Source organism: Streptomyces sp. NPDC059832, assembly GCF_042731715.1.
Taxonomy (GTDB): Bacteria; Actinomycetota; Actinomycetes; order Streptomycetales; family Streptomycetaceae; genus Streptomyces.
Genome location: NZ_JBHWIY010000010.1, coordinates 228,190 through 343,532, shown reverse-complemented (window position 1 = coordinate 343,532; position 115,343 = coordinate 228,190). Strand labels below are relative to the sequence as shown.

The following is a 115,343-nucleotide window of genomic DNA, read 5'->3' as shown; positions in this document are numbered from 1 at the left end:
GCCGAGGATCGCGGTGAGGACCTCGCGCAGGGCGGCCTCTTCGGGGTGGGCGCCGAGCAGGTCGACGTACGGCTTGAGGGAGTCGACGCCGAGTGCCGCCATCGCCTCGGCCGCCTCGGTGGGCCGGCGGAAGCCGCACAGGCCGGCGAAGGGGGTGAGCGCGCAGATCAGCTCGGGCTTGTGGTTGGCGTCCTTGTACGTGCGGTGGGGCGCGTCGATCGGTACGGACCGGCGCTCCTCGTCCTCGTAGCCCCGCTTGGCCTGGGCGAGGTCGGGGTGGACCTGGAGGGAGAGCGGGGCGCCCGCGGCGAGCAGTTTGAGGAGGAAGGGGAGGCGGGGGCCGAACTTCTCGGCGGTGGCCCGGCCCAGTTCGCGCTCGGGGTCGGCGGCGATGACATCGGTGAGGGGCTGTTCGGAGCCGGCCTCTCCGGTGCCGGTTATGCGGGTGAGGAGCGAGGGGGCGCCGGGGTGGGCGCCCATCCACATCTCGGCCTGGGGTTCGCCGGTGGGGGCGATGCCGAGCAGTTCGGGGATGGCGGTGGTGGAGCCCCAGGCGTAAGGGCGCACGGTGTTGGAGAGCCGGTCCATGGTGTTCGTCCTTGTGAAGTGCGTGGATCGGGGGTGTGCAGTGCTGTGTGCTGGGTGCTACGCGTGCTGGGTGCTACGCGTGCTGCGTGCTGTGTCCTGGTGGCGGCTGCGCTTCCGGTGAGGTGCGGTCGGCCGGGCGGCTCGTCGGGGTCAGGCGCCGGCTGCCGACGCGAGTGCCAGGTAGACGGCGGCGAAGTCGGTGACCGCGAGCAGTTCGGCGAGGGCTTCGAGCTCGGTGCCCTCGTCGGGTTCGAGTTCGCTGATCGCCGTGTCGTGGCCGAGGGCCAGTTCGCGGGCGGCGGGAGCCGCGCTCAGGCCGCCGGTGGGACGGTCGCGGAGCAGTACGACGCGGGCGTGCAGCGGCTCCGGCTCATCGACCCGGTCGCGGAAGAAGTCGTCGGGGTCGGCCCCGGCGGCGAAGGTGCCCGCCAGCAGTGTGCCGTGGGCGGGAAGTGCCTCGGGCAGTTCGGCGGCGAGGGCCGGGCGGCCGGCCAGCTCGGCCAGGACGGCGGCGAACCGGCGGCCGACCGGTCCGGCGGCGTCGCCCTCCGTCCAGATGAGGGGCAGGCTGTCGGCGAGTTCGGCCGCGAGGGTCTTGGCCGGGTTGCTGTACGTGGCGATGGCCGGACCGCAGCGTTCCGCGGTGCGGTCCAGGCGGTCGGCGACGCTCTGCAGCGCCTCGGCGGACGCGGTGAGCAGGCCGACCCGGTCCAGCAGCGCGAGCAGCGGGGTGAACAGGGCCCAGAGCGTGCCCGGACCCGCGGCCGATGTCTCGGCGTCGTACTCGCCGTGCGGGGCGGAGGCCATCGGTACGACGAGTCCGTGCGCCCCGTCGATCGCCTCGCGCAGGGGCGACTGGCGAGGGGTGACGGCGACCACGCTGCAGCCTCGGCGGTACGCCTGCTCGGCGAGGAGGGCGAGGCCCGGCTCGGAGCCGTCTGCCGTGACGATCAGCAGCAGGTCCACGGAGCCGGCCCAGCCGGGCAACGTCCAGCGCATCGCGCCCCCGGCGGGGGCGACGCCGGTGGGGTGGATGCGGGTGACGGGCGCGGAGGCGCCTGCCAGGGCGGTGATCAGGTCGGCGACGCCGGATGCGGCGGTGCCGGAGCCCGCGACGAGTACGGCGCGGGGGCGGCCCTCCGGGTTCAGTTGGGTGATCCCCGCCTCGGTGGCGTGCCGGGCGGCGGTACGGACCCGGGCCCCGGCCTCGGCGGCGCCGCGGAGCAGGCCGCGGCGGTCGGCTCGGGCCAGGGCTTCCGGGGCGTCGAGCAGCGACTCGTCGAGCATGGGGACGGTCCTCCGATCACGTGCTGATCACCGTGCGGGGTGCGGGCGGGGCCCGCTGCGGGCCCGGACGCCGTTACGCGGGGCGGCGGGCCTCGTCGACGAGGAGGACGGGGATGCCGTCCCGTACCGGGTAGGCCAGGCCGCAGTCCTTGCCGGTGCAGACCAGCTCGGGGCTGTCGGCTGCCGACCGGTCATCGAGCGGGGAGTGGCAGGCCGGGCAGGCGAGGATCTCCAGGAGGCCGGCTTCGAGCGGCATGGGCGGGTCCCTTCAAGCAACGGATCAGGCGACGTCAGCCTACCGCCGGGGGCGGTGGGGTGCGGGGCGGGCCGGGGGCCCGCGGGTGGGGGGTGCGGTGCGGGTGCGCGGTGCGGGTGGGTGCGCGGTGCGGGTGGGTGCGCGGTGCGGGTGGGTGCGCGGTGCGGGTGGGTGCGCGGTGCGGGTGGGTGCGCCTGCGGCGGGCCTGTTCCCCTACCCGCCCCTTCCCGTAACCGGGGCTCTGCCCCGGACCCCGCTCCTCAAGCGCCGGAGGGGCTGAAAACAAGTGGCGGAGGCGCTGGGAATGACGCCGGGGCCCAGAGGCTGGGAGTGGAGCCGGGGATGGGGGCAGAGCCAGAGCTGAAGGCGGAGCCTGAGAGGGCTGGAGGTGGAGCCGTGGCAGGGCAAAGCCGGGGGCTGAAGGCAGAGCCCAGGCGGACGGAGGGGCTGGAGGCCTCGCCCCGAGTGACCGGAGGGGGCTGAAGGCGGAGCCCCCAGCAGACAGACCGGGCTGAAGCCGGAGCCCACAGCGACCGGGACGCCGAAGGCGAAGCCCCAGCAGACAGACCTGGTCGGAGGCCGGAACCCACAGCGACCGGGACGCCGAAGGCGAAGCCCCCAGCAGACAGACCTGGTCGGAGGCCGTGTCTCAAGCGTGGGGTGGGAGGGAGGGGGCCGGGGTTCGGACCAGGGCCAGGACCTCGTCGCGTACGGCTGTCATTGTCTGTTCGTCGCGGGCCTCCACGTTCAGGCGCAGCAAGGGTTCCGTGTTGGAGGCGCGGAGGTTGAACCACCAGTCGGGGGCCGTGACCGTCAGGCCGTCCAGGTCGTCGGTCGTGACGCCGTCGCGGGGTGCGAAGGACGCGCGTACCGCGGCCGTGCGGCCCGGCTGGTCGGCGACCGTGGAGTTGATCTCGCCGGAGCCGGCGTAGCGGTCGTACCTGGCGACCAGTTCGGACAGGGGGCCCGGCTGACCGCCCAGCGCGGCCAGGACGTGGAGCGCGGCGAGCATGCCCGTATCGGCGTTCCAGAAATCGCGGAAGTAGTAGTGCGCGGAGTGTTCGCCGCCGAAGATCGCGCCGTGCTCTGCCATCTCCGCCTTGATGAAGGAGTGGCCCACGCGGGTACGGACCGGGGTGCCGCCGTTCTCGCGGACGACCTCGGGGACCGAGAGGGACGTGATCAGGTTGTGGATGACGGTGCCCTTGCCGCCGTTGCGGGCGAGTTCCCTGGCTGCGACCAGGGCGGTGATCGCGGACGGCGAGATGCCCGCGCCCCGCTCGTCGACGACGAAGCAGCGGTCCGCGTCGCCGTCGAAGGCGAGGCCGAGGTCGGCGCCCTCGGCCACGACCCGGGCCTGGAGGTCGACGAGGTTCTTCGGGTCGAGGGGGTTGGCCTCGTGGTTGGGGAACGTGCCGTCGAGTTCGAAGTACATCGGTACGAGGTCGACGGGCAGGTCCGCGAAGACGGTGGGGACGGTGTGGCCACCCATGCCGTTGCCCGCGTCGACGACCACCTTCAGCGGCCGGACGGACGTCAGGTCGACCAGGGACAGCAGGTGGGCCGCGTAGTCGGTGAGGGTGTCGCGCTCGGTGACGGTGCCGGGGGCGGCGACCGGCTGCGGGGCGCCGGTCCCGGACCACTTCTCGACCAGGGCGCGGATCTCCAGGAGCCCGGTGTCCTGGCCCACGGGTGCGGCGCCCGCCCGGCAGAGCTTGATGCCGTTGTAGCGCGCCGGGTTGTGCGAGGCGGTGAACATCGCGCCCGGGAGGCCCAGGCTGCCCGAGGCGAAGTACAGCTGGTCGGTCGAGCAGAGGCCGATGAGTGTGACGTCCGCGCCGCGCGACGCGGCTCCGCGTGCGAAAGCCCCCGAGAGGCCGGGCGACGAGGGCCGCATGTCGTGGCCGATCACGATCGCGTCCGCGTCCGTCACCTCGACGAACGCCGCCCCGAACTGCTCGGCCAGCGATTCGTCCCACTGGTCGGGCACCACTCCGCGCACGTCGTACGCCTTCACGATCTGCGACAGATCAGCAGCCACGGGCCGGTCCTCCTGAGATTTCTTCGGACCGCCCAAACTACCCGGCGGGCTGGTACGCCGTGCTCGGGGCAGCATCCAGCCCAGGACCGCCGTGCTCTGCGCCACCACGATCAGGCACATCACGAGCAGCAGCCCCAGGCTCCACGGCACCACCTTGCGCAGGAGGGCACCCTCGCGTCCGGCCAGGCCGGCCGCCGCACCGGCGATCGTCAGGTTCTGCGGGGAGATCATCTTGCCGAGCACCCCGTCGGAGCTGTCGGCCGCGGCGAGCAGCTCCGGCGAGAGGCCCGGTTCGCGTGCCGCCGATACCTGGAGTGCGCCGAAGAGCGCGTTCGCGAAGGTGTCGGAGCCGGAGCCGGAGACGGCGACGCCGAACCAGCCGAGCACCGGGGAGAGGAAGGCGAGTCCGGCTCCCGCGGCGGCCACGGACTGGCCGATGATGGCGGACTGTCCGGAGAAGTTCATGACGTACGCGAGCGCCAGTACGGAGGTCGCCGTGAGGATCGCGTACCGCAGTTCGGGCACCGTGCCCGCCCGTTCGCGCGCCGCGTCCCGGGCCCGTACGCCGAGCACGGCGGCGATGACCAGGCCGGCCCGCGTGCCCGGGGACGGTCATCAGCGCTGCCGCGCCCGCCAGTGCGGCGGCGATGTCGGCGAGTTGGGCGGAGAAGTGGTTGGACGCGGCGAACTGGGCGGCGGCGAAGGCGACTCCGCAGCCGAGTGCGGGCAGCCAGGTCTCGCAGTCCGCGCCTCCCGTCCACCAGGAAGACCAGGAAGACCAGGAAGACCAGGATCAGGAAGACCGGGATCAGGGGGACGAGGAGGGCGAGCAGCGGGGTCTGGCGGCCCACGACGGAGGCCACGGCGTCCAGCGGAAGGCCGGTGATCTGGGCGAGTGTCACCACGGGCGTGCCCATGGCGCCGAACGCGACGGGCGCACCGAAGCCCGCGAGGGCTTCCAGGAGCGCGTCGGAGCAGAAGGCGATGACGAGCGCCTGGATGCGCGGGCCACCGGAGAACCGGCCGAAGAACCGGCGGAGGATGTCGAAGTGCCGGGTGCGCACGGTCGTCCGGTACACCCACAGGGCGTTGACGACGATCCACATGATCGGGAAGAGCACGAAGAGCACGCCCTGGGCGCCCGCGGCGAGGTTCTAACCGAGCGGCATCCCGTGCGCGAGCGAGCCGACGGCCACGGCGACGGCCAGTCCGATGAGCCCGGCCCGGTGCGCACGCGTCCGTACCGCGCCGAGCGGTACCAGCACGGTGACCAGGGGAAGCGAGGCGAGGAGAGCGGACAGGACGGGCGAATCGGCTACGGGGTCGAGTTGCCGGACGAACACACGGACCTTCTCGGATTCCGTGACGCGGAAAGCGCGTTCCCACGAATGAGGAGATGGTCGTGTTCACGACAACTATGGGGCAATGGAGCAATGAGTCGTGCTGACCGACAGGACAGGGACCGGCTCAGGAGTCCGGTGAACGCAGCACCCTCAGATGGCCGCGGCGCGCGACCTCCATCGGATCGGCGGCGTGCGGGCCGCCGCCCCTCCCGTCGGTGCCACGATCCTGAGGCCTCGCCGCTTCCCGTACGGCATTGGCGAGCGCTTCGAGATCGTCGCCGCTGGGGCGGGTGGGAGCGGAGGGGTCGGAGAGCCGGACGACCTCCCAGCCGCGTGGCGCCGTCAGCCGTTCACTGTGTTCGGCGCAGAGGTCGTAGCAGTGGGGCTCGGCATAGGTGGCGAGCGGGCCGAGGACCGCAGTCGAGTCGGCATAGACGTACGTCAGTGTCGCGACGGCAGGGCGGCCGCACGCGGTGCGCGAACAGCGACGTACAGGGCTCACGATGTTGGACGGTACCGCACTCTTGAGCGGGCTGCGACGACTCTCCCTCAGGTCACCCCACCGTGTCGCCCGGTGAACTCCGGCACGAGCGCCCTCCGGACAGTCCATCCGACCTGCGAGGGAACGGAAAAAGGCCGGACCTGGCGGCACCGATTCCGGTCACCACTCGACACAAAAGCTGTCATTCAGCTGGAGATCAACGGTCAGGAGCAGGGTCTGAAACGGGCCCCCGATTGGCCGGATTGTTCAGGATTGGACATGCCGTTGCCCTGTCCCGGAAAACGCCGATGCCCTGTCGGGGAGCGGCGGTCCGCCCGGCCCGTGGAGAGTTACCCTGCGTCAGTGATGGACAGTCCCGTACCTCCCCACCCGCCCGAGCCGCGCCCACGTCGTCGTGACCGCCATGGCCGCGGCATGCGGGGGCCCGTCGCCCCGCCCCAGGTGCCGCTCTCGGCCAGCAGGGCGGAGAACTTCCGCGATCTCGTGCAGGACTCGGTGGAGCGGCTGGAACGGCGCTGGCCTCAGCTGGCCGACGTCGACTTCATGGTGCTCGACGTGCCGGGAACGCAGGAGGAGACCGTGCCGCTGGGGCGGGCGGTCTCCGCGGAGAAGGGCCGGCCCGCGCAGATCGTGGTCTACCGGCGGCCCGTCGAGATCCGCACCAAGAACCGCGACGAGCGCGCCCTGCTGGTCCACGAGGTCGTGGTGGAGCAGGTCGCGGAGCTGCTCGGGCTCGCACCGGACTCCGTGGATCCGCGGTACGGGCAGGAGTAGCGCCGGCCGTACGGACGGGAGCCCGGTGTCCCGGCCCCCGCCCGTACCGCCCGCTCAGTCGTCGAGGACCGAGAGGTCCTGCTCGGCCACGGGGACCTCGACCGTTCCGAGGTCGTCCGGCAGGGTCTGCACGGTGAACATCTGGACACCGTCCTGCGTGAGGGTGAGCGTGCGTGCGGCGTGGACCGGACCGCCCGACTCCGTCTCCACCGTCAGGGCGTAGCCGCCCTTGAGGCCGGACGGTACGGGCGGGGTGACCGCCAGCGTCGTACCGCCCTTGACCGTGTACTTCTTGACGGACTGTTCGCCGCCCCCGCTGCCCGCCGACGCGGTGACCTTGACGGTGGCGGTGGCCCCCGGCGCGGTGAGCGAGAGGACCGAGTCCTTGTCCCGGTTGTCGGCCACGCTCGCCCGCGCGCCCACCGGTCCGGTCGCCGGGATGTAGCCGACCTCCTGCTTGTCGCCGGTGCCGCGGACCACGCGCAGTGCGGCGACCACCGGGGTGCCCTTCCCGCCCTCGGCGGGGGTCAGCAGCAGGGAGCCGGCCTCGCCCTTGGTGATGTCCTTCAGGTCGACACCCGCGGTCATCCGCGACTTGACGTGGATGGCCTCGTGCCCGACCGGGGAGATCGCGCCGGTCCTGCCGAGCAGTTTCACCTTCAGATCGGCGTCGCCGTCGCCCGGTGCGAAGACCACGAGACGGACCGAGGTGGCGTCCGCGGGGATGCCGGGGAGCACCAGGGTGCCCGTCGGGTCGGTGGAGGCGGCCAGCCAGTCGCTGCCGGTCCCCTCGTCCGCGGTCCTGACGACCGCGCCGACGCGTCCGGTACGGGTGGTGACGTGCACGGTCACGTCCTCGGCGGCCTTGCTCGTCAGCGTGGAGATCAGGACCGGCACGCTGGAGCGGGCGGGCACCGTGATGCCCTCGCCGACATCGGACTTCAGGGAGCCGTCCGGACCGTACAGCTCGATGTCGGCGACGGCCGCGGTGTCGTCCGGGTTGGTCAGGTGGACGTAGTCCTCGCGGGTCTTCGCGGTGCTCGCGGCCGGGAACCAGAAGTTCGTGCCAGGCCCGGTGCAGCTGACGCCGAGCAGGCCGCGGGCGCCGCCCGCCTCCACCATGGTGGTCTGCTGGGTGGTCCAGCCGGGGGCAAGGCGGCCGGTGGCGGTGCCGAACAGCGCGGGGGCGTCGGCGCCGGAGACCTCGGCAGTGGCCGGTTTGCCGGGCTCCTTGAGCGAGATGACCGGCTTTCCGGAATCCGCCTTGTTCTTGCCCTTCTCGTCCTTCCCGCCCTTCTTCCCGCCGTCGGCCGCGGTGGCGTTGTGCAGTTCGGCCGCGCCGGCCTCGCCGCCACTGCCGCCCGCCGGGGTGACGGAGGTGTAGGTCGTCTCCGCGAGGTCCGAGAGGCCGGGGGCCGGGCAGAGCAGGCTGGACCGTTCGACCGGCAGCCGTGCGGCGGCCTTCGCCGGTGCCGCGTCCCCATCGCCGGGCGCGGTGAGCGCGGCGAAACCGGTGACGGCGGCGAGGGCGACGGTGCCCGCGATGAGGGACAGGCTGGTGGACTTCACTCGGACTCGCCTCGCGATGCGTTGCCGGTCGGCCACGGGTTCTGGCCCGGGGCGGGGTTCTCGTCGGGGTTCTGCGGGTCGTACTGGCCCTGCGGTGCGCCCTGCTGCCCGCCCTGCTGCCCGTAGTGGGCCTGGGGGTCGTACGAGGCCTGGGGGTCGTACGGGGTCTGGGCCTGGGCCTGGGCCTGCGGGTCGTACTGCTGCTGCGCGGCGTAGCCGTACGGGTCGTAGGTGTTCTGCTGGTACGGATCGGCGGCGAGGTGGTCCTGCTGCGTGCCGTACTGGCCGTTCTGCTGCGGGTCGTACTGACCGTCCTGGTACTGACCGGTCTGGTACTGGCCGGTCTGATACTGCTCGCCCTGGTACTGCTGGTAGCCGGCGTCCTGGTACTGCTGCGCGTCCCATTCGCCGTACTGCTGCTGCGGCACCGCCGCGTACTGGCCGGTGTCGGCCTGCGGGGCGAAGGCGTCCTGGTCGTCGGCCTGCTGGACGAAGGCGTCCCGGTCGTCGCTCCCGCGCGGTTGTGGCTCGGCGGTCTGCTCGGCGGGGGTGTGCTCCCCCGCCTGCTGGGCCGGGATGTACCGGCCCGCCGCGTCCGGTGCCTCCTCGGCCGGACCGTTCCCGGCCGACTCGGCCTCGGCCTCGGCCTCCGCCTGGGCGGCCGCGCGCAGCCTGCGGGCCCGGCGCCCCTCCCCGGCGACCGGCTCCGCGGGGACCGGCACGTTCTCCTCGGGGAGGTCGTCGTCGATCTCCCGGCGGCGGCCGGGCAGGGCGAGGACCAGCAGGACGACGGCCAGCGCGGACTGGGCCCAGATCCAGGCGGTGTGGGTGAGCGGGGTGTCGTACGTGAGGTCCAGCGTGCCGCCCTCGGCGGGGAGCTCGAAGCCCTGGGCCCAGCCGTCGACGGTCTTCGCGGTCAGCGTCCGGCCGTCGAGCGTGGCCTGCCAGCCGGGGTCGGCGACGTCCGCGATCCGCAGCACGCGGCCGGAGCCGCCCGCCGGGATCCTGGTGTGCGCCTCGACGGGGAGGGAGCCGACGGGCAGCGGTTCCCCGTCGGTGCCGGACGGGACGATCATGACGCGGGCGACCTGGCGGTCGACCCGCCACAGCGCGCTGCCGTCCAGCTGGCTCAGCCGGCTGAGCCCCGGGGTCGAGTCGAGTACCCGGCTCATCTCCTTCGGAGCGCCGTCACGGACCAGTACGTAACGGATCGCGAAGCCGCTGAGCTGGCTGCCCTGGTCGGCTCCGGAGCCCGCGACCAGGTTGGCGACGACCTTGTCGAGGTGGCTGTTGCTGCCGCCCGCCTCGACCAGTTCGGCGTCACCGAGCCGCGCGCCGGAGCCGCGTACCAGGGTGTACGAGACGGCTGCGGGCGAGGTGCCGCCGAGGACCAGGGTGCGCGGCTGGTCCCGGGTGGTGCTCTCCTCCGCCACGAACGCGGGCACCTGCACCGGGTCGCGGCGCTCCAGCGGGCCCGCCGCGCCACTGATCATCCAGCCCGCGGCGGCCAGCGCCGGGGCGAGCGCGGCGGCGAGGGCGATCAGCACGGCGACCGGCTGCCGCCAGCCGAAGCTGAGCTCGGCGACGCGTACCCGGGCACCGTCCGCGCCGACCAGCGCGGCAGCGATCAGCGCGATGCCGTAGACCAGGGTGGCGGGACCGGCCCAGCCCGAACCGTTGGCCAGCGCGGCGAAGACCAGCGCCACGAGCGCGACCGCCCACGCGGTGCGTACCGCGAACTGCCGCTCCCCGCGCAGCAGCGCGGCCAGTGCGGCGAGCACGATGCCGAGCAGCAGCAGACTGCCCGCCGCCTTGGGGCCGCCGGGGCTGATGCCGAGCAGGTCGAGCGCGGAGGCCGTGCCCGTACCGATGTCCAGGCCCGCCTCCTTCAGGAAGCCGGACGGGCTGGTGAGGAGCGAGAGCGACCAGGGCGCGAGAACGAGCAGCGGGGTACCGATCGCGGCGAGGAAGCGGAGCCCGTACGCGGCGATGTCGTCGCGGCGCAGGGCGAGCACACCGATGCCGAGGACCGCGGCGAGCGGCCAGACGATCGGCGTGAACGCCATCACGAAGGTGAGGAGCAGTGCGTACGCCCAGGTGGCGCGCCAGCTGCCGCGGGCGTCACCGGTGGCTCGCATGCCGTACGCGGAGACGGCGGTACGGGCGATCAGCGGGAGCAGCACGGCCAGCACGGCGGTGCCGAGACGGCCGGTCGCCAGGGCGCCGGTCGCGGCGGGCAGGAAGGCGTACGCGATGCTCGCCCAGGCCCGCAGCAGCCTCGATTCGAGCAGCGGCCGGGAGGCGAAGTACGCGGTGAGTCCGGCGAGCGGTACGGAGCAGACCAGCAGCAGGGTGAGCGCGAAGCCGGTCGAGCCGAGGAAGAGCGCGGACAGGGCCGAGAGCACGGCGAGGTAGGGCGGCGCGGTCTGCGTGCCGCCGGTGCCGATCGTGTGCCAGCCGTCCGCGTACTTGCTCCACAGGTCGGAGACGTCGGCGGGGGCGGGCAGCAGTGCGCCGCCGGTCAGCGCTCCGCCGCCGAGCAGGCCGCGGCAGGCGACGAGCGAGACGAGGAGCAGGACGGCGAAGAGCACCGGGCCCGGCTTGCGCCCGATCCGCTTGAGCCGCGCGAACTGCTCGATCTCCAGGAAGTCCGCGTCGTCGCCACCGGGACCGGACTCCACGGCGCCGTGCCGGGAGCCGCCCGCGTCGGCGTCGGAGCCGCTGCCGAAGTTCCCGGCGACCTGATCGACGGTGGCGCGGACGGTGGCACCGGGCGGCGGGAAGAGGCCGCGCAACTCGGCCTGGTCGACAGCTCCCTTGCCGCGGCTGCGCCGGGCCGAGAGGATCCGCCCGGGGCGCAGCAGGGTGCCGAAGAGCCCGGCGACCTCGTCGACGGCCTGGCCGGGCACCTTGCCGACGAGATACGCGAGGGTGCGCAGCAGGGTCCCCAGGACGAGCCGGAGCATCACCCAGGGCAGTACCTTGGCGCGGGCGTTGACCAGCATCGTGTAGACGGCGCCGGCCTTGTCGACGCGGTGCGGGGAGGAGACGGAGCGCCCCGCGCAGTCGATCGGGCGGCGCTCGCGGGCGGAGGCCTCGGCGTGCCTGAGAACGGCGTCGGGGGCGACGAGCACCCGGTGTCCCGCGACGTGCGCGCGCCAGCACAGGTCGACGTCGTCACGCATCAGGGGGAGCCTGCGGTCGAACCCGCCGAGCTCCTCCCAGATGTCACGGCGGATCAGCATGCCGGCGGTGGAGACGGAGAGCACGGTACGGACCTGGTCGTGCTGGCCCTGGTCCTGCTCGCGGCGGTCGAGTCCGGTCCAGCGGCGTCCGCTGTTGGCGATGGAGACACCGACCTCCAGCAGCTGCTTGCGGTCGTACCAGCCGCGCAGCTTGGGGCCGACGATCGAGGCGTGCGGGTCGGCGTCGACGACGCGCAGCAGTTCGGCGAGCGCGTCGGGCTCGGGTGCGCAGTCGTCGTGGAGCAGCCAGAGCCACTGCACCGGTTCGCCGTGCGGCAGTTCGGGCAGGTCGTAGGCGTCGTCGCGCCAGCTCCGGCTGACGGGGTCCCAGCTGCTGGGGCGCTTCAGGTACGGCAGGTCCTCGGGGGTGAGGACGCCGGCCGTGCGGGTGGCCTCGTCGACGGCGGTGCCGAAGCTCGTACGGCGCGCGAGGTGCAGGACCCGTTCGGCGCCGAGCGCCTCGGTGACCAGCCGCGCGGAGTCGTCGGCGCTTCCGGTGTCGGCGGCGACGACGTTCTGTACGGGGCGTTCCTGCCCGAGCAGCCCGGCAAGCGCGTCGGGCAGCCAGCGTGCGCCGTCGTGGGAGACGAGCACGGCGGTGACGACATGCCGGGGGAACTCTGGGGCGGTGGCGGCCGCGTACGGCGCCGCCGATTGGCTGTGCACGGACATCGAGGTACGGGCCCTCCGGCCGGGTCCGGGGGGCGTCACCCCGGGGGCTGCATCGGTGTACACGCGCGCCCTGTCGGGGCGTTGGCGCGTCTCGGACGGGGCCCCACACTAACGGTACGGATAACCGCGGCGGCGCCGAGCGCTCGAACGGGACTGCGGCCGGGCGGTGGTGGAGCCGCGGCGGACACGGCGATGGCCCGTCGTCTGCGGGCAGGGCGCAGGCGGCGGGCCATGGTCGGTCGCGGTCCGGGATGTCCGGTGTCGGGGTGTGCGGTTGCCAGGGTGTTCCGGCGATGAGGCGTTTTCGTCGCCGCGGGGTTCCGCGGTCAGACGGCGGCCTTCTTCAGGCGGCGCCGTTCACGTTCCGAGAGACCGCCCCAGATTCCGAAGCGTTCGTCATTGGAAAGGGCATATTCAAGGCATTCGGACCGGACCTCACAGGCGAGACAGACCTTCTTGGCCTCGCGGGTGGATCCGCCCTTCTCGGGAAAGAAGGACTCGGGATCGGTCTGCGCGCACAGCGCGCGCTCCTGCCAGCCGAGTTCCTCGTCCGCGTCCTCGACCAGCAGTTGCTGGAACAGCTCGGTCATGTGCGCCCCTCGTCTGTCTCTTGCGTCCCCGTGATGCAGCCGTTACTGATTGCGGCCGAACGACACGAGTGAAATTACAAGTGTGTAGCTCCGGGCCAGTCAAGCGAAGATCTGCTATTGGCCCAGGTATTCACTCTGCGGAACCAAGCGTATGCGAAAAGTGTGCAAATCACCAAAAACCTGACATATGCCATGGGCCTCACCGCACCCCCGCTTCTCACCGAGTGAGACGACCGGAGCCACCCCGATGTTTCGATTCGATCACCGAAGCGACCAGGATCACAGTCGGGTCACGGGAGCCCAATGAGGTTTGGGGGCACGGCTGATGCGCCACATCTCCGTCGCGGCGGTTGCACAAACCTTTCACCTCATCCAGTAACCGGATGAGGTGAAACATTACCCCCAAATCGGGCATCAAGTTGACAGCGGCGGATCCAGCCGGTCTCCTTTAATGCATGCCAGCGACCGCCGCGATGTACGCCACCCACGTCCGTGGGTTCCGCACCGCTGTCCAGGCCCGCTGTTGCTGTTCCAGCTGTCACAGCTGTTGATGCCCCCAGGGCACCGGCTCTGATCCAGCTCCTCTCGCAGAGCTTCTCCGCAGCACTTCCGCTTCCGCAGGACTTCTTCGTCCGCGATCCTCCGCGCGGCCGAGGTTCTCCGGGCTCCGCGACGCCCCGCACACGCACCCCCCATGCCGAGGAACCACCTCACCCATGAACAGCGACAGCGACCTTCAGATCGCCGGCGACATCCTTGAGGTCCAGCACCTCCTCCAGCCGGCCCGCGAGCACCCCTCCACCGTGGCCGAGTTCGTCGGACTCGCCCGCGCCATCGCCGCCGACCGTGCCCAGTGGGCACCGCTCGTCCGGTACGACACCACCACCCGCTGGTACCACCGGCTGCGCACCGGACTCGGCTACGAGGTCTGGCTGCTCAGCTGGGTGCCCGGCCAAGGCAGCGGGCTCCACGACCACGGACGGTCCTCCGGTGTACTGACCGTCCTGGACGGCCGGTTGACCGAGCGCACCGAGCGCACCACCCGCGCGCTGGACGCGGGTGCGCAGCGGGTCTTCGCGCCCGGCTATGCGCACGAGGTGGTCAACGACTCCCTCGAACCGGCCGTCAGCCTGCACATCTACTACCCGGGTCTGACCGAGATGCCGATGCACGCGGCGCAGTGCGCCCCGGCAGCCGTGGACGTCGTACCCGCCTGACAGCCCACCACCGCCCCCACAAGGATCAGGCTGCGCCTGACAGACTGTCTGCATGCGCATTGTGGTTCTGGCCGGCGGTATCGGTGGTGCTCGTTTTCTGCGTGGCCTCAAGCAGGCCGCGCCCGACGCGGACATCACGGTGATCGGCAACACCGGTGACGACATCCATCTGTTCGGGCTGAAGGTCTGCCCCGACCTCGACACCGTGATGTACACCCTCGGCGGTGGCATCAACGAGGAGCAGGGCTGGGGGCGTACGGACGAGAGCTTCCACGTCAAGGAGGAGCTCGCGGCGTACGGCGTGGGGCCGGAGTGGTTCGGGCTCGGCGACCGTGATTTCGCGACGCACATCGTCCGCACGCAGATGCTGGGCGCGGGCTATCCGCTGAGCGCCGTCACCGAGGCGCTCTGCGCACGCTGGAAGCCGGGGGTCCGGCTGCTGCCGATGTCCGACGACCGGGTCGAGACGCATGTCGCGGTCGACATGGACGGCGAGCGCAGAGCGATCCACTTCCAGGAGTACTGGGTGAAGCTGCGTGCCTCCGTCGAGGCGCAGGCGATCGTGCCGGTCGGCGCCGAGCAGGCGAAGCCGGCTCCGGGAGTGCTGGAGGCCATCGCCGAGGCCGACGTGATTCTCTTCCCGCCGTCCAACCCCGTCGTGTCGGTGGGGACGATTCTTGCCGTGCCCGGGATCCGGGAGGCCATCGCCGAGGCCGGGGTGTCGGTCGTCGGCCTCTCCCCCATCGTCGGGGACGCGCCCGTGCGCGGCATGGCGGACAAGGTGCTCGCCGCGGTGGGCGTCGAGTCGACGGCGTCGGCCGTGGCCACGCACTACGGTTCCGGGCTGCTCGACGGCTGGCTCGTCGACACGGTGGACGCCGGGGCGGTCGGCGAGGTGGAGGCCGCGGGCATCCGCTGCCGTTCCGTGCCGCTGATGATGACCGATGTCGACGCGACGGCCGAGATGGCCCGGCAGGCGCTGGTGCTGGCCGAGGAGGTACGGGCGTGAGCGCCGACGCGGCCTCCGGCGCGGCGCCCTCGTACCGGGTCCGGGCGCTGCCCGGGATGCCCGAGGTGCGGGCCGGGGACGACCTGGCGAAGCTGATCGCCGCGACCGGACCGGGTCTGGTCGACGGTGATGTCCTGCTGGTCACCTCGAAGATCGTCTCCAAGGCGGAGGGCCGGATCGTCGAGGCGACCGACCGGGAGGCGGCGATCGACGCCGAGACGGTCCGGGTGGTGGCACGGCGCGGCGCGCTGCGCATCGTCGAGAACCGGCAGGGTCTGGTCATGGCCGCGGCCGGGGTCGACGCCTCGAACACCCCCGCCGGGACGGTGCTGCTGCTGCCCGAGGACCCCGACGCCTCGGCGCGGGCGATCCGCGACGGGCTGCGGGACACGCTCGGCGTCGAGGTCGGGGTCGTCGTCACGGACACCTTCGGGCGCCCGTGGCGCAACGGACTGACCGATGTGGCGATCGGGGCGGCCGGGGTCCGGGTGCTGGACGATCTGCGCGGCGGCACGGACGCGTACGGCAATGCGCTCAGCGCCACCGTGGTCGCCACCGCCGACGAGCTGGCCTCGGCCGGTGATCTGGTCAAGGGCAAGGCGGACGGGCTGCCCGTCGCGGTCGTGCGGGGGCTCGGTCATGTGGTGGACCCGGCGGACACCGCGGGCGGCGCTCGGGCGATGGTGCGGGTCGCGGCCGACGACATGTTCCGGCTCGGCACGTCGGAGGCGGTACGGGAAGCGGTGACCCTGCGGCGTACGGTGCGCGAGTTCACCGACGATCCGGTGGACCCGGGTGCGGTGCGGCGGGCCGTGGCCGCGGCGGTGACGGCGCCCGCGCCGCATCACACGACGCCGTGGCGGTTCGTCCTGCTGGAGTCCGAGGGGTCGCGGACCCGGCTGCTCGACGCGATGCGGGACGCGTGGATCGAGGATCTGCGACGTGACGGCAGGAGCGAGGAGTCGATCGCCAAGCGGGTGCGGCGGGGCGATGTGCTGCGCCGGGCACCGTATCTGGTGGTGCCGTGTCTGGTGATGGACGGCTCCCACACGTACGGGGACGAGCGGCGGGACACGGCGGAGCGCGAGATGTTCGTGGTCGCCGCGGGGGCCGGCATCCAGAACTTCCTGGTGGCGCTGGCGGGCGAGCGGCTGGGCTCGGCGTGGGTGTCGTCGACGATGTTCTGCCGCTCCGTGGTGCGCGAGGTGCTGGACCTGCCGGAGACATGGGATCCGCTGGGGGCGGTGGCGGTGGGGCGCGCGGCGGCCGAGCCCGCGGCGCGGCCGGGGCGGGACGCGGAGGCGTTCGTCGAGGTGCGCTGAGGCGGGGCGCCGGGAGCCGGGCCGGGGTGGGCGGCTCTACAGGCGGGCGATGTCGCCCCGGGTCATGCGCGGGGCGCGGCGGGCCGGGGTGTGGCCCGACAGCAGGATGAGGCGGGTCGCCCGGTGGCGCTGGCCCTCGTACGGGGCCAGGAGGGTCAGCATCTCCTCGTCGTCGGCGTCCCGGTTGCCCGCCAGGGCGTGGCCGACGATGCCGGGGAGGTGGAGGTCGCCGACGGTGACCGCGTCCGCGGCGCCGTTCGAGCGCTGGAGCGTCTCGGCGGAGGTCCAGGGGCCGATGCCGGGGATCAGTTCCAGGCGGGCCATGGCCTCGGGGAGCTCCATGCCCGCCGCCTCCTCCATGCGGCGGGCCACGCGTACCGCGCGCAGGATCGTGCCCGCGCGTTTGGCGTCGACGCCCGCGCGGTGCCATTCCCAGGACGGGATCAGGGACCAGGTGCGGGCGTCCGGCATGACGTGGAGACCCAGCGCGGTGAACGCGGCGTGGTCCGTGGGGCCGGGCGCCGGGGTGCCGTGCTTCCGGACCAGGAGGCGCCAGGCGCGGTAGGCCTCGTCCGTGGTGACCTTCTGTTCCAGGATCGAAGGGATCAAGGACTCCATGACCAGGCCGGTGCGCAGCAGACGCAGGCCGGGGCGATGGTGCCGGGTCAGGGCGAGCAGGCGGTGGCGCGGACGGAAGGCGTCCGGGTCGTCCGTCGCGCCGAGCAGCGTCGGGAGCCGGTCCAGCAGCCACGGTGCGCCGGGGCCCCAGGCCGCCGCGTCGATCCGGCCGCCCCGGGCGGTGAGGCGGAGGGTGCCGGGGCCCGCGGGTGTGCGGCTGGCCCGCCAGGCCGTGCCGTCCCCGGTCATCCGGAACGTGGGGTCGGCGGGGCCGCGGCGCAGTGGCCCGACGACCAGGCGCAGGTCGAGCGGGCCGGGCGGGGTCCACTCACGGGTCAGCGCGTCCGCCGCCGGAGCCGCCGCCTGGTGCGGGACGGCCGCGCGAGGTGCGCTGCGGGGTGCGAATCGTCCTGCCACGGTGAGGTCCTCGGTCGTCGGGGTGCCTGTCGAGGGTAAGCGCTGCGGCCGGTGCCCGGCTGTTCGTCGGTCCGCGCCGTTCGCGGGACGGCCCTCAGGCGTCGGAGGAGAAGCGCACCGCCGCGTCCGGGAGGACCGCCCCGCACCAGACGCGGATGCCGTCGCGCAGTTCGTTGTCGGCGCCGACCCGGGCCCCGTCCCCGACGACCGCGCCGGTGAGCACCGTACGGCTGCCGATCCGGGCACCGGCTCCGACCAGCGAGTCCTTGATCACGGCTCTCGGTCCGACGACCGCGCCGGCCAGTATCGCGGAGCCGTCGATCCGGGCTCCCTCGCCGATCAGGGCGCCCTCTCCGACCACCGTACCGCCGCTGATCTTGGCATCGGCGGCGACCGAGGCCGTCGGCAGCACGAGCCCGTCGCCGCATCGGCCGGGCACGGCCGGGGACGGGGCGCGGCCCAGGACCAGATCGGCGGAGCCGCGTACGAAGGCCTGCGGGGTGCCGAGGTCCAGCCAGTACGTGGAGTCGACCATGCCCTGGAGGTGCGCTCCGGAGGCGAGCAGTCCGGGGAAGGTCTCGCGCTCGACGGAGACGGGGCGGCCGGCCGGGATGGTGTCGATGACCGAGCGGCGGAAGATGTACGCCCCGGCGTTGATCTGGTCGGTGACGATCTCCTCGGGCGTCTCGGGCTTCTCCAGGAACGCGGTGACCCGGCCGCTGCCGTCCGTCGGTACGAGGCCGAAGGCGCGCGGGTCCTCGACCCGGGTGAGGTGGAGGGAGACATCCGCTCCGGAGCTCGTGTGCGAGGCGACCAGCGACCGGATGTCCAGGCCGGTGAGGATGTCGCCGTTGAAGACGAGCACCGGGTCGTCCGGGCCCGCGGTCAGCCGGGACGCGACATTGCGTATCGCTCCGCCGGTGCCGAGCGGTTCGCGTTCGGTGACGTACTCGATGTGGAGGCCGAGCGACGAGCCGTCGCCGAAGTACGGTTCGAAGACCTCCGCCAGGTACGACGTCGCGAGCACGATGTGCTCGACCCCGGCTGCCCTGGCGCGCGCCAGCTGGTGGGTGAGGAACGGAACGCCCGCTGCCGGAACCATGGGCTTGGGCGTGTGCACCGTGAGCGGGCGCAGCCGGGTTCCCTTTCCACCGACCAGGAGGATCGCTTCTTTTGCCTCTGTCACAGCACTGACTCTGCTTCCTGCTGGGGCCTGGCCTGGTTTCGGCTGGCCAGTGTATGCAGACCGGTTCGGTCGTCCCCGGTCAGCGGCCCGCAGCAGCCTTTGGTTCCGTTTAGCGGCCCTGGAGCTTGGCTGAGCTGGTCCGGGCCGAGCCGAGCTTCTTGTAGAGACGCGCTCCGGGGCATTCGGTTGCGAAGCCGTCCCGGTGGCCGGAGATGACGTTGAGTCTGACCTTCTTGCCCTTCTTGTACTTGTTCCCGCCGCCCGAGACGAGCGTGGTCTTGCCGCGCGGGTTGGCGCCGAACAGGCCGAGTTTCCAGGCGGTGAGCTTCGCGACGGCGTTCACCGCGGCGGCGGGCGGGTTCGACCTGGTGAAGGTCCCGAGCACCGCGATGCCCATGCTGTTGGTGTTGAAGCCGAGCGTGTGCGCTCCCAGGACGGCCCGCGTCACGCCTCCCGCACGTCCTTCGTAGATGTTTCCGCACTTGTCGACGGCGAAGTTGTAGCCGATGTCGCGCCAGCCGCTGCTCTTGACGTGGTAGCGGTAGATGCCGCGCAGGACCGAGGACGCCTGGGCGCACGTGTAGTTGTTGCCCGTGGCGCTGTGGTGGATGAAGGCGGCCTTGACCGTGCTGGTGTAGACGAATGTGCGTTCCCTGAGCTTCTCGTCGGCGCCCCAGCCCTTGCGGGTGATGATGCGCGGACGGGGACCGATGTACGGCTGGGCGCCGGGCGCGAGGCCCGCCGCCGCCTCGCCCTGTGCCTCGGACGCCGCCTTGCCCAGGGCGGGGAGCACGCTCGGGGAGAGGGTGGTGGTGCGCCCGTCCGCGGCGGCCGGGGCGCCCGCCGTGGTTCCGTTTCCGGTCGCGGCCTCGGTTTCGGCCTCGGTTTCGGCCTCGGTTTCGGCCTCGGTTTCGGCCTCGGTTTCGGCCTCGGTTTCGGCCTCGGCGTCCGTCGCGGGGAGCTGCTGCGGGTCCTTGCCCGGGTCGACGAGTTCGAGGCGCAGTCCGATCGGCAGCGGTACGGGGGAGGTGGTGTGGTCCTGCGGGTCCAGGGCCTCGGGGCGTACGCGCACCGCGACGCCGTCCGAGTCGCCGACCCAGAGCGGGGCGGTGGAGCCCCGGACGGAGCCGGATTCGCGCTCGGCGGTGCCGGGGTCGGCGGCGTGTTCGGCGTTGTGGGTCTCCAGGTCCTGCCAGTCCGACCAGTCACCGGTGCCGGTGGCGCGGGTGCGGACCTGGACGGTGCCGTGGAGTTCGGCGTTCGCGTCGTCCCAGACGACGCCGACCAGGGAGAAGGGGCGGACCTCGCGTTCGGGCAGCCCCTGTTCGGGGGCCGCCGTGGCCCGGGTGGCTTCGCCGGTGGCCCGGTCGGACGGTGCCGGCAGGGTCCGCATCGGCAGGGACTGCGTCGAGCCCGGCACATCGACGGGCTCGGCGGGCCCGGCCGACTCGGCGGGGACGGTGCGGGTGTCGGGGGCGGCGCCCGCGGGCACGGCCAGCGGCAGTACGAGAACAGCCGCGCAGGTGACACCTATCGAGGATGCAAGGAAGGCACGCATACGAATAATCCTGGGCATACTCAGGCAACTCCGGCTACCGGGGTGTGCCCGCGCAATTGACGGCCCGTCTGCCCAACCGGTGTATCCGGCCCCCTTCCTCCCCGCCGGGCCGGTGGCCGCCGCGTACCCTTGCGCGGATGAACGCCACCGACCGCACCCCTGCCGACCTGCTGCGTTCCGCACTCGCCGCGGACCCGGCCCGCCCCTTGGTCACTTTCTACGACGACGCCACCGGAGAACGCGTCGAACTGTCGGTGGCCACCTTCGCCAATTGGGTGGCCAAGACCGCCAACCTCCTGCAGGGCGACCTCGCCGCCGGACCGGGCGACCGGCTCGCGCTTCTGCTGCCCGCGCACTGGCAGTCCGCGGTCTGGCTGCTCGCCTGCTCCTCGGTCGGCGTGATCGCCGATGTGCAGGGCGACCCGGCCGGGGCCGACCTCGTCGTCAGCGGCCCGGACACCCTGGAGGCCGCGCGCGCCTGCCGCGGCGAGCGGGTCGCCCTGGCGCTGCGCCCGCTGGGCGGCAGGTTCCCGCAGGCGCCCGAGGGTTTCGCGGACTACGCGGTCGAGGTGCCGAGCCAGGGCGACCGGTTCGCGCCGTTCGCCCCCGTGGACCCGGACGCCCCCGCGCTGGCGGTGGACGGCGTCGAGCTGACATCGGCGCAGCTGGTGGCGCGGGCCCGCGAGGATGCCGACGGGCTCGGCCTGACCGCCGGATCGCGGCTGCTCACGGGACGTACGTACGACACCTGGGAGGGGCTGAGCGCGGGGCTGTTCGCGCCGCTGGCCGCCGGGGGGTCCGTGGTCCTGTGCCGGCACCTGGGCCGGCTGGGCGAGGAAGGGCTGGCGAAGCGTGTGGAAAGCGAGCGGGTCACCAACAGCACGGTATGACAAGCACGCTGAGGACCACTCTTCCGGCCCACATCGCGTCGAGTCCTCGGGGGCTGCGCCTCAACTCCGGTACATGATCGGCGTTACGGACCACCAAGGACACAACCAAGCGTGAGGTTCAGCCGTCTACTTCTGCGACCGGCGGCCCGACGCGCCGCCGAACGTGAAGGATGGACGCAGACGTGAGCGAAAGCGCCGGCCCGCCGGACGACCCGGCGGGCGGGGACAAGTCGCGGTCCGGGAACGGATCGGGCGCCACCCCGGTAACCGGAGCCGGGCACCGGCACCACTGGCTGCGCTGGACCGCGCTCGGCGCCTCGTTCGTCGTCCTGGTCGCGGCGGGCGTCGGCTGGTGGCTGTACCGGAAGCTCGACGGCAACATCAGGACCGACACGTCCGCAGCCGCCGAACTCAAGGTGTACGAGCGGGAGCGGCCCGCCTCCGTGGTGCACGACGCGGAGAACATCCTGCTCATCGGCTCGGACAGCCGGGCCGGCGACAACCGCAAGTACGGCCGTGACGACGGCGGGAGCCAGCGCTCGGACACCACGATCCTGCTCCACCTCGCCGCGGACCGGAAGAGCGCCACCGCGATGTCCCTGCCGCGCGACCTGATGGTGCAGATCCCGGTCTGCCACAGCGCGGACGGCACGGCCACGAAGAAGCAATTCGCCCAGTTCAACTGGGCCTTCGAGTTCGGTGGCACCGCCTGCACGATCCGTACGGTCGAGAAGATGACCGGCATCCGGATCGACCACCACATGGTCGTCGACTTCAACGGCTTCAAGGACATGGTCGACGCCGTGGACGGGGTCGAGGTCTGCCTCAAGAAGCCGGTCGACGACGCCGACGCCCATCTGAAGCTCCCCGCCGGGCGCCAGACGCTCGACGGCGAACAGGCGCTGGGGTACGTACGGGCCCGCAAGTCGATCGGCAACGGCAGCGACACCGAACGGATGGACCGCCAGCAGCAGTTCCTGGGCGCGCTGGTGAACAAGGTCCAGAGCGACGGCGTACTGCTCAATCCGACCCGCCTCTACCCGGTGCTGGACGCGGCCACCAAGGCGCTGACCACCGACCCGGGGCTGGACAGCCTCAAGGACCTGTACGAGCTGGTGCGCGGCATGCGCAACGTACCGACCGACAAGGTGCAGTTCCTGACCGTGCCCCGGCAGCCGTACGCCGCCAACCGGAACCGGGACGAACTCGTACAGCCCGATGCACGCCGGCTCTTCAAGCGGCTGCGCGACGACGATCCGGTCGCCGTGGTCCCGGCGGACCGGCTCAAGCGTGACAACGAGAAGAACAACGGGAAAAACAATGCCGCGACCGATACCCCGGATGCTTCGGGTCCCAGCCCCACACCCACATATTCGGGCAACAACGCGGCGGCGGACCTGTGCAAGCAGTAAAGCAATTCCCAAGCAGAAGCCGGTGATCGGCGTGTAATGGGCAGTATGACCAGTTGTAAGGACCGTGGAATTTGTCACGCACGTCGCTCGACGTGGAACAGGGCCGATAGTGTGACGCGATCCGGTGCTGCCGGCCACCAGGCCGCGCACTTCTGGAGCGAAAGATCGAGCGCCTGATCGGGGGAGGCGCCTCGCGTGGCACCGACGGAGGACTCAAGCAACCGTGGATGCGCAAAGCCGTGGGCGGGCGGACGGAATCGACCCCGCAGACCAGTGGGTACTCAACCCGCACACCGGCGATTACGAACTGCGACTGAATAATTCCGGAGGGGAATCGGACGGCCCTTCCCGTACTTCCGGCGCGCGTGTCCCCAAAAGCAGAGGGCCGGCCCGGGAGGACGGCGGTGGGCGCAGAGGCGCCTCCCGTGACGGCAGGGGCGAGCGCCGGAGTCCGGCCCGCGACGGCCAGGGGTCCGGTTCGAACCGCGAGGTGCCTGGGCAGCGCAGCCGCCGTTCGGGCAACGGCCCGCGCGGCCAGGAGAGTTCCGGTCCGGGCGGCCCGGCGGGCCGCCGTAGCCGCAAGGCCCCCAAGGCCCGCCGCAAGAAGGCGCTGCTGTGGACGGGTGGCGTGATGGCCTTCGTCCTGGTCGGCCTGTCGGTGGGTGGGTACGCGCTGTACCAGCACTTCAACGGCAACCTGAACGCGATCGACGTGGGCGGGGCCGGCAACAAGAACGTCTTCGACAACGACGCCCCGATCAACATCCTGATCATCGGTACCGACAAGCGCACCGGCAAGGGCAACGAGGGCTACGGCGACAAGGGCAGCGTGGGCCACGCCGACACCAACATCCTCTTCCACGTCTCCGAGGACCGCACCAACGCGACGGCGCTCAGCATCCCCCGCGACCTGATCACCGACATTCCGAAGTGCAGGACCAAGCAGCCGGACGGCTCGGAGAAGGTCGTCCCGGGGACGCAGAACGTCCGCTTCAACCAGAGCCTCGGCCAGGAGGGCCGTAACCCCGGCTGCACCATGGAGACGGTCAAGGAGATCACCGGCCTGAAGGTCGACCACTTCATGATGGTCGACTTCAACGCGGTGAAGGAGCTGTCCACGGCGGTCGGCGGGGTCGAGATCTGCCTGGCCAAGCCGGTCAAGGACCCGGACTCGCACCTGGACCTGCCGGCCGGTGAGCACCGCATCCAGGGCGAGGACGCCCTGGCGTTCGTACGGACCCGGCACAGCTTCGGCAACCATGGCGACCTGGACCGGATCAAGGTCCAGCAGCAGTTCATCGCGTCGATGATCCGGCAGATGCAGTCCGACGACACCCTGACCAGCCTGCCCAAGCTGTACAAGCTGGCGGACGCCGCGACCAAGGCGCTCACCGTGGACTCCGGCATCGGCTCGGTGAAGAAGCTGACCTCGCTGGCCCAGGAGCTCGGCAAGGTCAACACGAAGAACATCACCTTCACCACGGTGCCGGTGCTCGACAACCCGGCCGAGAAGACACCGGTCACCGTCGTACTGAACCCGCCCAAGTCCGACCCGCTGTTCGCCATGATGCGCGACGACACCTCGCTGACCGAGGTGAAGTCGAAGAAGAAGGCCGCGAAGAGCAAGCAGGACGCGCTCCTCAAGGGCTCCAAGGCCGCCGCGGGCGACGTACGCGTCGATGTGTACAACGGCGGCAAGGTGCCCGGCGCCGCGCAGGCTACGGTCGCCTGGCTGCAGAACGACCAGGGCGTACTCAAGTCCACCAACAAGGCCAACGCCCCGGCGAAGGCCGCGAAGACGACGCTGGAGTACGCGCCGAACCAGGCGGACCAGGCCCGCGCGCTGGCGGCCATGATGGGCCTGCCCGGCTCGGCCATGAAGCAGGGCACCTCGGACGCCGAAGGGCTCCAGGCGATGGTGCTGACCCTGGGGGACGACTTCAAGGGCGCGGGCACGCCCATCGTCGGACCGGCAAAGGTGCCGGCCGACATTCAGCAAGCAAACGCCGACAAGGCAGAGTGCGCCAAGTGACACCGGGTCACTGCGCGGAACCACGAGTCTGAGCAGCAGGGGGTCTGGTGGCACGGAGCGGTACGCCTGGGGAGGGGACGCGGCCACGCGTCCGGCACGCCGGCCAACTCGGCTGGGACGACGGGCTGTACGAGGAGGGGTCGGAGAGCAGCACGGACTCCGGCACCGGGGAGCGGGGGGCCGCTTCCGAGGAGAGCGGTCACCGGCGCGGTGGCTCGAAGCGGCGCGGCAAGAAGGGCAAACACCGGGTGCTGCGCTGGAGTGCGTCGGTTCTCGCGCTGCTCATAATCGGCGGCGCGGGGGCCGGATACCTCTACATCGAGCACCTGAACGGCAATCTCAAGAAGGCCGATCTGACCCTCGGCGACAAGAAGATGGCCGATCACAAGGCCAACGCCGCCGGTCAGACCCCGATGAACATCCTGCTCATAGGCTCGGACGCGCGGGACTCCGCGGAGAACCAGAAGCTCGGCGGGGCCAAGGAAACCTTCGGCGCGCCGCCCCTGGCCGACGTGCAGATGCTGGTCCACCTCTCCGCGGACCGCAGCAACATGTCGGTGATCAGCATGCCGCGCGACACGATGCTGAAGATCCCGAAGTGCACCAACCCGGAGACGAAGCACGTCTACCCCGCGCCCACGGGTCTGAAGATGACCAACGAGACGCTCGAACGCGGCGGTCCCGGTTGCACGGTGGCCACCTGGTACGAGCTCACCGGCATCACCATCGACCACTTCATGATGATCGACTTCTCCGGTGTGATCTCGATGGCGGACGCGATCGGCGGCGTCCCGGTCTGCGTCAAGGGCAACGTCTACTCGCACACCAGCGCTGGCAAGGGCTCCGGGCTGAAGCTGGAGAAGGGCACCACGAAGATCAAGGGCAAGCAGGCCCTCCAGTGGCTGCGCACCCGCTACGGCTTCGAGGACGGCACCGACCTCGGCCGTACCCACGCCCAGCACATGTACATGAACTCAATGGTCCGTGAGCTGCGCAAGGGCACCAAGCTCACCGACCCGGGCAAGCTGATGGACCTCGCCGAGGCGGCGACGGACGCGCTGACGGTCGACAAGGGCGAGAACGGACTCGGCTCGGTCAACAAGCTCTACGACCTCGCGGAAGAGCTCAAGAAGGTACCCACCAAGCGCATCACCATGACGACGATGCCGAACGTCTACGGGACGGGCGCCCTGAAGGAGCGGGTGCTCCCCAAGCCAGGCGACGCCGACCAGCTCTTCCAGATGGTCCGCGACGACATCCCGCTCGACGGCAAGGCGTCCAAGCGCAAGAAGAAGGCCCCGGTCGCCGAGAAGCCCACCTCGACCCCGGCCGAGACCCCGGTGACCGTCCGCAACGGAACGCGCACCGAGACCGAGTACCCGGCCAAGGGCCGTGCGACGGCGGTCAAGGACCTGCTGGCCGAGAAGGGCTTCACCCAGGGCTCGATCGACGCGCAGAACACCGAGTCGGCGTCCCGGACCACGGTGTCCTACCCCAGCGTGGACATGAAGGGCAACGCCCAGGCGCTCGCCAAGGCGCTGGGCATTCCGCTGAGCGCGGTGAAGAAGTCGACCGCTGTCTCGGGCATCACGCTGACCGTGGGGGCCGACTGGCGCGAGGACGGGCCCTACCACGCGCCCTCCGCCGAGGAGAAGACCCCGGACAGCGCACGGGCGCTCAACGGCGACGACGAGAAGGCCTGCATGGACATCCAGCCGGGCTTCGGCTTCTAGATACCGGGACACGACGCACCGCGGGGCCCTCCGGCACATCGGAGGGCCCCGCGGTGTCCGCTGTGACGCTCAGACGGTCATGGCCGGGCGGCGGCTGGCGATGACCTTCCTCGCGAGCGAGCGCGGGCTGGTCAGGAAGCCGTATCCCCACGACATGTGCATGGTCGCGAGGGCCACCGGGATCTGTGCCCGCGCCTTCGGCGACAGGCCCTTGCCCGCCGGCACGGAACCGGCGACGATCGCCGCCGCGTACCCGGCTGGGACGAGGAAGGCCCACGGGGTGACGGCCGCGCCCACGACGATGCCCGCCGCGATCGCGCAGACGGCGGTGGGCGGCGCCAGGTAGCGCAGGTTGATCGAGCCGGAGTGGTAGCGGGCGACGACGTGCCGCCAGCGGCCGTAGTCCTTGTACTGCTTGGCCAGCGCCCGCACGGAGGGGCGCGGCCGGTACTGCACCTTCAGCTCGGGCGAGAACCAGATCAGGCCGCCGGCCTCGCGGATGCGGTAGTTCAGCTCCCAGTCCTGGGCCCGGATGAACTCCACGTTGTAGCCGTCGGCCTTCTCCAGCGCCTCGCGGCGGAAGACGCCGAGGTAGACGGTCTCCGCCGGGCCCGCCTGGCCGCCGGTGTGGAAGGCCGCGTTGCCGACGCCGATCTTCGACGTCATGGCCGCGGCGACGGCGTCCTCCCAGGCGTTCTCGCCCTCGGCGTGCATGATGCCGCCCACGTTCTGCGCGCCAGTCTCCTCCAGGAGGCGGACGGCGGTCGCGATGTAGTTCGGCGAGAGCATGCCGTGGCCGTCGACCCGTACGACTATCGGGTGGCGGGAGGCCTTGATCGCGGCGTTGAGGGCGGCCGGGGTGCGGCCGGTCGGGTTCGGGACGGTGTGGACCCGGGGGTCCTCGCGCACCAGTTCCGCGGCGATCTCGTCCGTACGGTCCGTGGAGGGGCCCAGCGCGATGACCACCTCCATCTCACCTGCGTACTCCTGCTCCAGGATGTGCCGGACGGAGTTCCTGAGGTGACGTTCCTCATTGAGCACCGGCATGATCACGGAGACGGCGGGGTGCTGCGCGGCAGACATGGTGATCCTCGGATGGTCCTCGGGAGCGCCGGGGGTTCGCACCCCACCAGGCGGCATGATTCGGCCGCCACGTTACCGCGAATGGGGGACACCGGCGCGCCCCGCCGGGTTGCACACCGGGCCGTAGATCATATGGACCTACTGTGCGAACGGTTCCCCTCGCACCGCGGAGGTCCCCCGTGCCCACACCGCAGCACTCCCCCAGTCCGTCGCGCTCCCGCGCGGTTCCGCCGCAGCGCAGGTCCAGAAAGCAGGACGAGCGGCCCCGCTGGGGCATGCGAATGGTGACCGGTCTTTCCGTGCTCGTGCTGGGGGCCGGCGGGATCGGTCATGCGGTGGTGACCAATCTGGAGACCGGGATCGACCGGATCGATCCGTTCAAGGACATGAAGAACCGGCCACGCGCGGGCAACGGCATGAATCTGCTGCTCGTGGGCACCGACGGCCGCGACCGGATCACCGCGGAGGAGAAGGAGAAGTACCGGCTGGGCGGTGCGCCCTGCCACTGCACCGACACGGTCATGCTGGTGCATCTGTCGGCGGACAAGAAGCGCGCGAGCATCGTCTCGCTGCCCCGCGACAGCTACGCCGAGATCCCCGAGCACGCCGACCGGAACACCGGTGAGCAGCACTCCGCGCACCCCGTGAAGCTGAACGCGGCCTATGCCGAGGGCGGGCCGAGTCTGACCGTGCGGACCGTCGAGCACATGACGGGCGTCAAGATCGATCACTATCTGGAGGTCGACTTCACCAGCTTCATGAAGACGGTGGACACCCTGGGCGGGGTGAAGATCTGCACGACCCGGCCGATGAAGGACTCGTACACGGGTCTCGATCTCGCCGCGGGCACCCATGAGCTGAACGGCGGGCAGGCCCTCCAGTACGTACGCTCCCGGCATATCGACGGGGCCGCCGACCTGGGCCGGATGCAGCGCCAGCAGAAGTTCCTCGCCTCGCTGATCGGGCAGACGACCAGTAGCGGTGTGCTGCTGAACCCGGTGAAGTTCCAGGACGTCGCCTCGACGATGCTCAGCTCGGTCCGGGCCGACAAGGGGTTCGGTACGGAGCAGATGCTGGAGCTCGGCCAGGCGATGCGCGGCTTCTCCCCGGCCTCGTCCGAGTTCGCCTCCGTGCCGGTGGGGAATGTCTCCTACCCGGTCAAGGGCATCGGCTCGACGGTGAAATGGGACGAGGAGAAGTCGAAGAAGCTCTTCCGGGCGCTGCGCGAGGACAGACCGCTCGCCCCCGCGCGGCCCGAGCAGCCGAAGACGGCGAAGGTCGAGGTCGCCCCCCGGGAGATCCGGGTCCAGGTCTACAACGGGACTGCTGAGGACGGGCTCGGCAAGAAGGTAGACGACGCGCTGCACGCCACCGGCTTCGACACCACCCGCGCCCCGCTCAACGGGGAGCCGCGCGGCCTCAAGCACACCCTGGTCACCTACGACCCGCGCTGGGACCGGTCCGCGAAGTCGCTGGCCCTCGCGCTGCCCGGGGCCGAGCTGCGGGCGGTGCAGGGGCAGGGCGCCACGCTGCGGGTGACGGCGGGCGCGGACTTCGAGAAGGTGCGGCAGGTGCAGGCCGACGTAACGAACCACGGCGAGTTCGAAACGGTCACGGGTGACCAGGTGGCCTGCCCCTGACCGCGCCCCCCGGGGACACCGGCCCCGGGCGCTCTCAGTCCTCGATGCCTTCCGCCGCGCGCTTCTCGCGCAGTTCCCTGATCGCGCGGCGGCGGGCGAGGCGGTGGGTGCGCCGGATCTGCGCCTCCTGGTAGCGCCGCTTGTCGCGCTCCGTCTCCGGAATCACCTGCGGTACGGGGCGCGGCTTGCCGTCCGCGTCGACCGCGGCGAACACCAGATAGGCGCTGCCGACCTGCTGGGCGGGGGTGGATTCGTTCCAGCGCTCGGCCATGACCCGGACGCCGACCTCCATCGAGGAGCGGCCGGTCCAGTTCACCTGGGCGCGGACATGCACGAGGTCACCGACCCGGACCGGCTCCAGGAAGACCATCTCGTCCATCGAGGCCGTCACGGCGGGACCGCCGGAGTGCCGGCCGGCCACGGCGCCCGCCGCGTCGTCGACCAGTTTCATGATCACGCCACCGTGCACCGTACCCAGCAGATTGGTGTCGCTGCCGGTCATGATGTGGCTGAGGGTGGTCCGGGAAGCGGCGGTCGGCTTGCCCGGAATGTCGCCCTCCGGGCGCGGGGCCTGATCTGTCATACCGTCCACCTTATGCGGGGGCTTCCTCCCGGCCGCAATGCATCAGCTTCGCAACAGCCCTGATGCGATTTCCCGCACCCCCTGTAATAGCGGTACTCCTGGCCTGCACACTGGTTCGCATGAACGATTGGCCCGAGGGATGGTCCGACGACAACCGCCGCGGCAACCGCTACGGGCAGGGCAGCGCCGGTGAGCAACCGGAGAGCGCCCGCTCGATGCCGCACGTCCAGCGGCGCCCCGCGCCGCCGAGGCAGCGGCCGATCCCCCAGCAGCCGGGCGGCTACGACAACGGTGGCCCGCAGTACGACAGCGGGTACAACACGGGCCAGGTCTACGGCGGCGGCAATGCCGGCGGCCAGGGCAACGGCCACGGCGGCGGCCAGGGCGGCGGCGGTTACACGCAGGGACGCCCGGCGCCAGACTGGCGCCGCCGGATCAAGATAGGCGCGCTGTCCCTGGTGGTCGTGGTCCTCGGGGTCTCCATAGGCACGTACTTCTGGGCCGATTCCAAGCTCAAGCGCGAGGTGGACCTCTCCAAGGTCATCGAGCGGCCGGAGGGCGGCGACGGCACCAACTACCTGATCGTCGGTTCCGACAGCCGCGAGGGCATGACGGCCGAGGACAAGAAGAAGCTCCACACGGGCTCCGCGGAAGGCAAGCGGACCGACTCGATGATGATCCTGCACGACGGCTCCAACGGGCCGACGCTGATCTCCCTGCCGCGCGACTCGAACGTCGAGATCCCCTCGTTCAAGGGCTCCGACTCCGGCAAGCTCTACCCGGGCCGCGGCCGCTTCACCAAGCTGAACGCCGCGTACGCCACGGACGGTCCCGAACTCCTCGTCCGTACCGTCGAGTTCAACACCGGACTGCGGATCGACCACTACTGCGAGATCGGCTTCGGCGGCTTCGCCAAGATCGTGGACGCGATCGGCGGCGTGGAGCTGGACATCCCCAAGGCCTTCAAGGACAAGAAGTCCGGCGCCGACTTCCAGGCGGGCAAGCAGACGCTGAACGGCGAGCAGTCACTGGCCTTCGTCCGCACCAGATACGCCTTCGCCGAGGCGGACCTGGCCCGTACGAAGAACCAGCAGAAGTTCCTCGCGGCGCTGGCGAGCCAGACGGCGACGCCCGCCACGATCCTCAACCCGTTCAAGCTGTACCCGACAATGGGCGCGGGCCTGGACACGCTGATCGTGGACAAGGACATGTCGCTCTGGTCGCTGAGCCAGATGTTCTTCGCCATGAAGGACGTCACGGGCGGCGACGGCAAGTCGATGAACATGCCGATCTCGGGCTTCTCCGGCGGCAACGTGGTCTGGGACAAGGCCAAGGTCAAGCAGTTGGTGGAGCAGCTCAAGAACGACGAGAAGGTCACCGTCACCGAGAACTGACGACGACCGGCAGCAGGGCCCGGACGGTTCGCCGTCCGGGCCTTTGTGGTTCCGCCCGTGCCGGGTTCCGGCCCACCGCTATTCGCTGTAGTCGATGTTGCCCCACTCGTCCATCGAGGGATGGATCTTCGTGGGTTCCTGGTCGTCGACGTCCGAGCGCCGTGGCCCCTCCGGGCCGGCGGGACCGATGCGCATCATCCGTTCGATCCGGGCGATCTCGAAGCGACGTCCCCGTACCTTCAGCTCGTTGGGCCGCACGCGCCGGGTGAACGCGTCCACCGCCCGCGCGTACACGGCGGCCTCCTGCTCGTCGACCTCCCCGGTCAGCGGCAGCATCGTCTTCAGATACTGGACCAGCGAGCGCCGCGCGTCCTGCGGAGTGGGGTGCTGACTGGACGCCATCGACCAGGACTTCTCCTTGCGCTCCATCACCCGGAAGACGACCGGCAGCAGCACCAGGCCGGGATGGGTCCGCAACGCCCGTTGCGAATCCGCCAGTACATCGGGCGGGAAGCGCTCCGAGGTGTACGAGAGCGGCACCAGGCCCATCCGGTCCAGGCCCTCCGTCAGCCCGACCGCCGCCGCGTGGTCGACGACGAAGCCCTTGGTGGTCGAGGGCGTGCGCGGCTGGGTGTCCCAGCCCTCCGAGTCGACGTCCGTGGGCCTGGGCGGCTCCAGGCGCCCCTCGCCGGTCCGGGCGAACTCATCGGCGCGCACGACGCGGTAGCGCGTATCGCCGACGGTCAGTTCATTCAGCGGCTCGGTCTCCAGCCGGGCCACCGCGTCCAGCAGGACGCGCCGCTCGCGGGGGTCGTTCGTCTCGTCCTTGGCCTTGAACCAGAGATGGGAGTTCAGCTCGTCGCGGGCATCCTGCGGATAGCCGGTCTCCATGTCGGTCAGCAGCCGCCACCGCGGCCGCTCGCCGCGGCGCTGCTCGGCGATACCGAAGAGCGGCCCCCGGACCACGATCTTCCCGTACGTCCGGGACGAGGCGAACGCGTCCGCCTCGGTGACCAGGGACACCGGGTCGTCCCGGCGCTGCACATTGATGACGAGGTGATCCGGCGGTGCCTGATGGTGATCGCTCATGCACCCAGTGTGCCGAGACCGCGGACACAAGGTACGGGGAATACGGGAAGGAGGGCGCGGAACCTTGTCAGTGGCGGCGCCTACAGTCGCACGCATGACCCAGGAGCCACAGCCCCCGAACCTCATGCTCGACCTCGACGCACTCGCCGCGGCCGTCGGCGAGCAGCCCGACGGACAGGCGGCATGGCGTTTCATCCGCGCCTTCGCCCGCGACTGGAGCCAAAGCCCCCTCACCGGGACCGACGGCTACGCCCCCGCCGAACTCGACGCGGCACAGGCCCGGCTCGGCCTGCCCCTGCCCGTGGCGCTGCGCGAGGCCTACCAACTGCTCGGGCGGCGAAAGGACCTGACCGATAATCAAGACGCGCTGCTCGCCCCACAGGACCTCTACCTGGACGAGGACCGCGGCGTGCTGGTCTTCCGCGTCGAGAACCAGTCCTGTGCCTACTGGGGCATACGCGTCACGGACCTCGGCCAGGACGACCCGCCGGTCGTGGCCCGCGTCGACCTCGTCCGGCCCACCGCCGACGACTGGGCCGCGTGGCTGGGCCGGGTCAGCGTCGCGTTCGTCGAGATCGTCCTTTCCGAGGCTCTGTTCGCCGATGACGACCTGATGGGATGGGTGACCCCCGACGACGACACCGGCCTGCCCGAGGACATCGCCGCCACCTTCCAGCGCCTGCCGTTCCCGGAATACCCGATCAGCCAGCAGCCGGGCTCACGCTGGTACGCGCACGACGAGATCATCCTCCGCGACGATCGCGGGACCGCGTTGTTCCGCGCCCGCACGGAGGCGGCCTTCGACCGCTTCGACGGGGAGGACGAGGAGGGTGAGGAGGACTGACGGGAGTCGCCCCGTCAGGGCCGACGGCCGAGCGGGATCAGTGCTCGGCCGCGTAGGAGACGAAGCCGGTCCAGGCGTTGGGGCCGAAGGCGAGGCGTGGGCCCTGGGCGTTCTTGGAGTCCCGGACGTGAACCGTGCCGGGGGCGGCGGCGACCTCGACGCAGTCAGCCTCGCTGCCGTTGCTGCTGTAGCTGCTCTTGTGCCACTCCAGCTCGCGGCCGTCCCTGGCAGACAGCTTGCGGATCATGTCTCTCCCAACACTCTCTCGATGAAAGCCATCGACTCCCTGGGGGTGAGAGCCTGGGCCCGGATCATGCCATACCGCAGCTCAAGGATTCGGAGCTGCTTAGGATCAGAGACGGGGCGGCCGCCGAACGCCCCCTCGGAACGCCCCACTGCCGTACCGTCCTTGAACTTCAGCACCTGAATCCCGCCATCGATTCCCGCATGCTCCTCGCGGTCAGTCGGCATCACCTGAACCGTGACGTTCCGCGACTCGCTGATCTCCAGGAGGTGTTCGAGTTGACGACGCAACACCATCTTGCCTCCAATCGGGCGCCGGAGCACCACTTCTTCCTGGACAAACCAGAGCGTCGGAACGGGCGACCGCTCGAAGATGGACTGCCGAGCCACGCGCGCCGCCACACCCCGTTCGATCTCATCCTGCGGATACGCGGGCTGCCGCATCGCAAACAGCGCACGCGCGTACTCCGTCGTCTGCAACAGACCGTGGAAGCTGCTGTTGCCGTAGGCCAACAGCTCCACCGCCCGAGCCTCCAGCTTCGTGAGCTCCCGGATCTTCTTCGGGTACCGGACCTCCGCCACGTCCTGCTTCATCGCCGCGATCTTCCCGCGCGCCCCGAGCACTTCGTCCGCTCTGTCCAAGAACTCCGGGCGGGGGATGCGACGACCGCCCTCCACCTTGTAGATCTGGTCCTCCCCGTACCCGATCGTGGCCCCGAACTCGCCGGCCCGCAGCCCCGCCGCCTCCCGCCACGCCTTGATCTGGCGGCCCACCGCCGCGACCACGGCCGCCCCCGACTCGTCATCGGGATCGACGTCCCAGCCCGGCTCGTCCGCCCCCGCGTCGCCGCGTTCCGTACCGGTCTCATCCACGCTCATCCGTGCCTCACTTCCGATGCGTTTTGCCGTTCTTGGCTCAACCCCTGGTCTCCCCGACACGTCACCCCGGACAGCCGGGACAGCACTGGACAAGCACGGGACAATCGCCGTACGTAAGGGGCTCGTTGCTGTTCACGGTACGCACGCGCGGCCACGCTGAGTGACGTGACCCAAGAAATCACCCGAACCGAACATTCCGCTCCCGTCCGGCAGTTCACCGTGCTGCTCTCCCCCACCCGCCGAGGCGCCAGGCTCGCCCGTCTCCTGGCCACGGCACAACTGGGCGAATGGGGAATCGCCTGCGAACCCGCCGCGCACATCGTCGCCGAGCTGGCCGCCAACGCCGCCGTCCACGGCCGCGTATCGGGACGGAGCTTCCAACTCGGCCTCACCGCCCACCGCGACGAGGTCCTGCGGATCGAGGTGACCGACACCCGGGACGAGCAACTGCCCGTCGCGTCCACCCCCGACCAGCTCGCGGAGGGCGGGCGCGGCCTGCTGATCGTCGAGGCACTCGCCGACCGCTGGGGCACCGTCGTCGGTCCCGTCCCGCGCAAGACCGTCTGGGCCGAACTCGACCTCGTACCGCGACCTCTCCACCGGGTCGCGGAAACCCACGACCCGGTGCGCCACGTTCCCGCGTTCCACGACACATAAAGCTTTGAAGAACTTGGGGAAATTACTCTCCCCACCCCAACCCGACCCCACCCCGCTCCCGTCACTCACTCGGGCGACATGGGCCAACTGGGCTGGATTTCATACGGGTTGGCTGGCATATGCTCGCCGCGACAACTACAGACATGCGACGGCCCCCGACCGAGATTCACAGTCTCAACCGGGGGCCTGACCACCGAGGAAGTCAGGACCTTCCCGATGGATACCCCGCAGATTACCGCGCCCCCGTGCGCCCCGTCCCCCGTACCCGGAGACGCCACACCGTCATCCGGCGTCATCCACATCAACTTCCGGCATGCCGCAGGCTTCACCGTCATCGGCAACCACCTCACCCAGCACCGCGGACTCTCCCTCGCCGCGATCGGGCTCGCCGCCCACATCCAGTCGCTCCCCGCCGGAGCCAGGATCGGCATCAAGCACCTCGCCCAACGCTTCCCGCAGTTGTTGAGGTTCACCACGGAGGAGCTGGATACGGCTGGTGTCGATCGGACCCCGGTTCCGCAAGAACGCACGGGCGTGGCCTGATACGAAACACCGGCCGAAGGTCGACTTTTGCCCGTACCTGTGGGCAATCCGGGCAGCAGAGAACAAACTGGGTGATGAAAACAGAAAGGACGCCATATGCTCGCGATCGACCTGCGAGCATATGACGTCCCTGCATTATTTAATGTCGCCCGATGCTGCGGCCTAGTCGTAGAAGAGGACTCCGTAACCGCCCTCAGGATTGTCCGTCGAGAGCTTGAACTCCGCCTTCTTGTTGTCGCCGTCGACATAGTCGCCGATGTTATTGAAGGTGAGACAACCACCCGAACTGGACTTCGTCGCGACCCTCTTGGAACCACTGGGGTCGTGCTCCCACAGGGTGTACGAGTGGGATCTCGACGTGGAGTCGACGCAGGCCATGAAATTGCCACCGGACGAGTAGACGTAGCCGGTGAACCACTGGCCCAGGTTTACGTCACGGTACTTGAAAGTGCTCGATCCGACAGGATCCCAACCGGATGAAGCGTTCGCGGTACCCATTCCGGCAACAATCGCCGCCGAGGCAAAAAATGCCACGCCGACAACCTTGAGCTTCCCCATATTCACCCCTCCAAAGCCCCGATGATCTTGTAATTTATGACTTTAGCACGCACCACAACGGAGACAATGGAATACATTTCCGGAATATGGAATTCCGGATTCCCGCACAAGAGAGCGCGTTCAAGGAGACCCCCAAAAAAGGGGGCAAAGTTGAGCAACGCGCCGGAACGAACCGCGGCTGCCAAGCGGGCAGAGCACGTCATGGCCCCCGGCACGGCGCCGGGGGCCATGGCGTTGACGAAGTCGGGACGAAGTCGCTACGGCAGGTTCCTCGCCATGACGATGCGCTGGACCTGATTCGTGCCCTCATAAATCTGGGTGATCTTCGCGTCGCGCATCATCCGCTCCACCGGGTAGTCCCGCGTGTAGCCGTAGCCGCCGAGCAGCTGGACCGCGTCCGTGGTGATCTCCATCGCGACGTCGGAGGCGAAACACTTGGCCGCGGCGCCGAAGAAGGTGAGGTCGCCGTCGAGGCGCTCGGACTTGGCGGCGGCCGAGTAGGTGAGCTGGCGGGCCGCCTCCAGCTTCATGGCCATGTCGGCGAGCATGAACTGGATGCCCTGGAAGTCGGCGATCGGCTTGCCGAACTGCTTGCGCTCCTGGACGTAGCCCTTGGCGTAGTCGAGGGCGCCCTGGGCGATACCGAGGGCCTGGGCCGCGATGGTGATCCGGGTGTGGTCCAGGGTCTTCATCGCGGTGGCGAAGCCGGTGCCCTCCTCGCCGATCATGCGGTCGGCGGGGATGCGGACGTTGTCGAAGTAGACCTCGCGGGTCGGGGAGCCCTTGATGCCGAGCTTCTTCTCCGGGGCGCCGAAGGAGACGCCCTCGTCCGACTTCTCGACGACGAAGGCCGAGATGCCCTTGGAGCGCTTGGTCGGGTCGGTGACGGCCATGACCGTGTAGTACTCGGAGACGCCCGCGTTGGTGATCCAGCGCTTCACACCGTTGAGCACCCAGAAGTCGCCGTCGCGGACGGCCTTGGTCTTCATGCCGGCCGCGTCCGAGCCCGCGTCGGGCTCGGAGAGGCAGTACGAGAACATGCCGTCGCCCTTGGCGAGCGGGCCCAGGTACTTCTTCTTCAGGTCCTCGGAGCCGGAGAGGATCACCGGGAGGGAGCCGAGCTTGTTCACGGCCGGGATGAGGGAGGAGGAGGCGCAGACACGGGCCACCTCCTCGATCACGATGACCGTGGCGAGGGCGTCGGCGCCCGCGCCGCCGTACTCCTCGGGTACGTGCACCGCGTGCAGGTCCGCCGCGGTCAGGGCGTCCAGCGCCTCCTGCGGGAAGCGCGCCTCCTCGTCGACCGCCGCCGCGTGCGGGGCGATCTTCGCCTCGGCGAGCGCACGCACCGTCTCCCGGAGCATCTCGTGCTCCTCGGCCGGACGGTACAGGTCGAAATCGGTCGAACCCGCCAAGACGCTCACTCCCCAAGACGCTAACTACCGTTAAGTAACCCAATTTTAGAGCGCGGCTCCCGAGATGGCCTACGCAATGTCCGCGTGAGCTTCGCGACAGGGGTGGGCGAAAGGGAGGAAAGGGATCGGGAAGGAGTCGGGGAAGGGGCGGGCAAGCTGTGCGGACGGGCGGAAAACCTGGTCTTCGGGGGCACGACTATGCTCGTTCACCGCACGTCTGTCCGCATCTCACAGGAGCACTTCATGGCCCTCAGGATCACTGTGATCGGCACCGGCTACCTCGGCGCCACCCACGCCGCGGCCATGGCGGAACTGGGCTTCGAGGTGCTCGGCCTCGACATCGTGCCCGAGAAGATCGAGATGCTCGGTGCCGGCAAGGTCCCGATGTACGAGCCGGGGCTGGAGGAGCTGCTCGGCAAGCACGTCGAGGGCATCGCGGGGTCCACCGGACGGCTGCGGTTCACCACCTCCTGGGAGGAGGTGGCCGCCTTCGGCGATGTGCACTTCGTCTGTGTGAACACTCCGCAGAAGCACGGCGAGTACGCCTGCGACATGAGCTACGTGGACAGCGCGTTCGAGTCGCTGGCACCGCATCTGACCCGGCCTGCCCTGGTCGTCGGGAAGTCGACCGTCCCGGTGGGCTCGGCGGCCCGGCTCGCGGCGCGGCTGGCGGAGCTGGCGCCGGTGGGCGCCGACGCGGAACTGGCCTGGAACCCGGAGTTCCTGCGCGAGGGCTTCGCCGTGAACGACACCCTGCACCCGGACCGGATCGTCGTCGGCGTGACGAGCGAGCGGGCCGAGAAGATGCTGCGCGAGGTGTACGCGGTGCCGGTCGCCGAGGGGTCGCCGTTCGTGGTGACGGACTTCCCGACCGCCGAGCTGGTGAAGACCGCGGCCAATTCGTTCCTGGCCACGAAGATCTCGTTCATCAACGCCATGGCGGAGGTCTGCGAGGCCGCCGACGGCGATGTGAAGAAGCTGGCCGAGGCGATCGGGCACGACGAGCGGATCGGCTCGAAGTTCCTGCGGGCCGGGATCGGCTTCGGCGGCGGCTGTCTGCCGAAGGACATCCGGGCCTTCATGGCACGCGCCGGTGAGCTGGGCGCGGACCAGGCGCTGACCTTCCTCCGCGAGGTCGACTCGATCAACATGCGGCGCCGCGGCCACATGGTGGAGCTGGCCCGGGATGCCGTGGGCGGCGGTTCCTTCCTCGGCAAGCGGGTGGCGGTGCTGGGCGCGACGTTCAAGCCGGACTCGGACGACGTACGGGACTCGCCGGCGCTGAACGTGGCCGGGCAGATCCATCTGCAGGGCGGTCAGGTCACGGTCTTCGACCCGAAGGGCATGGACAACGCCCGGCAGCTCTTCCCGACCCTCGGCTACGCGGACACGGCACTGGACGCGGTGCGCGGCGCCGATGTGGTGCTGCATCTGACGGAGTGGCGCGAATTCCGCGAGCTGGACCCGGCGGCGCTCGGCGAGGTCGCATCCCGCCGGATCATCCTGGACGGCCGCAACGCGCTCGACAGCGAGCTGTGGCGCGGGGCCGGCTGGACGTACCGGGCGATGGGCCGTCCGACGGCCTGAGCCGGAGACAGAGCGTTCAGCCGCGCTTCGCGCGGTAGGTACGCATCTTGGCGCGGGCGCCGCACACCGACATGGAGCACCAGCGGCGGCGCCCCGCCGGACTGCGGTCGTAGTAGGCCCAGCGGCAGTCCTCCGCCTCGCAGGCCTTGAGCCGGGCCCAGGTGCCCTCGGCCGCCGCGGTGGCGATGGCCGACGCGACGCGTGCGGTCAGCCCGGCCGGTTCGGTGACGGGGCGCAGTGCGGCGGCGCCCGCCGCGTCCACGGTGACGCGCAGGGGCGCCTCGGCGAGGAGCCGGTCGAGCGTGGCCGCGGCGTCGTCCGGCGAGCGGTGGCCGGCGTGGGCGAGGCAGGCGGCACGGAGCGCCTCGCGCAGTTCGCGCGCGTCCGGGACCTCGGGTTCGGTGAGGCCGAGGGCGGCACGCCCCTCCGCCGTGTCGAGAGTGTCCGCGCCCGTCTCGACGTCGAGCGTGTTGACCAGCGCCTCGATCAGGGCGAGTGCGCCGGGCGCGGGTTCCTTCTCACTCATGACTGCGACCTCATGGTTGCGACGTTACTTCCTTTGCGGCAGCATGCAGTAACGGTTACCTGTTGAAGGCCCTTAGGGGTAACCGACTGCATCCGTCTGCCCGAGGAGGAATTGTCATGGCTGTCGCCACCCTGGGATCGGTCGTTCTGGACTGCCCCGACCCGGCCGCGCTCGCCGCTTTCTACGCGGGGCTGCTCGGCGGAGAGATCGTGCACGACGGCGAGGGCTGGGTGGACCTGAACGGGGCCGGGGGCACGCTCCTCGCGTTCCAGGCCGCGCCCGGTTACGTACCGCCGCGGTGGCCGAGCCCGGACGCACCGCAGCAGGTCCACCTGGATCTGACCGTGGCGGATCTGGACGCGGCGGAGAAGGAGGCGCTCGCGCTGGGCGCCACCGTGCTGGACGCCGAGAACCGGGAGCGGAGTTTCCGGGTGTACGCGGATCCCGCGGGGCACCCGTTCTGCCTCTGCGCGGGATAGCGGACGACGCGTGGGGCGCCCCGGAGGGCGCCCCACGCGTCGTGCCTCAGACGGTCGCGCCGTCCAGTTGCTCGATCGTGGCGTGCGACGGGCCGCGGCGGGTGCGCAGCTCGCGCGCGACGTCCTCGGCGTCACGCAGCACCCGTACGGCGTTCTGCCAGGTGAGCTTGGCGAGGTCGGCGGTGGACCAGCCGCGGCCGAGCAGCTCCGCGATCAGGTTCGGGTAGCCGGCGACGTCCTGGAGGCCCTGGGGGAGGAAGGCCGTGCCGTCGTAGTCGCCGCCGATGCCGATGTGGTCGATGCCGGCGACCTCGCGCATGTGGTCGAGGTGGTCGGCGATGGTCGCCACGGTGGCCATCGGGCGCGGGTTGGCCGCTTCGAAGGCGGCGTGGATCTCCATGGCCTGCGCGGTGGTGTCGAGGTGGTGCAGGCCGTGCGCGCGCATGTTCTCGTCCGCGGCCAGGGTCCAGGCGACGGCCTCCGGCAGGACGAACTTCGGCACGAAGGTCGCCATGGCGATGCCGCCGTTGGCCGGGAGCCGGCCGAGGACGTCGTCGGGGATGTTGCGCGGGTGGTCGCAGATCGCGCGCGACGAGGAGTGCGAGAAGACCACCGGCGCCGTGGAGGTGTCGAGCGCGTCGCGCATCGTGGTGGCCGCCACGTGGGAGAGGTCGACCAGCATGCCGGTGCGGTTCATCTCCCGTACGACCTCGTGGCCGAACGGCGAGAGGCCGCCGACGCCGGGTTCGTCGGTCGCCGAGTCCGCCCAGGCGATGTTGTCGTTGTGCGTGAGCGTCATGTAGCGGACGCCCAGGGTGTGCAGGGCGCGCAGGGTGCCCAGCGAGTTGTTGATGGAGTGGCCGCCCTCGGCGCCCATCAGGGAGGCGATGCGGCCCTCGGCGCGGGCCGCCTCCATGTCGTCGGCGGTCAGTGCGCGCCGCAGGTCGGCGGGGTAGCGGCCGATCAGCTCGGCGACCACGTCGATCTGTTCCAGGGTGGCGCTGACGGCTTCGTCGCCCGCCATGTCGGTCCGTACGTAGACGGACCAGAACTGGGCGCCGACGCCGCCCGCGCGCAGCCGCGGGATGTCGGTGTGCAGATGGCCGGACTGGTCGGTGGCGATGTCGCGGGCGTCGAGGTCGTAGCCGACCTGTTCGCGCAGCGCCCACGGCAGGTCGTTGTGTCCGTCGACGACGGGGTACTCGGCGAGGAGTTCCCTCGCCCGCTCCAGCTGCCGCACGGCCGCCTACTTCCCGAAGCCGAAGGAGTCGGCGCCCTGGACCTTGCTGCGGAGCCGCTTGCCCTTCTCCGTCGCCTGGTCGTTCAGCTCCTGCTGGAACTCCCGCATCCGGGCCAGCAGCTCGCCGTCGTGGGCGGCGAGGATGCGGGCGGCGAGCAGGCCCGCGTTGCGCGCGCCGCCGACCGAGACGGTCGCGACCGGCACACCGGCGGGCATCTGCACGATGGAGAGCAGGCTGTCCATGCCGTCCAGGTACTTCAGCGGGACCGGCACGCCGATGACGGGCAGCGGGGTGACGGAGGCGAGCATGCCGGGCAGATGGGCGGCACCGCCCGCGCCCGCGATGATCGCCTTGAGGCCGCGGTCCGCCGCCTGCTCGCCGTACGCGATCATCTCGCGCGGCATGCGGTGGGCGGAGACGACGTCGATCTCGTACGGGATCTCGAACTCGTCGAGGGCCTTGGCCGCCGCTTCCATGACGGGCCAGTCGGAGTCCGAGCCCATGACGATGCCGACGAGCGGTGCGGCGGTGGCGGGGGAGGTCATTCGGTGATCGTTCCTCGCAGGTAGTCGGCCGCGTGCCGGGCGCGCTCCCGCACGTCCGCCAGGTCGTCGCCGTAGGTGTTGACGTGTCCGACCTTGCGGCCGGGCTTCACGTCCTTGCCGTACATGTGGATCTTGAGCTGCGGGTCACGCGCCATGCAGTGCAGATACGCCTGGTACATGTCCGGGAAGTCGCCGCCGAGCACGTTGGACATGACCGTCCAGGTGGCGCGCGGGCGCGGGTCGCCGAGCGGCAGGTCGAGCACGGCGCGGACGTGGTTGGCGAACTGCGAGGTGATCGCGCCGTCCTGCGTCCAGTGGCCGGAGTTGTGCGGGCGCATGGCCAGCTCGTTGACCAGGATGCGCCCGTCACGGGTCTCGAAGAGTTCGACCGCGAGGTGGCCGACGACACCGAGCTCGGAGGCGATCTTGAGCGCGAGCTGCTGGGCCTCGCCGGCGAGCCGCTCGTCCAGCTCCGGGGCCGGGGCGATCACCGTGTCGCAGACCCCGTCGACCTGGATCGACTCGACGACCGGGTACGCGACGGCCTGGCCGTGCGGCGAGCGGACGATGTTGGCCGCCAGCTCCCGTACGAAGTCGACCTTCTCCTCGGCCAGGACCGCGACGCCGGCCCGGAAGGGCTCGGCCGCGTCCGCCTCGGAGCGGACCACCCAGACGCCCTTGCCGTCGTAGCCGCCGCGGACCGTCTTGAGGATGACGGGGAAGCCCCCGGCCTCCTCGGCGAAGGCGACGGCGTCGGCCGGGTCCTTCACGATGCGGTGGCGGGGGCAGGGCACGCCGATCTCGGTGAGCTTCGCGCGCATCACCCCCTTGTCCTGGGCGTGCACCAGCGCGTCGGGTCCCGGGCGCACGGGGATGCCGTCCGCCTCCAGGGCCCGCAGGTGCTCGGTCGGTACGTGCTCGTGATCGAAGGTGATCACGTCACAGCCGCGCGCGAAGGCACGCAGCGTGTCCAGGTCGCGATAGTCGCCGACGACGACTTCGCTCACCACCTGGGCCGCCGAGTCCTGGGGGGTGTCGCTGAGGAGCTTGAACTTGATGCCGAGGGGGATGCCCGCCTCGTGGGTCATACGGGCGAGCTGACCGCCGCCGACCATGCCGACTACCGGGAACGTCACTCCTCCAGGGTATCCGCCGCCCCGGGGAGCTCCCGACGACGCCCTCCGACCGCCCGGCCGGGCGGTCGTGTCACAGCATCGCCACACGGCTCCCGGCATCCACGGGCGACGCGGGGACGGGCTGGTTAGCATGACCGGGTTGACGTAACCGACAGACGGGCTGAGCGATCACCATGAGCGAACGGGGCGCATTGCGGGCGCGGCTGGAGCAGCTGGCCCGGGAAGTCGCCAAGTTCGGCGTGGTCGGCGCGGTCGGCCTGGTGGTCAACATCGCGGTGTCCAACCTGCTCTGGCGCTACACGGACATCCCGACGGTACGGGCCGGCCTGCTGGCCACCGTCGTCGCCATCCTCGGCAACTACATCGGCTTCCGCTACTGGACGTACCGGGACCGCGACAAGAGCGGACGGACCCGCGAGCTGACGTTGTTCCTGCTGTTCAGCGCGGTGGGCGCGGTCATCGAGACCGGTGTGCTGTACACCGCGACGTACGGCTTCGGATGGAACAGCCCGGTCCAGAGCAATGTCTTCAAGATCCTCGGGATCGGCATCGCGACGCTGTTCCGCTTCTGGTCCTACCGGACATGGGTGTTCAAGGCGCTGCCCGTCGAGAAGGCCGCGATACCCGCCGTGAAGGCCGTGCCCGGTGGCACCGAGGGCTTCCTGAAGCAGGGCCGGACGGAGCAGGTGCCGCTGGTCGAGGCGGATTCGGTACGGCGATGACGGTCGGTGACGGACCGCGCCCACCGCTCACCGCACCGGGCGTTCCGGTTCCTGCCGCTTCAGGGCCACCCGGCTGAGGAACAGGGCGAAGACCGCGGGCTGCTGCTGGAGCAGTTCGAGGCGGCCGCCGTCCGCCTCCGCGAGGTCCCTGGCCACCGCGAGGCCGATGCCGGTGGAGTTGCGGCCGCTGATCGTCCGCTCGAAGATCCGGGCGCCCAGGTCGGGGGGAACCCCCGGGCCCTCGTCCGTGACCTCGATGACCGCCTGGTTTCCGGTGACCCGGGTGCGCAGCGCGACCGTACCGCCGCCGTGCATCAGTGAGTTCTCGATCAGCGCGGCCAGCACCTGGGCGACCGCGCCCGGCGTGCCGACGGCCCGCAGTCCCTGCTTTCCGGAGCGGACGATGGCGCGGCCCGCGCTCCGGTAGGCGGGACGCCACTCCTCGATCTGCTGCTTGACGACCTCGTCGAGATCGAAGACGACGGCGGAGCCGGTACGCGGATCGCGGGCGTTGGTCAGCAGCCGCTCCACCACGTCGGTGAGCCGCTCGACCTGGGTGAGGGCGATGTTCGCCTCCTCCTTCACCGTGTCCGGGTCGTCGGTGACCGAGATCTCCTCGATCCGCATGGAGAGCGCGGTGAGCGGCGTACGGAGCTGGTGCGAGGCGTCGGCGGCCAGCCGGCGTTCCGCGGTCAGCATCCGGGCGATCCGTTCCGCGGAGGCGTCCAGGACGTCGGCGACCCGGTCCAGCTCCGGCACCCCGTACCGCTTGTGGCGCGGTCGCGGATCGCCGGAGCCCAGGCGCTCGGCGGTCTCGGCCAGGTCGGTCAGCGGTGAGGTCAGCTTGTTGGCCTGGCGTACGGCCAGGAGCACGGCGGAGACGATGGCCAGCAGCGCCACCGCGCCGATGATCATCAGGGTGCGGCCGACCTCGCGGGTGACCGCGGAGCTGGATTCCTCGACGGTGACCCGCTCGCCCCGCTCCCCCTCGGCCGTGCTCCTGATCACGCTGCCGGTGGGGCGCTTGCCGATTTCGAGGGGCGCCCGGCCGGGGATCTTGATCAGCGCGTAGCGCTTGCTGGCGATCTGCTGGGAGAGCAGCACGGAGGTGATCCGCTCGTCCTCCATCAGCCGGCTCTCGACGACGTTGATCAGCCGCAGCGCCTCGGAGTCGACGCTCTCCTGGGCGCTGTTGCTGATGGTGCGGGTCTCGACGATGACGAGGGAGACGCCGAAGACGGCGATCACCACGAGCACCACGGCGAGCGTGGAGTTGATCAGTCTGCGGCGCATGAGTGCTTCCGCACGTCAGCTCTTCTCGAAGCGGAAGCCGACGCCCCGTACGGTCGCGATGTAGCGGGGGTTGGCGGCGTCGTCGCCGAGCTTCTTGCGGAGCCAGGAGATGTGCATGTCGAGGGTCTTCGTCGACGACCACCAGGTGGTGTCCCAGACCTCGCGCATCAGCTGGTCCCGGGTGACGACCCGGCCGGCGTCGCGGACCAGGACCCGCAGCAGGTCGAACTCCTTGGCCGTGAGCTGGAGTTCCTCCTCGCCCATCCAGGCGCGGTGCGACTCCACGTCGATCCGGACGCCGTGCGTCGCGGGCTGCGGCGCGGGCTCGGTGGCGCCGCGGCGCAGCAGGGCCCGGACGCGGGCGAGCAGTTCGGCGAGACGGAAGGGCTTGGTGACGTAGTCGTCGGCGCCCGCGTCGAGGCCGACGACGGTGTCCACCTCGTCCGCGCGGGCGGTCAGCACCAGGATCGGCACGGTGTGACCCTCGGCACGGAGCCTGCGGGCCACTTCGAGGCCGTCCATCCCGGGCAGTCCCAGGTCGAGCACGACCAGGTCGATTCCGCCCTGGAGGCCGGCGTCGAGTGCGGTCGGACCGTCTTCACGGACCTCGACCTCGTAACCCTCCCGACGCAGGGCGCGGGCCAGTGGCTCCGAGATGGATGCGTCGTCCTCGGCGAGCAGTACACGGGTCATGCAGTGATGGTAGTCCGCGCGGAGGGGATGCCGTGAGGTGATCCAAAAGCCCTGCGGGTCTGCGGAATAACCGGAGAGTTGCCTTTGAATATGGGAGCGCGGTTCCATTGAAACCTGTGATCCATCTCTCAAGTCCGTTCATATCCGGCACTATCGTGTCGTATGGTTGCTCGACGCCTGTTGCACTACTCAAGGACCCTTGGGCAGCTTTTAGCGCCAAGGGTCTCTTTTGTTGGCCGACTGGTACCCGCCAGTCGCGGACTCAGTGAATGACCTGTGGCCGGGCCCGGAGCGCGAGGATGCGCACCGGGCGTGGATCCCGATGCGGTCGGTCCCCGTCCCCTTCAGCCGACTCCTTCGCGAGTCCGGCGGCCGGGACGAATCCCCTCTCAGGCGTGAGGGGTGGGGCGTGCCCGCGCCGGTGCCGGCCTCCCCCCACCGGGCGCACCACGCTCACAAGGCGTAGCGTCCCGAGCACACAAGGATCGACCATGGCGTCCAGCCTGATGAAGGACCCGGCCAGTACATCTGGATCCGCGAAGACCTTCTTCGGCCACCCCCGCGGCCTGGCCACTCTCTTCATGACCGAGATGTGGGAGCGCTTCAGCTTCTACGGCATGCGGGCCCTGCTTCCGCTCTACCTGGTCTCCAATTCCGGCCTGCACATGAACGCGGCCACGGCCACCGCGATCTACTCCATCTACATGGCGATGGTGTATCTGCTGGCCATGCCCGGCGGCTGGTTCGGCGACCGGGTCTGGGGGCCGCGCAAGACGGTCACCATCTCGGCCGCAGTCATCATGCTGGGCCACCTGACGCTCGCGCTGCCGGGCTCCGGCACCTTCTTCGCCGGTCTGGCGCTGGTCGCGCTCGGATCCGGTCTGCTGAAGGCCAACATCTCGACGATGGTCGGCCACCTCTACAACGGTCCGGACGACGCGCGTCGCGACGGTGGCTTCACCGTCTTCTACATGGGCATCAACCTCGGTGCCTTCGCCGCGCCGCTGATCATCGGCACGATCGGCGAGAAGGTGAACTGGCACCTCGGCTTCGCCATCGCCGCGGTCGGCATGGCGCTGGGCCTGACCCAGTTCCTGATCGGTACGCGCCACCTCAGCGAGCGCAGCAGCGTCGTCCCGAAGCCGCTGTCGGCCGAGGAGCGCCGTACGACCCTGCGCAAGGGCCTGTTGTGGCTGATAGTGGCCGTCGTCTTCTACGGCGTGCTCATCGCCACCGACGTCTACACACTGAACTGGGCGCTCGTCCCGATCACCGTCGCCGGTCTGCTCATTCCGGTCGCGGTGCTGGTGCGGATCAAGCGGGACCGGGACCTGTCGAAGACCGAGCAGTCGAAGATGTCCGGCTACATCTGGTTCTTCGTCGCCGCCGCCGTGTTCTGGATGATCTACGACCAGGGCGGCTCCACGCTGTCGCTCTTCGGTGAGTCCTCCACCACCAACAGCCTGTTCGGTGTGGACTTCCCGACCTCCTGGTACCAGTCGGTCAACCCGGTCTTCATCATGGCGCTGGCCCCGGTCGTCGCCTGGATATGGCTGGCGCTGAACCGGCGCGGCAAGGAGCCGAGCACGGTCGTCAAGTTCGGCTCGGGCCTCTTCCTGGTCGGTGTCTCCTTCCTCGTCTTCATGCTGCCGCTGACCATGACGACGGACGGCGACAAGGTCAGCCCGATGTGGCTGGTGTCGATCTACTTCCTGCAGACCGTGGGTGAGCTCTGCCTCTCCCCGGTCGGCCTGTCGGTCACCACGAAGATGGCGCCCGCGAAGTACGGCAGCCAGATGATGGGTGTCTGGTTCCTCGCGGTCACCGCGGGCGACTGCACCACCAGCCTGCTGTCGCTGGCGGGGGTCGATCTGAACAAGACCGGCATGGTGGGTCTGGAGGCGGCCCTCGCGATCGTCGCGGCGTTCGCGATCTGGATGTACCGCAAGAAGGTCACCCAGCTCATGGGCGACGTGCGCTGACGCGCTGAACGCGTACCGCCCGCACAGCTGAACACGTACCGCCCGTGCACAAGGGCCTCCGCACCGGTCGACGGTGCGGAGGCCCTTGTGCCGTTGTTACGGGAGCCGGCTCACCTGGTGCCGCGCAGCCTGCGCCACGGGGTGAAGGTGAACACGGCGCCGCCGAGCAGGATCGCCGTGCCCGCGACCAGGCCCAGGGCGCGCAGGGTGCCGTTGTCCTCGGCCCCGGTGGCGGCCAGTCCGCCGCCGGAGGCGGTGCCGCCGGCCGTCGAGCCGGAGGCGCCCGTGGAGCCCGTGGTGGCGGAGCCGGAGGCGCCGCCCTGCTGGGCGGTGGTGTCGAGCGCCAGCGACGGGGTCACCGAGCCCTTGACCTTGCACGGGATGTTGATCTTCGAGGCGCCCAGGGTGACGTCGATCGTCAGGGTGCCGGGGCTGAGCGTGGACTTGCCGGACGCGCCGGGCTTGTAGGTCCCGGTCATGTCGGAGAGATCGACCGGCTTGCCCTGCTCCAGCGGTTCGGCGTTGGCGGGTCCGGTGACCTTCACCGAACCCTTGTCGGCGCCGCCTATGGTGATGTCCATCGACGGCTTGAGCGCACCGGCCGGCAGTGCGGCCGGGCTGTCCATCACGCCCTTGGCCGTCTTGACCGTGAGGGCGTAGCTCCCGCCGCTCTTCTTGGCGTTGATCGTCACCTTGGAGGCGATGTCGGGCGGTCCCGGGGACGTACAGGTGAAGTGGACCGCGACCTCCTTGCCGGGGAAGTCGGTCTGTCCGCTGCCGCCGCCGGAGCCCGAGGTGGTACCACCCGCCGTCGTACCACCCGCCGTCGTACCGCCCGCGGTGGTGGAGCCCGAAGTGGTGCCGCCCGCGGTCGTGGAACCGGAGGTCGTACCGCCCGCGGTCGTGGAACCGGTCGTCGAGCCGCTCGTGGTCCCGCTCGTCGTACCGCCCGCGGCAGTGGATCCGCCGCCGTCCGTGACCTTGATGGTCGCGCCCGGCTGCACGGTCTCCTTCGGACTGCACTTGGTGTCCGTGGAGATCGGCTTGGAGACGTTGATGTTGTACGCGTCCGGCGTCAGCGTGATCTCACCGGCCTTCTCCAGCTTCAGCGTGCCCTTCATGTCGGGCAGCACCATGGCGCTGTTCTTGGGGATCGGCGGGTTCTGCCGCGGCCCTTCCATCTGCACGGTGCCCGTGGCGGCGCCGCCCACCTTGAGGGTGCCGGTCGGCTTGACCGTGTCCTTGTCCAGGTCGAGCACGTCGGGGTTCTTGGAAGCGGCCTCGACCGTCTTCCAGACCACCTCGACGGTGTCCCCGACCTTGGCCTCGGCGGGCGCGGTCAGCCGCACCACGGTGGTGCCCTGCACGGCCGGCAGCCCGGAGATGGGCGGCGGAATGCACTCCGTCCTGTACGAGACGTCGGCGGCCTGGGCCGGACTCGCGGCCAGCAGCATGCCCGCGCCGCCGAGCATCATCGCGACTCCCGCCGCGACGGTCCTGCGTTGCGTACTCACGAATGTCCCTTCGTCGTCGGTCTGTTCTCTGACGGTGCGGAATCGGGTGTGAACCACGGCAGTGCGGCCGTGGTGGTGGACGGGTCGTCGGTGGGCGCGGTCGCGGGGTCCGCGGCGCGCCCCGGTGCGCGGCGGCGCCTCGGGATCTTCGCGGCCTTCGCAGTTTTCGCGGCCTTCGCAGTCTTCGAGGTCTTCGCGGTGGCATCGGCCGGTCCCGGCGGGCGGTGGCGTCCGGCGCGGTCCGGGGCGCGCGAGGAGCGGGGCCGTACCTTGTCGACGATCGCCATGCCGATCCGGAACACGGCGGCCGGTACGACGAGGCACAGCAGGATCCAGAAGAGCGTGACGCCCCAGGGGCGTCCGACCCCCCACGGCTGTTCGGCCAGCACCTTGCCGCCATACCTGAGCGAGACCTGGTAGTCGCCGTGGGCGCCCGCCGTCAGTTCGACCGGCAGCTCGATCTGCGCCTTGCGGCCGGACCCTATGGTGCCGCGCCACTGCCGCTCCTCCCACTGCGGGGCGAAGACGCCGTGCGCGGTACCGACCTCGAAGACCGGGTCCTTGACGGGCGCGGAGCCCAGGTTGCCCACGGTGAAGACCAGGTGCCGGGCGGGCGAGGCACCGAACCAGGTGAGGATCCCGCTGTCGCCCTCCAGCCTCGTGGTGGCGAGCACCGCGAGCCTGCCGCCCCCGGACTCCTTCGGCAGCGGGGCGATCGGGTGGCCCGCGACGACGAACCCGGCGTCGGCGGCGGCCTGTTCCCCGGTGACGGTGGCGACATGCACCACGCAGGGGCAGGGCACGGGCGGTTCGGCGACCGGCATCTTCTTGCGGAAGGCGCCCTTGGCATCGGTCGTGACGGCCCGGCCCTCGGCGTTGGCGCAGGAGTTGGTGCCGCCGATCACGCCGCGGTCCGGCGCGGACCGTCCGCAGATCAGCATCATCAGCAGTGCCTTCGGGCGCCAGCCGCTGCCCTTCACGGTGATCTCACCGCCCTTGCCCGCCTGCTGTTTGGAGAGGGTGACCACGGGCTTCGCCTCCGCGGCCCGCGTGACCGCCGCTTCGGCTCCGGTCGCGGGGAGCATCGGCAGGGCGGGCAGCAGGGCCACGAGCAGCGCGACGAACAGCGCGACGGCCCACCGCCGGTGGCCGCTGCGGAGTGCTGCCGGTCCGGCCTGTCCAGTCACGATTCCGCTCCCGCCTTCGCCAAGTTCCTGCTCCCGGAGTGCTGCTGGTCGCCCGATGACCGTCCGGGCCGCTCCTCGTCGCCCGATGACCGTCCCGGCCGTTGTTCGTCGTCCGGCTGCCGGTCGCGCGACCGCCTGCGCCGGTACGCGTACGTCCCCGCCCCGGCGGCGGCCAGGACCAGCAGCGCGCCGGCGCTCAGCGGCGCCCACGGGACGAAGACCGCACGGGCCGTCGCCTCGCCGTGCGCGCCGCCCGCCGCCGTGACGCGCAGCCGTACGGTCGCCGAGTCGAGCGCGGGGACGTCCCGCCACGGCTCGGTGAGCCTGAGGCGCTGTCCGGGGCGCACCCGCACCGGCAGCGTGCGGGCCTCGCGCCGCAGCAGCGTCCCGAACACCCCGTCGGCGCGGACGGCGATCCGCGGGGCGAGGACCGCGTTGCCGCGGTTGACCAGCGTGTAGTGGATGGCCCGCCCGGACACGCTGACGTCCTCGACGGTGAGCGCGGCCAGCGTCGGCCCGCCGACCCGCAGCCGGACCGGTACGCCCACCGAGCGGTCGCCGCCGCGGACGACGATCGCGCCGGGGTGGTCGCCGGGCGTCGCGCCGGCCGGCACCGTGACGGTGAACGGCACGTCGGCCCGGGTGCGGGCCGGGACGGTCACCTCGGTGACGGCGGTCCGCAGCCAGCGCCCGGTCCCGGTCGCGCCGTCGCCCCCGGCGCGTGCGCCGGAGCCGCCGCTCCTCGCGTCGTCCGCGTCGGCGCCGCTCAGCCGCACGGTGACCGGGGACCGGCCGGGGTTGGTGACGGAGAGCCGGTCCTGCAGAACGGTGCCGGGCGGGCCCTCCAGATAGAAGTACGGTCTGCCGCCCGTGCCGGAACCGCTCACCGCGGGCCGCGCCGTCCACGAAGCGGCGCCCGGATGCGACGGAGGCGGCGTCGCGGCGCCGGCCACCGGTGTCATGACGAGGACGCACAGCAGTACGGCAAGGGCGAGTCGGGCGGCGAGACCGGTCGGCGACGGCATGGGCGGCTCCCTGGTGCGTGACGGCGGCGGCTGGGTCCGGCAGAACCGCCCTATCGGGCCGCGGCCCCCTGCCCGCGCCTGGTCAGCCAGAGCACCCCGGCCGCACCGGTCAGCAGCACCGTGCCGCCCAGCGTGCCGAGTGCCACGGCCGAGTCGAGCGGGCCGGTCTTCGGCAGCTGCCCGCCGCCGCCGTCCGGGGTGCTCTGCGGGTTGCCCGCGGCCGTCACATCGAGCTGGAGCGACGGTCCCGGGTTGTTGGAGGGGGTGCAGGTCGTGGTCGTACCGAGTGCCTTGATGGTGAGCACCCCTGCGGTGAAGTCGACCTTGCCGCTCTTCTTCGGGGTGTACGTACCCGACAGGTCACTGATCTTGATGGGGGTGTTGGCGGGTATCGCGGCGGAGTTCGGTGGGCCGGAGACCTGGACCTGGCCCGGGTCGGCACCACCCACCTTGATGACCGCGCTGGGGTTCATCGCCCCCTTGCCCAGTTCGACGGGGCTGGAGGAGACGCCCTTCTGGAAGGACATCGTGAGCCGGTAGCCACCGCCGCTCTTGACGCTCTTGATGTCGATGGGAGACACGGCGCTCTTGTCGCCGATCGGGGTCTTGCACTTGTAGTCGACGTCCACGACCGTGGCGTGGGCGGCGGGCGCGGCCATCAGCACCACCGTGCCCGCCAGCGCGGACGCCAGCGCGAGAGCTGTTCGCTTCTGGTAGGACACCTGAGTTCCCCTCATGCCGGAAGTCGCCGCACGCCGGTGCTGACCGACGCAAGTTACTGACGACACATCAGATCGGGCGCTCAAGGTACGCCCGGCGCCTTGTGGAGGGAAGACAAAGAGCGCGCCGATCCGGCGCGCTCTTCGGTGGTGCGAACGGCGGGGCGGTGCGCCCCTGAAGTACGGCCTGCGGCCTACGCCGGCGCGGCCAGCTCCGCCCAGACGGTTTTGCCGGACCGGCCGGGCACCCGCAGGACACCCCAGTCCAGGCAGAGCCGCTGCACGATGAACATGCCGTGCCCGCCGGGCCGTCCGGCCCGGTGCGGGGTACGCGGCGCGGGCTGCCCCGCGCCCGAGTCGACGACCTCCACCCGCAGCACCTTCGCCGTGCAGGCGATGCGCATCTCCTCGGGGCCGTCGGCATGCAGACAGGCGTTGGTGACCAGCTCGGAGACGACCAGCAGGACGTCCTCGGCGGCGGCCCGGCCGTCGGCGCTCGACGCGGGAAGCCAGCCCCATTCATGAAGCGCCTGGCGGGCGAAGTCGCGGGCGGTCGGCACGATGCCGCTGACCCCCCGCAGCGACAGGGTGCGCCACTGTCGCTCGGCCGGCTCGGGGGAGGCCGCGCCGGCGTCCGCGTCCACGCCTGCGCCCTGCGGCTCACGGCCGAGGTCGCCCGGCGGATGCTGCCGGGTGGTGCTCATCAGCGCTTCACCTCACCGATTCACCATGTCGCCATCGAACAGTTACAGATACAGAGTGTGCGGGTCGCCCACGGCTCCGCCGGATGTCTTCTGCCCGGCCGAATCATGACAACACCCACTTCGTCTACGCGGATCGCGTGACACCGGCAACACATGAGGCGCCCGGGGCCGCGATACGCGCCGCGGTCAGGTGTCCAGGGCCGCTTCGAGGGAGTCGTGGACGGTGAAGACCGCCTCGGCCCCGGTGATCTCGAAGACCCTCGCCACCACCGGCAGCATTCCGGCCAAATGGACCCCTCCCCCGGCCGCTTCCGCCTTCAGGCGGGCACCGAGCAGCACATTGAGCCCGGTGGAATCACAGAATTCGAGTCCCGAGCAGTCGACCACCAGGCGTACTCGCCCTTGCTCGACCGCGTGCTCCAGGGGCTCCCGCAACAGATCCGCCGTGTGGTGATCCAGCTCACCCACCGGCGTCACGACCTCGCTGCGCCCTTCGGTCCGGACCTCGACCTGAAGTCGACCCCGGTTCGCACTGCCGACCGTCCCGCGGTCCATGCCCGTCCCTCTTCGCCGTTCGTCACTGCCTGCGTCTCTGCGTGCGCAGATGCGTATGTGCTGCCTCTGACGTTCTTGAAACAGTACGCGGTCTGTGCGCCACGCGATACCCGAAGACCTCAACAAACCGGACATATAGCATCAATTGGCGCTTGTAACTGCCCGTCCGGACCGGGTAAGGGTAAGGGGACACCCAAAACACGACCGGCTTCGGAGGCGCCGCTTCACCGCAGGAACACGTATGGGCATCGGCAGCCATATGCCGAGAACGATGGAGGAGACCATGTCACCCCGGCTCGACGGACCGCGTCCCCACAACGCGACGTCAGCATGTCCTCAGGGACTGACCCACTCAGACTCCCCTGCCGCGAGCGCCGAGAACGGCACCCGCAGCAGCACCAGCACCACCAGCACCATCAGTGACACCAGCACCAGCACCAGCAGCGACACCGGCGACGCGAGCGGCACCGGCCGCATCGGTGGCTTCGACCGCGTCGGCGCCGACGACCACGGCGTGAGCGACGGTCTCGAAGGACTTCCCGAGATCCCGCCTTTCGACGAGGTGGGCCCGCTGGACGCCAGGGCGTTGTCGAAGACGCTCTTCGAACGGCTCGGATCCCTCGAAGAGGGCACCCACGAGTACTCGTACGTCCGCAATACGCTCGTCGAGCTGAACCTGGCCCTGGTCAGGTTCGCCGCCTCCCGGTTCCGCTCCCGCAGCGAACCGATGGAGGACATCGTCCAGGTCGGCACCATCGGCCTGATCAAGGCGATCGACCGTTTCGAGCTCAGTCGTGGCGTGGAGTTCCCCACGTTCGCGATGCCGACCATCGTCGGCGAGATAAAGCGCTTCTTCCGCGACACCAGCTGGTCCGTGCGCGTCCCGCGCCGGCTGCAGGAGCTGCGGCTCGACCTGGCCAAGGCGGGCGACGAGCTCGCCCAGCAACTGGACCGATCGCCCACTGTGGGCGAGCTCGCCGACCGCCTCGGCATCACCCACGACGAGGTTGTCGAGGGCATGGCCGCGAGCAACGCGTACACCGCGAGCTCGCTGGACGCCAAGCCCGAGGAGGACGAGCACGAAAGCGCGCTGGCGGACCGTATCGGCTACGAGGACCACGGGCTCGAAGGCATCGAGTACGTCGAGTCCCTGAAGCCGCTGATCGCCGCGTTGCCGCGCCGCGACCGCACGATCCTCTCGCTCCGGTTCGTCGCCAACATGACGCAGTCGGAGATCGGCGAGGAGCTGGGCATCTCCCAGATGCATGTGTCGCGGCTGCTCTCCCGCACGCTGGTCAAGCTGCGCAAGGGCCTGACCCTGGAGGAGTGAACGGGCGTGCGTCGCCCGCTCGTTCAGCATCCGAGCGGCGCACCGCGAAAACGTGCGGAAGGACCCGCCCCGGCAAAGGGGCGGGTCCTTCCGCACGTTTGACACCGCGTCACGAGTGCCGGGTGAGCCTCAGACGGCGCGTTCGCCGCGCCGCCAGACCGCGTGGACCAGCGGAACGCCCGGCCGGTAGGCGAGGTGGACATGGCTGGGCGCGTCGAGGAGCACCAGGTCGGCGCGGGCGCCGGGGGCGATGCGGCCGATGTCGGTACGGCGCAGGGCCGCGGCGCCGCCCGCGGTGGCGGACCAGAGGGCCTCGTCCGGCGTCATGCCCATGTCGCGTACGGCGAGGGCGATGCAGAAGGGCATGGAGGACGTGAACGACGAGCCCGGGTTGCAGTCGGTCGAGAGCGCGACAGTGGCGCCCGCGTCGAGGATGCGGCGGGCGTCGGGCCAGGTCGCGCGGGTGGAGAACTCGGCGCCGGGGAGCAGGGTGGCGACGGTGCTGCCCTGGGCCAGGGCGTCGACGTCGGCGTCGGTGAGGTGGGTGCAGTGGTCGGCGGACGCGGCGTCGAGTTCGACGGCGAGCTGGACGCCGGGGCCGTGTCCCAGCTGGTTGGCGTGGACGCGGGGGTGCAGGCCCTTCGCCATGCCCGCGGTCAGGATCGTGCGGGCCTGGTCGCCGTCGAAGGCGCCCTTCTCGCAGAAGACGTCGATCCAACGGGCGTACGGGGCGCAGGCGTCGAGCATCGCTCCGGTGACCAGGTCGACGTAGCCGGCCGGGTCGTCGGCGTAGTCCGGGGAGACGATGTGGGCGCCGAGGTAGGTGACCTCCTCGGTGTGCTGGGCGGCGATGCGCAGGGCGCGGGCCTCGTCCTCGACGGTGAGGCCGTAGCCGGACTTGGTCTCGAAGGTGGTGGTGCCCTGGCGCAGCGCCTCGGCGAGGTAGCGGGCGACGTTGGCGGCGAGCTCTTCGTCGGTGGCGGCGCGGGTGGCGGCGACCGTGGTCCTGATGCCGCCCGCGCTGTAGGCGCGGCCGGACATCCGGGCGTTGAACTCCTCGGTGCGGTCGCCCGCGAACACCAGGTGGGAGTGGGAGTCGACGAAGCCGGGGATCATCGCCCGGCCGCCCGCGTCGACGGCGTTGTCGGTGGCGGGTGCTTTGCTTGATTCACCGGTCCAGACGACCCGGTCGCCCTCGATGACGACGGCCGCGTCCTGGATGGAGCCCAGGGGGGAATCCGCGCGCAGGGAGGGGTCGTTGGTGACCAGGCTGGCGATGTTGGTGATGGCGGTCGTCGTCATCGGGGGGCTGCTCTCCTTGCGGGGGTCCGGTCTCAGCCGTGCAGGGCGGCGACGGCCGAGGCGAGTGCTGCGGGTACGTCCTCGACGAGTGCGTGCCGCCCGTCGCGGACGATGTGCCGGCCTGCCACGACCGTGTGCCGCACATCGGCCGCGGAGGCGGCGAATACGACCGCTTCGGCGGCAAGTCTGGGCACCGGTCCCGCTGTTCTGACGGAATCCAGGGCGACGGTCGCCAGATCGGCGGGCGCACCGGGTTCGATGATGCCCGCCTCGGGCCGGCCGAGCGCCGCGTGTCCGTCGACGGTCGCGGCGCGCAGCAGGGCGGCCGCCGTCCAGTGACCGCGCGCCCGGGTGCGCAGGCGCTCGTCGAGCTCCATCGCGCGGGCCTCTTCGAAGAGGTCGATCACGGCGTGGCTGTCGCTGCCGAGGGAGAGCGGCGAGCCGGCGCGCTGGAGGGCGACGGCGGGGCCGATTCCGTCGGCGAGGTCGCGTTCCGTGGTGGGGCACATGCAGGTGCCGGTCGCCGAGGAGCCGAGGAGCGCGATGTCCTCGGCGGTGAGGTGGGTGTTGTGGATACCGGTGGTGCGCGGGCCGAGGACACCGTGGTCGGCGAGGAGCCGGGTGGGTGTGCAGCCGTGGGCGGCGAGGCAGGCGTCGTTCTCCGCGGTCTGCTCGGAGAGGTGGACATGGAGCGGGGCCTGCCGCTCCTCGGCCCAGGCGGCCACGGTGGCGAGCTGAGCGGCGGGCACGGCGCGCACGGAGTGGACGGCCGCGCCGATCAGGGCGTGGTCGCCGCCCTTGAGGAGGGAGGCGCGTTCGGCCCAGGCGTCCGCGGTGGTGTCGGAGAAGCGCAGCTGGTGCCGGTCGGGCTGCTGGTACTGGGTGGGGCGCTTGCCGAATCCGGCGGAGAGGTAGGCGGTGTCCAGCAGCGTGATCCGGATGCCGGCCTCGCCCGCCGCCGCGATCAGGGCCTCGCCCATCGCGTTCGGGTTGTCGTACGGGGTGCCGCCCGGCGCATGGTGCAGATAGTGGAATTCGCCGACCGCGGTGATGCCCGCCAGCGCCATCTCGGCGTACACGGCACGGGCCAGGTCGTAGTACGAGTCGGGGGTGAGCCGGGAGGCGACCTGGTACATGGTCTCGCGCCAGGTCCAGAAGGTGCCGGAGCCGACCTGGACGGTGGAGCGCAGGGCGCGGTGGAAGGCGTGCGAATGGGTGTTGGCGAGCCCGGGAACGGTGAGCCCGCGCAGCACGGTGGCGCCCGGCGGCGGGGTGGCGACGCCGGTGCGGACGCCCGCGATCAGCCCTTCGGAGACGTCCAGGGCGACGCCCGGCTCGACATGGGTGCCGAGCCAGGCGTGGGACAACCAGTACGTCACGGTGGCGGACCTGCCCGTCGGTTGCGTTGTCAGCTGCACGCGAGACCTTCCAGTACGTCGGCGAGTGCGATCACCCCGGCCACGCAGTCGTCCTCGCCCGCGTGCTCGGCCGGAGAGTGCGAGATCCCGGTGGGGTTCCGTACGAACAGCATGGCGGTAGGGACCGAAGCGGACAAAATACCCGCGTCGTGTCCGGCGCCGGTGCCCAGGACGGGTACCGCCCGGTCGGCGCCACCGCCGTCCCGGCCGTCCCGGCCCGCGAGGATCTTGCCGAGCTCGTCGCGCAGGGCGTGCTCGAACTCGACGACGGGCGTGAAGGACTCCCGTACGACATCGAGGTCGATCCCGGCCCGCTCGGCGTGCTCCCTGGCGGCCCGTTCGACGCCGCCGACCACGGCGTCGAGGGACGCCTGGTCGGCGGCGCGGGAGTCGAGCCAGCCGCGGACGAGGGAGGGGATGGCGTTGACCCCGTTCGGCTCGACGGCGATCTTGCCGAAGGTGGCGAGGGCGCCGGCGAGTTCCGCCTCGCGGCGGGCGGCCAGCACGGTCTCGGCGTACGTGAGCATCGGGTCGCGCCGGTCGGCGAGACGGGTGGTGCCCGCGTGGTTGGCCTCGCCCCGGAAGTCGAACCTCCAGCGTCCGTGCGGCCAGATCGCGGAGGCGATGCCGACCGGGTCGCCGGTGAGGTCGAGGGCGCGCCCCTGCTCGACATGGAGCTCGACGAACGCGCCGATGCGGGCGAGCCGTTCGGGGTCCGGGCCGATGGCGTCGGGGTCGTACCCGGCCGCCTCCATGGCCTGCGGCAGCGTGGTGCCGTCGCCGTCGCGGAGCCGGTGCGCCGCCTCGGCGGTCAGCTGTCCGGCGGCGAGCCGGGAGCCCACACAGGCGAGCCCGAAGCGGGCCCCCTCCTCGTCACCGAAGTTGCTGATGGCCAGCGGCCGGGTGAACGTCGCCCCCCTGCCGCGGAGTTCGTCGAGCGCGGCGAAGGAGGAGACCACGCCGAGCGGCCCGTCGAAGGCACCGCCGTCCGGAACGGAGTCGAGATGCGATCCGGCGACGACGGCGTCCCCGGCCAGGGGGTCGCCGAGCCAGGCCCACTGGTTGCCGTTGCGGTCGACCTCGTAGGTGAGCCCGCGCGCCTCGGCCTGCGCCCGGAACCAGGCACGGCAGTCGGCGTCGGCCCCGGTCCAGGCGTAGCGGCGGTAGCCCCCGCTGTCCTGATGCCGGCCGACCGGCAGGAGCTCCCGCCACATGGCCTGGAACGACGACGAGCCGCCTCCGGAGACGGCGCCGGCCCCGGTGCCGCCGCCGACCGTGCCCTCGGCCCCGTTCGCGGTCCCGCTCCCGGACGGAAGGCTCACTGTTCGCCCTCTGCCATCGGCACGCGCACGCCCTTGTCCGCGGCGACCGACTCCGCGATGTCGTACCCGGCGTCGACGTGCCGGATGACGCCCATGCCCGGGTCGTTGGTGAGCACCCGGCGGATCTTCTCGCCCGCCAGCTTCGTGCCGTCGGCGACGGTCACCTGCCCGGCGTGGATGGAGCGCCCCATGCCGACGCCGCCGCCGTGGTGGATGGAGACCCAGGAGGCCCCGGAGGCCACGTTGACCATGGCGTTCAGCAGCGGCCAGTCGGCAATCGCGTCGGACCCGTCGAGCATGGCCTCGGTCTCCCGGTACGGGGAGGCCACGGAGCCGCAGTCGAGGTGGTCGCGCCCGATGGCCAGCGGCGCGGCCAGCTCACCGCTCGCCACCATGTCGTTGAACCGCTCACCGGCCCGGTCGCGCTCGCCGTAACCGAGCCAGCAGATCCGGGCGGGCAGCCCCTGGAAGTGGACGCGTTCGCCGGCCATCTTGATCCAGCGGTGCAGCGACTCGTTCTCGGGGAAGAGTTCGAGCATCGCCTTGTCGGTCTTGTGGATGTCCGACGCCTCGCCGGAGAGCGCGGCCCAGCGGAACGGGCCCTTGCCCTCGCAGAAGAGCGGCCGGATGTAGGCGGGCACGAAGCCCGGGAAGTCGAAGGCCCGGTCGTAGCCCGCGAGCTGGGCCTCGCCGCGGATGGAGTTGCCGTAGTCGAACACCTCGGCCCCGGCGTCCATGAAGCCGACCATCGCCTCGACGTGCTTGGCCATCGACTCCCGTGCGCGCTGCGTGAAGTCGGCGGGCTTCTCGGTGGCGTACGAGGCCATGTCGTCGAAGTCGACCCCGAGCGGGAGGTACGCCAGCGGGTCGTGCGCACTGGTCTGGTCGGTGACGATGTCGATCGGGGCGCCCTCGGCGAGCATCCGCGGCAGCAGCTCCGCCGCGTTGCCCAGCAGACCGATGGAGAGCGGCCTGCGGGCGTCCCGCGCCTCGGTGGCCAGCTGGAGCGCGTGTTCCAGGGAGTCGGCGCGCACGTCCAGGTAGCGGTGCTCGATCCGGCGCTCGATGGCGCGCGGGTCGCAGTCGATGCAGATCGCGACGCCGTCGTTCATCGTCACGGCGAGCGGCTGGGCGCCGCCCATGCCGCCGAGCCCGGCGGTCAGGGTGATCGTGCCGGCCAGCGTCCCGTTGAACTTCTTCGCCGCGACGGCGGCGAACGTCTCGTAGGTGCCCTGCAGGATGCCCTGCGTGCCGATGTAGATCCACGATCCGGCGGTCATCTGGCCGTACATCGTGAGCCCCAGCGCCTCCAGGCGGCGGAACTCCTCCCAGTTCGCCCAGTCGCCGACCAGGTTGGAGTTGGCGATCAGGACGCGCGGCGCCCACTCGTGCGTCTGCATGACGCCGACCGGACGGCCGGACTGGACGAGCATCGTCTCGTCCTGCTTGAGCGTCCGCAGCGTGCGCACCATCGCGTCGAAGGAGCGCCAGTCACGGGCCGCCTTGCCGGTGCCGCCGTAGACGACGAGCTTGTCGGGGTGCTCGGCGACCTCGGGGTCGAGGTTGTTCTGCAGCATGCGCAGGGCGGCCTCCTGCTGCCACCCCAGGGCGCTCAGTTCCGTACCGCGCGGTGCCCGTACGGGGCGGGGTCCTGACATGGCGGTGCCTCCTCGCGACTGTAAGTCTTCTATTCACATCCTGATGGTCTGAATACTCGTAGTCAACAGTCCCGCACCGTCGCACGGGAGCAACATCCGCGCCCGCCCCGCGCACAGGCCGCCCCGACGCCCCCGTCGCGCGCCCTCCGCGCACTCCCGTACGCCTCCGGCATGTGCCCGTGGAAAGTACCGAACCCTCTCCGGGAACAGGCACGTTGCGTAGCCTCGTGGTCACACCGCACACCGAGCCGGGAGGGACGACCGCGTGCCCGCGGCCGCTCCGCCGCGCCGGCTCAGAGACCTATGGGAGGCCCCTGTGATCCGAGCACTCAGACTGCGCGCCGGGACGAAGCAGCCGATGGAGCCCGCGGCCGAAACGCAGGAAGTCCTGGCCGAACTCCAACGATTACGGACCGCGATCCCGCTCCTGTCCGGCTCCCTGGTCGCCGGTACCGACGGATACGTCCTGGCCCATGACACCCCGGGGGTCGAGCCCGAGAGTCTCGCCGCGCTGACCGCGACCGCGCTCGGCGTCGCGGTCCGGATGGCGGAGGCGACCGGGCGGGGCGACTTCGGTGAACTTCTCGTACGGGGCGAGTCCGGCTGCATCGCCTCGTACCCCGCAGGCTCCTCGGCCGTTCTCACCCTGCTCGCCGAGGACCCCATCGACGTCGACGCGCTCCATTTCGAGGGCCGCCGGGCGAGTGCCCTCATCGGCGAGCTGATCGACGCCGCAGCGCACCGCGCCACCTGTCCGGCTCCCTCGGTCCCCTCTCCCCGGCAGCTGCCCCCGCAGTCCGGCCCGCTGCCGCCCCGCACCTGACCGCCGGAGCCCCCACGGGCGGATTCAGCGCCTGCGCCGCGCCCCTCCAGGCGCGGCGTCCCCCGCCATCGGTCCGGTCGTCCGATACCCCTTGACCTGCTTGCCCGCGGGCCGCCCGCGCTCCACCCAGTCGGTCCGCACCCAGTACAGGGCGTCGTCCCGGTGCTCGCGCCGCCCGATCCGGACGGCCTTGATCCAGAGCCCGGCGCCCACCCCGGCGAGCACCATCCCGCCGGCCCCGGGCAGCAGGAACGCGCTCGCCACCGCCACGAGAAACGCCCCGAACAGCCACCACCGGCGCCCCCGACGCCAGTTGCGTACGGTCACGGCGCGGTCCTGGAGGAAGTCGGACCGCCCGGCACGCGTGGCGCCCCCGGCCAGCTCCGCGTACCTGCGGCTCCGGACGAGTGCCACGACGGCCGCGGTGATCAGGAACAGCGCGGCCCCGGACAGCAGGCCGATCCGGCGCCCGGTGAGCCCCGGCACCAGCGCGCCGATCCCCGTGGCCAGCAGCCCCGGCCACCACATCGGTGCGGCTCCGGCCCGTACGATCACGGCCACTCTCGCCAACGACTGCGCTCCGCGCCCCACGTCCGTACCCCTCTCCGCAGCTCCTCGTGAGCCTTTCCGGCCCGGAGATTAGTGGCCGTAGATGAGCGGTGCCTGAGAATCGGCGAAGTCCGGGAGCCGACGGGCCCGCCGAAACCCCGCCGCCCCCGGCGCACGGTCCCCGTCCGTCACTCCACGAACAGTCCCCGCGCCGCCGCCCTCGCGTCGAACTCCTCCAGCCGCGCCTGTGCGTCGGGCAGGTCGTCGCACATCGCCTCCAGCAGCACCCGCCCCAGCAGCATGGGCGCACACGCCGTGTCGAAGGCCAGCCCGGTGCCGACGGCGGCCGGGATCAGCAGATCGCTGTACTTGGCGACGGGCGCGAACGCGGAGTCCGCCACCGACACCACGGCCATCCCCTGCTCCTGCGCGTACGCGAGGGCGTCCACCACCTCCTTCGGGTGCCGGGGCAGCGCGAAGCAGATCAACGCGGAAGCGCCCGCCCGCCGGGCGGCGTCGATCCGGTCGCGCAGCATGCTGCCGCCCTCGTCGAGCACCCGGACATCGGGGTGGACCTTGGCCGCGAAGTACCCGAAGCCCCGCGCCTGCGAGGAGGCGGCCCGCAGCCCGAGCACCGGCAGCGGCCGCGAGGCCGCCAGCAGCCTGCCCGCCCGCTCGACCGGCCCGGGGTCGGCGAGCAGCTCCGCCAGGTGCCGCAGATTCTCGATCTCGCCGAGCACCGCCTGCTGGTACTCGTTGTACGCGTCGTCCCCGCCCGCCGGCTCGGGCTCGGCGGGGGCGACCTCCCGCAGGTGCTTGCGGAGCGCCGGATAGCCGTCGAAGCCGAGCGCCACGGCGAAGCGGGTGACGGACGGCTGACTGACCCCGGCGAGCTCGGCCAGCTCCACGCTCGACAGGAACGGGACGTCCCCGGCCCTGCGCACCATCGAGTGCGCGATGCGCCGCTGGGTGGGTGTGAGCCGGCGCCCCTCGAAGAGCTGCTGCAACCGCGTGGCCGGGCTGCTCCCGCTCATGCTGTCCCCTCGGTAGATCCGGCGCACCGCGATCCGGCGCCGACAAATCCATTCAGCCAGCAAGCCGTCTGCATGTCCATATGCAGCCGGGGCGATGTCCCTGTGCGCCCGGGGCGATGTCCCCGTGCAACCGGGGCGATGTCCCCGTCCGGCCTGGGCGATGATCCCGTGCGGCCGGGGCGCGGGGGAAAGAGGGGGGGTAGCCCCACTGCCCGCGGCGGTCGCGATTCGTACCGTGAAGGATATGAAAACCCGTGACCCCGAGCTCCAGAACGAGCTCGATGCCGCCCTGCATGCCCGTAGTGAGCTGGGTTCGGAGTACGAGCCCGCGCTCGTCGAGTCTTTTCTGGAGAAGGTCGAGCAGCGGCTCGACAGCACGCTCGACCGTCGCGTCCGGCGCCATCTCGCCGAACAGCGGGTGAGCGTCGCCAGGGGTGCACACCAGCCGCAGCCCCTGGGGAACTTCGGCGAGCGCTACGGCTTCGGGATCATCTCGCTGATCCTGGCCGTCCCGCTGTCGGCGATCGGCGCCTCGACCGCCCACACCGGGGGCCTGGTCGTCGCCTGGCTCGGGATCGTCGCGGTCAACGCCGTGCACGCCGCCCGCAACTGGACGTGGTTCTCCCGCCGTCCCGAACGTGCGGACTCCGACTGGGAGGACTGACGGCCGGGGGCCGCGGTGCGGCCACCAGGAACGACGCGGCCCCGGGAGCGCACGGCACTACGCCTGGCGGGTGGGCTGCACGATCAGCTGGCGCAGGTTGATGTGGCGTGCCCGGCTGGTGGCGTAGGCGATCAGATCGGCGATCTCGTCGCTGGAGAGCCCGCCGAGCGCACCGAACATGTCGTCGAGCTGCCCGCTCAGCTCGGCGTTGTCGACGTGGCCGGCCAGCTCCGTGTCGGTGAGGCCCGGCTCGATGTTCGTGACCCGGACGTCGCGCGGCCCGAACTCGGTGCGCAGCGACGCCGACAGGTACGTCAGCGCGGCCTTCGTCGCCCCGTACACCGCGTAGTTGGGGAACGTGATGTGCGCGCCGATGGACGAGATGTTCACCAGGTCCGCGGTGCGGCCCTCGGCGGCCACCGCCACCAGGTCGGCCGTGAAGGCCCGGATGATCCGCAGGGCGCCCGTCACATTGGTGTCGATCATCCGCTGCCACTCGTCGGTCCGGCCCGCGTCCACCGGGTTCGGCAGCATCACACCGGCCGCGTTGACCACCAGGTCCACCTGACCGAAGGTGCGGTGCACCAGCTCGGCCGCGGCATCCACCGACGCCTGGTCGGTGACGTCGGTGACCACGACGAGTGCCTCGCCGCCCGCCGCCCCGATCGCGGCGGCCAGCTCCTCCAGCCGCTCCGCGCGCCGGGCCAGCAGGGCGACCCTGACCCCCTGGGCGGCGAGCAGCCGGGCGGTCGCGCTGCCCATGCCGCTGGCGGCTCCGGTGATGACGGCGGTGCGGCCTGCGAGGGTCTTGTACGACATGTCCGTGCTCCTTGAGCCGTTGCGCGACCGGAGTGTTTCCCCGGCCCGACTCCACTCTGCGTGGCCGCCCGGGGCCCAGCCAGGGCGACGCTGTTCCTGGGTCTGCCAGTACCAGGCTCGGTGTCCGCCCTTTCTTCTACGATCGACGCCATGGACGCTGACCTCGGTGATTTCCTCCGCTCCCGGCGGGCCCGCATCCAGCCCGAGGACGTGGGGCTGCAGGCGTACGGGCGCCGTCGCGTACCCGGACTCCGGCGCGAGGAGGTCGCCCAGCTCGCGGGGGTGAGCGTCGACTACTACATCCGGCTGGAGCAGGGGCGCGGCCCGAGCGTCTCGGACGCGGTGCTCGACGCGATAGCCCGGGTGCTGCGGCTGGACGAGACGGAGCACACGTACCTGCGCACCGTGGCACGCCCGAAGTCGCGTGCCTCCGCTCCGGCCTCCTCCCAGCGGGTCCGCCCCGGTCTGCGCCTGGTGCTGGACTCGCTCACCGCGGCCCCGGCGTTCGTCCTGGGCCGCCGGATGGACGTGCTGGCCTGGAACGCGCTGGGGGACGCCGTCGTCGGCTTCTCCCGGATGCCCGTCGCCGAGCGCAACATGCCGCGCCAGGTGTTCCTGGAACCGGCGGCGCGGAAGCTGTACCCGGACTGGGCCGCGGTGGCGGCGGAGACGGTGGCGTATCTGCGCCTGGACGCGGGCCTGCATTCCGATGACAAGCGACTGGCCACACTGGTCGGCGAGCTGTCGCTGAAGAGCGACGACTTCCGCCGGCTGTGGGCGGACCATCAGGTGAAGTCGAAGACCTACGGGGTCAAGCGCATCGACCACCCGGTCGCGGGCGAGCTCGTGCTCCCGTACGAGACGCTGGGCGCGGCCGGCGATCCCGACCAGTGCCTGGTGGTCTACACGCCGGAGCCCGGCAGCGAGACCGCCGAACGCGTCGCGCTGCTGGCGAGCTGGGCGGCCGCACCGGCACCGACCGGCTGAGGCGTCCGCACGCCCACGGACCCGCGGGTCCACAGGGTCCCCGACATGAGTGTGCCGCGGGGACCGCCGCACCCCCGGTTGCCCAGGGGGCGGGACGACGGCGGTCCCCGCGAGGGACACGGTCCGGGTCAGGGCCGGTCACCGCGTCCTGGCGACGATGGAGGTCCGGGAGCCGCTCCGTAGTCCGTGTCGCCGTATCGGGTGCCGGCGGGTCTCCCCGCCGGCACCCATCAATCTGCCGGACTCGTGTTAAGCCGGTGCTGCGCGGACGTGTCGCGCTCGTACCGTTTTCGCGAAGCCCGGACCCACGGGGCGCTACGCCTTGCCGGCCGTCGCGTCCTTGGCGAGGAACGCCAGCAGGTCCTGCCGGCTGACCACGCCCTTCGGCTTGCCCTCCACCAGCACGATCGCCGCGTCCGCCGTGTTCGTACCGCCGAGCACCGCCATCAGGTCCTCGACCGGTTCGCCGGAGCCGACCTGCGGCAGCGGCGGCGACATGTGCTTCTCCAGCGGGTCGGAGAGCGAGGCGTGCTGGGCGAACAGCGCGTTCAGCAGTTCCCGCTCCACCACCGAACCGATGACCTCGGCGGCCATCACGTCCGGGTGGCCCGCGCCCGGCTTCACGATCGGCATCTGCGAGACGCCGTACTCGCGCAGGACGTCGATCGCCTCGCCGACGGTCTCCTCGGGGTGCATGTGGACGAGCGTGGGGATCGGGCCGTCCTTGTAGTCGAGCACGTCGGCGACGCGCGCGGACGGGCCGGTGTCCTCCAGGAAGCCGTAGTCGGCCATCCACTCGTCGTTGAAGATCTTGCTCAGGTAGCCGCGACCGCTGTCGGGCAGCAGGACGACGACCACGTCGTCCGGGCCCAGGCGCTTGGCGACCTCCAGGGCGCCGACCACCGCCATGCCGCAGGAGCCGCCGACCAGCAGGCCCTCCTCCTTGGCGAGACGGCGGGTCATCTGGAAGGAGTCCTTGTCGGACACGGCGACGATCTCGTCCGTGACCGTACGGTCGTAGGCGCTCGGCCAGAAGTCCTCGCCGACGCCCTCGACGAGGTAGGGACGCCCGGAGCCGCCGGAGTAGACCGAGCCCTCCGGGTCGGCCCCGATCACCTTCACCGAGCCGCCGCTGGCCTCCTTCAGATAGCGGCCGGTGCCGCTGATCGTGCCGCCGGTGCCGACGCCCGCGACGAAGTGGGTGATCTTCCCGTCCGTCTGCTCCCACAGCTCGGGACCGGTGGTCTCGTAGTGGGAACGCGGGTTGTTGGGGTTGGAGTACTGGTCGGGCTTCCAGGCTCCCGGTGTCTCGCGGACCAGCCGGTCGGAGACGTTGTAGTACGAGTCGGGGTGCTCGGGGTCAACGGCCGTCGGGCAGACGACGACCTCGGCACCGTAGGCGCGCAGCACATTGATCTTGTCCGTGGACACCTTGTCCGGGCAGACGAAGATGCACTTGTACCCCTTCTGCTGGGCGACGATCGCCAGGCCGACGCCCGTGTTGCCACTGGTCGGCTCGACGATCGTGCCGCCGGGCTGCAGTTCGCCGCTCTGTTCGGCGGCCTCGATCATGCGCAGGGCGATGCGGTCCTTGACCGAACCGCCGGGGTTGAAGTACTCGACCTTGGCCAGGACCGTCGCCTGGATGCCGGCCGTCACACTGCGCAGCCTCACCAGCGGGGTATTGCCTACGAGACTGATCATCGAATCGTGGAATTGCACCGTGTACTCCGGGGTCTCCGAGATGGTGCGGCAAGGGTATGCGTACGGGCACGAGATTGGGCGAAGCGATTGAACGACGGCCACTGCGGGGCAGTTAGCTGTATGTACGGCGGTACGGCAACGAGGAGGTGGACCGGACTGTGTCAAGGGCAAGGGTGGCACGGCGGATCGCAGCGGGCGCGGCCTACGGCGGGGGCAGCATCGGGCTGCTCGGTGCTGCGGCGGCAGGCGTACTGCTGGCGGAGGTCCATCTGGCGAAACGGCAGGTGGGCGGCGGAATCGCACCGGTTCCGCCGAGCGCGGACGGGCGGTACGGGGTGGCGTTCGCCGGCCCCTCGGACCCGTTGCGGCTGGGGTTGCTGGGCGACTCGACGGCGGCCGGGCAGGGGGTGCGCCGGGCCGGGCAGACCCCGGGGGCGCTGCTCGCCTCGGGGCTCGCCGCGGTGTCCGAACGGCCGGTGGATCTGCGCAATGTGGCGCAGCCGGGTGCCCGGTCGGACGATCTGGAGCGGCAGGTCTCGCTGCTGCTCGCCGACACCTCCCGTACGCCCGACGTCTGCGTGATCATGATCGGCGCGAACGATGTGACGCACCGGATGCCGGCCACCCAGTCGGTGCGCTGCCTGACCACCGCCGTGCGCAGGCTGCGCACGGCGGGCGCGGAGGTCGTGGTCGGCACCTGCCCGGACCTGGGCACGATCGAGCCGGTCTATCAGCCGCTGCGCTGGATGGCCCGGCGGGTGAGCCGGCAGCTGGCGGCGGCCCAGACGATCGGCTCGGTGGAGCAGGGCGGGCGCACGGTGTCGCTGGGCGATCTGCTCGGGCCGGAGTTCGAGGCGAATCCGCGGGAGCTGTTCGGGCCGGACAACTACCACCCGTCGGCGGAGGGGTACGCCACGGCGGCGATGGCGGTGCTGCCCACGCTCTGCGCGGTGCTGGGGCTGTGGCCGGAGTCCGACCGGCTGGACGGGGCCCGGCGCGAGGACATGCTGCCGGTGGCCAAGGCGGCCTCCCAGGCGGCCAGGGAGGCCGGTACGGAGGTCACGGGGGCGCGGGCGCCCTGGGCACTCCTCAAGCACCGCAGGCGGCGGCGTCTGCCCGCGGCCACGGAGCCCCACCCGCACCCGGAGCCGCACGGGGAGACGCGAAGGACCGAGGAAACCAAGGAGAGAACCGCAGAGACCAGGAAGAGTGGGGAGACAGGAGCGACGGAGGAGACTGGAGAGACGGGGGAGTCGCACGGGGAGCCGCGCAATCTCCCGGCCAATTGATCGACCCGCGCAGTCGGCGAGCAGTCTCCGCGTACCCTGCGAGCAGTCGGACTGAGCGGTCGCTTAGAAAAGAGGTCGGCGTCACATGCGCTGCCCGGTGACCCGGCGCCTACGTACAGGTAACTTCCAAGTCAGCACCTGCCAGAACCCGCCTTCCAGCCCTCATGGAGCCGCGTGATGCCCGAAGCCGTGATCGTCTCTGCAGCCCGTTCCCCCATCGGCCGGGCCTTCAAGGGCTCGCTGAAGGACCTGCGCGCGGACGACCTGACCGCCACGATCATCCAGACCGCGCTGGCGAAGGTGCCCGAGCTGGACCCGAAGGACATCGACGACCTGATGCTCGGCTGCGGCCTCCCGGGCGGCGAGCAGGGCAACAACCTGGGCCGCATCATCGCCGTACAGATGGGCATGGACCACCTTCCCGGCTGTACGGTCACCCGCTACTGCTCCTCCTCGCTCCAGACCAGCCGGATGGCACTGCACGCCATCAAGGCCGGTGAGGGCGATGTCTTCATCTCGGCCGGTGTCGAAATGGTGTCCCGCTTCTCGAAGGGCAACTCCGACAGCTGGCCGGACACCCACAACCCGCTGTTCGCCGACGCCGAGGCCCGCACCGCGGCCCGCGCCGAGCAGGGCGGCGACGACTGGCACGACCCGCGCGAGGACGGCCTGGTCCCGGACGCGTACATCGCGATGGGGCAGACCGCGGAGAACCTGGCCCGGCTCAAGGGCGTCACCCGCCAGGACATGGACGAGTTCGGCGTCCGCTCGCAGAACCTCGCCGAGGAAGCCCTCAAGAACGGCTTCTGGGAGCGCGAGATCACCCCGGTCACCACCCCGGACGGCACGGTCGTCTCGAAGGACGACGGTCCGCGCGCGGGCGTCACCCTGGAGGGCGTGCAGGGCCTGAAGCCGGTCTTCCGCCCCGACGGCCTGGTCACCGCGGGCAACTGCTGCCCGCTCAACGACGGCGCCGCCGCCCTCGTGATCATGTCCGACACCAAGGCGCGCGAGCTGGGCCTGACCCCGCTGGCCCGGATCGTCTCGACCGGCGTCTCGGGCCTCTCCCCCGAGATCATGGGATACGGGCCGGTGGAGGCCAGCAAGCAGGCGCTGAAGCGGGCCGGGCTGACCGTCGACGACATCGACCTGGCCGAGATCAACGAGGCGTTCGCCGCCCAGGTGATCCCCTCCTACCGCGACCTCGGCCTGCCGCTGGAGAAGGTCAACGTCAACGGCGGCGCAATCGCCGTCGGCCACCCCTTCGGCATGACCGGCGCCCGGATCACCGGCACGCTGATCAACAGCCTGCAGTTCCACGACAAGCAGTTCGGCCTGGAGACCATGTGCGTGGGCGGCGGCCAGGGCATGGCGATGGTCATCGAGCGGCTGAGCTGAGCCGAACCGGGCCTGACATAGCCGTCAGCGGGCCCACGCCCCCCACGGTGGCCGGTTCCGAGCCCCGACCGTGACCGAATCTCCCCCAGGATGTGACCTATCTCCTGGGGGAGAGACATTTCCGCAGGTCACACCCGCATCAGGGTTAAACCCCGGGCCCAAAGACCTGTCCAATTCGTGACGTAATGCACTGACACAGGGCGCAGGTAGGGGACAAGCTGATGTAGGAAGTCGGGGGATCGATTGAAACCGGGAGTATGTCAGTGAGCGCCATGTCTCTTGCCCTGTTGCTGACCACCGCCGCCGCCACGGCCGTGGGCGCTGCTGCTCTGCACGCTGCTCACGGGCTGCGCAAGCAGGTCACGGCCCTTCGTACGGAGCTGGCCGAGGCCCGTGTGCACGGCGTCACCGTGCCCGCGCAGAGCCGCAGCACCGTCACCCCCGTCGCCGAGATACGCGCGGCCGTCGCCGAAGCGCTGGCCGAGGAACGCGAGCGCGAGCTCGCGGAGGCCCGCGCCTTCTGGGCCACCCAGGAAGCGCGCGATGCCGCCGATGCCCCGTCCCTGCTGGGCGGCCTGACCGGGGTGGGCGAGGACGCCCCGTTCTTCATGCCCCGTCAGGCCGACTTCGCGGGCCTCGACGCGATGGACCTCGACGCCGGCGAAGCCCTCGACGAGCTGGTGGAACTGACGGAGCTGGCGGACATGACCGAGCTGCCCGGGACGGCGGAGTTCGCCGAGGACTCCCCCGAACTGGCCGCCGCCCGCCGCCGGCACCCCTCGCACCCCGACTTCGTACCGGTGCAGACCCCGGTCGTCACCGACCACGAGCGCACCGTGAACCGTCTCGAAGAGCTCGCCGACAGCCGTACGGAACTGGCCGATGTGCGCCCCGGTCCGCTCGGCACGCTCGACGTCTATGTCTTCGCCGACGGCACCACGCTCTGCATGACCCCCGGCCACCGCGAGACGGCCGAGCGGCTGGCCGACTCGCTGCTCGCCGGCGAGCACCCGGTGCTGCTGGGCGGCTCCGGCGTCTCCGGCGCGTACGCCCTGACCTTCTCCTGCGGCAAGGAGAACGTCTACATCCTCGCCGACCGCGTCATCGCCTCGTTCTGACACCGCGGCATCCGGGCACAGCGGCTCTCGCCGGCCGCCGCCCCCGGGGGCGGTCCCCCGGACTGCCGCCCGCCGCTACGCGAACGCGCGCGCAGCGGCCTCGTCCACGAATTGCACGGCCTCGTCCAGCTCAGCCGACGGGGCCGTTTCCAGTGCCACCGCCAGATCGCGCCCCGCCACGGCGAGTTGGTCGCCGATCGAGAAGATCCCGGCGTCGGGCAGGGCGTGCGGCTCCCGGTCCGGCGCCTCGATCCGCTGGGCGCGCAGCGCCAGTTCCCGCGCCGCGGCAAGTCCTTCGGCGGCGGCGCCGCGCTGGAGGCGGCTCTGCGGGGCGGCACGCAGCCGGTCGGCGAATCGGTCCACGGCGGTGATCAGCGGGGTCGTATCGAGCACTCCGCGACCCTACGCGCCCTGACGGGACGGTTGCCAACGGGCCGATGCTCGGGCACGGTGTCGGCAAGGACCAGCAACGCGCAATGCGTCGGAGGCGCCGATGTCCCAAGTCTTCTCCGAAGAAACCCATCGCAATCTGCTCGCCCGGATCCCCCGCTGCACCGGTCGTGAAATCACCGACTGGCTCCGCACCGTGGAGGAAGGACCCGCTCTCCGCTTCGAGGAGAAGGTCAGCTGGCTGCGGAGCGAACACGACCTCGCCTATGGACACGCGAAGGCACTCATCCACGAGTACGACCTCAGAAGGGCCGCCCGCAAGCTGCTCTAGCGACGGGCGTGGAAAACGGGAACGGCCCGCAGGCAGTGCCTGCGGGCCGTTCCCGTCGTGCGGGTGCGGGCCGATCAGTCGTCGCCGCTGAGGATGGAGAGCAGACGCAGCATCTCCAGGTAGATCCACACCAGGGTCATGGTGAGGCCGAAGGCCGCCAGCCAGGACTCCTCGCGGGGGGCGCCGTAGGCGATGCCGTCCTCGACCTGCTTGAAGTCCAGGGCCAGGAAGCACGCACCGAGGACGATCCCGATGACGCCGAAGAGGATGCCGAGGCCGCCGCTGCGGAAGCCCAGGCCGTCACCGCCGCCGAAGACGGCGAACAGCAGGTTGACCACCATCAGGAGCATGAAGCCCATGGCGGCGGCCATCACGAAGCCGTAGAAGCGGCGGGTGACGCGGATCCAGCGCATCTTGTACGCGAGCAGCACACCGGCGAAGACACACATGGTGCCCATCACCGCCTGCATCACGACGCCCGGTCCGATGTACGTGCTGACCGCGCTGGAGATCACTCCGAGGAAGACACCCTCGAAGGCCGCGTACGAGACGATCAGCGCCGGCACCGGCCTGCGCTTGAAGGACTGGACGAGCGACAGGACGAACGCCACCAGGGCGGCGCCGATCGCGATGCCGTACGACTTGCCGAGGTTCGCCTCGTCGACCGGCAGCAGCGCCCAGGCGAGCGCGGCGCCGAGCACCACGGTGCCCAGCGTGATCGCCGTCCGCGTGACGACGTCGTCGATCGTCATCGCGCCGGTGCGCGCCGGTGCCTGCGGGGCGCCGTACTGGGCGTCCGGCTGGGCGTAGGGGTTGGTGGCGTACGGGTTGGCGGCGGTGCCCTGCGCGTACGGGTTGGCACCCGCTGCGGGGGCCCCGGCCTGCGGCGCCGCGTTGAAGCCCGCGTATCCGTTGTCGCGGCTGAAGCCCCGTCGCGAGAAGACCGGGTTGCTGCTCCTCATCTCACTCCTCCATGGCCACCCTGCGTGGCCTTCCCACAAGAGTAATGGGTAGGCAAAAGAATCAGACTACTGCTTGGGGAGGATCTTTGCGGATACCTGTCCGGAGCGACACCCGCCCGTCGGCCGCCGGGCCGCGCGGCACCGCGCAGAAAACCGGCTGCGCCCCATACCGTCCGGGCCCGCGGTCCAGTAACGTGCCGACCGACCGGTTTTACGGCGTCATCGCGTTACGGCGTCATCGCGCCCGGACGACAGGAGCGGCGGCTGAAGTCATGGAGCATGCGCTGCGCGTGGCCCGCCAGCCCGGAATCGGTCGTGGTCCGAGGCGTTCCGCCGGCTCGGCCTCCGAGTGAGTAGTGGTGCCTGGAACCGGACTCGAACCGGTACGCCCCCGAGGGGCAGCGAGGTTTAAGCTCGCCGTGTCTGCATTCCACCATCCAGGCCTGGCGCGCGGCTCCGCGTTGGCACATGACCCTATCCGGGGACTTCCCCCGAACAGCGGATCAGTGGCGCGATGTTGTCTTATTTTATTGACCGTTTGAGGGGTCGTCAGCACTCGCGAAAGGGCATCGCCACATGCCTGGGCGGGGTAGCGGGCGCGGCGGCCGGTAATCCGGATTGACGTAAAGTCGCCGCACCCGGACGGAGCATTCACCGGGCACGCGCCGACGGCCGCCGCGGGCGCGCCACCGGGCCCGGCCCAGGGGCCGCGACGGACCGGTCCCGGCGGTGGTCCCCCGGACCGACGCCTCAGGGTCGGTGTCATACCGCAGGAGGACGCAGGGCCTTCCCGGTGCGACTCAAGACTGTCCCCGGAACGGGCACGCGGACTGACGTCCGGCGGCGGAACAGCGGTGACGATTGAAGGGTTCCGAACAAAATCCCGGACGAGCCCTCGGCCGGAGCCCCGAAACAGGAGATTCCCGTGACCACTTCCACCGCACCCCGCGTCACCACGGTGGCCGCCCGCGCCACGGACCTGTCGAAGGTCTACGGAGAGGGCGAGACCAGGGTCACGGCCCTGGACCGGGTCTCCGTGGACTTCCCGCGGGGCGAGTTCACCGCGATCATGGGCCCGTCCGGCTCCGGCAAGTCCACGCTGATGCACTGCGTGGCCGGCCTCGACAGCTTCAGCAGCGGTTCGGTACGGATCGGCGACACCGAACTGGGCTCCCTCAAGGACAAGCAGCTCACCCAGCTCCGCCGGGACAAGATCGGCTTCATCTTCCAGGCGTTCAACCTGCTGCCCACGCTGACGGCCCAGGAGAACATCACGCTCCCCATGGACATCGCGGGCCGCAAGCCCGACGCCGCGTGGGTGCGCCAGGTCATCGACATGGTGGGCCTCTCCGACCGGCTGAGCCACCGGCCGACCGAGCTCTCCGGCGGCCAGCAGCAGCGCGTCGCGGTGGCCCGCGCCCTGGCCTCGCAGCCGGAGATCATCTTCGGTGACGAGCCGACCGGAAACCTGGACTCCCGCTCCAGCGCCGAGGTCCTCGGCTTCCTGCGCAACTCGGTGCGCGAGCTCGGGCAGACCGTGGTGATGGTGACCCACGACCCGGCAGCCGCCTCCTACGCGGACCGGGTCATCTTCCTCGCGGACGGCCGGATCGTCGACCAGATGCTGCACCCCACCGCGGACGGGGTCCTCGACCGGATGAAGGCGTTCGACGCCAAGGGCCGCACCAGCTGAAGCCCGCCCTTCCCCGCGCCCCTTTCCGGAACCCCTCCCCATCCCAGGACTGACAGACATGTTCCGTACCGCCCTGCGCAATGTGCTCGCGCACAAGGCCAGGCTGCTGATGACCGTCCTCGCCGTGATGCTCGGCGTGGCCTTCGTCTCCGGCACGCTGGTCTTCACCGACACCCTCGGCAACGCCCTCCGTAACCAGTCGGCGAAGAGCTACGACGACGTCGCCGTGGCCGTCACCACCTACGCCGACCAGCGCGACGAGAAGACGGCCGGCATCACCGCCGCCACCCTGAAGAAGATCCAGGGCCTGGACGGCGTCGACACCGCCACCGGCCGGGTCTCCGGCTTCGCCGGGGTCGCCGACCCCGACGGCAAGCTGATCGGCAACGGCTGGTCGAACACCGGCGGGAACTACTCCCCCGGCAAGAACGGCAAGGACTCCGCGTACACCTTCGTCGACGGTACGGGCCCGGTCGCGGCCGACCGGATCGCGCTCGACAAGGAGACCGCGAAGCGGGGCGAGTACCACGTCGGTGACCGGGTCCGGGTCGCCACGAACGGGCCGGTGAAGGAGTACACCCTCTCCGGTGTCTTCACCACCGAGGACGGCGCGGTCAACGCGGGCGGCAGCCTGGTCCTCTTCGACACCGAGGTCGCCCAGAAGCTCTACCTCAAGCCCGGCGTGTTCAGGGACGCCAACGTGTCCGCCGCGCCCGGCGTCTCCGCCGAGAAGCTGCTGGCCGGAGTGAAGCCGCTGCTGCCCAAGGACGCAGAGGCCCAGACCGGCCAGGCGCTCGCGGACGATCAGGCCAAGCAGATCGAGGACGGTCTGAGCGGTCTCAACGGGATGCTGCTCGCCTTCGCCGGCATCGCCCTGTTCGTCGGTGTCTTCCTGATCGCCAACACCTTCACCATGCTGGTGGCCCAGCGCACCAAGGAGCTGGCACTGATGCGCGCCGTCGGCGCCTCCCGCCGCCAGGTCAAGCGCTCGGTGCTCCTCGAAGCGGCCGTCGTCGGCGTGATCGCCTCGGTCGTCGGCTTCGCCCTCGGTCTCGGCCTCGCCATCGGACTGCGCTCCGCGATGGGCCTGTTCGGCGGGAAGATCCCGGCCGGACCACTGATCGTCTCGCCCACCGCGGTCATCGCCGCGTTCGCCGTCGGTGTCCTGATCACCGTGCTGGCCGCCTGGCTGCCCGCCCGCCGGGCCGCCAAGATCCCGCCGGTCGCGGCGATGAGCAGCGTGCACGCGACGGCCACCGTCAAGTCCCTGGTGCTGCGCAACTCGATCGGCGCGGTGCTCACCCTGCTGGGCGGGGCGGCGATCGTGGCGGGCGCGGCCAAGTCCGGTTCGACCGGCCGGACCGTCATCGCCGTGGGTGCCTTCCTCACGCTGATCGGTGTCATCGTGCTGATCCCGCTGCTGTCGCGGCCGGTGATCGCACTGGTCCGCCCGCTGCTGAAGCGGCTGTTCGGGGTCTCCGGCAAGCTGGCCGCGCAGAACGCGGTCCGCAACCCGCGCCGTACCGGTGCCACCGCCTCCGCGCTGGCGATCGGCCTCACCCTGGTCACCGGCATCTCGGTCCTCGGCGTCACCCTCGGCCAGGCGGTCGACCGGATGACCACGGACAACATCAAGGCCGACTACATGGTGACGATGGCGAGCGGCGGTCCGCTCGACGAGTCGGCGCTCACCGCCCTGCAGAAGGCCGACGGGGTCTCGGCGGTCTCGCCGCAGCAGGCCACCGCGCTGGAGGTCAAGGGCGAGTACCACGCCGCGTCCGCCGTCATCCCCGGCGAGGTGCAGCAGCTCTTCGCGCTGCCGACCGTCTCCGGCTCGCTCGACGCGCTGGACAGGGGCGAAATAGCCGTCGACGAGAAGACGGCCAAGTCCAACGGCTGGAAGACCGGCGACACCCTCCGGGTGAAGTTCGACGACGACAAGAAGGGCGAGCTGAAGGTCGGGGCGGTCTTCGAGGGGAACGAGATGCTTTCCCCGGTCCTGCTCCCGAAGAACGTCGCCGATGCGCACGGCAGCATGTCGGACATCCGCGAGATCTGGCTGAAGATGGACGGCGGCGCGAGCGAGGCCAACGAGCAGGCCCTGGTGAAGGCTCTGGGTGACAACCCGGGGATGAGCATCATGGACCGTCAGGACATCCGTGACATGTTCGGCGGCTCGGTCAACCTCGCGATGAACATCATGTACGGGCTGCTGGCGATGGCCCTGATCATCGCGGTGCTCGGGGTCATCAACACCCTGGCGATGTCGGTCTTCGAGCGCCAGCAGGAGATCGGCATGCTGCGGGCGATCGGCCTGGACCGGCGCAGGGTGAAGCGCATGATCCGGCTGGAGGCCGTGGTCATCTCGCTCTTCGGCGCGGTGGTCGGTGTCGTGCTCGGCATGTTCCTCGGCTGGGCGATCGGGCAGACCCTGTCGTCGGACATCCCGGAGTACGCGCTGGTCATCCCGTGGGACCGGATCGCGGTCTTCCTGGTGCTGGCAGGGGTCGTGGGTGTGCTGGCCGCGCTCTGGCCGGCCCGCAGCGCCGCGAAGCTGAACATGCTGACGGCGATCAAGACCGAGTAGCGAATTGGGCGGCATCGCGCCGGACGCGCCCGAGGGCCGGTACCTGCAGCACGGAGCTGCGGGTACCGGCCCTCGGTCCGTCCCGGTGTCAGCCGGTCGCGGACGCCGTCCAGTCGCGGGCCCGCAGCGGCATGCGGGAGGACCCGCCCGTCGCCGGACGCACCACGAGGATCTGGTTGACGCCGATCTTGTTGTGCTCGAAGGAGAGGGCGGAGGCGGCCATGTAGAGGCGCCAGACCCTGGCCCGTCCGGGCGAGGTCATCCGGACCGCGCGGTCCCAGTGCTCCTCCAGGTTGGCCACCCAGCGGCGCAGGGTCAGCGCGTAGTGCTCGCGGAGCGACTCGACGTCGCGGGCCTCGAAGCCGGCCTCTTCGAGGGTGGCCACGGTCCGGCCCACCGGGGCCAGTTCACCGTCCGGGAAGACATAGGCGTCGATGAAGTCGTCCACGTGGTACGCGGACTCGTCCTTCTCGGGGCGGCGGGCGATCTGGTGGTTGAGCAGCCGGCCGCCGGGCTTGAGGAGTGCGTAGAGGTCGTCGGCGTACTCGCGGAAGCGGGCCGAGCCGACGTGTTCCGCCATGCCGATGGACGAGATGGCGTCGTACGGGCCGTCCCTGACGTCCCGGTAGTCCTGGACCCGGATCTCGATCCGGTCGGTCAGTCCCGCTTCCGCGATGCGCTTCCTGGCGAAGGCGGCCTGTTCGACGGAGAGGGTCACTCCGGTGACGCGGGCGCCGTACTCGCGGGCGGCGTGCATGGCCATGGAGCCCCAGCCGCAGCCGACGTCGAGGAGGCGGTCGCCCTCCTTCAGCGCGAGCTTGCGGCAGACCAGGTCGAGCTTGTCGCGCTGGGCGTCCTCAAGGTTTCCGCCGTCCTCCCAATAGGCGCAGGAGTAGACCATGGACGGGCCGAGGACCAGTTCGTAGAAGTCGTTGCCCACGTCGTAGTGGTGGCTGATGGCCTCCTTGTCGCGACGCCTGGTGTGGAGGGTGCCGGTGCGGCGGCGCACCTCCTCGGGCGGCGGGGGCGGCGGGGGCCAGGGGCCGGCCAGTTGCAGCAGCCCCTTGGCGAAGGCCCGTACCCCGGGGTCGCGGACCGGGTGGACGCTGTCCTTGGCGTCGGCCCCGCGTTCCCAGATCAGTGAGGCCATCAGGTCCAGGGCCTCGTAGAGATCGCCTTCGATGTCGAGCTCGCCCGCCACCCAGGCGCGGGCCAGGCCCAGTTCGCCCGGCTTCCAGAGCAGCCGGCGCAGCGCGCGGCGGTTCCGGATCACAAGTACGGGGGCCCCGGGCGGTCCGGATTCGCTGCCGTCCCAGGCCCGGATACGGACCGGCAGCTTTTCTCCCAGCAACTCCTCGGCGAGAGCGGTCAGCCGCAACGCGGCGTCTGCCATGGCGCACACCTCCGTGATGGTGTTCCCAATGTGCCCAAACATGGTCGAACATGCCTGCAACCACGCCGGGCACCCGTGCGCCGCGACGAGGTACGTACCCGTCAACAGTCTGCGCAGCGCACGCCATCCCGCTACAGCGCAATGGAAGGGCAAAATAGCTGTACACCACATGCATCCGTTCGCCGGGCCGACCCGCGGCGCCCCGCACCACGCCCCGCCGCGCGGGACCGGGTACGCCGAAGGGGCCGCCCGCACCACGGATGGCGGACGGCCCCTTCGGGCGTTGTGCACGTACTGCGCGGGCGAGTGGGCCCGCGGTCGGACTAGGAGGCCTTGGCCTTCTCGCCCTCGGCCTTGGCGGCGGCCGGCGCCGGGGCCGGCTTGGCGGCCTCGTAGAACTCCTCGCGCGGCGTCTCCATGGCGCCGAGCGAGACGACCTCGCGCTTGAGGAACATCGCAAGGGTCCAGTCGGCGAAGATCCGGATCTTACGGTTCCAGGTCGGCATCGCCATGCCGTGGTAGCCACGGTGCATGTACCAGGCGAGGCGTCCCTTGAGCTTGATCTTCATCTTGCCCATGACGATCATCGCGACGCCCTTGTGCAGCCCCAGACCGGCGACCGCACCCTTGTTGGCGTGGCTGTAGTCCTTCTGCGGGAAGCCGCGCATCCCGGAGATGACGTTGTCGCCGAGGACCTTGGCCTGCCGCAGCGCGTGCTGCGCGTTGGGCGGGCACCAGGCGTTCGGGTTGCCGGCCTTGCGGCCGACCATGTCCGGAACCTGGGCGTTGTCGCCCGCGGCCCAGATGTAGTCGGTGCCCTGCACCTGGAGCTTCTCGGAGGTGTCCACGTGACCGCGCGGACCGAGCGGCAGGCCGAAGCGGGCCAGCGCCGGGTTCGGCTTCACGCCGGCCGTCCACACGATGGTGTTGGAGTCGACCTCGAGGCCGTTCTTCAGGACCACGTGACCGTCGACGCAGGAGTCCATGGAGGTCGAGAGGAAGACCTCGACACCACGGGACTCCAGGTGCTCCCGGCCCCAGGTGCCCAGCTTCGGGCCGACCTCGGGAAGGATCTTGTCGGCGGCGTCGACGAGGATGAAGCGCATGTCCTCGCGCTTCACGTTCGTGTAGTACTTCGCCGCGTCGCGGGCCATGTCCTCGACCTCGCCGATGGTCTCCGCACCGGCGAAGCCGCCGCCCACGAAGACGAATGTCAGCGCCCTGCGGCGGACGTCCTCGTCGGTCGTCGAGTCGGCCTTGTCCAGCTGCTCGAGGACGTGGTTGCGCAGGCCGATGGCCTCCTCGATGCCCTTCATGCCGATGCCCTGCTCGGCGAGGCCGGGGATCGGGAAGGTGCGGGAGACCGCACCCATCGCGATGACCAGGTAGTCGAAGGGCAGCTCGTAGGCCTCGCCGACGAGCGGCGCGACCGTGGCGACCTTGCGGTCCTGATCGATAGTCGTGACGCGGCCGGTGAGTACCTCGGCCTTCGGCAGTACGCGTCGCAGCGGGACGACGACATGCCGAGGCGAGATGCTGCCGGCAGCAGCTTCGGGGAGGAAGGGCTGGTACGTCATGTACGAGCGCGGGTCGACGACCGTGACGGTCGCCTCGCCGTAGCGCATCTTCTTGAGAATGCGTCGAGCTGCGTACAGGCCTACGTACCCACCGCCTACTACGAGGATCCTGGGACGCTCCGTGGTGCTCATGCCATCGAGTATCCACCCCCCTCCGAGGGCATGCTCGTGAGCCCCTTCACAAGCTATGAGCAACCTTCTGCTACACTTCGCCGCCCACGTGACCGAGGTCATGGCACCGCGGGGGAACCACGGTGCGACGGCGAACGTTGTTCACCGCTTGTGAGCTGGCCCTTGGCCCTCCGGACGGGGTGAACCACCGCTCCGATTCATCTACCGGCAACACGTCCGGAACACTTCCGTACGGAGACCCGACGGCCCCGCGAGCGGCTCCGGATACCCGAACGGACCAGAACTGCCCTCCGCGGGGCCGAATTCCTTGTGAAGAAGTTCACGAACTTCGTCGCACCGTGTCTCGCGAACCACCGCCCACGCGGCCCACACCGGCTCAAAGGTGCAGGCCAAAGCCCGCATGAGCATCGGGGTTCTAGGCGATCGACCAGCCGATTCCGTCGAGGATGTCGTGCTCGCTGACCACGACTTCCCGGGCCCCGGTCCGCTCCATCACAGCGAGCAGGATCAGCGCCCCGGACGTGATCACGTCGACCCGTCCCGGATGCATCGCGCCGATCGCGGCCCGCTCGGCGTGGGTGGAGCCGAGGAGCCGTCCGGTGATCTCCCGGACCTGCTCGAAGGAGATCCGGGAGTGGTGGATCGCCTCGGAGTCGTACGCGTCGAGCCCCAGGGCGATAGCGGCGATCGTGGTGACCGTCCCCGCGAGGCCGACGAGGGTGGCGGCCCCGGTGAGCGGGACGCTCTCCTCGGCGAGGTCGAGGGCGGCCTCGATGTCGGCCCGGATCGCGCCGATCCGGTCGGCGGTCGGCGGGTCGGTCACGACGCCGTCGCGCACGAGGTGCCGCTCGGTCATCCGTACGCAGCCGATGTCCACGGAGCGCGCGGCCCGCACATGGTCGTCGCCGACGACGAACTCGGTGGAGCCGCCGCCGATGTCCACGACGAGATACGGCTTCGCCAGGTGATCGCGGCCCGCGAGCTCCTTGGTGGCTCCGGTGAAGGAGAACTCCGCCTCCTGGTCACCGCTGATCACCTCGGGCTCGACGCCCAGGATCTCCAGCACCCCGCGGACGAACTCGTCCCGGTTCTCCGCGTCACGGGAGGCGGAGGTGGCGACGAAGCGGATCCGCTGCGCACCGTGCTCCTTGATCACCGCCGCGTACTGACGGCAGGCCGCGAACGTCCGCTCCAGGGCCTCGGGGGCGAGCCGCCCGGTCCGGTCGACGCCCTGGCCGAGGCGGACGATCTCCATCCGCCGGTCGAGCTCGACGAGCTCACCGGTGGACGGGTCCGCGTCGGCGACGAGCAGGCGGATGGAGTTGGTACCGCAGTCGATGGCGGCCACGCGGGTCATGAAGCACTCCCAGATCAAGCTCCTCCGGCGTTCGAGGAGCAAACCGAGCCCCTCCGGCGATCGAGGAGCGGGGGTCCGGGGGCGGAGCCCCCGGGAGACGAACGGTCAGCCCTCGTCCGGCGCGCCGCACGGCGAGACGCACGGCCCCTTGCGCCACCACTCCGGCAGCATCGCGATGGCCTCGTCGCCCAGCGGGTTCACCCCGGGCCCCGCGGCCAGCGAGTGCCCGACCAGGACGTGCAGGCACTTCACCCGGTCCGGCATGCCACCGGCGCTCGGGAAGCCCTCCAGCACCTCGATGGCGTCGCGCCGTGCGATGTAGTCCTCGTGAGCGGCCCGGTACGCGGCGGCCAGCTCGGGGTCCGTACCGAGGCGCTCGGTCATCTCCTTCATGACCCCGTTCGCCTCCAGCGTGCCGATCGCGGACGCGGCACGCGGGCACGTCAGGTAGTACGTCGTCGGGAACGGCGTACCGTCCTCCAGCCGGGGCTGCGTCTCGACCACGTCCGGGTTGCCGCACGGGCAGCGGTGCGCAATCGCGCGCAGACCGCGCGGCGGGCGGCCCAGCTGCTGCTGGAACGCGGCGATGTCCGCCTCGGTGGGCGCGGTGGACTCGGTCTGGGGAGGGGGCGTTTCCATGCCTGCCTAGGTTCTGATCGGGCTGCTCGAACTGCGGTTCTGCAGATGGATGAAGAGAGTCAGTCGCGGTCGGCGCTGTCGACGCCGTCCCAGAGGTTGGAGTGCCACGGCCGGCCGGACTCGTCCGTCCTGCCCTCGCGCTCCTTGACCGCGTCGGGGTCGATCACCGTGTAACCGGTCTCCCCGGGAAGAAGGTAGTGCAGGTGCGTGCGGGCCAGCTGCCTGATGTACGCGTCGTCCTGGAGGCGCGCCTTCTCGTCGCGCAGCTCCTCGGTACGGGCCTTGGCCTCCCGCGCCAGGCGCTCCTGGTCGGCGATCTCGTCCTGCTGCGAGACGTACTGCCGCATCGGGTACGCGAGCGCGACCACCAGGGAGCAGACGATGAGCACGAGGAAGGCCGCCCGGCCGGTGAGCCGTGAGCGGCGGGCCTGACGGCGGTTCTGGGAACGGTAGACGCGGGCGGCGGTCTGCTCGCCGAGCAGCCGCAGCCGGGTCGCGGTGGAGAACCGGTCCCGGTCCTTCGCGGCCATGTCTCCGCCTCCCCACTACGCACGTCCGTCCCCGCACACGGTACGGGACCGAGTGCGGGGACGGACGGACGCCATGGCCTTCGGCCCCTGACGGGCCGAAAGGGATGCTCAGCCCTTGAACCGCGGGAACGCCGAGCGGCCCGCGTACACCGCGGCGTCGTCGAGGATCTCCTCGATGCGCAGCAGCTGGTTGTACTTGGCGACGCGGTCCGAGCGGGCCGGGGCGCCGGTCTTGATCTGGCCGCAGTTCACGGCGACCGCGAGGTCGGCGATGGTGACGTCCTCGGTCTCGCCGGAGCGGTGCGACATCATGCACTTGAAGCCGTTGCGCTGGGCCAGCTCGACGGCGTCCAGGGTCTCGGTCAGCGAGCCGATCTGGTTGACCTTGACGAGCAGGGCGTTGGCGGAGCCCTCCTCGATGCCGCGGGCCAGGCGCTCCGGGTTGGTGACGAAGAGGTCGTCGCCGACGATCTGCACCTTGGCGCCGAGCTTGTCGGTGATGACCTTCCAGCCGGCCCAGTCGTCCTCGTACAGCGGGTCCTCGATGGAGACCAGCGGGTACGCGGAGACGAGCTCCTCGTAGTACTCGGTCATCTCGGCGGCCGAGCGGGACTTGCCCTCGAACTCGTACTTGCCGTCCTTGTAGAACTCGGACGCGGCGACGTCGAGCGCGAGCGCGATGTCCTTGCCCGGGGCGTAGCCGGCTTCCTTGATGGCCTCGATGATGAGGTCGAGGGCGGCGCGGTTGGACTCCAGGTTCGGCGCGAAGCCGCCCTCGTCGCCGAGACCGGTCGAAAGACCCTTGGTCTTCAGGACCTTCTTCAGCGTGTGGTAGACCTCGGCACCCCAGCGCAGCGCCTCGGAGAAGGACTCCGCGCCGATCGGCGCGATCATGAACTCCTGGATGTCCACGTTGGAGTCGGCGTGCGAGCCGCCGTTGAGGATGTTCATCATCGGAACGGGCAGCAGGTGCGCGTTCGGGCCGCCGAGGTAGCGGAACAGCGGCAGGTCCGAGGCCTCGGAGGCGGCGTGGGCGACGGCCAGCGAGACGCCGAGGATGGCGTTGGCGCCGAGCGAGCCCTTGTTCTCGGTGGCGTCCAGGTCGAACATCGCCTGGTCGATCAGCCGCTGCTCGGTGGCGTCGTAGCCGACGAGCTCCGGGCCGATCTGCTCGATCACGGCGAGGACGGCCTTCTCGACGCCCTTGCCCTGGTAGCGGTTGGGGTCACCGTCGCGAAGCTCGATGGCCTCGAACGCACCGGTGGAGGCGCCGGACGGAACGGCAGCACGGCCCGTGCTGCCGTCGTCGAGGCCGACCTCTACCTCGACCGTGGGGTTTCCACGGGAGTCGAGGATTTCCCGGGCTACGACGACGTCGATGGACGGCACGAGGCATCTCCTTCTGGGATATGACGCTGGTTGTGCAGGGTCACTTTGGCCTTGCGACAAGAGCCTAACCGGCCCGGCCCGCTGAGCCCGACGACCGCCCGACCCCTGGGACGAAAAAGGACCCGAGGGCGCACATTGCCGGTCAAACAGGCAGAAATTTACTGGCCAGTAACTACAACACTTGAACGGTCCGGCGCTCCCCCGAGCGCAGACGGCCGAACCCCGGCCCGGCGCATACGGGGGAATGCGCGCCGGGCCGGGGTGCTCGGGGAGGAGAGAGCCTCGACTACTTCGTCAGGTGCAGCTGCTGACCCGGGTAGATCAGGTCGGCGTCCTTGACGATGTCCTTGTTCAGCTCGAACAGCTGCTGCCAGCCGCCCTCGACCTTGTGGTCGGCCGCGATCTCGCTGAGGGAGTCGCCGGAGACGACCTTGTACTCGCCGTCGCCCTTCTCGACCTTCTCGCCGGTCGGGGTGGTGACGGTCTTCTTGGACTCGGCCTGCGGGGCGGCGGAGCGCTCCGAGCGGGAGGCGGCGGGGGCCTCGGTGCGCTCGCTCTGCTTCGGCTGGGCCTGCTGGGCCGGCTGCGACTGCTGCTTCGGGGCGGCCGGGGCGCTCTGCTGCTCGGAGGCGCCGGAGCTCGCGGTGGAGTTCGAGGAGGAGCCGGTGTTGACGCCCGGGTCGACACCGTCGTTGGTCAGGTTGCCGGCACCGGCGCAGGACCAGGCACCCGGGCCCTGCATGTCGAGGAGCCGCTCGGCGGTGGCGATCTGCTGGGCCTTGGTGGCCAGGTCGGCACGGGCGGCGTACTGCGTACCGCCGGCGGCGGCCCAGCTGGACTGCGAGAACTGCAGACCGCCGTAGTAGCCGTTGCCGGTGTTGATGGACCAGTTGCCACCGGACTCGCACTGGGCGACGGCGTCCCAGGTGGCGACGGAGGCGGCGGAGGCGCTGGTCGCACCCATCAGGGGCACGGCGACGGCGGCACCGGCGACACCGGCGAGCGTGGCGATACGGACGGCCTTGGACGGGCGGCGGTGCTTGCCCTTGCTGGAAAGCAGCATGGAACTTCTCCTCACCGACGCCTACGAGGTGAGCTGTCGGGTTCGGGCCAAGTGAGTTGCCCGGTCGCACGTCCTAGCACGCGACTTCACCCCAAGCCGGTCCTGATGCGTCTTTCGACGATCGGGCCCGGCGCTTACCTGGGTCCCCCGCTCCTGCCTACGGCGCTTTACGCGTCTGTTCCCTTCGACCGACGGCAGGATTCGGCGTGACGGTCGACGGGGCCCGCGGTGCGAGCGGTTCCGACCGTAAACATACGCAACCCCCACATTCAAAGACGGACACATCGGACAATCGACCCGTACTTGCATCTGAAGAACCGTCGTTTCCGCAGGTGGGACGTGATGCGGAAGGGCCTCCCGGGCGCGACACGCCAGTTGACGCAAAGAGACCCATGTCTCACTTACGCATAAGCGGACATAGGTCCCTGAACTACCCCGATTTTTGAGGTGCTTTTAGTCGATTATCAGACTGCTCTCACTGGGCCTTCACATCGAGATCGAGGCTCTGGCCAGGGAGGATGAGGTCCGGGTCGGAGCCGACGGCACCCTTGTTGGCCTCGTAGAGCGCGGGCCAGCCTCCAGGGACCTTCTGTGCATCAGCAATCGACCAGAGGTTGTCGCCGGGCCGGACGGTGTACGTGCCGTCAGCCGTCGGCTCGGCCGTGTCGCGCGCGCCGTTGCCGCCGCGGGAGGCGTGACGGCCCGACTCGCGACCGCCGCCGCCGTCCGTGCCCCGGCTCCCCTCGGTGGCCGGCACGCCGCGGTGCCTGCCACCCGCATCGCTGGACGAGTCGGGCGAATCGGACGCGTCACGGGGGGTACCGGAGGACGCCCCGGGAGACGGAGTGCTCGAAGTCGAGGGCTTCGGGGACCGCGAGGCCTTCCCTGACGGCTTGTCGGTCCTGTCCGAGCCGTCCGCACCGTCCACGTCGTCCGAGCCGTCCGAGGCGCTCCCGGACGGCGTGGCGTCGTCGGACGGGTCCGCCGACGCGTCGTCAGCCGGCTTCGCGCTCCCGGTCGGGTCGTCGGCGGGAACGGAGCCCGGGTCGACCCCCGGCAGCGTCCCGTCCACCGCGAGGCCCGAGATGACCGCACAGCTGGGCCAGGCCTGCGGGCCCCGGCCGTCCAGGACCTTCTCGGCCACCTCTATCTGCTGCGCCCGGCTGGCGAGGTCGGCGCGCTCCGCGTACGCCTCACCGCCGTACGCCTTCCAGGTCTCCGGCGAGAACTGCAGGCCGCCGTAGTAGCCGTTCCTGAAGTCGGCACTCCACGCGCCGCCGCTCTCGCACTCGGCCACCCGGTCCCAGGTCGTGGCGTCGGCCGCGTGCGCACCGGACGCGCCGAGCAGCGGGATGGCGATGGCCGATCCGGTCACGCCCGCGGCGACGACGATGGCGGGTGCCTGACGGGGGCGACGGTGTCTGCCGTTCGCGGAGCCCATGGGGTTGCCTTCCGTGTGACTGACATGTGACTGGTGAGTCGAACGGTGAACCTAGCGGGACTCGAACGCGCGTCACAAGTCGATGCAGCACAGATCACGTGAAAGTCACAGAATTGACGGACCGTCACTTCCGGTGGTCAGGGGCCCCGGCGTGAACTCCACGGGGAGCGTGCGAAGTCCACGCATGATGAGCCCGCCACGCCACCGCAAATCGGTAGGTTCCACCGCAAGCCGCAGGTCCGGAAGGCGGTTCAGAAGCGTGGCGAGCGCGGTCTGTCCCTCCAGCCGGGCGAGCGGAGCTCCCAGGCAGTAGTGGATTCCGTGCCCGTATCCGAGGTGCTGATTGTCACGCCGCGCGAGGTCGAGCGTGTCGGGGTCCTCGAAGCGCTCCGGGTCGCGGTCGGCCGCGGCGAGCACCACGAGCACGGGGTCCCCGGCCGCGATGTCCTGCCCGCCGAGCGTCAGCGCTTCGGTGGCGAACCGCCAGGTGGCCAGCTCCACCGGGCCGTCGTACCGCAGCAGTTCCTCGATCCCGGTCTCCAGCAGCCCGCTCTCCCCCGAGTCGAGCGCGCGCTGGAGCCGTTCCCGCTGCCCGGGGTTGCGCAGCAGCGCGTAGACCCCGTTGCCGATGAGGTTGACCGTCGTCTCGAATCCGGCGAAGAGCAGGATGAAGGCCATGGCCGCGGCCTCGTTCTCGGTGAGGTGCTCGCCGTGGTCGCTGGCCCGGATCAGCCCGGAGATCAGGTCGTCCCCCGGGTTCTCCCGCTTGCGGTGGATCAGTTCGGCGAGATAGCCGCGCATCTTCTTCACCGATCTGGCCACCCCGCCGCGCGGACCGCCGCCGTGGCGGATCATCATGCCCGCCCAGTCCCGGAAGTCGTCCTGGTCCTCGGGCGGGACGCCGAGCAGATCGCAGATCGCGTAGATGGGGAGCGGGAAGGCGAAGTCGTGGATGAGGTCCGCCTTCCCCTCCTCGATGAAGCGGTCGATGAGGCGGTCCGTCAGTTCCTGCACGCGCGGTGCGAACTCGGCGACCCGGCGCGGGGTGAACGCCTTGGAGACGAGGCGGCGCAGCCGGGTGTGGTCGGGCGGGTCGATGTTCAGCAGATGCGTCATCAGCTCGGCCTTGCGCTCGCCCGGGATGCCGGTCTTCCCCTTGGCGTGCGCCGGCTCGGCGTGGTGCGCCGGGTTCTTGGAGAGCCGGGAGTCGGCGAGCGCCTGCCGCGCGTCCGCGTACCGGGTCACGAGCCAGGCCTCGACACCGCTGGGCAGTGCGGTCCGGTGCACGGGGCTGTGCTCGCGCAGCCAGGCGTACGCCGGGTACGGGTCGGTGGCGAACTCCCAGGTGAAGAGTTCGGGTGCGCCGACGGGGCAGGCGGCGGGCTGATCGGTGGGGCGGTCGGCGGGGCTGTGGTTCACCCCCCGACGTTATCCGTTGCCCCCGGACGTCATCCGTCGCCCTCCGGCACGGTCCGTCGTCGCCCTCCGGCACGGCCCGTTCCGTCGCCCCTAGGCGTTGCCCTCCGCCGTCCTGATGGCGTCGCGGTAGGCGCGGCCCGCGGCCCTCAGGGCGGCCTCGGGGTCGATACCGTCCTGCTCGGCGCGTACGGCGAGGGCGAGGAGCTCGTAGCCGATGCCGTCGCCGGTGGGGAGCGGCACGTCGAGCCCCGCGGTACGGACCCGGCCGGCCAGCTTCGCCGCCAGGGCCAGACCGGGCTGGCCGAGCGGGACTCCGTCGGTGACCGAGTCGCGCTGCTTCTCGATGGCCTTGGTCCGCAGCCAGTGCGCGTGCACGTCCTCCGGGGTCTCGGCGCTCTCGTCGCCGAAGACGTGCGGGTGGCGGTGGATCAGCTTCTCGACGAGGGTCGCGGCCACGTCGTCGACGGAGAACGGCTCCGCCCCGTCCTCCTCGGCGATCCTGGCATGGAAGACGACCTGGAGGAGCACGTCGCCGAGTTCCTCGCGCAGCTCGTCGCGGTCGCCGTCCTCGATCGCCTCGACGAGTTCGTACGCCTCCTCGATGGCGTACTTGGCGAGGCCCTTGTGGGTCTTCTGCGAGGTCCACGGGCATTCGAGCCTGATCCGGTCCATGACCTGGACCAGATCGAGGAGCCGGGCGCCCGGCAGGTCGTACGAACCGGGCAGCAGCTCCAGGTCCGGCATCCGCACCCGGCCCGAACCGGCGAGCCGGGCCAGACCGTCGGTCAGCGGCCGGTCGCCCTCGCCGCCCGCGAGGACGACGACGGTCCGGCCGCCCGCACAGGCGTCGACGAGTTCCTGCGCGGTGGACACGGAGTGCTCGACCGTGACGCCCGCCTCGCGCAGATACGGCAGCTGCGGGTGGTCCGGCTCGGCGCAGAGCACCCGGTCTGCGGCGTGCAGCGCCTGCCAGGCGGGCCAGGACAGGAGTCCGGGCGCGACGCGGTGGCTGGCGGTGAGCAGAACGATACGGCCGGGGTCTTCAGCGTTCACCGTTCGAATCTACCTCGGTCGTTCGCGTCGCCCGTTCCGCGGCCGGTCAGGCGCCGGCCTCGGTGTCCGCGCCGGCCTGCTTGGTGACCTGGGTGATCCAGGGGGCCTTGTAGTCGGCGAGCTGGGTCTGCTTGCTGTCCCAGGTGCCGTAGCGCGGATTGACGTCGACGCGCAGTGCCTTCGACGCCTTGCCGAGCGCCTCGCCGACGGCCTGCTGACCGGCGGGCTGCTGCAGGTCGGCGCCGAGCGCCTGGGCCAGCTTCGTCAACTGGACCTGCTCGCGCAGGACGGCGTCGATCTGGCCGGGGGCGACCCAGCCCCGCTGGAGCATCGCCGTCCGCAGCTGCGCCTCCCCGCCGGACTGGGCCGCCGCGGTCCTGCGCATCTGCTGGATCTCGTCGCGGTTGACGCTCACGCCCGCGTCCTGCGCGGCCCGGTCCAGCACCCGGTCGAAGATCATGGTTTGCAGTTTGACCCGGCTGAGCTGCCCGGACTTGTCGATGAGCTGGGAGGCGTCCTTCGAATCGCGCTGGGCCTCGCGTACGGCCGCCACCTGGCTCTGCAGCGTGGAGACCTCGATCCGGTCCCCGCCGACGACGGCCGCGGCGCCCGGGTGGGCCTCGCTGCCGCAGGCGGTCAGGAGTGGGGCGCCGGCGAGCAGGGCGGCGGAGACGGTGAGCGCGGTGCGACGGCGGCGGTGCAAAGGAACCTCCCGGGGAGACTTTGTGCATCAGTGCACAAGACCTTGCGGTGATCGATGTTAGGCAGTGGACGTGGTTGGGGCCACCGATTCGACCAACGATTCGGAAGGAGTTGGGGATATGGGCCCGCCCGGGACCGCCCGGGGCCGCCCGGCGGGGCTCAGGGCACGCGCTCGACCGACGGGGCCGGGGTGTCCGGTCGCAGCATGATCGTGCGCGAGACGACGAAGGTGATCGGGATGGCCGCCGCGGCCGCGACCAGCGGCGCGTACCGGCTGCTGAACCCGGCGAGGTCGACCAGCAGATAGACACCGCCGGTCGTGATGACGAAGTTGGCGGCGTTGGTGAGCGGGAAGAGCAGGAACTTCCGCCAGGTGGGCCGGGTCCGGTAGGTAAACCAGGAGTTCAGGAAGAAGGAGCCGGTCATGCTCAGCGCGAACGCGATCACATGGGCGGCGATATAGGGCAGCCACGTCAGCAGGACGAGGTAACAGCCGTAGTGCGTGCCGGTGTTCACCACTCCCACGAGGGCGAATCGGGCCATCTGTGCGGTGACCGTCATCGGCGTACGAACTCCTGGGGCTCCCGTATCCTCTGCGGCGCCCCGGTGTTCGTGGCCTTGACCAGGAAGTGCGGGCGTCGCTTCACCTCGTAGTAGATACGGCCGACGTACTCGCCGACCACCCCGACCATCACCATCTGGACCCCGGCGAGTGCGGTGACCACGACGAGAAGGGTGACATAGCCGGGGGTGTCCACCCCCTGCACCAGGGCGACCCCGACGATCCACGCCGCGTAGGCGAAGGCCACCGACAGCAGCAGCATGCCCAGGTAGAGAGCGGCGCGCAGCGGTTTGTTGTTGAAGGACAGCAGCCCGTCGAGACCGTAATTGAGCAGCTTTCCGAAGGTCCAGGCGGAACTGCCCTGTTCGCGGACGGCATTCTCGTAGTTGAAGGTCGTCGTACGGAATCCCACCCAGGCGAAAAGGCCCTTGGAGAACCGGTTGTATTCGGTGAGTTCCAGTACCGCGTCGACGGTGCGGCGGGACAGCAGCCGGAAGTCCCCGACGCCGTCGACCAGTTCCACGTCCACCAGGCGGTTGATCAGCCAGTAGTAGGCGCGGGCGCTGAGGGTGCGGGTGACGCGGTCGCCCTTGCGGGTGCGGCGGGCGATCACCTGGTCGTGGCCCTGCGCGTGTTCCTCCAGCATCCGGCCCACGAGCTCGGGCGGGTGCTGGAGGTCGGCGTCCATGATGACCACGGCGTCGCCCTCGGCGTGCTGGAGGCCGGCCAGCATGGCGGCCTCCTTGCCGAAGTTCCGGCTGAAGGAGACATAGCGGACCCGTGGGTCGGCGGCGGCCAGCTCCTGGAGGATCACCAGGGTCCGGTCCGCGCTGCCGTCGTCGACGAACACCAGCTGGAATTCATGTCCCAGCCCGGCCATTTCGTCCGTGACGCGTTCATGGAAGCGTTCGAGGATCTCTTCCTCGTTGAAACAAGGCACCACCAGAGAGATCAGCACGGATGTACATCAGCGCGGCCAGATGTCGGAACCCGATGCAGCACGTGACCGATGGGCGTCCATCAAGTGAACTGACCCAATTCGGCCCGGGTTTGAGCGTTCGAGGCTGGCATATTCCTGCGTATGCCGACTTCCCGTCCCCGCCTGCGCGCGGGCTCGCTCGCCGCGCTGCTCACCGTCGCCGCAGTCTGCGCGGGTGACGCCGTGGCACGCGTCTTCCCGTTCGGGCCGCACACCCGCAGCGTCAACGACCTGGGCAATCAGTTCGTACCGTTCCACGCCCGGCTGTGGGACCTGCTGCACGGGAATGCCGACGGCGGGCTGCTGCTCAACTGGTCCTCCGGGTACGGGACGAGCTTCCTGCCGGATCTCGGCACCTATCTGACCAGCCCGTTCGCCCTGCTCGTCGGGGTCTTCCCGCGAGAGCGGATCGATCTCGCGGTCTATGTGGTCACGGTCCTGAAGATGGCGTCGGCGGCGGCGCTGATGGCCGTGTTCCTGCTGACGCTGCGCGGCGGGCGCCGGTGGGCGGCCGGGGCGCTCGGCGCCTCGTACGCGCTGTGCGGCTGGTCGGTCGCCGAGGCCTCGTACAACCCGATGTGGCTGGACGGGCTGGTCGCCCTGCCGCTGCTCTGCCTGGTCGCCGAGTGGGCCCGTACGGGACGGCACCGGATCGCCGGGCCGCTGCTCGTCGCGGTGGTGTGGGCGGCCAACTTCTACACGGCGTACATGGCGACGCTCGGTGCCGCCCTGGTGCTGGCCGTCCGGCTCTTCACCGAGCGGGACGACCGGCGGACGGTGGTCCGGGGGCTGGCGCGGGCCGTCTGCACGGTCGGGGTGGGCGTCGGGCTCTCGGCGCCCGTCCTGCTCCCCGTCTACCTGGGCACCAAGCACGCCTACCCGGGCTGGGACCGTCCGTTCGCGCCCGCCGCCTGGCCCGATGTGCTCGCCCGGCTGCTGCCCGCCACGTACAGCTTCTTCACCCCGGCCCTCTTCCTCGGCACCGGCACCCTGCTGCTGGCCTGTGCGCTGGCCTTCCAGCGGTCCGTGCCGGGGCGCGAGCGGTGGGCGTGGACCGGGCTGGTGGCCGGGGTCGCGCTGTCGTTGCAGTGGGGCCCCACGCATCTGCTCTGGCATGCCTTCACCACGCCCAACGGCAGTCCGTACCGGCAGACGTTCGTGCTGGCCGGGCTGGTGGTGATCGCCGCCTGGGTCTCGGTCTCCTACGACTGGCCGGGGCGACGGGCGCTGCTCGGCGGGGGCGTGGTCCTGGTGCTGCTCGCGGCCGGGGCCGGCTTCAGCGACCTGGTCACCGGGTGGACGTATCCGCTGTTCGCGGTGGGTCTGGTGGCCGCGGTCTGCGCTCTGGTGCTGGTCGGGCGGGGCCGGAGGCTCGCGGCGCTGGCCGCCGTGCTGCTGATCGGCGCGCAGGCCGGGCAGGCCGCCGCGACCACCGCGTACTTCGACCGGCAGCGGCTGAACCGGCTCGACGACTACGCGCCCTGGGGCGAACGGCAGCGGACCCAGGCAGCCGTGGTCGCGGGCGCCGACGGCTGGCCGGGCTATCGCACGGACCCCGGCCGGGAGCAGACCACCGCGAACGATCCGCTGCTGGTGGGTGGGCAGGGCGGCGCGTACTACAGCAGTCACACGCCCGCCGTGCTGACCCGCACGATGCGGGCGCTGGGCGGCGGGTGGACATCGAACGGCCGGGCCGTGCAGAGCCTCGACAACCCGGTCACGGACGCGGTCTTCTCGGTCGGCGCGCGGGTGCGCGGGCCGCGCGATCCGCACCAGGGGGCGAACGTCCCGGACGACCGGCCGGTGACGGTGAGCCGTGCCGAGACGCCGCCGCTGGTGACGGTGCGCAGGCCCGGCGGTCCGGTGCCGTACGGCCGTTCGCCGTTCCGGAACCAGGAGCAGCTGCTCGGCTCGCGGGTCTACACGGTCCCGACGACGGTGCTGCGCACGGTGGACGGCGACGCGGTGGCCGACAAGGGGGCGTACGACTACCGGGTGGGGCGCGGCACGTACACGCTGACCGCTGCCTGCCCGGCGGGCACCGAGGCGTATCTGTGGTCGCCCGACATGTTCGGCCGGGCACGGCTCGGCGACGGCCCGGAGGTCGAGTTCAAGGGGCAGCTTCCGGCCAGGCGGGCCGCGATGCACCGCCTGGGCACGGTCGGCGGGGCCGGGAGCGTGCGGGTCACACTGACCCCGGTGCGCGCCGGGACCGTGCCGCATCGGGCGATCGGCTGTCTGGACCGGTCCCGGCTGTCCTCGGCGGTCGCCGGACTGAAGCGCACCGGCGCGGCCACGGTCCACGTCACCGACCACGGCATCCGGGCCGAACTGCCGCCCGGCACCACCGGAACGGTCGTGATCGCCGCGCCCCGGATCGCGGGCTGGAGCTGCCAGGGCCGCCCCGCCGACAGCTACCTGGGCCTGGTCGCCACCCCGGCCCCGGCCCGCGGCACGGCGGTCGACTGCACGTTCCGGCCCCCGGGCCTGCGGGCGGGCGCGTTGGCCGGGGCGGGCGCGCTCACCGTTCTGGTGCTCGGCGGGGCGGTGCTCGTGTACCGGCGGCGACGGGACGCGGGGGCCGGGCAGCCCGGCCCCGACCGGTCGCGGGAGCCCGCCCGAAACCCGGAGCCCGTGGACGCCTGACCGGGGGCGGGGGCGGGACGCCTGCCCCCGGGCCGGCGGTCAGCCGCCCCGCACCTCCATCTGGCGGTCGAGCCGGCGGCGCAGCTCCACCGGCAGCGGGTGGTGGGGCCCGTAGGCCCGCTCGGCGTCGTACAGCAGCGCCTGGAGCTGCACGCGCGCCGTCACGTGGTCGCCGAGCGCGAGCAGCAGGTGCGCGATGCGGTTGCGGATCTCGAAGAAGCGGGCCGGGTCGCTGCCCGTGACGCGGTGGTTCTCGTAGTACGGGAGGACCGCGCGGTACTCCGCGAGCGCGGCGGCCGGTTCGCCGAGCTGCTCCAGGCACTGGGCCGCGTCGTAGCGGAACTGGAGCGTCTGCGCGTCGGCCGGGCCGGCCTCCGCCGCGCGGTCGTCGGCGAGGCGGCGCAGCTCGGGCAGGGCGCGGCGGTACTGGCCGTCGTCCATCAGCGTCGCCGCGTACTGCTTGCGCAGGATGCGGACCACGGCGGAGTCCTCGCCGTGCTGCTCGGCGGCGACCGGGAGGATCGAGCCGAGGATGTCCACGGCCTGGGTGATCCGGCCCTCGCCGAGCAGCTTCTTGACGTCGTCGACGGCGGCGGCCACGTCGGGCCGGGCCGCCGCGGGGGCGGGCGGGGCCGGTGGCGGGGGCGGGGCGGCGGCGCGGTCGGGCCACGGGGCGTGCGGGCGCAGGAACGGGCGGGTCGGGTCGAGCGGTCCGACGGAGAGCCCGGTGCCCGGCGAGGGGAGCAGCGGGGCGAGGTGTTCGTACACCTCCTGGGCGCCGGACGGCCGGTGCTGCGGGTCCTTGGCCAGCAGCCGCAGCACCAGCGCTTCGAGCGGCTCGGGGATGTCGGGCCTGATCCGGCGGACCGGGACCGGCGGCTCGTAGAGGTGGCGGTGCAGCACACCGAGGGCGGTGGACCCGGCGAACGGCACGTCGCCGCTGAGCAGTTCGTGGAGCAGCACGCCGAGGGCGTACAGATCGGTGTACGGGCCGACGGCGCCGCCCATCGCCTGCTCGGGTGCCATGTAGGCCGGGGAGCCGATCGGCGAACCGGTGTGGGTGAGCCGGGTGGTGTCGGTGTCGAGGACGGAGGCGACGCCCAGGTCGAGGACGGTGACGGTGCCGTCCGGGCGCACCATCACATTGCGGGGCTTGAGGTCGCGGTGGACGATCGGCACCGCGTGCACGGCGCACAGCACGGCGCAGAGCTGGGCGGCGACCGCGACGGACCACTGCCAGGGGTACGGGTCGTGCTCGGCGAGATGGTCGGCGAGGTCGGCGCCCTCGACGTACTGCATGACGAGGAACAGGTCGTCGCCGTCGCTGCCCGCGTCGTGGACGGTGACCAGGCCGGGGTGGTCGACCTGGGCGGTGACCCGGCACTCGCGGACGAAGCGGCGGCGCAGCTCGCCCGCGGCCTCGCTGCCGATGGGGCCGGTGACCCGGTCGGGGCGCAGCAGTTTCACCGCGACGCGGCGGTCCAGGCGCTGGTCGTAGGCCGTCCAGACCTGGCCCATGCCGCCCTGTCCGAGGATGGTCGCCAGTTGGTACCGCCCGCCGATGACTCGTCCGCTCACCGGCCCTCCTCCTTGCGGAGATAGTCGCTCAACTCGTCGAGCTCGGCGCGGACCTGGTCGATGCGGTGGGGCTGGGGCGAGGGCTGCGGCTGGGGCTGCGGCTGCGGCTGCTGTGCCGGTTGTACCGGCGGCGCGGGCGCCGGGGCCGGCATGGGCGCGGGCATGGGCGCGGGCATGGGCGCGGGCATGGGCGCGGGCATGGGCGCGGGTGCGGGCATGGGCGCGGGTGCGGGTGCGGGTGCGGGCATCCGCGTCGGCACCGTGGGCGCGTACTGGTACCCGTATCCGTACCCCGGCACCGGCGGGACGGCAGCGTAGCCGCCCATCGGGTGCTGCTTCGTCAGCCGTTCGTAGTGGCGTACGTCCCCGACCAGGTAGTACGCGATCGAGCCCAGCATCACCACCAGCAGCAACGGGATGAGGACGTTGTCGATGCCGGTCGGCTCGTCGTTGCCGTCCCGGCCGAGGATCGGCAGGAGCACACAGACGAACACGAACCCGGCTCCGGTCAGCCACCAGTCGGACGCCCGGCGGCGCACGATCGCGAGACGGAGCAGCGGACTCCACAGCAGTATCCCGACCGAGCCCACCGAGAGCACGACGAACAGCACCCGCATGGAGACGATCCAGGCCCGGCTGGGAACCCGGCGCGGCGGCGTCGGCGGATGACCCGGGGCGTACATGGCTGCTCCTGGAGACCTGGTCGTTGAACATCCGCGCACACGCTCCGTGTGCGCAGACCCGAGCGTAAAGGGCGACACCGACAACCGGCCCCGGGTTGTACGGATCGGCTGTGGTTCAGCTCACTCCGGTGCGACCGTGCCGTCCGTCAGCCCGTCGTACATCCCCTGGACGAGCTGTCCGCCGAGCCGGCCGGCCAGCCTCAGGGCGTCCTCGAACTCGGCCAGGGCGCGGAACCGTTGCCCGTACCGCTGCTGCTCCGCGAGCGGCAGCCGGGGCAGTTGGAGGCGGCGGGCGTCCAGCCGGGTGGCGGTGGAGGCGTAGCTGCTGGCCTGGCGGTTGTTGGCGGTGCCGCGCAGGAAGCCGGCCAGGAACCAGGGGTCGAAGGCGGCCGGATCGGGGCGCAGCAGCTGGAGGTTGCGGCCCAGTGCGGCGCCCGCGGTGGCGTCGTCGACGACGCGGGCGACGGAGCCGCCGCCGAGCACGGGGACGACGACGTCGCCCGGTTCGACGAGGACCGGTTCCTCTGCGGGCCCGTCGACGGGCAGGCTTCCCGAAGGGGCGGTGGAGCCGAGGACGTCGTGTTCGGTGAGGACGGGCCCCGGGCCGGTTCCGGAGCCGCCGGTGCGGAGCTGGAGGGCGCCGGCGCGGGCGAGTTCGCCGACGGTGGTGAGCGGCCAGTGGGCCGGTTCGGAGGGGGTCACGGCCACTGGGGTGAGGGTGCCGGTGAGGCCGAGCGTCTCGGTGAGCCGCTCCCGTACCCGGATCAGCTCGGCGGGTCCGTCCGCGGCGGCAGGGGGCGGCAGATGGCGGGCGGGGGCCAGGTCCACGTCGTCGTCGAGAAGTTCGATGACGGGTACGGCGCGGCTGACGCCGGGACGGGCCGGGGCAGGGTGGCCCGGCCCGGTCCGGCCCTCCCGCCCGGGGCCTCCCGCGTCGTCGAAGGACTGCCAGGCGTCGAGCACGGCACCGTGCACCGCCTGCCAGTCGAGCCGGTCGCGCCCGCCCGCCGGGGCGGTCGCCGCCGGGCCCGCCGAAGGCGATTCGGCGGGTTCGGCGGTGTCGACGAGCAGCAGTTCGGGCGAGGGGTGCAGGCCGCTGCCGGGCTTGCGGAGCACCCAGAGGTGGAGCGGGATGCCGTACGGGGGTGCGGCGCCGGCCGGGAGCGCGATGACGGCGCGCAGGGCGCCGCGGCGCAGCAGATCGGCGCGGATCCGGCGGCCGGAGCGGCGCGAGGCGGCGGCCGGGGGCATCAGCAGGACGGCGGTGCCGCCCTCGCGCAGATGGGCCAGGGCGTGCTGGACCCAGGCGAGTTCGGACTCGGTACGGGCCGGGAAGCCGTACTCCCAGCGCGGGTCGTAGGCGAGCTCGTCGTGGCCCCAGTTGCGTTCGTTGAACGGCGGGTGGCAGAGCACCGCGTCGGCGGCGAGCTGCGGGAAGGCGTCGGCGCGCAGGGTGTCGGCGGTCCGTGCCGCCAGGGCGCAGCCGGTGTCGGTGCGCAGGGCGAGCCTCAGCGCGGTGAGCGCGGCGAGGTCGGGGTCGGTCTCCTGGGCGTACAGGGCGGCCGGCCGGCCGACGGCTCGCAGCAGGGCGCCGGTGCCCGCGGCCGGGTCGAGGACCGTGCGGGCGGGCCGCTCCCCCGTCTCCACCAGGGCTGCCATCAGTTCGGCGAGTCCGGGCGGGGTGAGGGTGTACTGGCGCGGGTTGGCGTCCAGCTGACGGCCGAGCAGGAACTCGAAGGTCTCCTGGACCCCGGTCCCGGCGGCGAGTTCGGCGGCGCCGCGGAGCAGCGGAACGGAGGGGAGCAGTTCGGCGGGGCTCGGGGCGTGAACGGCCCGGCCGGCTTCCGCCGCCGGTCCGAAGCGGGTGGTGAGCACCTTGTCGACGGCGAGGGAGAGCACGCCGGCCATCCCTTCGTCCGACGCGGCGGTGATCTCCGGCCAGGCCTTGGGGGAGGTCCGCAGGAGCAGCAGGGCGCAGCCGGTGTGGACCAGGGCGGGGACCGCGCCGGCCGGGTGCCCGGCGAGCTGCTGCCAGACCCGCTCCCGCAGCGGGACCTCGGCGAGTTTCCCCTGGTCGCGAAGCCATTGCTCGACCTCGGGCAGTGCGAAGGACGGGCTCGTCTCGGTGCCGCCGACCGGCTTGGGGAAGTCGGCGTGGCGGCGGCGCCAGTTGCTGACCGCGGCGCGCCCCACCCCCGCCAGCCGTGCGATCCCGGCCGCGGTCACCTCTGTCGAGTTCTCCGGCACTGACTGTCTCCCTGGTCCTGGCGCTCGTCCCGGTACTGCTTGTCGGCGAGCATACCGACCCGATTCACACGACATCGATTCACAGCGTGCATCAACCCATCCATCATGAACCGTGTTGACTCGGTTCACAAGCTCTGCTGTTATTGACCCATCGCCGCACGACAGCGAGCGATGCACGAGCACGACGCACGAATCCGCTCACCACCCATCCCTGCTTTTGCCGGAGGGCACAGCCATGTCCCAGTTCACGCAGCCGCCGCAGTCCCCGCAGCCCCAGCAGCCGTACGCCCCCGCCCAGATGCCGGGCATGCGCCCGGCCCGTAACGGACTGGGCATCGCCGCCCTCGTCCTGGGTGTCATCGGCGCCGTGTCCGGCCTGATCCCCTTCCTGTTCTGGCTGGCGGGCATCCTCGGCCTCATCGCCCTGGTCCTGGGTCTGGCCGGCCGGGGCCGCGCGAAGCGCGGCGAGGCCACCAACAAGGGGATGACCACCTTCGGCGCCGTGCTCGGCCTGATCTCGCTGATCCTCGCGGTGGTGGGCGCGGTGATCACCTTCAAGGCCGTGGACGACGCCGTGAACGACCTGAACAAGGCGGTGTCGGACACCACGGCCTCCGCGAAGCCGAAGCCCGGCGGCGACTCCGCCAAGGGCGGCGCGGACAAGAAGAAGGACACCGGCAAGGCGCTGGAGGCGGGCGACTCGGCCGTGTACGACGACGATCTGACGGTCACGGTCGGCGACGCCACCTCGTACACCCCTGACGCCTACGCCGCCGGACACACCAAGGGACAGAAGGCCTACCGGGTCGCCGTCGTCATCGAGAACGCGGGCAAGGAGAAGTTCGACGCCGCGCTCGTCAGCGTCTCGGCGCGGGCCGGCCAGGACGGTGTGGACGCCGAGCAGATCTTCGACAACAAGGTCGGCACGGGCTTCAGCGGCACGGTCCTGCCGGGCAAGAAGGTCACGGTCCAGTTCGCCTTCGACACCCCGGCGGACGCCAAGAACCTGACCGTCGAGGTCAACCCCGGCTTCACGTACGACGCCTCGCAGTGGGACCTGAAGCTCTGACCGTCCCCCTCGGACCGACCGACCGGAGCCCGACCACCATGCGCCTTCCCGCCCGCGCCTCGGCAGCCGCCCTGAGCGCCGCGACCGCCCTCGCCCTCGCCACGGCCTGCGGAATGCTTCCGGACGACGTACCCGACGCCACCGCCCCCTACGCCCGGCTGAGCGCCCCCGAGGTCGTCAACAAGGCCCTCGCGGCGACCCGCGCCGCCAAGTCGCTGCGCATGACGGTGGAGACGACCTCCCCCGAGGGCCCGGTCGAGGCGTACGTCGCCACGGACGTCAGGGGCGAGTGCACGGTCACGCTCTCCATGGGCGCGGCGGGCACCATGGAACTGGTACGGACGGGCGGCACGGTCCACACCCGGTCGGACGCCGCGATGCTGCGCTCAGTCTCCGCCTCCGCCTCGCAGGCCAGGAAGCTCACCGGCCGCTGGCTGAAGCCCACCGCCGCCGACCGGCACGCGAAGCTGGCCGAGCGCTACTGCGACCGGGAGACCTTCCTCGGCCTCCTCGCACCGAAGAGCGGAACGGCCCGCAAGGAACGGACGACGGCACCCGGCTCCGGCACCCCCGCCCTGACCGTCACCGGCGAGGCGGCCGACGGGAACTGGACGGCGGACATCGCCACCGACGGCAAACCCCTCCTGCTCAAGCTGCGTCTGAACCCGCCCCTCCCGCACGGCGCATCGGGAAGGGACACCGACCGCACCGCCCCCGTGACAGTCGAATTCTCAGAATTCGACGAGCCGTTCACGGCGAACAAGCCGAAGCCCTGAACTCCCCGAACGCTTCAGGCCACAGAACCCGCCCCGCTCCCGGGCGGGTTCTGCGCACCCCGGACTCCCCCGCTCACCCGCCGCACTGCTCCAGCATCGCCGTCTTGTCGGCGGCGGTGACCGGCAGTTCGTACTTCAGGGACACCTGCGCGAACCGCACCGCGTACGAGCAGCGGACCGGCTTGTACGGCGGCAGCCAGGAGGCCGGCCCCGAGTCGCGCTTGGCGTTGTTGGCCGGGCCGTCCACCGGGATGAGGTTGAGCGGGTCGTTGGCGATCTGCTGCCGCTTGGCCTCGTTCCAGCGCGCGGCGCCCATCTGCCAGTCGTACGAGAGCGGCATGACGTGGTCGATCTGGACCTTGGTGGCCTGCTGCTTGCGCCAGTCGATGGTCGAGCCGGTGTACGGATCCTTGAGGGTCATCGACACGACCACACAGTCCGAACCGGAGCGGAACTTCACGTCCTTGCCGTCCCGGGCGAGGAGGTCGTTACGGGTGTCGCAGCCGTTCCTCGCGAGCGGTATCCCGTCGACCGAGTCCTTCCACGCGTAGCCGAACTTGTCCCGCGCGTAACCGGTCTTCGGCCCCCGCCCCTTCGTCGCCACCTTCTCGATGACCTTCCGCCCCGCCGCCCGGTCCGCCTCGGAAGTCAGCGGTGCGAGCCCCGGCTTCGTACCGTCGGCGTTGTCGAGCGGACTGGCCCCGAACCCGGTGACGGCCTGCCCGCCACCGTCCGAGCCGCCGCCCTGCCGCCCGGTCCCGGAGGACGCGCTCTCGGGGTCACAGCCGGCCAGGGCCAGCACCGCCGCCACGCTGAGGGCGGGCAGCATCACTCGGTAAGCGCGGGAAGATATCACTCGAAACCGTCCTGACGGGGAGAAAGCCGAACCCGGGAATCCTACGGACGCCTTCTCCTCGCGGACATGCACATGCCGACGGCCCGAGCGATTGCGGCACGAATCACACCGGCCGAGCCACCGGACCACTCAACGTACATCCGTGCAAGTTACCTAGATGTACGATTCCGTCCCCCGGCTGGAACGGGTGGCCCGGGAGGCTGCGGGCCTGCCACGAGTTCTGCGTCGGCCTGCGCCGGGATGAGGAACCGGTACGGCTGGAGGTCCGTGACAGCGGGCCCGGACAGCTGGTGGTCCGGCGTCCCGATCACGACGCGTGCTCGGGACGCGGGTTACACCTCGTGAACGAGCTCGCCGACAGCTTCGGAGTCGATGACCACATCGTCGGTAAGCCCGTGTGGCTCATGTTCAGATGCCCGCCGCCCACCTCACGCCGTGAAAAACCCGGCCCCGCCGCACTCGCGACGGGGCCGAATCAGTAGGCGTCCCGGGGCTACGACCCCAGGATCGTGGTCAGGAACTCCCCCGTCCACGCCAGCAGTTCGCGGCCCACGACCGGCTTGCCGCCGACCTTGCCCGTGGTGGGGCGGGGGACCAGGATCTGGTGGACGGCCGGCTTGATGACCGTCCTCGGGTAGAGGCGCTTGAGGCGGAGCTCCTGCGATTCGCGCAGCTCCACCGGGGCGAACCGGATGTTCGGGCCCTGGAGGACGATCTCGCCGACGCCGCAGGCGCGGGCCAGCATGCGCAGGCCGGCGACCAGGAGGAGGTTCTCGACCGGTTCGGGGAGCTTGCCGTAGCGGTCGGTGAGTTCCTCGCGGACGGCCCTGATGTCGTCCTCCGTGTTGGCGGAGGCGATGGCGCGGTACGCCTGGAGGCGCAGCCGCTCGCCGGGGGCGTAGTCGTGGGGGACGTGGGCGTCGACCGGGAGCTCGATCTTGACCTCCAGGGGCGGCTCCTCCTCCACGCCGCCTTCGAGGGAGGCCCGGTAGTCGGCGACGGCCTCGCCCACCATGCGTACGTACAGGTCGAATCCGACGCCCGCGATGTGGCCGGACTGTTCGCCGCCCAGGAGGTTTCCGGCGCCACGGATCTCCAGGTCCTTCATCGCCACGTACATGCCCGCGCCCATCTCGGTGTGCTGGGCGATCGTGGCCAGGCGCTCGTGGGCCGTCTCGGTGAGCGGCTTCTCCGGGGGGTAGAGGAAGTACGCGTAGCCGCGTTCGCGGCCCCGGCCGACACGGCCGCGCAGCTGGTGGAGCTGGGAGAGGCCGAAGTTGTCGCCGCGCTCCACGATCAGGGTGTTGGCGTTGGAGATGTCGATGCCGGACTCGACGATCGTCGTGGAGACCAGGACGTCGAACTTCTTCTCCCAGAAGTCCACCACCACCTGCTCCAGGGCCTGTTCGGACATCTGGCCGTGGGCCGTCGCGATACGGGCTTCCGGAACGATCTCGCGCAGCCGCGCGGCGGCGCGGTCGATCGACTCGACGCGGTTGTGGATGTAGAACGCCTGGCCCTCGCGGAGCAGTTCGCGGCGGATGGCCGCGCCGATCTGCTTCTCCTCGTACGGGCCGACGAAGGTGAGGACCGGGTGGCGCTCCTCGGGGGGCGTGGTGATCGTCGACATCTCGCGGATGCCGGTCACGGCCATTTCGAGCGTACGGGGGATCGGCGTCGCGGACATGGTGAGGACGTCCACGTTGGCGCGGAGCTTCTTCAGCTGCTCCTTGTGCTCGACGCCGAAGCGCTGCTCCTCGTCGACGATGACCAGGCCCAGGTCCTTGAACCGGGTCTCGGAGGAGAAGAGGCGGTGGGTGCCGATGACCAGGTCGACGGAGCCCTCGCGGAGCCCTTCGAGGGTCGCCTTGGACTCGGAATCCGACTGGAAGCGGCTCAGCGCCCGTACGTTGACCGGGAATTGGGAGTAGCGCTCGGTGAACGTGCCGTAGTGCTGCTGGACCAGCAGGGTGGTGGGTACGAGGACGGCCACCTGCTTGCCGTCCTGGACCGCCTTGAACGCCGCCCGTACCGCGATCTCCGTCTTGCCGTAGCCGACATCGCCGCAGATCAGCCGGTCCATCGGGACGGACTTCTCCATGTCCTCCTTGACCTCGGCGATGGTGGACAGCTGGTCGGGCGTCTCCGCGTACGGGAAGGCGTCCTCCAGCTCGCGCTGCCAGGGCGTGTCGGGGCCGAAGACATGGCCGGGGGCCGCCATCCGGGCCGAGTACAGCTTGATCAGGTCGGCGGCGATCTCCTTGACGGCCTTCTTGGCGCGTGCCTTGGTCTTCGTCCAGTCGGCGCCGCCGAGCCGGTGCAGGGTGGGGGCCTCGCCGCCGACGTACTTGGTGACCTGTTCCAGCTGGTCGGTCGGGATGTACAGGCGGTCGCCCGGCTGGCCGCGCTTGGCCGGGGCGTACTCGACGAGGAGGTACTCGCGGGTGGCGCCCTGCACCGTGCGCTGCACCATCTCGATGTAGCGGCCCACGCCGTGCTGTTCGTGGACGATGTAGTCGCCGGTCTCCAGTGTCAGCGGGTCGATCGTCTTGCGGCGGCGGGCCGGCATCCGGCCCAGGTCCTTGGTGGCGGTGCGCTGGCCGGTGAGGTCCGTCTCGGTGAGTACGGCGAGCTTCAGCGCCGGGTCGACGAAGCCGTGGTCGATCGCGCCGCAGGAGACGTGGACGACGGACGGGGAGATCTCCGCCAGGTCCGGGTCGAGGCGGGCGGCGATGCCCTCGCCGCTCAGCAGCTCGACGGTGCGGGAGGCGAGGCCCTGGCCCTCGGTGACGTACACCGTGCGCCAGCCGTCGGCGAGCCGGCCCTTGGTGTCGGCGAACGCGCGGGCGGTGTCGCCGCGGTACGCCTCCGGGGCGTGCATGCCGAGCTTGAGCGTGTCGGTGTCCCCGTCGGCCTCGTCGGCCTCGCCGGCGGCGAACGGGGAGACCGACCACCACATCATCTCCAGCTCGCGGGCCCGGTCCCGGACGTCCGCGATGCCCCACAGCGAGGCCGCGCCGACGTCGATCGGGGCCTCGCCTCCGCCCGCGGTGGCCGCCCAGGAGGCCTGGAGGAACTCCTGGCTGGTGGCGACCAGGTCGGCGGCCCTGGTGCGGACCCGCTCCGGGTCGCAGACCAGCGCCATCGAACCCTTCGGCAGCACGTCGAGCAGCAGCTCCATGTCGTCGACGAGGACCGGGGCGAGGGACTCCATGCCCTCCACCGCGATCCCCTCGGCGATCCTGCCGAGCAGCTCGCCCAGCTCCGGGTGCTGTTCGGCGAGGGCGGCGGCCCGCTCCCGCACCTCGTCGGTGAGCAGCAGCTCGCGGCAGGGCGGCGCCCACAGCCCGTGCTCGGCGATCTCCAGCGACCGCTGGTCGGCGATCTTGAAGTAGCGGATCTCCTCGACGTCGTCGCCCCAGAATTCCACCCGAAGGGGGTGCTCCTCGGTCGGCGGGAAGACGTCCAAGATGCCGCCGCGCACGGCGAATTCGCCACGCTTCTCGACCAGTTCGACCCGGGAGTACGCGGCCGCCGCGAGCGCGTCGACCGTCTTGCCGAGGTCGGCGCTCTGTCCGATGCGCAGCGCTACGGGTTCCAGGTCGCCGAGCCCCTTGACCTGCGGCTGGAGCACGGAGCGGATCGGCGCGACGACGACGGAGACCGGGCCGGTCTCCGGGTCGTCCTTCCTCGGGTGCGCCAGGCGTCGCAGCACGGCGAGGCGGCGGCCCACGGTGTCCGAGCGGGGCGAGAGCCGCTCGTGCGGCAGGGTCTCCCAGGACGGGAACTCGGCGATCGTGTCCGGCGGCAGCAGGGTGCGCAGCGCGGCCGCCAGGTCCTCGGCCTCCCGGCCGGTCGCGGTGACGGCGAGCACGGTCCGCCCGGTCTCGCGGGCCAGCGCGGCGACGGCGAAGGGGCGGGCGGCGGGCGGGCCGACGAGGTCGACATGCATGCGGTGGCCGTCGTCGGCGGCCTTCACCGCTTCGGAGAGTGCCGGGTCACGTACGACGACATCCAGCAGACCGTGCAGGCTCATGAAGGGCTTCCGTCCGGGTAACGAGGGCGAGGTCCGGCAGCCGGCTGCTGCCAGGGCAACGCGAAGGGCAACGCGAAGCGCCCGACACGTGCTGGGGGTGGCGTCCGGGTCAGGCCGGATCAGGGAGCGAGGGCTGGTGCGTGCAGCTGCAAGGCGGACGAGGGAGCCCACGCGGAACGTGGGCGACCGACGACAACGCCGCAGATGTGCGTGCCGGCCCTCATGAGCCCGGCATGATCCAGAAACCACCCCCAGGCGTACCGGGGGGTTCCCAGCCTACGACTCCGATGTGACAGCCGCGCCCGCAATCCGGCCCGGCGGGGCGTCCGGGGGCGACGTCCGGACACACGAATCCGGCCCCGGGGTGTTTGGAGGAACACCCCGGGGCCGGATCAGGTCATCCTACGTCGCCGTCGCACGCCCTAATCCGTGGCAATCGCGTTCAGGACGTTCATCCGGCCCGCCCGGAACGCCGGGACCAGGGCGGCGAACAGCCCCACGAAGGCCGAGGCGACGAAGACCGTGAGGATCGTCGGCCACGGGATCTCCAGGACGCCGAGGCCCTCCAGGGCCAGCAGCTTCTGGGCCGCGGTGCCCCAGCCCATGCCCAGGCCGAGGCCGAGCAGGGCGCCGAAGACCGCGATGACCACCGACTCCAGGCGGATCATCCGGCGCAGCTGGCGGCGGGAGAGGCCGATGGCGCGCATCAGGCCGATCTCGCGGGTCCGCTCGACCACCGACAGGGCCAGGGTGTTCACCACACCGAGCACGGCGACGATGATCGCGAGCGCCAGCAGGCCGTAGACGATGTTCAGCAGCTGGCCGATCTGGTCCTTCAGCTGCTCCTTGAAATCGGCCTGATTCTTCACCTCGTACTGCGGGTACTTGGCCAGGGCGCTCTTGAGGGCGGCGTACGCCTCCTTCTCCTTGCCGTCCGCGGCCTTCGCGAACATGATCATGTTCTGCGGCAGGGTGTCGGCGGGGACGTACCGCGCGGCGGTCGTGATGTTGACGTACATCGCGCCCTTGTCGATGTTCACGTCGTCCGAGGTGATCGCGGCGACCTTCAGCTTCGCGGTCTCGCCGCCCTTGAAGGCGACGGTCATCCGGTCACCGACCTTGACGCGGTGCTCGGTGGCGTACGTCTCGCCGACCGACATGGCGTCCTTGCCGTACGCGGCGGCCAGCTCGCCGGAGACCGTCTCGCGGCGGACGTCGTCCTTGTACGAGGGGTCGGCTGCGACCAGTCTCCCGTCCTCGGTGGTGCCGTCGGGGGCGGTCAGCCGGGCGCCCACCATCTTGTAGTTGGTGAAATGCTCGATGTCCGGCACGGTCGTCAGGGCCTTCGCCGCCTGGGCCACGATCGGTGCGCCGCCGCCGCCGGCCGGCTGGACGATGAAGTCCGCGCCGACCGACTTGTCGAGTTCCTCGGTGGCCGAGGCGACCATGGAGGAGCCGACCACCGAGAGGCAGGCGACCAGGGCGAGGCCGACCATCAGGGCGGCGCCGGTCGCTCCGGTGCGGCGCGGGTTGCGCAGGGCGTTGCGCTCGGCGAGCCGTCCCACGGGGCCGAACATGCGCAGCATGACCGCGCTCAGCACCCGGACCACGAAGCCGGCCAGCAGCGGGCCGATGACGATGAAGCCGATCAGGGTGAGGAGCACGCCCACACCGAGGAGGAGCGAGCCCTCGCTCGACTTGTCGGCCTTCGTCGCGGCGAGGAGCGCGGCGCCGCCGGCGAGCGTGAGGACCAGACCGATCGCGGCCCGGACCCGGCCCGCGCGGCCGTCCGCCGGGGTTCCGGCGTCGCGCAGGGCGGCCATCGGGGAGACCTTCCCGGCCCGGCGGGCCGGGAAGTACGCGGCGACGACGGTGACGACGATGCCGAGCACGAGGCCGACCACGGGGGTCGTCCAGGCGACGGTGAGGTCCTCGGTGGAGAGCTCCATGCCCATGGCGCCCATGAGCTTCATCAGGCCGACGGCGAGGCCGACGCCCGCGCCCACGCCGAGGAGCGAGCCGACGACGCCGAGGAACAGCGCCTCGATCAGCACGGACCGGTTGACCTGCTTGCGGCTGGAGCCGATGGCCCGCATCAGGCCGATCTCGCGGGTGCGCTGGGCGACCAGCATCGAGAAGGTGTTGACGATCAGGAAGATGCCGACGAGGAGGGCGATCCCGGCGAAGCCGAGCATCGCGTACTTCATGACGTCGAGGAAGGAGCCCATCGAGTCCTTGTTGGCGTCCGCGGCCTCCTTCTGTGTCTGGATCTTGTACGTGGAGTGGCCGCCGAGCGCCGTGGCGACGTTCTTCTTCAACTGCTCGTCGGCCACGCCGGATTCCGCGGTGACGGAGATCAAGCTGAAGACATCGGGCTTGCCGAGCAGCTTGGTCTGCGCGGTGGCGGTGTCGAAGTAGACGACCGCGGCACCGGGGTTGGTGACCTTGAAGGTGGCGATGCCGCTGATCGCGGCCTTGATGTCGCCGTTGGCGGTGATGGTGCGCAGCTCGTCGCCGAGCTTCAGGTGGTGCTTCTCGGCGGTGTCGGCGTCGACCATCACCTCGGTCGGGCCGCGCGGTGCGTGACCGGAGGAGATCTCCATCGAACGCAGGTCGTTCCTCGTCCAGTTGCCCGCGATCGTCGGGGCACCCGAGGTCGAGCCCATGTTCTTGTCGTGGCTGTCGACGACGGTGACGGACATGCTGGAGACCGCGCCCTCGGCCGCCTTCGCGCCGGTGGCCTTCGCGACCTGCCCGACGGCGGACGCGGGGATCGTGACGGGCTTGCCGTTGCCCGGGAGCCGGTCGTCCTTCTTGGGCTCCTTCGGGCTGACCGTGACATCGGCCGCGGTCGCGGCGAAGAGCTTGTCGAACGTGGTGTTCATGGTGTCGGTGAAGACGAGCGTGCCGCACACGAACGCCACCGACAGCAGGACCGCGACGGCGGAGAGCGCCATGCGTCCCTTGTGGGCGAAGAAATTCCGCCTCGATGTCTTCCAGACGGTCATGACGTCCGCCCGCGCGAGTCGAAGTCCTTCATCCGGTCGAGGACCTGGTCGGCCGTCGGGTTGTGCATCTCGTCGACGATGCGTCCGTCGGCGAGGTACAGCACCCGGTCCGCGTAGGAGGCGGCCACCGGGTCGTGGGTGACCATGACGATGGTCTGGCCCAGCTCGTCGACCGACCTGCGCAGGAAGCTCAGCACCTCGGCGCCGGCCCGCGAGTCCAGGTTGCCGGTGGGCTCGTCGCCGAAGATGATCTCCGGCCGGGCGGCGAGCGCCCTGGCCACCGCGACGCGCTGCTGCTGGCCGCCGGAGAGCTCGGTGGGCCGGTGCTTGAGCCGCTCGGCGAGACCGACGGTCTCCACGACCTGCCGCAGCCAGGCGGCGTCGGGCCTGCGGCCCGCGATGTCCATCGGCAGCGTGATGTTCTCCAGCGCGTTGAGCGTGGGGAGCAGGTTGAACGCCTGGAAGATGAAGCCGATCCGGTCCCGGCGGAGCTGGGTGAGCTTCTTGTCCTTGAGCCCGGTGATCTCGGTCTCGTCGAGGAAGATCTGCCCCGAGCTCACGGTGTCCAGGCCGGCCAGGCAGTGCATCAGGGTCGACTTGCCGGAGCCGGACGGGCCCATGATCGCGGTGAACTGCCCGCGGGCGATGTCCACGTCGACATGGTCGAGCGCGACGACCCGGGTCTCCCCCGCCCCGTACGCCTTGACGACCTGCCGCGCTCGCGCAGCGACGGCCGTACGCCTTCCAGTGCCCCCGTGCCTGGGAATGGTTACAGCCGTTGTCACGGTTTTTCTCCTATGTCGGTCAGTGTTGAGAATGCGTCGGTGCGCGTACTGAGTCTGGTGTCGGGAGCGGATCCGGCGCACTGGTGCCCGGCGCAGTTCCCGGGTGGGGTTTTCCCCACCCCGCCCCTGTGCCCGACCGCGTCCGCGGTGGGATTCGGCCGCTTTTCGCGGTGTAGGAACACGATAAGGAACAAGCCATCGCCACCACGTCCTCCGCCGGGAGGAACCGCCCCTGGCCAGATATAAGGAGCTCCCCCTAAGGGTCTCGACCCCTGGGTGGAGTCCCGTATCAGGGGCTGGACCCAAGGGTGTACCGGCCGGGTCGGCCAGAGCCCGCTTCACGCCCGGCCGCCACCTTCCATTCACGGGGCCGCACGCAACTGAGCCATTACCGTGGGTAATTCAGGCCACCCTCTCCCCAACTGCCGTACCCACGAGTAATGTTCGCGCTTCCGACCGCACCCCGCACTCCTGCCTTGCCGTCCAGACCAGGACCCGAGCCACGCAAGGAGCAGCACCCCGATGTCGCACGGAAACCCGCCCCCATCCCCCCACCACCCCGACTATCTGCTCCCCTGGCAGAGCTCGGAGCAGGCGCCGCCCGCCCGGCCGCCGAGCACACCCGACACACCCGCACCGGCGCCCACCCCCGGCCGCCACAGCGACCTGCGCCGGCTGCGCACCGCGTACCGACTGCTGCGGCGCATCGCGACCCTGACCGCGCTCGGCTACTTCGTGGCCTTCCTGCTGCTCTCCGGATTCGCCAAGGAGCTGATGGACCGCCCTCTGTTCGGCGGTCTCAACATCGGCCTCGCACTGGGGCTCTGCCAGCTCCCCGTGACCCTGCTCGCCATCGTCGTGTACGAGCGGACCGCACGGCGCACGGTCGACCCGCTCGCCGCCCGGATCCGAAGAGCGGGAGCGGCCCGGTGAACGGATTCAACAATTCCGCGCAGTCGATGTCCCTGGTGGCCTTCCTCGCCGTGGGCACCGTGGCTCTGCTGCTCTGCGTGATGACCGGCCCGGACCGCGACGACCTCGACGAGTTCTACACCGGCTCCCGCTCGCTCTCGCCCATGCAGAGCGGCCTCGCCCTCGCGGGCGACTACCTCTCCGCGGCCACGGTGCTCGGCACCACCGGCATCATCGCCCTCACCGGCTACGACGGGATGATCCTCGCCCTGAGCATCACCCTCTCGCTCGTCCTGCTGATGTTCCTGCTCGCCGAACCCCTGCGCAACACGGGCGGGTTCACCATGGGTGACCTGCTCGTGCGCCGTGCCCCCGGCCGCGCGGTCCGCATCACCGCCTGCGCCGCCACCCTCGCCGCGCTCGTTCCGATGATGGTCGTCCAGCTCGCCAGCAGCGGCGATCTGCTCGCCTTCATCCTGGGATTCGACACCTCGGGATTCCGCACCGGCGCCATCATCGGGCTCGGCACCCTGATGATCGGCTACGCGGCGATCGGCGGGATGAAAGGCACCTCGCTGATCCAGATCGTGAAGACCGTGGTCCTCTTCGTGGCCGCCTTCACCATCGCCGTACTGATCATGAACCGGTTCGACTGGAACACCGACTCCCTGCTCTCCGCCGCCCGGCAGAGCAGCGGCGCGGGGGCCGCGTATCTGCGCTCGGGGCTCCAGTTCGACGGCAGCGGACTCGACATGGTCAGCTCCGAACTGACCGTGGTGCTCGGCGCCGCCTGCCTGCCGCACGTCGCCATGCGCATGTCGAGCGCCCGCTCCACCCAGGCCGTCCGGCGCTCGATGTCCTGGGCGGTCGGCGTGGTCGCCGCGATCTGCCTGCTGCTCGTCGTGATCGGCTTCGGCGCGGGGGCCCTCGTCGGCCACGACGTCATCACCGCCGCCGGGGCGTCCGGGAACAGCGCGATCCTCCAGATCAGCGGCGAGGTCGCGAACGGTACGCAGATGGGGGCCCTGATCATCACGACGATGACGACGGCGATCTTCCTGACCCTGCTCGCCTCCGTCGCCGGAATGATCCTGTCCTGCGCCAACTCCCTCGCCCACGACCTCTTCGCGCACGGCCTGCACGGGGTGCGCGACCCGGACCGCAAGCCGCTGCCGGGCCTGTCCGAGATGCGTACGGCACAGATCTCGGCGATCGTCGTCGGACTGCTCGCCACCGTTCTCGCCGTCGTGGCCAGACACTGGAACGTACAGGCGCTGGCGACGCTCTCGTTCTGCGTCGGCGCGTCCGCGTTCGCCCCGGCACTCGTCTACAGCATGTTCTGGCGGCGCTTCACCCGTACCGGGCTGCTCTGCACCCTCGTCGTCGGCACCCTCACCACGCTGGTGCTGATCACCGGCACCAACCTGGTCTCCGGCTCACCCACCTCGGTCTTCCCCGACCACGACTTCAACTGGTTCCCGTACACCACCACCGGGCTCGTCTCCATCCCGGCCGGATTCCTGGCGGGCTGGCTGGGGACGGTGCTCCCCCGCCACACGGCCCCTGCGGCACGCCGGCTCTACCAGGGCGAGGAGCCCCGGATCCTGGCGGGCGTGCCACCCACACCCCGGCGCTGAACACGGCCTCCGGGAGCGGCGGTTGCGCCGTCCGGCGCGCAGGGGCCCGCCCCCTGCGCGCCGGTCAGGAGTTGCGCCACAGCTGTGCCGGCTCCGAGGGATTGCACGCCACCGACTGGAAGCCGATGCTGCTGAACATCTGGAGGCAGACGCCCTCGGCGACGTTCACCAGGGTGTGACCGGCCGATGTCTTGGTCCCGATCCGCCAGACCTGGGACTCGGAGGAGTTGCAGGTCTCGGCCGACAGCCCCGCGGGCCCGTTCAGCCTGAGGCAGTTGCCGGTGCCCTGGCCGACGAGCTTGAACCTGCCGCCGGACGTGGGTCTGTACGTCCACTTGTAGTAGAGCGTGGCCCCGTTGTGCGCCGGCTCGCCGCACACCGAGTTCATCAGCATGGAACCCCCGTAGGGGGACGCGGACTCCCCGAGGCACCGCTTGTTGGACGCGTTCTTGAGGTAGTACTGCCCCGAGGGCGCCGGGACCTGCCCGCCGCCGGAACCGCCGGAGCCGCCCGAGCCGGAGCCGCCCGAGGGCTTGGAACCGCCGGATCCGGAGCCGGAGCCGCCCGAGGGACCGGAACCACCGGCATCACCGGCACCGCCGGAACCGTCGGAACCGCCGGAACCGGCCGAACCGGAACCCCCGGCCCCGCCGTCCCCGCCCTTCCCGTCCTTCCCGTCCTTCCCGCCCTTCGCCTTGTCGGCGGAGCCGTCCGGCGAGGCGGAGCCCGACTTGGAGCCCGACGAGGGGGAGTGCGACTTGGCGGGGTCAGAGGAGCGGCCGTCCGCCGGGGATCCGGTCGGCCCGGCGGTGAGCGACGGCGGCGCCGCGACGTCGGAGTCCGAACCGCGGGGACGGCCGATCTCGTACGGCCCGAGCGCCAGGGTCAGGGTCGTGCCCGCGACCACCACGACGGGCAGTGCGACGAGCAGCACCCGGGGACGGCGCCTGCGCGGCTGCTCGGGGACGGCGCCGGTCGTCCCGACATCCGGCAGGGAGGGCACCGCGGCGGGAACGGGCGCCTGCTCCGGTTCGGGCTCCTCGGCCGGCGGCGGTTTCGCCGCGAACGCGGCCCGCTCGGTGATCCGGTCCGTGACGGCCGGCGGCCACGGCGCGGAGACCGCGGCGGGCACCCGTTCGTCGGCGATCCCGAAGAGCTCGGCGGCCGTCGGCCGGTCCGCGGCGTCCTTGGCGAGACAGGACTCGACCACGGCGGCCAGGGCCGGATCGAGGTCCGGCAGGCGCCCGAGGTCGGGTTCGGTGTGCACGATCCGGTAGAACAGGCCCGGCCCCGACCCGTCGCCGAACGGCGGGCGGCAGTTCGCCGCGAACAGCAGCAGGCCGGCCAGTCCGAACACATCGGCCGCACCGGTCAGATCCCGCTCGGCCATGGCCTGCTCGGGGGCCATGTAGGCAGGCGTCCCGATGACCATCCCGGTCCTGGTCACCCTGCTCTGGTCCGCCGCCCGTGCCACCCCGAAGTCGATCAGGGTCACACCGTCGAGCGTCAGCATGACGTTGGAGGGCTTGAGGTCGCGGTGCACCATCCCGGCCGCGTGCACGGCACGCAGACCCCTCGCCCCGTCCCGGAGCAGCCGCCACAGAGCGTCCGCGGGCAGCGGGCCCTCGTTCAGCCGCAGCGCATCGCTCAGGGTGATGCCGGGGATGTACTCCGTGGCGAACCACGGAGGCTGCGCCGTGCGGTCACTGGCCAGCAGCCGCGCACTGACCCCGGACGGCAGCTTGGCGAGATTGTCGAGCTCGTGCCCGAAGTGGGACAGGAAGTCCTTGTCCGCGGCCAGTACCGGAAGCACCTGCTTGACCGCCGCGTACCGCCCCGCCGAGGTACCGAGATAGACCCGGCCCATACCGCCGGTACCAAGGATGCCGAGCAGTCTGAAGGCGCCGATCCGCCGGGGATCGTCCGGCTCCGTCGGTTTGGCCCCGCTGCCCAGTAAACGTGACTCTTCTTCAGCTCCCCCGTGCATGGCGTCAGATTAGCCCAGCCTCGAACGGGCGCACGATGGTTCCTCGGCCACGCACGGGCCCGGGAGAGGAGTCGGCCGGATCAGTCCTGCGCCGGTGTCACCCGCCCGGTGAGCGCCGCGAGCGAATTCCGTACGTGCGCCATGTGCGCCTGCACCTCCTCGCGGCCCTCCTCGTGCTCCCGCATGATCCGCTCCGTCTCCCGGACCACCCGCTCCTCACGGACCCTGGCCGCCGCGATCAGCTCCGCGGCCCGCGCCTCGGCGTCCTCCTCACCGTGCCGGGCGGCCTCCTCCGCCTCCGCGAGCGCCCGCCGCGCCTCGGCCAGGCGGGCTTCCGCCTGCTCGGTCAGCTCGTCGTGGTGCGCCGACTGCGCGGCCTCGGCCCCGGCCAGTTCGAGCTCGGCCGCCTGCCAACGCTCGGAGTGCTCCTGCTCCTGGTGCGCGAGGACGCTCTCGGTACGGCGGATCGTCTCCGTCATCATGGACTCCGAGCGCTCCCGCACCTCCGCGGCCTCCTCGCGGGCCTCGGCAACGGTCCCGTCAGCGGTGCCCCTCGCCGTGGACAGCGTCTCGTCGGCGTGGGTCACGGCCGCGGCCCGCATGGCCTCGGAGTCCGCCCGCGCCGAAGCACGGATCCCGCGGCCCGCCTCGTCCGCCGCGTCCCGCAGCGCCTGCGCCTCCTCCTGGGCGGCGCCCCGCACGGTCTCCGCCTCGCCCTCGGCGAGCGCCAGGATCTGCTGGGCACGCTCACCCAGCGATTCGTAGTTCTGCGGGGCGAGCGTGGCGACGACCTCGCTCAGCCGGACCGACTCCGCCGACAGCTCCGCCACCGACGCGGTCAGCCGGGACACCTCGTCCAGCGCCGCGTCCCGCTCCGCCGAAAGCCCGGCCACCGCGCGGTCCACCTGCTCCGGACGGTAACCACGTCCTCGTCCGCCGACGAAGCCGTGCGCGGACACCGGTGCAGAACTCATCCTTGAAGCCTCTTTCCGACTCTCCGACCATCAGCAGTAGGTCAAGGATGCGGCAATTGGCCCAGAAGTCGGAATCGATCAACTGCTTTCCGGGCGGAAGCGACAGGCATCACAGACAGCGCACAGCACGGCGCCCGGCCCCCTTCCGGGAGCCGGGCGCCGTCCGCGGAACCCGCCGGGTCAGATCAGCCCGTCCCACATCTGTTCGAGAAGTACGGACCACCAGCTCTCCGGCGACGCCAGCGCCGCCGCGTCCAGCGCCACCAGCTGGGCCTGGAAGTCGACCGTCCAACGGCCCGCCTGCTCCGGGTTGAGCCCGAAGCGCAGCCGCCACATCCGGCCGAGCAGCGCCATCGAACGCTGGAACTCCGGCAGCCCCGTGTTCACGAACTGCGGCGCCACCGACTGACCGCCCGGCCCCGCCTCGACCGGCACGGCCACGATGTTCGCGGTCCCGTACTGGACACAGATCGCCCGACCGAAGTCGGACCCCATGACGAGATACGACCCCGCGTCGGGGGCGGCCTGCACCTGGCGCTGCGCGGCGAGCTCGGCCAGCGTCGGCACCACCGGCTGACCGGGCTGCGCCCAGAAGAACGGCCCGAAGTCGGCGGGCAGCCCCGCCCACACCAGCGTGCGCGCCACGGTCTCGGGCACACCCTGACGGGAGACGGCACGCTGATCGAAGCGGCAGATGCCCTGCGGCCCGAAGGTATGCAGCAGCTCGTCCGCGATGACCTCCGGCGGCGCCGCCATCGCGGGCGGCATCTGCGGCAGCGGCGCGCGCACCGGAGCCGGACGGGCCGGTCCGTCCGCCACCTGGTGCAGCTCGCCCTGGTGGGTGAGCAGATGCTGCATGCCCTGCTGACGGCTGGCGTGATCGGTGCCGTACGGGGCGACGCTGGTGATCCGCACCTGCGGCCAGGTCTCACGGATCATCCGCGCGCAGTAACCACCGGGCAGCTCGCAGGACTCCAGCTCGGTGTGCAGCTCGATGACCTGCTGCGGCGGCACGTTCATCGCGCGCAGCTCGTGCAGCATCTGCCACTCGGGGTGCGGGGTGCCGGGCGCCGAGCGCCGGATCAGCTGCTGCTCGCTGCCGTCGGGCGCGCGGTAGCGCAGCACGGCCTGGTAGCCGGGCCCGACGGTCGGCTGACCGGTGGGCGCCTGCGGATAGCCGTACGCCGGGGGCGGTACGGGGCCGGGGGCGCCGCCCTGCGGCACTCCGGGCGGGCCGGGAGGACCGGGGGGACCGGGGGGCTGCGGCGCGCCGGGGCCGCCCATGCCGGGGTCGGCGAGCATCGTCGCGGCATGGTGCACACCGCCACCGGGCGGCGGCGTCGAACCGGGCGGTGGCACCGGAGCACCAGGAGCTCCGGGAGGACCGGGAGGACCAGGAGGACCGGGAGGCCGCAGCCCACCCGGACCACCCATGCTC

General features: G+C 71.0%; 94 protein-coding genes, 1 tRNA gene, 2 pseudogenes and 1 riboswitch (1 of these 98 running past the window's edge). Of the genes and pseudogenes, 32 read left to right on the top strand and 65 right to left on the bottom strand.

The window, feature by feature from the left end:
• The 6 genes and pseudogenes from manA to ACFV8T_RS20545 form a co-directional block, all read right to left on the bottom strand.
• Positions 1–588 carry the start of a mannose-6-phosphate isomerase, class I gene (manA, locus tag ACFV8T_RS20570; protein ID WP_385329221.1) on the bottom strand. 594 nt of this gene lie to the left of the window's left edge, so the window shows 588 of its 1,182 coding nt (coding positions 1–588); the start codon lies at positions 586–588; the stop codon falls past the left edge of the window.
• 150 nt (positions 589–738) lie between these two features.
• Positions 739–1,875, bottom strand: coding sequence for an SIS domain-containing protein (locus tag ACFV8T_RS20565; protein WP_385329218.1), 1,137 nt, complete (start codon positions 1,873–1,875; stop codon positions 739–741).
• 73 nt (positions 1,876–1,948) lie between these two features.
• Complete coding sequence (locus ACFV8T_RS20560; RefSeq protein WP_018552946.1) at positions 1,949–2,131, bottom strand: Trm112 family protein; 183 nt, start codon at positions 2,129–2,131, stop codon at positions 1,949–1,951.
• Positions 2,132–2,780: 649 nt separating this feature from the next.
• The gene (locus tag ACFV8T_RS20555) at positions 2,781–4,172 is read right to left on the bottom strand and encodes a phosphomannomutase/phosphoglucomutase (protein ID WP_385329272.1); all 1,392 of its coding nucleotides are present in this window, start codon (positions 4,170–4,172) and stop codon (positions 2,781–2,783) included.
• Positions 4,173–4,238: 66 nt separating this feature from the next.
• A pseudogene (locus ACFV8T_RS20550) lies at positions 4,239–5,515 on the bottom strand (L-lactate permease); the annotation flags it as partial.
• A gap of 124 nt (positions 5,516–5,639) precedes the next feature.
• Positions 5,640–6,017: a DUF3499 domain-containing protein gene (locus tag ACFV8T_RS20545; RefSeq protein WP_385329216.1), complete on the bottom strand. Its 378-nt coding sequence runs from the start codon at positions 6,015–6,017 to the stop codon at positions 5,640–5,642.
• 345 nt (positions 6,018–6,362) lie between these two features.
• On the opposite strand from ACFV8T_RS20545, the gene ACFV8T_RS20540 reads away from it, so the two are divergent.
• Positions 6,363–6,791 carry a metallopeptidase family protein gene (locus tag ACFV8T_RS20540; protein ID WP_266425795.1) on the top strand — a complete coding sequence of 143 codons (429 nt, stop codon included), beginning with the start codon at positions 6,363–6,365 and terminating at the stop codon, positions 6,789–6,791.
• Between the two features lie 54 nt (positions 6,792–6,845).
• Here the strand turns inward: ACFV8T_RS20540 and ACFV8T_RS20535 are convergent, their stop codons facing one another.
• From ACFV8T_RS20535 to ACFV8T_RS20525, 3 genes are all read right to left on the bottom strand, one after another.
• Positions 6,846–8,360, bottom strand: a complete 1,515-nt coding sequence (locus tag ACFV8T_RS20535; protein WP_385329213.1) for a DUF5719 family protein — start codon at positions 8,358–8,360, stop codon at positions 6,846–6,848.
• On the bottom strand, positions 8,357–12,277 hold the full coding sequence (locus ACFV8T_RS20530; RefSeq protein WP_385329210.1) for a glycosyltransferase: 3,921 nt from the start codon (positions 12,275–12,277) through the stop codon (positions 8,357–8,359). The genes ACFV8T_RS20535 and ACFV8T_RS20530 overlap by 4 nt, the downstream gene beginning before the upstream one ends.
• 326 nt (positions 12,278–12,603) lie before the next feature.
• Positions 12,604–12,867: a WhiB family transcriptional regulator gene (locus ACFV8T_RS20525; protein WP_030927001.1), complete on the bottom strand. Its 264-nt coding sequence runs from the start codon at positions 12,865–12,867 to the stop codon at positions 12,604–12,606.
• A gap of 716 nt (positions 12,868–13,583) precedes the next feature.
• On the opposite strand from ACFV8T_RS20525, the gene ACFV8T_RS20520 reads away from it, so the two are divergent.
• The 3 genes from ACFV8T_RS20520 to ACFV8T_RS20510 are packed head-to-tail and all read left to right on the top strand — an operon-like array spanning position 13,584 to position 16,415.
• Positions 13,584–14,084: a cysteine dioxygenase gene (locus ACFV8T_RS20520; RefSeq protein ID WP_385329207.1), complete on the top strand. Its 501-nt coding sequence runs from the start codon at positions 13,584–13,586 to the stop codon at positions 14,082–14,084.
• A 52-nt stretch (positions 14,085–14,136) separates the two neighbouring features.
• Positions 14,137–15,093, top strand: a complete 957-nt coding sequence (gene cofD / locus ACFV8T_RS20515; RefSeq protein WP_385329205.1) for a 2-phospho-L-lactate transferase — start codon at positions 14,137–14,139, stop codon at positions 15,091–15,093.
• Complete coding sequence (locus ACFV8T_RS20510; protein ID WP_385329203.1) at positions 15,090–16,415, top strand: coenzyme F420-0:L-glutamate ligase; 1,326 nt, start codon at positions 15,090–15,092, stop codon at positions 16,413–16,415. Before cofD ends, ACFV8T_RS20510 begins: the two co-directional genes overlap by 4 nt.
• A 36-nt stretch (positions 16,416–16,451) precedes the next feature.
• Here the strand turns inward: ACFV8T_RS20510 and ACFV8T_RS20505 are convergent, their stop codons facing one another.
• The 3 genes from ACFV8T_RS20505 to ACFV8T_RS20495 form a co-directional block, all read right to left on the bottom strand.
• Positions 16,452–17,450 (bottom strand): DNA-3-methyladenine glycosylase family protein, encoded by a 999-nt coding sequence (locus ACFV8T_RS20505; RefSeq protein ID WP_385329200.1) that lies wholly within the window; start codon positions 17,448–17,450, stop codon positions 16,452–16,454.
• Between the two features lie 94 nt (positions 17,451–17,544).
• Complete coding sequence (locus ACFV8T_RS20500; protein ID WP_385329198.1) at positions 17,545–18,636, bottom strand: sugar phosphate nucleotidyltransferase; 1,092 nt, start codon at positions 18,634–18,636, stop codon at positions 17,545–17,547.
• Between the two features lie 109 nt (positions 18,637–18,745).
• Complete coding sequence (locus ACFV8T_RS20495) at positions 18,746–20,194, bottom strand: peptidoglycan recognition protein (protein WP_385329196.1); 1,449 nt, start codon at positions 20,192–20,194, stop codon at positions 18,746–18,748.
• Between the two features lie 137 nt (positions 20,195–20,331).
• On the opposite strand from ACFV8T_RS20495, the gene ACFV8T_RS20490 reads away from it, so the two are divergent.
• From ACFV8T_RS20490 to ACFV8T_RS20475, 4 genes are all read left to right on the top strand, one after another.
• Positions 20,332–21,084: a TIGR03089 family protein gene (locus ACFV8T_RS20490; protein ID WP_385329193.1), complete on the top strand. Its 753-nt coding sequence runs from the start codon at positions 20,332–20,334 to the stop codon at positions 21,082–21,084.
• Between the two features lie 170 nt (positions 21,085–21,254).
• The gene (locus ACFV8T_RS20485; RefSeq protein WP_385329190.1) at positions 21,255–22,496 is read left to right on the top strand and encodes an LCP family protein; all 1,242 of its coding nucleotides are present in this window, start codon (positions 21,255–21,257) and stop codon (positions 22,494–22,496) included.
• A 223-nt stretch (positions 22,497–22,719) separates the two neighbouring features.
• Entirely contained in the window at positions 22,720–24,528 is a 1,809-nt protein-coding gene (locus tag ACFV8T_RS20480; protein ID WP_385329188.1) for an LCP family protein, read from the top strand.
• A 47-nt stretch (positions 24,529–24,575) separates the two neighbouring features.
• On the top strand, positions 24,576–26,261 hold the full coding sequence (locus ACFV8T_RS20475; RefSeq protein WP_385329186.1) for an LCP family protein: 1,686 nt from the start codon (positions 24,576–24,578) through the stop codon (positions 26,259–26,261).
• A gap of 69 nt (positions 26,262–26,330) precedes the next feature.
• Here the strand turns inward: ACFV8T_RS20475 and ACFV8T_RS20470 are convergent, their stop codons facing one another.
• Complete coding sequence (locus tag ACFV8T_RS20470) at positions 26,331–27,344, bottom strand: glycosyltransferase family 2 protein (protein ID WP_385329183.1); 1,014 nt, start codon at positions 27,342–27,344, stop codon at positions 26,331–26,333.
• 275 nt (positions 27,345–27,619) lie between these two features.
• On the opposite strand from ACFV8T_RS20470, the gene ACFV8T_RS20465 reads away from it, so the two are divergent.
• Positions 27,620–28,984 (top strand): LCP family protein, encoded by a 1,365-nt coding sequence (locus ACFV8T_RS20465; protein ID WP_385329181.1) that lies wholly within the window; start codon positions 27,620–27,622, stop codon positions 28,982–28,984.
• A 34-nt stretch (positions 28,985–29,018) separates the two neighbouring features.
• Here ACFV8T_RS20465 and ACFV8T_RS20460 read toward each other — a convergent pair whose 3' ends face one another.
• Entirely contained in the window at positions 29,019–29,567 is a 549-nt protein-coding gene (locus ACFV8T_RS20460; RefSeq protein WP_266732430.1) for an acyl-CoA thioesterase, read from the bottom strand.
• Positions 29,568–29,686: 119 nt separating this feature from the next.
• On the opposite strand from ACFV8T_RS20460, the gene ACFV8T_RS20455 reads away from it, so the two are divergent.
• Complete coding sequence (locus ACFV8T_RS20455; protein WP_385329178.1) at positions 29,687–30,961, top strand: LCP family protein; 1,275 nt, start codon at positions 29,687–29,689, stop codon at positions 30,959–30,961.
• 78 nt (positions 30,962–31,039) lie between these two features.
• On the opposite strand, the gene ACFV8T_RS20450 is transcribed toward ACFV8T_RS20455, so the two are convergent.
• Positions 31,040–32,050, bottom strand: coding sequence for a DUF5954 family protein (locus ACFV8T_RS20450; RefSeq protein ID WP_385329175.1), 1,011 nt, complete (start codon positions 32,048–32,050; stop codon positions 31,040–31,042).
• A gap of 94 nt (positions 32,051–32,144) precedes the next feature.
• Here ACFV8T_RS20450 and ACFV8T_RS20445 point away from each other — a divergent pair, with 94 nt between their 5' ends.
• The gene (locus tag ACFV8T_RS20445; RefSeq protein WP_385329172.1) at positions 32,145–32,894 is read left to right on the top strand and encodes an SMI1/KNR4 family protein; all 750 of its coding nucleotides are present in this window, start codon (positions 32,145–32,147) and stop codon (positions 32,892–32,894) included.
• A gap of 37 nt (positions 32,895–32,931) precedes the next feature.
• Here ACFV8T_RS20445 and ACFV8T_RS20440 read toward each other — a convergent pair whose 3' ends face one another.
• Both ACFV8T_RS20440 and ACFV8T_RS20435 read right to left on the bottom strand, forming a co-directional pair.
• Positions 32,932–33,141, bottom strand: a complete 210-nt coding sequence (locus ACFV8T_RS20440; RefSeq protein WP_385329170.1) for a DUF397 domain-containing protein — start codon at positions 33,139–33,141, stop codon at positions 32,932–32,934.
• Complete coding sequence (locus ACFV8T_RS20435) at positions 33,138–34,016, bottom strand: helix-turn-helix domain-containing protein (RefSeq protein WP_385329167.1); 879 nt, start codon at positions 34,014–34,016, stop codon at positions 33,138–33,140. Before ACFV8T_RS20435 ends, ACFV8T_RS20440 begins: the two co-directional genes overlap by 4 nt.
• A gap of 165 nt (positions 34,017–34,181) precedes the next feature.
• On the opposite strand from ACFV8T_RS20435, the gene ACFV8T_RS20430 reads away from it, so the two are divergent.
• A complete protein-coding gene (locus tag ACFV8T_RS20430; protein WP_385329164.1) occupies positions 34,182–34,673 on the top strand; it encodes an ATP-binding protein in 492 nt (163 codons plus the stop codon).
• A 216-nt stretch (positions 34,674–34,889) separates the two neighbouring features.
• Positions 34,890–35,171: pseudogene (locus ACFV8T_RS20425) on the top strand (helix-turn-helix domain-containing protein); the annotation flags it as partial.
• A gap of 207 nt (positions 35,172–35,378) precedes the next feature.
• Here the strand turns inward: ACFV8T_RS20425 and ACFV8T_RS20420 are convergent.
• Both ACFV8T_RS20420 and ACFV8T_RS20415 read right to left on the bottom strand, forming a co-directional pair.
• Positions 35,379–35,774, bottom strand: a complete 396-nt coding sequence (locus tag ACFV8T_RS20420; protein WP_385329162.1) for a hypothetical protein — start codon at positions 35,772–35,774, stop codon at positions 35,379–35,381.
• A gap of 257 nt (positions 35,775–36,031) precedes the next feature.
• On the bottom strand, positions 36,032–37,189 hold the full coding sequence (locus ACFV8T_RS20415; RefSeq protein ID WP_124723042.1) for an acyl-CoA dehydrogenase: 1,158 nt from the start codon (positions 37,187–37,189) through the stop codon (positions 36,032–36,034).
• 243 nt (positions 37,190–37,432) lie between these two features.
• On the opposite strand from ACFV8T_RS20415, the gene ACFV8T_RS20410 reads away from it, so the two are divergent.
• On the top strand, positions 37,433–38,776 hold the full coding sequence (locus tag ACFV8T_RS20410; RefSeq protein ID WP_385329160.1) for a UDP-glucose dehydrogenase family protein: 1,344 nt from the start codon (positions 37,433–37,435) through the stop codon (positions 38,774–38,776).
• 16 nt (positions 38,777–38,792) lie between these two features.
• On the opposite strand, the gene ACFV8T_RS20405 is transcribed toward ACFV8T_RS20410, so the two are convergent.
• Positions 38,793–39,302, bottom strand: a complete 510-nt coding sequence (locus ACFV8T_RS20405; RefSeq protein WP_385329157.1) for a CGNR zinc finger domain-containing protein — start codon at positions 39,300–39,302, stop codon at positions 38,793–38,795.
• A gap of 116 nt (positions 39,303–39,418) precedes the next feature.
• On the opposite strand from ACFV8T_RS20405, the gene ACFV8T_RS20400 reads away from it, so the two are divergent.
• Positions 39,419–39,781, top strand: coding sequence for a VOC family protein (locus ACFV8T_RS20400; RefSeq protein ID WP_385329155.1), 363 nt, complete (start codon positions 39,419–39,421; stop codon positions 39,779–39,781).
• Positions 39,782–39,827: 46 nt separating this feature from the next.
• Here the strand turns inward: ACFV8T_RS20400 and ACFV8T_RS20395 are convergent, their stop codons facing one another.
• From ACFV8T_RS20395 to ACFV8T_RS20385, 3 genes are read right to left on the bottom strand one after another with little or no spacing between them, the layout of a single operon-like run.
• Positions 39,828–41,021 carry a dipeptidase gene (locus tag ACFV8T_RS20395; RefSeq protein WP_385329152.1) on the bottom strand — a complete coding sequence of 398 codons (1,194 nt, stop codon included), beginning with the start codon at positions 41,019–41,021 and terminating at the stop codon, positions 39,828–39,830.
• A gap of 6 nt (positions 41,022–41,027) precedes the next feature.
• Positions 41,028–41,567 (bottom strand): 5-(carboxyamino)imidazole ribonucleotide mutase, encoded by a 540-nt coding sequence (gene purE, locus ACFV8T_RS20390; RefSeq protein WP_266418407.1) that lies wholly within the window; start codon positions 41,565–41,567, stop codon positions 41,028–41,030.
• Complete coding sequence (locus tag ACFV8T_RS20385; protein ID WP_385329150.1) at positions 41,564–42,703, bottom strand: 5-(carboxyamino)imidazole ribonucleotide synthase; 1,140 nt, start codon at positions 42,701–42,703, stop codon at positions 41,564–41,566. The genes purE and ACFV8T_RS20385 overlap by 4 nt, the downstream gene beginning before the upstream one ends.
• A gap of 173 nt (positions 42,704–42,876) precedes the next feature.
• On the opposite strand from ACFV8T_RS20385, the gene ACFV8T_RS20380 reads away from it, so the two are divergent.
• On the top strand, positions 42,877–43,425 hold the full coding sequence (locus ACFV8T_RS20380; RefSeq protein WP_385329149.1) for a GtrA family protein: 549 nt from the start codon (positions 42,877–42,879) through the stop codon (positions 43,423–43,425).
• 27 nt (positions 43,426–43,452) lie between these two features.
• Here the strand turns inward: ACFV8T_RS20380 and ACFV8T_RS20375 are convergent, their stop codons facing one another.
• Together ACFV8T_RS20375 and ACFV8T_RS20370 are read right to left on the bottom strand one after the other, a co-directional pair.
• Positions 43,453–44,718 carry an ATP-binding protein gene (locus ACFV8T_RS20375; RefSeq protein WP_385329147.1) on the bottom strand — a complete coding sequence of 422 codons (1,266 nt, stop codon included), beginning with the start codon at positions 44,716–44,718 and terminating at the stop codon, positions 43,453–43,455.
• Between the two features lie 15 nt (positions 44,719–44,733).
• The gene (locus ACFV8T_RS20370; RefSeq protein ID WP_072488330.1) at positions 44,734–45,411 is read right to left on the bottom strand and encodes a response regulator transcription factor; all 678 of its coding nucleotides are present in this window, start codon (positions 45,409–45,411) and stop codon (positions 44,734–44,736) included.
• A gap of 491 nt (positions 45,412–45,902) precedes the next feature.
• On the opposite strand from ACFV8T_RS20370, the gene ACFV8T_RS20365 reads away from it, so the two are divergent.
• Complete coding sequence (locus tag ACFV8T_RS20365) at positions 45,903–47,393, top strand: peptide MFS transporter (RefSeq protein WP_385329146.1); 1,491 nt, start codon at positions 45,903–45,905, stop codon at positions 47,391–47,393.
• Between the two features lie 110 nt (positions 47,394–47,503).
• On the opposite strand, the gene ACFV8T_RS20360 is transcribed toward ACFV8T_RS20365, so the two are convergent.
• The 6 genes from ACFV8T_RS20360 to ACFV8T_RS20335 all read right to left on the bottom strand — a co-directional run bounded on the left by ACFV8T_RS20360 (position 47,504) and on the right by ACFV8T_RS20335 (position 53,097).
• Positions 47,504–48,865 carry a hypothetical protein gene (locus ACFV8T_RS20360; RefSeq protein ID WP_385329269.1) on the bottom strand — a complete coding sequence of 454 codons (1,362 nt, stop codon included), beginning with the start codon at positions 48,863–48,865 and terminating at the stop codon, positions 47,504–47,506.
• Between the two features lie 38 nt (positions 48,866–48,903).
• The gene (locus ACFV8T_RS20355; RefSeq protein WP_385329144.1) at positions 48,904–50,094 is read right to left on the bottom strand and encodes a hypothetical protein; all 1,191 of its coding nucleotides are present in this window, start codon (positions 50,092–50,094) and stop codon (positions 48,904–48,906) included.
• Positions 50,091–51,119, bottom strand: coding sequence for a hypothetical protein (locus ACFV8T_RS20350; protein WP_385329143.1), 1,029 nt, complete (start codon positions 51,117–51,119; stop codon positions 50,091–50,093). The genes ACFV8T_RS20355 and ACFV8T_RS20350 overlap by 4 nt, the downstream gene beginning before the upstream one ends.
• A 50-nt stretch (positions 51,120–51,169) precedes the next feature.
• A complete protein-coding gene (locus ACFV8T_RS20345) occupies positions 51,170–51,841 on the bottom strand; it encodes a peptidase (RefSeq protein WP_385329266.1) in 672 nt (223 codons plus the stop codon).
• 191 nt (positions 51,842–52,032) lie between these two features.
• Positions 52,033–52,542: an ATP-binding protein gene (locus ACFV8T_RS20340; protein WP_385329142.1), complete on the bottom strand. Its 510-nt coding sequence runs from the start codon at positions 52,540–52,542 to the stop codon at positions 52,033–52,035.
• Between the two features lie 186 nt (positions 52,543–52,728).
• Entirely contained in the window at positions 52,729–53,097 is a 369-nt protein-coding gene (locus ACFV8T_RS20335; protein WP_259930729.1) for an STAS domain-containing protein, read from the bottom strand.
• Positions 53,098–53,380: 283 nt separating this feature from the next.
• On the opposite strand from ACFV8T_RS20335, the gene ACFV8T_RS20330 reads away from it, so the two are divergent.
• A complete protein-coding gene (locus ACFV8T_RS20330; protein ID WP_385329263.1) occupies positions 53,381–54,427 on the top strand; it encodes an RNA polymerase sigma factor SigF in 1,047 nt (348 codons plus the stop codon).
• Between the two features lie 129 nt (positions 54,428–54,556).
• Here the strand turns inward: ACFV8T_RS20330 and hutI are convergent, their stop codons facing one another.
• From hutI to hutU, 4 genes are all read right to left on the bottom strand, one after another.
• Complete coding sequence (gene hutI / locus ACFV8T_RS20325) at positions 54,557–55,729, bottom strand: imidazolonepropionase (RefSeq protein ID WP_385329140.1); 1,173 nt, start codon at positions 55,727–55,729, stop codon at positions 54,557–54,559.
• A gap of 32 nt (positions 55,730–55,761) precedes the next feature.
• Complete coding sequence (locus ACFV8T_RS20320) at positions 55,762–57,147, bottom strand: formimidoylglutamate deiminase (RefSeq protein ID WP_385329139.1); 1,386 nt, start codon at positions 57,145–57,147, stop codon at positions 55,762–55,764.
• The gene (locus tag ACFV8T_RS20315; protein ID WP_385329261.1) at positions 57,138–58,361 is read right to left on the bottom strand and encodes an allantoate amidohydrolase; all 1,224 of its coding nucleotides are present in this window, start codon (positions 58,359–58,361) and stop codon (positions 57,138–57,140) included. Before ACFV8T_RS20315 ends, ACFV8T_RS20320 begins: the two co-directional genes overlap by 10 nt.
• A gap of 104 nt (positions 58,362–58,465) precedes the next feature.
• The gene (gene hutU / locus ACFV8T_RS20310; RefSeq protein WP_266418388.1) at positions 58,466–60,127 is read right to left on the bottom strand and encodes a urocanate hydratase; all 1,662 of its coding nucleotides are present in this window, start codon (positions 60,125–60,127) and stop codon (positions 58,466–58,468) included.
• 358 nt (positions 60,128–60,485) lie between these two features.
• Here hutU and ACFV8T_RS20305 point away from each other — a divergent pair, with 358 nt between their 5' ends.
• Positions 60,486–60,950: a roadblock/LC7 domain-containing protein gene (locus tag ACFV8T_RS20305; protein WP_385329258.1), complete on the top strand. Its 465-nt coding sequence runs from the start codon at positions 60,486–60,488 to the stop codon at positions 60,948–60,950.
• A gap of 24 nt (positions 60,951–60,974) precedes the next feature.
• Here ACFV8T_RS20305 and ACFV8T_RS20300 read toward each other — a convergent pair whose 3' ends face one another.
• Together ACFV8T_RS20300 and ACFV8T_RS20295 are read right to left on the bottom strand one after the other, a co-directional pair.
• Positions 60,975–61,511 carry a hypothetical protein gene (locus ACFV8T_RS20300; protein ID WP_385329255.1) on the bottom strand — a complete coding sequence of 179 codons (537 nt, stop codon included), beginning with the start codon at positions 61,509–61,511 and terminating at the stop codon, positions 60,975–60,977.
• A gap of 176 nt (positions 61,512–61,687) precedes the next feature.
• On the bottom strand, positions 61,688–62,533 hold the full coding sequence (locus tag ACFV8T_RS20295) for a MurR/RpiR family transcriptional regulator (protein WP_385329137.1): 846 nt from the start codon (positions 62,531–62,533) through the stop codon (positions 61,688–61,690).
• 244 nt (positions 62,534–62,777) lie between these two features.
• Here ACFV8T_RS20295 and ACFV8T_RS20290 point away from each other — a divergent pair, with 244 nt between their 5' ends.
• A complete protein-coding gene (locus ACFV8T_RS20290) occupies positions 62,778–63,197 on the top strand; it encodes a hypothetical protein (protein WP_385329135.1) in 420 nt (139 codons plus the stop codon).
• A gap of 57 nt (positions 63,198–63,254) precedes the next feature.
• Here ACFV8T_RS20290 and ACFV8T_RS20285 read toward each other — a convergent pair whose 3' ends face one another.
• Entirely contained in the window at positions 63,255–64,016 is a 762-nt protein-coding gene (locus ACFV8T_RS20285; RefSeq protein WP_385329133.1) for an SDR family oxidoreductase, read from the bottom strand.
• Between the two features lie 150 nt (positions 64,017–64,166).
• Here ACFV8T_RS20285 and ACFV8T_RS20280 point away from each other — a divergent pair, with 150 nt between their 5' ends.
• Positions 64,167–65,003 (top strand): helix-turn-helix transcriptional regulator, encoded by an 837-nt coding sequence (locus ACFV8T_RS20280; RefSeq protein WP_385329132.1) that lies wholly within the window; start codon positions 64,167–64,169, stop codon positions 65,001–65,003.
• Between the two features lie 315 nt (positions 65,004–65,318).
• On the opposite strand, the gene ACFV8T_RS20275 is transcribed toward ACFV8T_RS20280, so the two are convergent.
• Positions 65,319–66,725, bottom strand: a complete 1,407-nt coding sequence (locus ACFV8T_RS20275; RefSeq protein ID WP_385329130.1) for a cystathionine beta-synthase — start codon at positions 66,723–66,725, stop codon at positions 65,319–65,321.
• A 155-nt stretch (positions 66,726–66,880) separates the two neighbouring features.
• On the opposite strand from ACFV8T_RS20275, the gene ACFV8T_RS20270 reads away from it, so the two are divergent.
• The 3 genes from ACFV8T_RS20270 to ACFV8T_RS20260 all read left to right on the top strand — a co-directional run bounded on the left by ACFV8T_RS20270 (position 66,881) and on the right by ACFV8T_RS20260 (position 70,512).
• Positions 66,881–67,996: an SGNH/GDSL hydrolase family protein gene (locus ACFV8T_RS20270; RefSeq protein ID WP_385329253.1), complete on the top strand. Its 1,116-nt coding sequence runs from the start codon at positions 66,881–66,883 to the stop codon at positions 67,994–67,996.
• Positions 67,997–68,173: 177 nt separating this feature from the next.
• The gene (locus ACFV8T_RS20265) at positions 68,174–69,394 is read left to right on the top strand and encodes an acetyl-CoA C-acetyltransferase (protein ID WP_385329129.1); all 1,221 of its coding nucleotides are present in this window, start codon (positions 68,174–68,176) and stop codon (positions 69,392–69,394) included.
• A 257-nt stretch (positions 69,395–69,651) separates the two neighbouring features.
• A complete protein-coding gene (locus tag ACFV8T_RS20260) occupies positions 69,652–70,512 on the top strand; it encodes a hypothetical protein (protein ID WP_385329127.1) in 861 nt (286 codons plus the stop codon).
• 75 nt (positions 70,513–70,587) lie between these two features.
• Here the strand turns inward: ACFV8T_RS20260 and ACFV8T_RS20255 are convergent, their stop codons facing one another.
• Positions 70,588–70,905, bottom strand: a complete 318-nt coding sequence (locus ACFV8T_RS20255) for a hypothetical protein (protein WP_385329126.1) — start codon at positions 70,903–70,905, stop codon at positions 70,588–70,590.
• Between the two features lie 100 nt (positions 70,906–71,005).
• Between ACFV8T_RS20255 and ACFV8T_RS20250 the strand changes: the two genes are divergently transcribed.
• On the top strand, positions 71,006–71,233 hold the full coding sequence (locus ACFV8T_RS20250; RefSeq protein ID WP_266418379.1) for a DUF4287 domain-containing protein: 228 nt from the start codon (positions 71,006–71,008) through the stop codon (positions 71,231–71,233).
• A gap of 74 nt (positions 71,234–71,307) precedes the next feature.
• Here the strand turns inward: ACFV8T_RS20250 and ACFV8T_RS20245 are convergent, their stop codons facing one another.
• Together ACFV8T_RS20245 and ACFV8T_RS20240 are read right to left on the bottom strand one after the other, a co-directional pair.
• Positions 71,308–72,195, bottom strand: a complete 888-nt coding sequence (locus ACFV8T_RS20245; protein WP_385329124.1) for a Bax inhibitor-1/YccA family protein — start codon at positions 72,193–72,195, stop codon at positions 71,308–71,310.
• Positions 72,196–72,552: 357 nt separating this feature from the next.
• A tRNA-Leu gene (locus ACFV8T_RS20240) sits at positions 72,553–72,638 on the bottom strand.
• Between the two features lie 482 nt (positions 72,639–73,120).
• Here ACFV8T_RS20240 and ACFV8T_RS20235 point away from each other — a divergent pair.
• Together ACFV8T_RS20235 and ACFV8T_RS20230 are read left to right on the top strand one after the other, a co-directional pair.
• The gene (locus tag ACFV8T_RS20235) at positions 73,121–73,888 is read left to right on the top strand and encodes an ABC transporter ATP-binding protein (protein ID WP_385329122.1); all 768 of its coding nucleotides are present in this window, start codon (positions 73,121–73,123) and stop codon (positions 73,886–73,888) included.
• Positions 73,889–73,946: 58 nt separating this feature from the next.
• Entirely contained in the window at positions 73,947–76,475 is a 2,529-nt protein-coding gene (locus ACFV8T_RS20230; protein WP_385329120.1) for an ABC transporter permease, read from the top strand.
• Between the two features lie 88 nt (positions 76,476–76,563).
• Here ACFV8T_RS20230 and ACFV8T_RS20225 read toward each other — a convergent pair whose 3' ends face one another.
• The 13 genes from ACFV8T_RS20225 to ACFV8T_RS20165 all read right to left on the bottom strand — a co-directional run bounded on the left by ACFV8T_RS20225 (position 76,564) and on the right by ACFV8T_RS20165 (position 90,690).
• Entirely contained in the window at positions 76,564–77,868 is a 1,305-nt protein-coding gene (locus tag ACFV8T_RS20225) for a class I SAM-dependent methyltransferase (protein WP_385329118.1), read from the bottom strand.
• A gap of 323 nt (positions 77,869–78,191) precedes the next feature.
• Entirely contained in the window at positions 78,192–79,577 is a 1,386-nt protein-coding gene (locus ACFV8T_RS20220; protein WP_124722938.1) for an NAD(P)/FAD-dependent oxidoreductase, read from the bottom strand.
• 415 nt (positions 79,578–79,992) lie between these two features.
• A complete protein-coding gene (locus ACFV8T_RS20215) occupies positions 79,993–80,934 on the bottom strand; it encodes an exopolyphosphatase (protein ID WP_385329117.1) in 942 nt (313 codons plus the stop codon).
• Between the two features lie 105 nt (positions 80,935–81,039).
• Entirely contained in the window at positions 81,040–81,573 is a 534-nt protein-coding gene (locus tag ACFV8T_RS20210; protein WP_124722936.1) for a DUF501 domain-containing protein, read from the bottom strand.
• 59 nt (positions 81,574–81,632) lie between these two features.
• Complete coding sequence (locus tag ACFV8T_RS20205; RefSeq protein WP_385329115.1) at positions 81,633–82,103, bottom strand: septum formation initiator family protein; 471 nt, start codon at positions 82,101–82,103, stop codon at positions 81,633–81,635.
• A 108-nt stretch (positions 82,104–82,211) separates the two neighbouring features.
• Positions 82,212–83,492: a phosphopyruvate hydratase gene (gene eno, locus ACFV8T_RS20200; protein ID WP_385329114.1), complete on the bottom strand. Its 1,281-nt coding sequence runs from the start codon at positions 83,490–83,492 to the stop codon at positions 82,212–82,214.
• 286 nt (positions 83,493–83,778) lie between these two features.
• Positions 83,779–84,555: a transglycosylase family protein gene (locus tag ACFV8T_RS20195; RefSeq protein WP_385329113.1), complete on the bottom strand. Its 777-nt coding sequence runs from the start codon at positions 84,553–84,555 to the stop codon at positions 83,779–83,781.
• 3 nt (positions 84,556–84,558) lie between these two features.
• Positions 84,559–84,730: riboswitch (cyclic di-AMP (ydaO/yuaA leader) on the bottom strand.
• 300 nt (positions 84,731–85,030) lie between these two features.
• A complete protein-coding gene (locus tag ACFV8T_RS20190; RefSeq protein ID WP_385329111.1) occupies positions 85,031–85,996 on the bottom strand; it encodes a transglycosylase family protein in 966 nt (321 codons plus the stop codon).
• Positions 85,997–86,101: 105 nt separating this feature from the next.
• Positions 86,102–87,415, bottom strand: a complete 1,314-nt coding sequence (locus ACFV8T_RS20185; protein WP_385329110.1) for a cytochrome P450 — start codon at positions 87,413–87,415, stop codon at positions 86,102–86,104.
• 90 nt (positions 87,416–87,505) lie between these two features.
• Complete coding sequence (locus tag ACFV8T_RS20180) at positions 87,506–88,468, bottom strand: nucleoside triphosphate pyrophosphohydrolase (protein ID WP_385329109.1); 963 nt, start codon at positions 88,466–88,468, stop codon at positions 87,506–87,508.
• A 46-nt stretch (positions 88,469–88,514) separates the two neighbouring features.
• Positions 88,515–89,171 (bottom strand): SurA N-terminal domain-containing protein, encoded by a 657-nt coding sequence (locus ACFV8T_RS20175; protein ID WP_385329107.1) that lies wholly within the window; start codon positions 89,169–89,171, stop codon positions 88,515–88,517.
• 158 nt (positions 89,172–89,329) lie between these two features.
• Entirely contained in the window at positions 89,330–89,731 is a 402-nt protein-coding gene (locus ACFV8T_RS20170) for a GtrA family protein (RefSeq protein WP_385329105.1), read from the bottom strand.
• Positions 89,728–90,690, bottom strand: a complete 963-nt coding sequence (locus ACFV8T_RS20165) for a glycosyltransferase family 2 protein (protein ID WP_385329103.1) — start codon at positions 90,688–90,690, stop codon at positions 89,728–89,730. The genes ACFV8T_RS20170 and ACFV8T_RS20165 overlap by 4 nt, the downstream gene beginning before the upstream one ends.
• A gap of 123 nt (positions 90,691–90,813) precedes the next feature.
• On the opposite strand from ACFV8T_RS20165, the gene ACFV8T_RS20160 reads away from it, so the two are divergent.
• Positions 90,814–93,357, top strand: coding sequence for a YfhO family protein (locus tag ACFV8T_RS20160; RefSeq protein WP_385329102.1), 2,544 nt, complete (start codon positions 90,814–90,816; stop codon positions 93,355–93,357).
• A 39-nt stretch (positions 93,358–93,396) separates the two neighbouring features.
• Here ACFV8T_RS20160 and ACFV8T_RS20155 read toward each other — a convergent pair whose 3' ends face one another.
• The 3 genes from ACFV8T_RS20155 to ACFV8T_RS20145 all read right to left on the bottom strand — a co-directional run bounded on the left by ACFV8T_RS20155 (position 93,397) and on the right by ACFV8T_RS20145 (position 97,865).
• Complete coding sequence (locus tag ACFV8T_RS20155; protein ID WP_385329101.1) at positions 93,397–94,935, bottom strand: protein kinase; 1,539 nt, start codon at positions 94,933–94,935, stop codon at positions 93,397–93,399.
• Positions 94,932–95,618 (bottom strand): hypothetical protein, encoded by a 687-nt coding sequence (locus tag ACFV8T_RS20150; RefSeq protein WP_385329100.1) that lies wholly within the window; start codon positions 95,616–95,618, stop codon positions 94,932–94,934. Before ACFV8T_RS20150 ends, ACFV8T_RS20155 begins: the two co-directional genes overlap by 4 nt.
• 120 nt (positions 95,619–95,738) lie before the next feature.
• Positions 95,739–97,865, bottom strand: a complete 2,127-nt coding sequence (locus ACFV8T_RS20145; protein ID WP_385329099.1) for an N-6 DNA methylase — start codon at positions 97,863–97,865, stop codon at positions 95,739–95,741.
• A gap of 235 nt (positions 97,866–98,100) precedes the next feature.
• Here ACFV8T_RS20145 and ACFV8T_RS20140 point away from each other — a divergent pair, with 235 nt between their 5' ends.
• On the top strand, positions 98,101–98,934 hold the full coding sequence (locus ACFV8T_RS20140) for a DUF4190 domain-containing protein (protein ID WP_385329097.1): 834 nt from the start codon (positions 98,101–98,103) through the stop codon (positions 98,932–98,934).
• A gap of 38 nt (positions 98,935–98,972) precedes the next feature.
• Positions 98,973–99,710 (top strand): hypothetical protein, encoded by a 738-nt coding sequence (locus ACFV8T_RS20135; protein ID WP_385329095.1) that lies wholly within the window; start codon positions 98,973–98,975, stop codon positions 99,708–99,710.
• A 73-nt stretch (positions 99,711–99,783) separates the two neighbouring features.
• Here the strand turns inward: ACFV8T_RS20135 and ACFV8T_RS20130 are convergent, their stop codons facing one another.
• From ACFV8T_RS20130 to ACFV8T_RS20115, 4 genes are all read right to left on the bottom strand, one after another.
• Positions 99,784–100,539 carry an HNH endonuclease family protein gene (locus tag ACFV8T_RS20130; protein WP_385329251.1) on the bottom strand — a complete coding sequence of 252 codons (756 nt, stop codon included), beginning with the start codon at positions 100,537–100,539 and terminating at the stop codon, positions 99,784–99,786.
• Positions 100,540–101,059: 520 nt separating this feature from the next.
• A complete protein-coding gene (mfd, locus tag ACFV8T_RS20125) occupies positions 101,060–104,602 on the bottom strand; it encodes a transcription-repair coupling factor (RefSeq protein ID WP_385329093.1) in 3,543 nt (1,180 codons plus the stop codon).
• A 422-nt stretch (positions 104,603–105,024) separates the two neighbouring features.
• Complete coding sequence (locus ACFV8T_RS20120; protein ID WP_385329091.1) at positions 105,025–107,610, bottom strand: ABC transporter permease; 2,586 nt, start codon at positions 107,608–107,610, stop codon at positions 105,025–105,027.
• Positions 107,607–108,395, bottom strand: coding sequence for an ABC transporter ATP-binding protein (locus ACFV8T_RS20115; protein ID WP_266418337.1), 789 nt, complete (start codon positions 108,393–108,395; stop codon positions 107,607–107,609). Before ACFV8T_RS20115 ends, ACFV8T_RS20120 begins: the two co-directional genes overlap by 4 nt.
• A gap of 522 nt (positions 108,396–108,917) precedes the next feature.
• On the opposite strand from ACFV8T_RS20115, the gene ACFV8T_RS20110 reads away from it, so the two are divergent.
• Both ACFV8T_RS20110 and ACFV8T_RS20105 read left to right on the top strand, forming a co-directional pair.
• On the top strand, positions 108,918–109,328 hold the full coding sequence (locus ACFV8T_RS20110) for a DUF485 domain-containing protein (protein ID WP_385329090.1): 411 nt from the start codon (positions 108,918–108,920) through the stop codon (positions 109,326–109,328).
• Positions 109,325–110,944 carry a cation acetate symporter gene (locus tag ACFV8T_RS20105; RefSeq protein WP_385329089.1) on the top strand — a complete coding sequence of 540 codons (1,620 nt, stop codon included), beginning with the start codon at positions 109,325–109,327 and terminating at the stop codon, positions 110,942–110,944. Before ACFV8T_RS20110 ends, ACFV8T_RS20105 begins: the two co-directional genes overlap by 4 nt.
• Before the next feature lie 64 nt (positions 110,945–111,008).
• On the opposite strand, the gene ACFV8T_RS20100 is transcribed toward ACFV8T_RS20105, so the two are convergent.
• The 3 genes from ACFV8T_RS20100 to ACFV8T_RS20090 all read right to left on the bottom strand — a co-directional run.
• Positions 111,009–112,931, bottom strand: a complete 1,923-nt coding sequence (locus tag ACFV8T_RS20100; protein ID WP_385329087.1) for a protein kinase — start codon at positions 112,929–112,931, stop codon at positions 111,009–111,011.
• Between the two features lie 80 nt (positions 112,932–113,011).
• On the bottom strand, positions 113,012–113,905 hold the full coding sequence (locus tag ACFV8T_RS20095; protein WP_385329086.1) for a cellulose-binding protein: 894 nt from the start codon (positions 113,903–113,905) through the stop codon (positions 113,012–113,014).
• A gap of 180 nt (positions 113,906–114,085) precedes the next feature.
• Positions 114,086–115,343, bottom strand: a 1,258-nt coding sequence (locus ACFV8T_RS20090; RefSeq protein WP_385329085.1) for an SUKH-4 family immunity protein, incomplete at its 5' end; no start/stop codon positions are given.

Coding starts and splice junctions, on each gene's coding strand:
- ACFV8T_RS20135 (WP_385329095.1), top strand. CDS start 98,973: ATGCGCCTTCCCGCCCGCGCCTCGGCAGCCGCCCTGAGCGCCGCGACC.
- ACFV8T_RS20225 (WP_385329118.1), bottom strand. CDS start 77,868: ATGGCAGACGCCGCGTTGCGGCTGACCGCTCTCGCCGAGGAGTTGCTG.
- ACFV8T_RS20095 (WP_385329086.1), bottom strand. CDS start 113,905: ATGAGTTCTGCACCGGTGTCCGCGCACGGCTTCGTCGGCGGACGAGGA.
- ACFV8T_RS20330 (WP_385329263.1), top strand. CDS start 53,381: ATGTCACCCCGGCTCGACGGACCGCGTCCCCACAACGCGACGTCAGCA.
- ACFV8T_RS20340 (WP_385329142.1), bottom strand. CDS start 52,542: ATGAGCACCACCCGGCAGCATCCGCCGGGCGACCTCGGCCGTGAGCCG.
- ACFV8T_RS20435 (WP_385329167.1), bottom strand. CDS start 34,016: ATGAGCGTGGATGAGACCGGTACGGAACGCGGCGACGCGGGGGCGGAC.
- ACFV8T_RS20540 (WP_266425795.1), top strand. CDS start 6,363: ATGGACAGTCCCGTACCTCCCCACCCGCCCGAGCCGCGCCCACGTCGT.
- ACFV8T_RS20160 (WP_385329102.1), top strand. CDS start 90,814: ATGCCGACTTCCCGTCCCCGCCTGCGCGCGGGCTCGCTCGCCGCGCTG.
- ACFV8T_RS20190 (WP_385329111.1), bottom strand. CDS start 85,996: ATGGGCTCCGCGAACGGCAGACACCGTCGCCCCCGTCAGGCACCCGCC.
- ACFV8T_RS20410 (WP_385329160.1), top strand. CDS start 37,433: ATGGCCCTCAGGATCACTGTGATCGGCACCGGCTACCTCGGCGCCACC.
- ACFV8T_RS20315 (WP_385329261.1), bottom strand. CDS start 58,361: ATGTGGCGGGAGCTCCTGCCGGTCGGCCGGCATCAGGACAGCGGGGGC.
- ACFV8T_RS20290 (WP_385329135.1), top strand. CDS start 62,778: ATGAAAACCCGTGACCCCGAGCTCCAGAACGAGCTCGATGCCGCCCTG.
- ACFV8T_RS20305 (WP_385329258.1), top strand. CDS start 60,486: ATGGAGCCCGCGGCCGAAACGCAGGAAGTCCTGGCCGAACTCCAACGA.
- ACFV8T_RS20140 (WP_385329097.1), top strand. CDS start 98,101: ATGTCCCAGTTCACGCAGCCGCCGCAGTCCCCGCAGCCCCAGCAGCCG.
- ACFV8T_RS20205 (WP_385329115.1), bottom strand. CDS start 82,103: ATGGCCGCGAAGGACCGGGACCGGTTCTCCACCGCGACCCGGCTGCGG.
- ACFV8T_RS20465 (WP_385329181.1), top strand. CDS start 27,620: ATGCGAATGGTGACCGGTCTTTCCGTGCTCGTGCTGGGGGCCGGCGGG.
- ACFV8T_RS20230 (WP_385329120.1), top strand. CDS start 73,947: ATGTTCCGTACCGCCCTGCGCAATGTGCTCGCGCACAAGGCCAGGCTG.
- ACFV8T_RS20220 (WP_124722938.1), bottom strand. CDS start 79,577: ATGAGCACCACGGAGCGTCCCAGGATCCTCGTAGTAGGCGGTGGGTAC.
- ACFV8T_RS20455 (WP_385329178.1), top strand. CDS start 29,687: ATGAACGATTGGCCCGAGGGATGGTCCGACGACAACCGCCGCGGCAAC.
- ACFV8T_RS20445 (WP_385329172.1), top strand. CDS start 32,145: ATGACCCAGGAGCCACAGCCCCCGAACCTCATGCTCGACCTCGACGCA.
- ACFV8T_RS20110 (WP_385329090.1), top strand. CDS start 108,918: ATGTCGCACGGAAACCCGCCCCCATCCCCCCACCACCCCGACTATCTG.
- ACFV8T_RS20460 (WP_266732430.1), bottom strand. CDS start 29,567: ATGACAGATCAGGCCCCGCGCCCGGAGGGCGACATTCCGGGCAAGCCG.
- ACFV8T_RS20150 (WP_385329100.1), bottom strand. CDS start 95,618: ATGTACGCCCCGGGTCATCCGCCGACGCCGCCGCGCCGGGTTCCCAGC.
- ACFV8T_RS20245 (WP_385329124.1), bottom strand. CDS start 72,195: ATGAGGAGCAGCAACCCGGTCTTCTCGCGACGGGGCTTCAGCCGCGAC.
- ACFV8T_RS20210 (WP_124722936.1), bottom strand. CDS start 81,573: ATGGAAACGCCCCCTCCCCAGACCGAGTCCACCGCGCCCACCGAGGCG.
- ACFV8T_RS20525 (WP_030927001.1), bottom strand. CDS start 12,867: ATGACCGAGCTGTTCCAGCAACTGCTGGTCGAGGACGCGGACGAGGAA.
- ACFV8T_RS20130 (WP_385329251.1), bottom strand. CDS start 100,539: ATGCTGCCCGCCCTCAGCGTGGCGGCGGTGCTGGCCCTGGCCGGCTGT.
- ACFV8T_RS20195 (WP_385329113.1), bottom strand. CDS start 84,555: ATGCTGCTTTCCAGCAAGGGCAAGCACCGCCGCCCGTCCAAGGCCGTC.
- ACFV8T_RS20370 (WP_072488330.1), bottom strand. CDS start 45,411: ATGACCCGTGTACTGCTCGCCGAGGACGACGCATCCATCTCGGAGCCA.
- ACFV8T_RS20170 (WP_385329105.1), bottom strand. CDS start 89,731: ATGACGGTCACCGCACAGATGGCCCGATTCGCCCTCGTGGGAGTGGTG.
- ACFV8T_RS20530 (WP_385329210.1), bottom strand. CDS start 12,277: ATGTCCGTGCACAGCCAATCGGCGGCGCCGTACGCGGCCGCCACCGCC.
- ACFV8T_RS20365 (WP_385329146.1), top strand. CDS start 45,903: ATGGCGTCCAGCCTGATGAAGGACCCGGCCAGTACATCTGGATCCGCG.
- ACFV8T_RS20280 (WP_385329132.1), top strand. CDS start 64,167: ATGGACGCTGACCTCGGTGATTTCCTCCGCTCCCGGCGGGCCCGCATC.
- ACFV8T_RS20520 (WP_385329207.1), top strand. CDS start 13,584: ATGAACAGCGACAGCGACCTTCAGATCGCCGGCGACATCCTTGAGGTC.
- ACFV8T_RS20560 (WP_018552946.1), bottom strand. CDS start 2,131: ATGCCGCTCGAAGCCGGCCTCCTGGAGATCCTCGCCTGCCCGGCCTGC.
- ACFV8T_RS20420 (WP_385329162.1), bottom strand. CDS start 35,774: ATGGGGAAGCTCAAGGTTGTCGGCGTGGCATTTTTTGCCTCGGCGGCG.
- ACFV8T_RS20360 (WP_385329269.1), bottom strand. CDS start 48,865: ATGCTCGGCGGCGCGGGCATGCTGCTGGCCGCGAGTCCGGCCCAGGCC.
- hutU (WP_266418388.1), bottom strand. CDS start 60,127: ATGTCAGGACCCCGCCCCGTACGGGCACCGCGCGGTACGGAACTGAGC.
- ACFV8T_RS20285 (WP_385329133.1), bottom strand. CDS start 64,016: ATGTCGTACAAGACCCTCGCAGGCCGCACCGCCGTCATCACCGGAGCC.
- ACFV8T_RS20120 (WP_385329091.1), bottom strand. CDS start 107,610: ATGACCGTCTGGAAGACATCGAGGCGGAATTTCTTCGCCCACAAGGGA.
- ACFV8T_RS20440 (WP_385329170.1), bottom strand. CDS start 33,141: ATGATCCGCAAGCTGTCTGCCAGGGACGGCCGCGAGCTGGAGTGGCAC.
- ACFV8T_RS20375 (WP_385329147.1), bottom strand. CDS start 44,718: ATGCGCCGCAGACTGATCAACTCCACGCTCGCCGTGGTGCTCGTGGTG.
- ACFV8T_RS20405 (WP_385329157.1), bottom strand. CDS start 39,302: ATGAGTGAGAAGGAACCCGCGCCCGGCGCACTCGCCCTGATCGAGGCG.
- ACFV8T_RS20215 (WP_385329117.1), bottom strand. CDS start 80,934: ATGACCCGCGTGGCCGCCATCGACTGCGGTACCAACTCCATCCGCCTG.
- ACFV8T_RS20260 (WP_385329127.1), top strand. CDS start 69,652: ATGTCAGTGAGCGCCATGTCTCTTGCCCTGTTGCTGACCACCGCCGCC.
- ACFV8T_RS20400 (WP_385329155.1), top strand. CDS start 39,419: ATGGCTGTCGCCACCCTGGGATCGGTCGTTCTGGACTGCCCCGACCCG.
- ACFV8T_RS20265 (WP_385329129.1), top strand. CDS start 68,174: ATGCCCGAAGCCGTGATCGTCTCTGCAGCCCGTTCCCCCATCGGCCGG.
- ACFV8T_RS20495 (WP_385329196.1), bottom strand. CDS start 20,194: ATGCGTGCCTTCCTTGCATCCTCGATAGGTGTCACCTGCGCGGCTGTT.
- purE (WP_266418407.1), bottom strand. CDS start 41,567: ATGACCTCCCCCGCCACCGCCGCACCGCTCGTCGGCATCGTCATGGGC.
- hutI (WP_385329140.1), bottom strand. CDS start 55,729: ATGACGACGACCGCCATCACCAACATCGCCAGCCTGGTCACCAACGAC.
- ACFV8T_RS20350 (WP_385329143.1), bottom strand. CDS start 51,119: ATGCCGTCGCCGACCGGTCTCGCCGCCCGACTCGCCCTTGCCGTACTG.
- ACFV8T_RS20380 (WP_385329149.1), top strand. CDS start 42,877: ATGAGCGAACGGGGCGCATTGCGGGCGCGGCTGGAGCAGCTGGCCCGG.
- cofD (WP_385329205.1), top strand. CDS start 14,137: ATGCGCATTGTGGTTCTGGCCGGCGGTATCGGTGGTGCTCGTTTTCTG.
- ACFV8T_RS20470 (WP_385329183.1), bottom strand. CDS start 27,344: ATGTCTGCCGCGCAGCACCCCGCCGTCTCCGTGATCATGCCGGTGCTC.
- ACFV8T_RS20100 (WP_385329087.1), bottom strand. CDS start 112,931: ATGCACGGGGGAGCTGAAGAAGAGTCACGTTTACTGGGCAGCGGGGCC.
- mfd (WP_385329093.1), bottom strand. CDS start 104,602: ATGAGCCTGCACGGTCTGCTGGATGTCGTCGTACGTGACCCGGCACTC.
- ACFV8T_RS20485 (WP_385329190.1), top strand. CDS start 21,255: ATGGACGCAGACGTGAGCGAAAGCGCCGGCCCGCCGGACGACCCGGCG.
- ACFV8T_RS20450 (WP_385329175.1), bottom strand. CDS start 32,050: ATGAGCGATCACCATCAGGCACCGCCGGATCACCTCGTCATCAATGTG.
- ACFV8T_RS20250 (WP_266418379.1), top strand. CDS start 71,006: ATGTCCCAAGTCTTCTCCGAAGAAACCCATCGCAATCTGCTCGCCCGG.
- ACFV8T_RS20565 (WP_385329218.1), bottom strand. CDS start 1,875: ATGCTCGACGAGTCGCTGCTCGACGCCCCGGAAGCCCTGGCCCGAGCC.
- ACFV8T_RS20335 (WP_259930729.1), bottom strand. CDS start 53,097: ATGGACCGCGGGACGGTCGGCAGTGCGAACCGGGGTCGACTTCAGGTC.
- ACFV8T_RS20295 (WP_385329137.1), bottom strand. CDS start 62,533: ATGAGCGGGAGCAGCCCGGCCACGCGGTTGCAGCAGCTCTTCGAGGGG.
- ACFV8T_RS20490 (WP_385329193.1), top strand. CDS start 20,332: ATGAACGCCACCGACCGCACCCCTGCCGACCTGCTGCGTTCCGCACTC.